The following is a 115,343-nucleotide window of genomic DNA, read 5'->3' on the forward strand; positions in this document are numbered from 1 at the left end:
GCTCCAGAGAAACTCACTAAAGCTACCGTAGTGGGCTTGTACTGAGAGAAAAGCCTTGGCGTTAGTGCGCGCCCCAAATACCTTCAAGCGGTTACGGATGATACTTGGGTCCAGTAAGCGCTCTTCTAATTGCTGGTCGCTGAAGCCGGCAACCTTTGCGGGATCAAATTCGGCAAAAAGTCTGCGGTAGCCTTCGCGCTTTTTAAGTACCGTAATCCAAGACAGCCCAGCTTGGGCACCTTCAAGCAGTAGAAACTCGAATAGCCTAGTGTCATCGTACACAGGCACGCCCCACTCATGATCATGGTAGGCAATATACAGTGGGTCATCAGTGCACCAACTACAGCGTGAGATCATAGGTCCTTCCGAACAAGTGGAGCTGGCAGTATGTGTCTGTCTGTGGATGGAGTCTAGTGATGGTGGCGAGTGAGCCGAGCCTGTGGGAAAATTTAAGTCATTCAATAGGGCGCAGATATGCAAAAAACAATACTTTTTACTCGGGACGGCGATATTGCTCGACTGGTACTGAATAAGCCAGAGCGTCATAACTCATTAGGCAAGCAAGAGCTACTGGCTATTCAGGGCTTCTTAAAGCGTATGAGTGGCGCAGATACTCCAAGGGTCTTGGTGATAAGTGCTGCGGCAGGTAAAACCTTTTGCGCAGGCGCTGCATTAGATGAGTTAAATAGCGGAGAAATTAGCGCTGACTTGTTTCAGCAGACAACTGATCAGATCGCAGAGTTGCAGATTCCAACCATTGCTGTGATCAATGGCAATGCTTTTGGTGGTGGAGTCGAGCTAGCATTGAGCTGTGATTATCGTATCGGGGTGAGAGGGGCCTATATAAAAGTGCCTGCAGCAGAAATTGGTTTGTGCTATCCAGTCAGTGGTATTCAGCGTTTTGTTCAGCGTTTAGGGGTCTCTGCTGCGAAGAGGTTATTGATGGCAGCCGAGAAATTACATAGTGATGAGATGCTGTCACTTGGCTTTTTAGATTATTTAGTGGAGCCAGATCAAATCGATCAGCAAGCAGAGCGCTTAGCGCAAAAACTGGCGAGCTTAGCGCCCTTATCCGTGCAGGGGATGAAATCAATTATCCAAGCTGAGGCGGCTGCTAAACTAGATGTTGATTCTGCACGACAGTTATATCAAAGCTGTTTGGACTCTGCAGACCTTCAAGAGGGCTTTGCCGCACAGCGTGAAAAGAGAAGAGCAAACTTTTGTGGTGCGTAACACACTGTGGTGAATTAGATTCAGAGTAGTCAGCACAGCAAGGTGGATAGTTAGAACCTGGGCTCAGGGATGGGCACTAAAGCCAGCACTTTTGTGCCGCTATCACGTTCAATCTGCAGAGTACCATTTAAATGCCTTATCGCTTGGACAACAGCTCTCATACCCTCAGTGTCTGGGTTTTCGAGACTGATATTAGCGGGCATACCAATGCCATTGTCCTGCACCAGCAGCTTGAAGTGACTGGTAAGATCGGGGCATTCTTCAAGTGAAATCCTGATAAAGCATGAGCGGCTATCCTGCTCAAAAGCATGCACTATGGCATTTGAGAGCAATTCGTAAATGACTATTGATAGTGGCAGTGCTAATTGGGCAGGAATTAGCTGAGTACTTACTAAATTAATAATGCTAATTTGGGAAAGTGCAACTGAGCTCTGTGGCTGATTCTCAGCTCTAAGTAAAATTGAATAAAGTGATTCAGTGTAGGCATGGAGGTCTGCCAGTAATTCTTCAAACCTGTAATAAAGAGCATTTTCTAGACAGATAAAAGCCTCAATACGATTATTGAAATCATTGCTTAAAGCATCCGCTAAGTCCGCTGGTAACAAATCAGAATAACGCTCAAAGCATCTCTGGACATAGGCAAGCTGATCAAGGTTGAAGTGATGTATGGTCTCAACCAAAATACTCTGTTGATCTAATTGCTCCTGTATTTCATCGGAGGCACGGTCGGCTGCAACCTGCATATCGTGAGCTAAGGCAATAGCACGTTCACGAATAACGTAGTTGTCGTAGATGCGCTTTATATGCCAGGCGATAAAGGCTGCCAGCAAAGCATAGAGGCTGTAAGCCCACCAGCTAAGCCAAGGTGGGGGATTAACCTTGATTTGAACTGAAATGCCCTCTCGGTTCCATACACCTGAAGCACTGGCCCCTTGAATGTGCAGGGTGTAATCACCGGCAGGAAGGTTGGTATAGGTTGCAGAATTGCGATTGCCAATATCAACCCAGTCTGGGTCAAACCCAAGTAACTTATAACGGTAGATGTTGTTGGCAGGATCTAGATAGTCTAAAGCACTGAACTCAAAATTTACGTAATAGTCTTTGTGGTTCAGCTCGACGCTAGTAATGTCGTGGATGGCTTTGTTAAAGGTAGGGCTTTGTCCCGCGATTTTAAGGTTAGTAAGTAACATAGGTGGGACTGTTTCATTAAGAGTGACCTCACTAGGATCGAAGCGGTTATAACCGTTGCTACCACCGAAGTAGATACGTCCTTTGTGATCTTTGTGGGAGGCGCCAAAATTAAAATCATTACCCTGAAGTCCATCGGAGACACCAAATCTTTTCATTACTTGGCCACGATAATTAAGTAGATAGATACCGGTTGAGGTCGATGCCCATATATTTTCTTGATCATCTTCTTGGAAGGCATAAACGGCTGAGGACGAGAGCGTTGGGTGATCGGTTACCCTAGAAAGGCGTTGGGTAGCAGTGCCATCTAGTTTATGGTGTGTTAATAAAGGACCATGATTTAGAGTGCCTAACCAAGTCGTTCCTCGAGAAGATTGAAACAAGGAAAGAAAGGTTGGCTTATTTTTTATATCTAGAAGTTCAATATTTAATGATTTGAAAATATCTTGGGTGGGTGAGTATAGATATAAATTATTTTCAGAGCCGACTATAAATGTTTTTTTGTCTTCTGAATGTGATAGCAAGGTAATTGAGCGTTCAGTTAGAGACTTTTCTTTTTCTGGATGCTTTTTAAGACGGGCTACACCAGAGCTGTCAATCTTTAATAGCCCGTAGTTATATGTTCCTACCCAGCTAGTATTGTTGTCCATGTGTAATATTGATGTGACAGCTGCATTGCTTAGCGAACCCGGAAGTAATTGCTTGGTTGTTCCTAAACGATTTATATCGATAGTGAAGACACCGTTATGCCGAGTACCTATCCAAATATCGTCGTTTTTAGCTGCGAGTGACATTATTCTTTCGTCAGGGATTTCTATTTCTTGGAATCCCAAGGTGAGATCAAGTTTAGGGTTAGCGAGGTGTGGTTTATGGAATAGACCTTCGTAAGTACCTATCCAGATAGAGCCCTGAGAATCACTCTCGATAGCAAGAACTTCGTTTTTAATGATGCTGTTAGCAGAGTTGGTGAGGTTAAACTGCGACGCAGTTATAAGGTTTAAGCCATTGTAAGTTCCGACCCACAATAGCTCGTCAAAAAAGTAAAGAGATGTTATATGATTGTTTGATAGTAAAGAATTTTTATCATTTATATGACTAAAAGTGTCTTTTTCATAATTGTATATCCATATACCTTTGTCAGTACCAATAAAAACCAGGTTGCCATTATCTATAATTGAAGAGATAGATGCTGATTCGGGAAGCATTGTATTAAATACAATAGTTAAATCACTCGATATCTTTGCAATTTCACCATCCGTGCTACCAAGCCAGAAGGAGTCTTTTTTCGGCTCAGATAAGGTCGTTGGAAATGGTGTGAGATGATTTATATTTGTAACTACTAATGATGGAGGGGAGGGCTTTGTGAGAGAGCCAAGAGCTTCTAGTGAGTAAAGTCCTCTATCTGTGGTTGCCACTGCCATAGTTGGGCTGAGTGCTACAATGTCAATTATTCTACCGATAGGTTCTGAATCGGAGTCTACCGTCATCAGTTCACTATAAGTTGATATTTTGGGTAAATAAGTTGTTACTCCATTCCGTGTTCCTATCCATATTACCTCTGAAAATGTTGCTGATATTTTAGTTATAGATAAGAGTTTTGGTGTTTTTTTTATTGTGCTAGCTGGGATAAAGCTATCGTTTAAAGGGTTGTATCTTGAGAGTGTTCCGCCGTAAGTAGATAGCCAAATTGTGCCAGACTCTGAGTTATCAATATCTGAAATATTGGATTCAGGAATGTAGTGCCTGATCCGATTTTTTGGAGTGTAAAGAATCGGTTTGTTACCATCGTATTTATAAAGGCCCTGATGTGTTCCAATCCATAGTCTACCCTGTGGGCCATGTAGTATTGACGTGACAGTATTATTAGTTAGATCTAGAAGGTTGCCAGTGTTCTGTACGACGGGGTGAAAGTCTTTAGAGGCAAAAGAAAGAGTGGATAAAAGTAATTGAAAGAAACAATAAAATATTAGAAAGACGGTTTTAGACGGGGAAAATGATGTGATTGATATCATCATTTATCTCTTTGGCTTTATAAGTCCATCAATGATGATCTTCTTTGGATCAGATTATCAAGTTCAGTCAACGCTTCAATAAAAGATTTATTAAGACCTGAAGTTAGAGTGTTGATTGATGAGATATCTTTTGCCTTACAGGCTAATTCAATTTTTTCGCTTATTATAGCTACTCGTTCTAATCCCATGTTAGTGCTCATGGATTTAATGGCATGCGCAGAAAAGAATGCGTCATTGTAATGACTCATTTTAATGCTATTAGATAGTTCATTGAGCTTTTCAATCATTTGAGTCCTATACCCATGGAGTAGAGAGTCTAATAATTTATTACCGGTGCTTTTTTCAACCTCTAATATGTTAGCTAATACCAATTCGTTAACTATTTCAATCTTTGACAGTTCATCGTTGAGTTCTTTGGTGAAGAGGGCTTGGTCTTTATCCTTCTCCTTGTTCTTATTTGAGTTGAGTGAGTTCGTTTTGTTGGGTCCTAGAGTATTTTCGATGACTATCTTTAGGTCGCTAATTGTAAATGGTTTTGGTAGATGAATGTCCATACCAGAATCAATGCAGCGTTGTTTATCGGATTTTGTAAGAGCTGCAGTAAGTGCAACTATTGGTCTTCGTGATAATCTGTTTTGTAATTCGACCTCTCTAATTGCTTTTGCCGCGGTGAAACCATCCATAACAGGCATCTGACAGTCCATGAAAATAATATCAAATTGTCTCTCACGGTACATATTTAATGCTTCTTGACCATTGCTTACTATGAAAGCTTCGCAGCCAAGTAATAGCAGCATTTCTTTAGCAATTTTTTGGTTAATCTCTACATCTTCAGCGATAAGTACTTTAAGTTTTTGGTCTGGAAAAGAGTCATAAGATATCGGAGCGGAGGCTGGACTATGTTTAGCTATTGAAGCGGTGGATGAGAGTAGTTTTATTAAACTAGCCCTTGTAACCGGCTTGTTTAGAGTTCTCCAGCCAGTGCTATCTTTTGTATCTGAGCTGTCTGTAATAGGGGTAATGAGAACTCCAGGGGTGATGCCAAAGAAATCCAAGGAATTTTCAGTGCTGAGTTGCGAGTGACCTGAGTCGACAATATGTAGATCATACTCGTTATATAGATTAGAAAACTCTTGTATATCGTCAGTAGAGTATATTTTTATATTTTTAATACTCTCGATATGAGAAGTTATCATTTCACATAGAAGTCTATTTTCTAAAAGAATGATAACCGAATCAATTTTAACTGAATTAATAATATTAGAGTCATCTATAGATTTTTTAATGTCGAGAGGGAGTTTAAGTACAAAGGTAGTGCCTTTGTCAGGTGCTGATATTAATGATAGATCACCACCTAATAATTGTGAGTATTGTTTGGATATCGCTAGACCTAAACCAGTCCCGCCGTATTTTCTAGTAGTACTATTATCAGCTTGAGTAAATGCATCAAAAATTTTTGACTGAGCTTGCTCATCAACTCCTATCCCAGTATCAATAACCTTTATCGTTGCCTCTATAGAATTAATGCTGTATTTATCATGATCAGTTTCTAGACGTATGGATACGTAGCCTTCATGAGTGAACTTTATAGCATTGCTCAAAAGGTTAATAAGAATCTGGCGTATCTTTGTTGGGTCGCCAATAACCTTAAGAGGTGTTCTTGGGTCAACGATATTGTATAGTCCAATGTTCTTTCGGCTTGCAGCCTCTGCTTGTAGATAACAAACGTCACCTATCAGGTCGATCAATGAGAATGTGGTAGTTTCGACATCAATCTTATTAGCCTCAACTTTAGAGAAGTCTAAAATACTGTTTATTAACCCTAGTAACGAATCGCCGCTTGTTTTTATCGATTCAGCGAACTTTCTTTGTTGATCTGACAGGTTGGAATGAAGAAGAAGTTCGGTCATTCCAACGACGCCATGCATCGGTGTTCTTATTTCGTGACTAATAGTGGCAAAGAAGTTTGATTTTGCTCGGTTTGCCTCCTCTGCAATAAGTCGTGCTTCCTCTAACTCAAACGTTCTTTCTTGGACTTTTGCTTCAAGTTGTCGCTGAAGCTCTAATGCTTTATCTGACTTGATCCGCTGTCTAGTTACGCCGTAGGCAATTACTAAAATAAGAATGGTAGTGTAAATTGCGTATGCCCAGATACTTTTCCAAGGTGCGGGTTTGACATAAAGATTAAGGCGAACTCCGTCTGTATTCCATACGCCGTCTGAATTTGAGCCTTGAACTATTAGTTCGTAGCTGCCACTTGGTAGACTTGTAAATGATACCGATCGATTATATCCAAGACCTACCCATTCGTTATTATATCCGGATAGCATATATCGATATTGATTTAACTCTGGATTAGTGTAATCGAGGGCTGCAAACTTAAATGTGGCATATCTAAAATTATAATCGAGAGTTATTTCTTTATTCGTATTAACTGGGGTGTCGTAAAATACTACATTATTAAGTATTTTGAATTCAGTGATTTGAATTGGTGGTATATATACTGGCCTAGTTAGCGTAGCCGGCGTAATTATATTAAACCCATTATTTCCACCAAAATATATATCCCCATTTGAAGCTTTTAAAACCGCTGCATGGTTGAATTCGGCACCTTGTAATCCATCGCTTACATCGTAGTTTTCAACTTCTTCAGTTTGTGGGTTTAGTTTACTTAAACCACGGTTGTGGGATATCCAGATGTTTCCATGTTCATCGCTGTTAACAGCGTAAATATCAGCACTTGGAAGGCCAATGTTTTCCGAATATTGAATAAAGTCTTCTCTGCGATTTGCTCTAGATTGAGGGTCCCATCGATTTAGTCCACCGCTTTGAGTCCCAATCCATAGTCGCCCTTCATTATCCTCATGAAGTGCCCAAGCCATATTACTTGATAGTGTTTTGGAGTTGTTTGAGTCTGACAAGAACTGTGTAAAGGTTTTATTTTTATAATTGAATAGATTAAGTCCATTTTCTGTTCCAACCCATATATCACCTTTTGAATCTTTAAGAAGTGCGATAACATTATTGCTGCTAATAGATTCAGGGTCGTTAGGAGAGTGTTTGTAATGAGTGAAGGTCTTAGAAGGTTCATCATAAAGGTTTAGGCCGCCACCGTATGTACCTATTAATACTTGCTCAGAGTTTAATCTGGTAACCGAAGTTATCCCGTTGCTACTTAAGCTGTTTGGGTTTGTAATTCTTTTTCTAAACGCCTCTCTTTTGCCGCTGGTTAAGTCAAACTTTTCTAGGCCAGACTGCAGTGTCCCGATCCATAGGTAGTTACCATCGCTATATAAGCTCATTACATCAAGTTGTGAGAGTCCTATAAAATCTGGCCCTACATCCGTATAAAAATCATTTCCTTCTGGTTTTGGCGCATAACTGCTCAGACCAGAGCTTGTACCAATAATAATTTCACCTGACTGAAGCTCTGCAAAGGCGTTTATAGAGTTGTGAAGCTGGCCTGCTGCCGACTCGACTCTGTGAAACAAAGCCTTAGTACCATAAGCTAAGCCGTTAAATGTGCCTACCCAGATAATGCCCGATTGGCTTTGTCGGATACTGAATACTTGATTGTCAGGGATGTTTGAGTTACCTGTATGAATTCTGGTAAATTCATTATTTTCAGGGCTAAGTACACTAATACCACCCCTAGTTGCAGCCCATATATTCCCTGAGAAATCTTCATATGTCTGATATACAGTAGAGTCGGAGAGTGATTTCCTATCACTTGGATCATGCCTATATTGCTTAAATGCTTCTGTTCGGGGGTCGTATTTCATTAACCCTGAAGCTAGACTCGAAACCCAAAGCTTTCCATTCCGGTCTGCCATTAAGTGGTTAGGTCTCTGCAGATCACTTTCATTGCTATGGCTCGGCAAGGACACTGAGATAATACTTTTTTCCTTGGTATTAATTTTTAGTAGACCCTGGTTTTCTACTAGAGCCCATATTACCCCTTCGTCAGTTTCTGCGAACGCTACGGCTCGTGAGTTAGGAGAACGTGATGGGAAGTGCGTAAACTTTTTTGTTTTAGGGTCGAAGCTACTAAAACCATACCCCACACCATAGCCTATCCAAATTGTGCCGTTATCGGCTATAAAAATACTATATATGGTATTGGACAGTGGGTGGTTTTCCGAAATGGTATCAATAGCTCCTATATGAGAAAAACTTTGAGATGATGGATCGTAATGATTTAATCCGCCTCCTGCAGTTGATACCCAAAGGTCCCCATTTTTATCCTCAACAATGCCAGTCGTCGATTGATGGCTAATTGAGGCTGGGTTTCTGTTTGATGCACGAAATTGAATTACATCATAGCCATCGTATCGATGTAGGCCTTCTTGAGTGAGTACCCAGATAAATCCTTTAGAATCTTGAAAGATATCACGAACAGATTGTTGTCCCAGTTCACGGGAAGCAGGAGATATTTGAAATGTGTAATCACGTGGCTTAAGTGCCAGTGAATTTTGGCTGACTAATACAAGCAAGATGGCTACTAGTAATCCGAGTTGCCGCAACTTGCTAAGCTCCTGATTATTGTAATAGTGAATTTGTGTATATTAATTGAAGGCTATAGCGATTGCTAACGCTAACAGTTCTAACAGTTGCTTTGGTAACTTTGTGAGGCCAAAGATTTAAGCAGGTTTTTGGAGTTAGTGCTTCGCGACTTTTAGCCAGGCTATATCAGGACTAATGACCTAGCTTTGCTTTAATCTTCGTAGATAGACAATGCTGTTAGTTGTTTCTGCGGCAAACAACCTACGTTTGCCGCTTCATTCATGAGAAGGGGGTTAGCTTTTAACGAATACCCCAGCGATAGCCAGTCTGCTCGGCGTGGCTACGGATACCCCAACGGTAGCCAGTCTGTTCGGCGTGGTTACGGATACCCCAACGGTAGCCAGTCTGCTCGGCGTTGTTTCGAATACCCCAGCGGTAGCCAGTCTGCTCGGCGTTGTTTCGAATACCCCAGCGATAGCCAGTCTGCTCGGCGTGGCTACGGATACCCCAACGGTAGCCAGTCTGCTCGGCGTGGCTACGGATACCCCAGCGATAGCCAGTTTGCTCGGCGTGGCTACGGATACCCCAGCGATAGCCAGTCTGCTCGGCGTGGCTACGGATACCCCAGCGATAGCCAGTTTGCTCTGCGTGGTTACGAATCCCCCAGCGATAGCCAGCTTGGTCTGAGATATTCCAAGTGGTACTTGAAGCTACACCAGTTGCCTTTGCATTGGTTTCTTGGCCTGAGTCCGCCCACTTATATCCTGAGTTGTGGGGAGCTGTACCAGACCATGGGTGTGATTCTTGGGGGAAATGATCGCGGTTAACCTTCCCCCATTTATAAGAATGATTAGTTGCAGTTGTATAATGAGAGAGTGAGGCAACGGATTTTGTTATAGAAGAGTGATTGACGTTTTTTACTACCCTACTGGTGGCGCTATCCCCAGCCAGTGTCGTTGCGCTTACGATTGCAGCGGCAAGTCCTAAGCCATTGATACCGCATACTTTAACGATCGCTTTAAAATCCATCATCTTATCCGCCCATTAATAATAGTTGTCGTATGTATTAGTCACTCAGCCGTGACTTATTTTCTTGGCCCGAGGTCAACCTATGTGCTTTTGCAGGTCTTGGTTTGTGGGCCATTGACAATCTTATACATTTGGCTACTTAGTGCTTGTAGTAGCTTGTATGCCCCTTTTGGGGTAGTGAGTTTTGGCGATTGGCTACTAAAAAGGAGGGGGTTTTATTCTAATCAATTGATTTAATTAGATAAATTTAGGTTGGAGGTCTGGCCGGGCCTTTAGCTAACTCTTGGGTTGGTGAGCTGTTTTGATGTGGACTTATTCTAAGGCTTCGTTCATTGGGCTTGGGGCCTGTCCTGTCTCAGCTCGTCAATAAGTGCTTTTTCCTGCATATATTGATGATGCCAATTGATGCTAGATGAGCCTTGCTTTTGAGTGGGCGAAGAGCGCTCGATGTGGGCTTTAACTCCCCAGCGCCGGTCTTCGCTTAAGCCTTTTTCACTCTCTTCACCGCGGAACATCTTGTCCAAACCGGGGAGAGTGGGGCTGCCGTCATCAAGGATAATTGCAGGCCCCTCGTAGTGTTGAATGTTGTCGATATCTTGTTCGATTATCATGTCTTCGTTGCCGCAGCCGCGTTGTCCGAGTGTCACGGCACGGGTGGCGCTAACGTAACCATTGCCCTGTTGAAAAGGGCTATAGGTCAGCATGCCATCGTGGTTTATGGCCAGTTCAGCGCTAGATGTTAATTTGCACTTCAGGTCGTCGGGGCTCAGGTCTGGCTCAAGCTGTAGCAGTAGGGCAGCAATGCCGCTAACCACTGCGCTAGCTTGGGAAGTGCCCGTCATAACGAATTCGCCATTACTTAAAAGGTAATCAGGATGTTCATTGGTTAGTTCTGCCCCCGGACGTATGATGCCTGATATGTGGCCGCCTGGCGCAACCAAGTCGGGTTTAATGTGGCCGCTGGGTGTCGGGCCCCGTGAGGAAAAGTCGGGGATGTAGTCGTCATCACGCTCAGCGACAGTCCATGAGTCAGTGACTGCGCCAACTGTAATAATGTAGGGCAAATTCCCTGGCGAGCCGATAGACATGTTGTCAGGTCCTTCATTGCCAGCTGCGGCTACCACGGCGATGCCCTGGCTCCAAGCTTGCATTAATGCCTGATTGATCGGATCAAGCCAATAGGGCCAGCGTGGACGCGCAGCGAAGGATAGGTTGAGGACTCGAATATTCAGGGCTTCACGCTGATCCACTACCCATTGAATACCTCTGACAATATCTAAAAAGTCACCTTGGCCGGCTTTGTTGAAGGCTTTGACTGTGACAATGTCGGCATCGGGTGCAATACCTTGATAAGAGCCCGTTGCTTTGCCATCTCGAATGACTGGGGCGCTATTAGCCACAATGCTTGTCATATGGGTGCCGTGGCCGCTCTCGTCGAAAATTTCGCTATCGACTCGGTCCAGGATGGCGTCATAGCGGCCTCGTACGCGGGCCTTGCCAGAAGTGTTTTCGAGTAAGTACTGCTGTTCCCATAGCCCAGAGTCGAGCACTGCTACTGTGACCCCCGAACCTGTAATGCCAAGCTTATGTAGTGCGCTGGCACCCACTTCAGTGGGAAAGTAGCTATCATCGCCGTAGCGATCATAGCCAGGGATAGACTCGGCTATACAGCCACCGCTGAATGCTGCGCTGAGGTGGATCTCGCGCTGCTTGACTGCTGCGCTGTTGGCTCTGTGGCCAGTAAAACTCAGTACTAGGTCGCTTTGCTTATACAGTAGGTTGGCGGGATTGTCTGCTGGCGGGACGGTCAGGTGGTAAGGGCTTTTGGCATGTTTTTTGTTAAATGCGATGGGCGTACCAGCGAAGTAAATGCTCTCTAGTTGGCCTAGGCGTTCTGGCCACTCGATCTGCAGTTCAGTGAGCATCACGGTGTCGCGGCCTTTGTTGAACAGAGGCCAGCGGAGCTCAGCACCGGTGATTTGTAGCTCGAGTGCACCGCCGACATTACAGCTTTCTTGCTCAGGCTCTGGCGGTGCAAGAGACAGGTCATCAATGTGCCGGGTGATCAGCCCTGATTCGAGAATATTATTAAGTTGGCTGCGGCTTACTAGTGCGCCAACGGCATTAATAATATGCAAGTCATGAGTGAGTTGGCCGCCTTCTCGTTTTACTAGTGCGGCCAGCTCGCTACTGGATTGCCCCTGCAGCATAACGCGTAAAGTGTCGTCTGAGGCATGCCCTAAGCTGGGTAGGCACATTAAGAAAAAAACAGACAAGAGCTGGCTTGAGCGGGCGATCATGTGACAGGAATCTAACGTTTTGAAAGGCTGCTGAGCAACTGACTGTAGTTCTGCTGCAGAAGATCAGGGACCTCTTCAGCGCGGACGGGATAAGAAAAGTAGTAGCCTTGCAGTAGGTCGCATTGTTTGTGCAGAAGGTAGCTCAGTTGCTCCTCGGTTTCGATGCCTTCTGCAATGACTTTCAACTTTAAGCTTTTAGATAAAGCGAGAATTGCGTCGACAATGGCTGCACCGTCTAGGCTGTCTAGGTCTGCCACAAAACTTTGATCTATCTTTAGCGTATCGATAGGGAAGCGCTTCAAGTAGCTTAGAGACGAATAGCCCGTACCAAAATCGTCTACAGCTAAGGACAGACCAATGGACTTCAACTGCTGTAACTTGGTGATGTTGGTTTGAGCGTCAGTCATAATTGCGCTTTCGGTCAGCTCTAACTCCAGCCGCTCTGGTGTCAAGCCAGTCTGCTTAATAATAGAGGCTATGCGCTCGGCGAGCTGAGCTTGTTTAAATTGGACCGGTGAAATGTTCACACTGACTACAAAGTCATCAAATCCTTGTGTTTTCCAGTCTTTACAGTGCCGGGCCACCTCTTTAATGACCCATTCGCCGAGTTCAATAATCTGGCCGGTACGCTCAGCTAAAGGAATGAAATCACCGGGCGGTACGGCTCCGAGCCTAGGATGATTCCAGCGAACCAGTGCTTCTATGCCAACCGCAGTGCCGGTGATTTTGGAAACCTGTGGTTGGTAATGCAACTCTAGCTCATCACTTTTCAGGGCATGTCTCAGTTCTTCTTCTAGTTTGAGCTGTTCAACCGCTTTGGAGTTCATTGTTTCGTTATAGAAGCGGTAGCAAGCTCTTCCTTCTGACTTGGCAGCGTACATCGCTGTATCAGCATTGCGTATTAAGCTATCGGGGGTGCTGCCATCTTGTGGAAATAGTGCGATGCCAATACTTGGTGTCACCACTGGGTTGTGGGACCGTAGCGCGATGGGCTCGGATAATATTTTTAAGATCCGCTTGGCAACGCTTTCAACCTGAGCTGCATTTTCGATGTCGGAGAGCACGACCGTAAACTCATCGCCGCCAAGTCGTGCAATCTCAGTGCCCATTGGCTCGCTATCATTGAGTGCTTCGTTGGCGGCAAAGTAGTTAATTACATCGTCTTCCCTCAGCTCCATGCTGAGGCGCTTGGCAATCTCAACCAATAAACGGTCGCCGCGGCCGTGGCCTATTGAGTCATTGATACGCTTAAAGTGGTCGAGGTCAATGAACAAAAGCGCTGCTTGGCTGTTGTTGCGATGGCTTTGTCTGAGGGTTCGCGTGAGCTGCTCATTAAAGCTGCGCCGGTTGGGCAGGTTGGTGAGGGGGTCGTAATAGGCGAGGTAGCGAAGTCGGTCCTCTTGCCTTTTGAGCGCGTTAAAGGCATCGCTAGCGCGCAGCATATATTGTACATCACGACCCAAAAGCGACCAGTTTACCGGCTTGGTTTTGTACTGAGTGGCACCCGCTTCAAAGCCTTTATCAATGGATTCACGGTCGTCGGAGCCAGTTACAATCATAATTGGGATAGTTGCACCCATTGGCATTTGACGAATGCGCCGACAGACCTCCAAGCCACTCATGCCCGGCATTTCAACATCGAGAAAAATTAAGTCTGGGCGTTCCCGCTCAAACACCTTAATAGTATCTGGCCCATTGCTCGCTTCAACAACGGTCATGCCTTCTGCTTCGAGGCACTGCCGTGTCAGCAGACGGACATTAACATCATCATCGCTGACGAGGATTTTGGAGCGAAGCCGTGGTTCGATACGAGATGGCATGGGCGTTTTTAGTCTAAGTCAAGCAATATGGTGGTAGCTAAGGCTAACACGCGTCGGGCGGTTAGGCCTAGGGGGGAGTAGCTTGGCTGGCAGCTAAGGGTTAGTGGAATAGGCTTTTATACGCTGCTGTTCGAGAAATCGTGGCAAGTGCTGCAAGGGGATTGCGGGGCTATAGTAAAAGCCTTGGACTTGATGACATTGCTGCTGACGCAAGAAGGCTACTTGCTCGTAGGTTTCGGTGCCTTCGGCAATCACTACAATACCGAGCTCTTGCGCCATTTTAATGATCATGGAACACACAGCGGCTTGCTGAGTGTTTTGGGGCAGTTCGCGTACGAAGGTAGCGTCCACCTTGAGTGAAGCGATTGGCAGGGTGGTCAGATGTGAAAGTTGGGAGAAACCGGTACCAAAATCATCCAGTGAGAAGGAGATTCCCAGCTCTTTAAGTTCATTCATCCGGGCCTTGATAGCATTGGGATTCTGTAAGACAGTGCTTTCAGTTAACTCAAACTCGAGTCGTTTAGCGTTGGCGCCGGTATCGCTTAAGATACTTTTAACCACGCTGGGGAAGAGTTTATCTTGGAGTTGAGAGAACGACACATTGACGCCTATATCTATCTGCCCTAAGCCCTGTTCAGCTAAGCAGTTCAGAGCTTTGCATGCCTGCCAGATAACCTGGTAGCCAAGGCTCTTCATCAGTCCAATATCTTCACATTCATTAAGAAACTCGAGTGGCTCTAGTAGGCCGCGCTGGGGATGGTTCCAGCGTAACAATGCCTCTAGTCCAACTAAGCGTTCGCTACTCAGGTCGATACGTGGCTGGTAATAGAGTTCAAACTGGGCATTGTGAATGGCACTGCGTAATTCAGTAGCCAAGTTGCTACGCATAGAGACTTGCTCAGCGAGCTGTCTATCGTAATAGGTATGCTTGCGGTCCTTAAGTGATTTGGAATGAAGCATAGCCTTGCGGGCTGCTTCCATGGGGTCGATTTGCTCTTGCTCCAACTCGGAAAACAGGGTGAGGCCCAAGCTGGTATTGACCACGACTGGCTGCTCGTTGAGGGTGATGGGAATGGTCAGAGCCAGTAAAATATTATTGGCTAACTCTTCGATATGTTCAGCTGACTCTGCTTCTTCAATTAGAACGGCAAACTCGTCGCCATTCAGGCGGGCTAGGCAGTCCCGGTGACCCAGCTTGTCGGTGATGCGATCAGCCAAAGTCTTAATCAATAAGTCGCCATTCTGCTCACCGTAGTGGTCATTAATATGGGCAAAGTTATCGACGTTGAAATACAGTAGTGCGGAAGTAAGTTTATGCTGCTGTGAGCGCTCCACGGCGCGCTTTAACAGGGGGCGAAAGCCTATGCGATTGAGTGCGCCGCTAAGGCTGTCGTAGCTCGACATAAGGTCAATGGTTCGCCGGGCCTGCTTGAGCTGGATACTGTAATCCACTACGCGCTGCACTAGAGCATCGTAGAGTTGTCCTCGAAGGAGGTAGTCCTGTAGTCCCAGCTCAGCTATGCGGCGGGCTGTGTCGCAATCATCAAGCAATACGATAATGGCAGTGGCAGAGTTGTTCTTTTGCGCTAGACGCAGCAGGTATTCGGTTTCGGGGCTTTCAGCAATGATTGCTGCTTTTATGCTTGGGTCTAGTAGTACCTCAATTGGCCGTTCAATAGATGTGGAGCTGATGACAAAGTAGGTATTAGTTTGCGCTTGCTGCAGGCATTTCGAGAGCTGCAAGTGGTCGCTTGGCTTATCAGAGATTATTAAAATGCTATTTCGACCCACTCATGTCTCCAGGTGATTTTCTCAGTGCCTGTTAGTAGGAGATCTGAGTTGTGCGATCAACCTAGGGGGTGACTGTGGGTGGCCGCAAATTGTCATCAACATCAACTTATACACACCTTGTTAGCTAGTTTCTAGGCTATTTTTACAATAGTGCTGAGCTGATGACGGGATCGTGAAATAAGTCACACTAACACTTAAGTTTGCCAGCTTGATCGTGAGGCTGTAAAAAGCATCTGTAAATGACTTCACAGGATCTCATTATGTTTTACCGACAATTTATCTTGCTGCTTAGCGCTTGTTTGGCATGTGCGGCAGCTTTTTCAAATCCCCTAGCGCTGGACACAGATATCGATCCACAGCGCCTATCAGATATTGTTAAAACGCTGGCCTCTGACGAGTTCGAGGGCCGTGCACCCGGTACTGCCGGGGAAGAAAAGACGATTGCTTATTTGGTGGAGCAATTTAAGGCACTCGGTTTGAAGCCTGCGGGTACTTCTGGTGCTTGGACGCAGTCGGTGCCAATGCTACATACCACCATTGAGCAGCCCGATAAGCTGGCTTTCTCTGCCACTGACAAGTCACTTCAGTTGATTCAGGGTGAAAATATCGAAATCAGCACCTTGCATGATGTCGACGCAATTAACTTTGATTCCGCGCCTGTGGTCTTTGTTGGCTTTGGTGTTGATGCCCCGGAGCGTGACTGGGACGACTTTGGTGATATTGATTTGCGTGGCAAGGTGGCGATTTTTTTGGTTAACGACCCAGATTTCTCGGCTTCGCCTGAGGAGCCAGTAGCTGGGCGCTTTGGTGATCGACGAATGACTTATTACGGTCGCTGGGCCTATAAGTTTGAAGAAGCTGCCCGGCGCGGGGCGCTTGCGGCCTTGGTGATTCACGAAACTGAGGCGGCTGGTTACGGCTGGAGCGTGGCGGCCTCTTCACCTGGAGATAATATTGCCCTAGCTGAGAGCTCTGGCGCCGAGCCACCGGTAATGCTGCAGGGTTGGTTAAAATATGAGGCCGCTGAAAGCTTATTTGAAATGGCCGGGCTAGATTTGTCGCAGCAGCGCAAGCAAGCCCGCAGCCCAGATTTTAAGGCCATGCCTCTTAAAGGCCTAAGCATGAATGCTGAGCTGAAGGTGAAAACTGAGCAGTTTGAGAGTCAGAACGTGCTGGCTATGCTGCCCGGAACCACCCGCAGTGATGAGTACCTTATGGTGTCTTCGCACTGGGATGCTTTTGGATTGGGGGTGCCAGATGAACAGGGTCGTACAGTGCGCCCCGGTGCTAACGACGATGCTTTGGGTACCGCCGGTGTACTGGAGCTAGCGCGAGTGCTTAAGCAGGGGGAGCCCCTGCAGCGCAGCGTACTGTTTGCGGTCTGGACCGGGGAAGAAAGTGGCTTGCTGGGCTCCAAAGCCTACGCTGAAAAACCCTTGTATCCACTGGAAAAAACCGCTGCAAACTTTACTTTAGATATCCTACAAACAGCCGGCTTAGCACGTGATGTGATTCTGGTGGGTGAGGGGCAAAGTGAGCTCGAAGATGATTTGGCTGCCGCTGCGGCGCAGCAGGGTCGAGTCGTGACGCCGGAAACTCTGCCAGAAAATGGTCTGTTTTTCCGCGCGGACCATTTCTCTATGGCTAAGCAAGGTGTGCCCGTATTGCTGATGATGGGCATAGCCGGCGGCGCCGACCTTGTTGAAGGTGGGCGCGAGGCTGGAGAGCAGTGGATTGCCGACTATGTGGGCAACTGCTACCACAAAACCTGTGACGCTTGGGATGAAAACTGGAACCTCGACGGCGCTGTGCAAGATATTAATGCCTTCGAAATTATTATCCGCGACCTGGCAAACTCTGAGCGCTGGCCAGAGTGGAAGAGCGGATCAGAGTTTAAGGCTATTCGAGACGCGAGTGCAGCGGCACGCCCCTAAACTATTGCTTGATAGGCTCGCAGCTAAATACCGGAATATCGCGGTCGGTGCGAGCCTGATACTCATCAAAGTCGGGGTAGAGTGATAGCAGGTGCGGCCACAGCGCCGCTTTTTCCTCAGCGCTGATTTGTCGCGCTCGGTAATGCTGCTCGGCTCCATCAACCATGATTTGAATCTCTGGATTGGCTTTGACATTGTAATACCAAGCAGGGTTACCGGGCATGCCACCCTGTGAGGCTACTAGGAGCTTGTTGTCGCCGTGAGGTAGGTGAATCAGCGCCACACGTCTGATTCTGCTAGATTTAGCACCGCGGGTGGTGACCACGCAAACAGGAAAACCGCCGATGAACTTATTCATTAGTTTGCCTTTAGTGGCGCGAAATACCGCCACTTGCAAGCGCGTGGCCCAGCGCAGAAAGAAACGTATGAGTGGTAATTGAGCCTCGGGGTAGGGCTTGGTATCCTCTCGGCGAGTTTTTACGTAGTCAAACTTAGTCATTTAATCATCCACAAAGTCTCGGCATTTAAGCTGGCAACCTTACGATAGAGTGATACGCAAGCCAAGCGCAGCTAAGCTGTGGTAGAATGCCTAAATCCCATCCCTTAGAAAACCGCAGTTTGTAGTATGAGTCTAGCCTCTGAGAAACTTGAAGCCATTCGGGTCCAGGTGCAGCAGCACCTTGATCACGCTGAAAGCAAGCAACTTACACCGCAACAAGAAACCGCTTTAAAAGAGCGTATCAAACAGCGTCTGAAGGAAGAGAACGCTGTGATTGTTGCGCACTATTACACCGCGCCGGTTATTCAGGCTCTTGCTGAAGAGACTGGTGGCTGTGTGTCCGATTCACTCGAAATGGCCCGTTTTGGCCATGATCACGATGCCACCACTCTTGTGGTTGCCGGGGTTAAGTTTATGGGGGAAACCGCCAAGATCCTGACCCCCAATAAGCGAGTGCTGATGCCAACCTTGGAAGCTACCTGCTCGCTGGATCTGGGCTGTCCGATCGACGCCTTTTCGGCGTTCTGTGACCAGCACCCGGATCGAAAGGTAGTGGTCTATGCCAACACCTCAGCTGCTGTTAAAGCCCGGGCAGACTGGGTGGTGACCTCCAGTATTGCGCTGGATGTGGTCGAGCATCTCAGTGCCCAAGGTGAAAAAATCCTCTGGGCACCTGACCGACACTTGGGCGACTATGTGCGCCGTGAGACCGGTGCTGACATGATTATGTGGGACGGTGCCTGCATTGTGCATGAGGAGTTTAAAGCTCGTGGCATTGCCGATCTGAAGGAAGTCTATCCCGATGCGGCGGTCTTAGTGCACCCGGAGTCCCCGGCATCTGTGCTTGAGTTGGCCGATCGAGTGGGTTCTACCACGCAGATTATTCGCGCTGCTCAAGAGCTACCAAATAAGCGTTTTATCGTGGCTACCGATCAGGGCATCTTTTATAAGTTGCAGCAGATGGCGCCAGATAAAGAGTTTATTATCGCGCCCACCGCTGGTAACGGTGGCAGTTGCAGCAGCTGTGCTAATTGCCCTTGGATGGCGATGAACGAGTTGGAGGCGCTGGCCAATGTGTTTGACCAGAGTCATAACGAAGTATTCGTCGATCCGCAGCTAGGTGAGCGTGCCATGGTGCCACTGCGTCGCATGTTGGACTTTGCGGCTGAGCTTAAAGTCCAGGTCAAAGGCAACGCTTAAGACCTTCCTAACCCGCGCTCAGTGGGCGCGGGTAGTTTAGATCTCCATCTGCTGTCGCAGGTCGGCAATATCCTGTAAACGCTGAGTGATACGTGCCGTGGTCGGATAATCTTTGCCGGTGAGCTTAAGTGCGTAATTCAGCTGCTTTTCAGCCTGATCGAGTATGCCTTTGCGGATAAAGTACTCTGCACGGGACTGGTGCAGACCAATGATATTGCCTGATAGCCCCTGCACCTCTGCTAGCAAATACCACAGTGCGGGGTCATTCGCTTTGCGCTTGCTTTGCTCGAGGAGTACCTCTTCAGCTACGTGGGCCTTTTGGTCGCGCATCAGAGCCTTGGCGTAGGTCATGGTGAGGGGGTGGTTGCCAGGAGAGCGCTTCAGGCGCTGCGCTAGCTTCTGCACTGCCTCAGCAGGCTGGTTGCGCGCTAGGTCAATTTCAGCACTGGCAATAACATACTCTAGCCGAGTGGGATCGTCTGCCCGTAGACTATCGAGCTCCAGGCTGGCTTCCTCTGTGCGTCCAGCGTCAGTCAGTGCGAGTACCAGACCGTAGCGGGCTGCCTCAACTGAGCGCGTGCTGCCCTCGAGCTCACCTCTAAATTTTTGCACTGCCTCGGTGGGGGTGTCGGCCAGTTGATTGGCCACTCTAGCCCGCATCAGATGGTATTGCAGGCTCGGTTGTGGACTTTGTTTGGGGTACTGCCGGGCGCGGTTGCGGGTGTCGGCAATACGGTTTTCCGATAGCGGGTGGCTGCGCAGAAATTCCGGAATACGGTTGCCGCCGGCATAGCGACTCGCCTGTAGCATGCGTTCGAACATGCCGGGCGCAGCGTGGGGGTCAAATCCCGCGTCCACTAGGGTTTGCATGCCTACCCGGTCGGCTTCGGCTTCGGCGCTGCGGCTGTAGCGCAAGGCGGAGTCCTGAGCTGCGGCTTGAGCGGCAGAGAGCGCGGCCATCCCAGCTTCACTGCCGGTGGTGGCTAGCAGCACAAAGCCGGCTAACATAGCGGCGAGGTTCAGTGGCTGCTGATTTTTAGCAAACTCGACCCGTCTAGAAAAGTGGCGCTGACTGAGGTGGGCAATCTCGTGGGAGAGCACGGTGGCTAGTTCATCTTCACTTTGGGCGTAAAGCAGTAAGCCATTGTGAACACCGATGATGCCGCCAGGTACCGCAAAAGCGTTAATTGTTGGGTTGTCGACCACTACCAATTCTATGCGTCGATCTTCCAGTTGGCTGTGTGTGACTAGGCGGTAAATCAGGTTTTCTAGGTAGTCAAAGAGCAGCGGGTCGTCGACGGTGCGCGCTTGGCTGCGAAAAATACGCAACCAGGTGCGGCCCAGTTGGTGCTCGTACTCGGTCGAAAATAGGCTGGTACTGGCTTCGCCCAGGTTGGGTAGTTTGAGATTTTCTGTCGCCTGTACAGTACTGCTCTGCGTACTGGCTACCAATAGGCTAAGTGCCAGTGGCAGGCTGCGGGCCCATTGGCGTAGAGAGATAGATAGCAGAGTAGTTTTGAACACCTTGGGAAGTTTTATCCAGTAAGCTGTAAGGGAGTCTAGCATTGTACGCTAGCGCTGATGCCAGACCATAGCGGCAACTGCTAAGAGTGATTCTGCCAGGAAAAGTTCAGCTCTGTTGGGCGCGCCTCGGCTAATGGCTATACTGAGCGCCGCCTTAATAGGAGAAACTACAGTAGTATGAGCGAGTCAGAGATTCAGGAAGTGGATGCTACCGGCCTGCAATGTCCCATGCCATTATTAATGGCTAAGCGCGCCCTAAACACTATGCACAGCGGTGAGCGCCTGCGAGTTCTGTCGACCGATCAGGGATCACAGCGAGATTTTCGTGTATTTGCTGAGCAATCGGGTCACATCTTGCTCGCCTCGGATGAACGAGACGGGCTGTATATTCATTTGTTGCGGAAGTCTTGATCTAAATGCTTGAGATATTTAATAAATGGTATCGGCGCTACCTATTCGAAGAAGAATCGGTTTTACTGCTAGTACTGCTCACCCTAGCAGTGGCGGTGTTAATGACTATCGGCGATATTTTGGCGCCGGTCTTGGCTGCGCTGATCTTGGCCTATCTAATGCAGGGCCTAGCTTCAGGGATGCAGCGTCTCGGCTTACCGCAGTGGCTGGGAGTGAGTGTGGCCTTTATCGTATTTATTGGCGCATTCTTTGGTTTCATTTTTGGTCTGCTGCCCTTGGCTTGGCGCCAGTTACTGACACTTGCTGGAGAGATGCCTCGCATGTTGGAGCAGGGGCGACACTTGTTAATCGTCCTGCCGGAGCGCTACCCCGACTTTGTTAGCCAGCAGCAAATAAATCATGTGCTGTCTTTGGCCCAGAGTGAGTTGGCTGGTTTGGGGCAGACCTTGGTGACCAAGTCGCTGACCACCATTCCCAGTATCGTCAGCTTGCTGGTCTACATCATTTTAATTCCTATTTTGGTGTTCTTTTTCCTTAAGGATAGGCAGCAGCTTATTAGCTGGTGCAGTACATTCCTGCCCAGTGAGCGCCCCTTGCTGCGTCGTATTTGGGGTGAAATGAACACGCAAGTGGCTAACTATGCTCGTGGGAAGGTATTAGAAATCATCATTGTGGGAGCGACAAGCTATGCTTGCTTTGCTTGGATGGGCTTGAATTATGCCGCCTTACTGGCATTGCTAGTGGGTCTCTCGGTTATCATTCCTTATATCGGTGCGGCAATAGTAACGGTGCCAGTGCTAGCTGTGGCTTACCTGCAGTGGGGCTTGGCCAGTGAATTTTATTACTTAATGCTGGTCTACTTCATTATTCAGGGCTTAGATGGCAACGTATTGGTGCCGCTGCTGTTTTCGGAAGCGGTCAACCTGCACCCAGTCGCTATTATCTTAGCGGTACTGTTTTTTGGCGGTATTTGGGGGCTCTGGGGGGTGTTTTTTGCCATCCCGCTAGCTACCTTGATCAAAGCTATTATCAACGCTTGGCCCACACCTGCCGATGAAACAGTGCTGGTGGAGCCCGAGAAAATCGAACAAGTAACGGAGTAATCAATGCCGATAACGAAACTGCTGCAGGGCGCTAAGCCGCTGTTGATGCTTTCTATTGCATTTAGTCTGGTGGCCTGCGCCACCCTGCGAGCCCCAGGCGTTGTGCCGCAACAAAGCCCTAACGACGACTATCAGTACCGCCTGGTGGAGCTGGATAATCAGATGCAAGTGCTACTGATCTCCGATCCAGATACTCCCAAAGCCGCAGCGGCACTAGATGTCTTGGTCGGTAGTGGTGATAACCCAGAGGGGCGTGCGGGGCTGGCGCATTTCCTCGAGCATATGTTGTTTTTGGGCACTGATAAATACCCCGAGCCTGCTGAGTATGAGGAGTACATCACCGAACACGGGGGCAGCCGCAACGCTTACACCAGTTTTGAGCACACTAACTATTTCTTCGATGTAAATGCTGATCACCTGCCGGAAGCCTTAGATCGCTTTGCGCAGTTCTTTATCGCACCGCGCTTTGATGCCCAGTACGTCGAGCGGGAAATGAATGCGGTTCAGGCTGAGTATCAGATGGGCCTGAAGAGTGACCCTCGTCGCGGCCTTGATGTTTTGCAAGAGGTGATGAACCCGGAGCACCCCTTCAGCCAGTTTTCTGTGGGTAGCTTGGAAACCTTGGCTGATCGCCCCGATGCGCCAATCAGAGATGACTTGCTGCGCTTTTATCAAAAGCATTATTCCGCCAATGCCATGCGCCTAGTAGTGATGGGTAAGCAGTCGCTGAATGAGCTGCAAGACTTAGTGACGCCAATTTTTTCTGAGGTACCTAATCGAGACTACCAGGCCCAGGAGATTGAGGTGCCACTGTTTAGTGAGGGAAGTTTGCCGCTGTTGGTTAAGGTGAAGCCTCAGGCGACCCTGCGTCAGCTGGAGATCTCGTTCCCGGTTCCTGATTATCGCCAGCGCTATCAGGCTCAGCCTCTGTCCTATTTAGGCAACCTTGTTGGGCATGAAGGTGAGGGGAGTTTGTTGTCTCAGCTTAAGACTGAGGGACTGGCTGAGAGCCTGTCGGCTGGATCTGGTTTGGCTTGGCGAGGTGGTGCGCTGTTTAGCCTGAATGTGGCCCTCACTGAGCGCGGTGTGCAGGATTATGATCGCGTCTTGCAACTGGTGTTTGCCTATCTCGATATGCTCCGTGAGGAGGGGCCGCAGCAGTGGCTGTATGAAGAGCAGTCACAGCTGTCAGCACTGCGCTTTCGCTTTAAAGAGGCGCGGGAGCCCATTAATTATGTCAGTGCGGTGGCCAACCGAATGCATTACTACGCGATGCAAGATGTGTTGCAGGGCCCCTATCTTATGACTGACTACGACCCGGCTCTACTGCAGGACTTGTTAGCTAATGTGGTTGCTGAAAATGCCGTGGTGACTTTGCACGACCAAAGTGTGCAAACCAATCAGCTGAGCCAATACTATGAAGTGCCTTACGCGAAGCATAAATTGGAGCTTGAGCAGCTCAATGCCTCGCGCAGCAGTACAGTTGAGGCTGATTTGCATCTGCCGGCCCCCAACGACTTTATTGCTGAAGATGTGTCGCTGGTAAAACTGGACAAGCCAGTTCCGGCAACGCCACAGCCTTTTGTTCAGGGTGCCAGGCAAACCTTATGGTTTCTGCAAGACGATGAGTTTCGTCTGCCCAAGGGCGCTACCTACGTGAACTTCCGCTCACCTCTAGTAGGGCAGACGGCCCAGCAAAGCGCAGCCGCAGGGCTTTATACCGCCATGCTGAAAGACGCAGTCAATGAGTTTGCCTACCCGGCTTTGTTGGCAGGATTGAACTTTGATCTCTATAAACACGCGCAAGGAATTAGCTTGCGTATAAGTGGTTATAACGATCGCCAGGCCTTGCTCTTGGAGCGTCTCTTGGCGGCAGTGCAAGCGCCGGAGTTTGAGCAGGCGCGCTTTATGAATATTCGTGCAGATATGATTCGTGGTCTACAAAACTCGGTGGCCAAGCGGCCTTCAAGTCAGGTCATTGATCGCTTGCGCGAAGCCCTGCTTTACGGAGAGTGGGGTGAGCAAGCCTTGATTGAAGCCTTGCAGGATATGACCTTGCCTGAACTCGAGCGCTATGCAGCTGAGTTTTGGTCAACAGCTACTGCTGAATCTCTGATCTACGGTAATTATTCGCGGTCGGTGGTAGATGAGGTGGCTGCCAGTGTTGGCGTGTTGCTGAGCGATAAGCCAGCACCGGCGTTGCCTGCGCTGCAAGTTCTGCGACTCGCCGAGGGAGAGTCTTTGCAATACGCCGTTGAGGTACCGCACGATGACTCAGTAATCGCTTGGTACCTGCAGGGCAATGGCGATACTTGGCGGGATCGAGCGGCAACTGCGCTTAGTGCCCAGGTGATCAAGTCGGGCTTTTTCCAGCAGCTGCGAACAGAGCAGCAGTTAGGCTATGTGGTAGCCGCTATTCCTTGGTCACAGCTTGATGTGCCGGGTTTGCTACTGCTGATTCAGTCATCCAACACCAGTGCGCCGGAGGTTGCTTCTGCTATTGATCAGTTTATGAAGGCGGTGCCAGCGGTGATCAGCGCAGAGCAATTTGAGCGACACCAGAAAGCCTTGCTACATGACATTACGCGTCCAGATAAAAACCTGTGGGAGCGAGCAGAGTTTTTCTGGCAGTCAATCGCTAAGAAACAGTACGACTTTGCTGGCCGTGAACGCCTTGCAGCGGCTGTGGAGGAGTTGAGTTTAGAGGATTGGCAGGCTTATTATCAGCAAGTGTTCCTCGATCAGCCGCACTCGCTGCAAGTGGTTGCGCCCGGGCGTTGGCAGAGTTTGCCAGCAGTGGCTGTTGAGCCCTTGCGCGATGCTGCAGATATCAAGCAGGGGCATGCGGTATATACAGTTCAATAAAGCCACTGCTTAGCTAAGACGTGCTGTAAATTTACTACATTTTGCGCTCAGTCTAAGAGGCTCAGTGACGCGAGGTCGCTGGGCCTTTTTTACAGTTTTTATAGGTCTGTTTTTGAAGCTAGAAGGGTTCCAATAAGGAACTATTGTTTCAATTTATAATAAGATGCTGTAGTATTTTTACATTCGACCTGAGCTTTTAGGCTGGAAGGCGGCAAGCAAGGGCGTTGTGACCTATACTGGCAAGGTGTGCCGCGGCAAGCTAGGTTCTATAATGACATTAGCCGCGACCAGCATCTCGCGCATCAACGTTAGGAGCGTATTCGGTATGACAGAAGACAAGGATCCCATCGAGACACGGGAGTGGTTGGAAGCGCTGGACTCAGTACTAAAATACAGTGGGCCAGAGAGGGCGAGCTGGTTGCTGATGGAGCTGGCAAAGCACGCCACTGAAACCGGTGTTCGCTTGCCGGCTGCCATTACTACCCCTTTCCGCAACACCATAGACCCTGCTGACGAGAAGGTCATGCCCGGCGATTTGTTTATGGAGCGCAAGATTCGTTCCCTCGTGCGCTGGAATGCGGTGGCCATGGTGATGCGGGCCAACGATAACGATGAGGGCTTGGGTGGGCATATCTCTAGCTTCTCCTCCAGTGCGACCCTCTACGATGTGGGCTACAACTATTTCTTCCGTGGCACCGAAGGCGGCCACCCCGGCGACCTGGTGTTCTATCAAGGGCACAGTGCCCCGGGTATGTATGCGCGCTCCTACTTGGAGGGCCGTTTCAACGAAGAGCAGCTGGATAACTTCCGCCGCGAGGTCGATGGCAATGGCTTGTCTTCCTATCCCCACCCTTGGTTAATGCCCGATTACTGGCAGTTCCCCACGGTCTCGATGGGCTTAGGCCCGATTCAAGCGATTTATCAAGCGCACGTTATGAAATACCAGCAGAGCCGCGGCTTGGTTGATCACGGTGACCGCAATGTGTGGTGTTTCCTCGGTGATGGCGAGTGCGATGAGCCAGAATCATTAGGTGCTATATCTAAAGCTGGCCGTGAAAACCTAGGCAACCTGATCTTTGTGGTGAACTGTAACCTGCAGCGCCTAGACGGTCCGGTGCGCGGTAACGGCAAGATCATCCAAGAGCTGGAAGGTATCTTCCGCGGTGCTGGCTGGGACGTATTGAAGGTAGTCTGGGGTCGCAAGTGGGATCAGCTACTGGAGAATGATGAGAGTGGTCTGCTGCAAAAGCGCATGGACGAAGTCTGTGATGGCGAGCTGCAGAACTACAAGTACAACGGCGGCGCCTATACCCGTGAGCACTTCTTCGGTAAGTACCCTGAAACCTTAGAGTTGGTTAAAGACCTGTCCGACGATGACATCATGTACTTGAACCGCGGTGGTCACGACCCTTATAAAGTCTATGCTGCCTATGCCGCAGCGGTGGCTCAAAAAGAGCGCCCGACAGTGATTTTGGCGATGACCGTTAAGGGCTATGGTACCGGCGAAGCAGGTGAAGCGGATAACGAAACTCACTCTCTTAAAAAGCTAGACTTTGACAGCCTTAAAGCTTTCCGCGATCGCTTTAATATTCCTATCTCTGATGATGAGCTTAAAGACGTTCCTTATTACCGTCCGGCGCCAGACAGCCCAGAAATGCGCTATATGCGCAAGCGCCGCGAGGAGTTGGGTGGGCCAATTCCCGTGCGGCGCAGTGAGGCGAAGGTGCTGACCACACCGCCTTTGTCGACTTTTGATAATCAGTTGAAGGGCAGTGGCAAGCGTCAAATCTCCACCACGATGGCCTTCGTACGGATGCTGTCGAACTTGGTGAAAGACAAAGAAATTGGCGAGCGCGTAGTGCCGATTATTCCCGATGAGGCGCGTACCTTTGGTATGGAAGGCATGTTCCGTCAGCTCGGTATTTACTCGGCGGTAGGGCAGCGCTATACCCCACAGGATTCCGGCCAGATCATGTTCTATAAAGAGGACAAGAAAGGGCAGATCCTGGAAGAAGGTATTAATGAGCTCGGTGCATTCTCTGCTTGGCTTGCGGCGGCAACTTCTTACAGCAACAGTGATTACCCAATGGTGCCGTTCTACATCTTCTACTCGATGTTCGGCTTCCAGCGTATTGGTGATATGGCCTGGGCAGCAGGCGATAGCCAAGCACGTGGCTTCCTGATCGGGGCAACGGCAGGGCGCACCACGCTGAATGGTGAGGGCTTGCAGCACCAGGATGGGCATAGCCACTTGCTGGCCAGTACCATTCCTAACTGCGTCAGTTATGACCCAGCTTACGCTTATGAATTGGCCGTCATTATTCAGGATGGCCTGCGGCGCATGCACCAGGAGTGTGAAAACAAGTTCTATTACGTCACCACGATGAATGAGAACTACGTTCAGCCAGAGATGCCCCAGGGTGTAGAGGAGGGCATTATTAAAGGTATGTACCTGCTCAAGCGCTCACCAGTGACAACTGGGCCGCGGGTACAGTTGATGGGCTCCGGCACCATTTTGCGTGAAGTGATTGCAGCTGCTGAAATGTTAGAAGCAGACTACAAAGTGGCAGTAGATATTTGGAGTCTTACCAGCATCAACGAGCTGCAGCGCGAAGGTAAAGCAGCGGTACGCTGGAATATGTTGAACCCTGAGAAACCCGCTCGAGTGCCTTACGTGACAGCATTATTGCAGGATCACGAAGGTCCCTGTGTCGTGGCGACAGACTATATGAAATCCTACGCTGATCAGTTGCGTGAGTTCATTCCTGGCTCCTTCACTGCACTGGGAACCGATGGCTTTGGCCGTAGCGACACGCGCGACAAGCTGCGTAAGTTCTTTGAGGTAAGCAGAGAATACGTGGTTATTGCAGCGCTGAAGTCGCTAGTGGATGAGGGTGAGTTGGAGTTGTCTGTGCTGCTCGAGGCCATCCGCACACTGGGAATATCTCCCGATAAGGTGGACCCGCTGTCTGTATAAACGACAGGTCTAAACTCTAGGCTGAAAAGGATACCGCACGTGGCGAAACAAGAAGTTATAGTACCGGATATCGGTGGTGCCGAGGGCGCTGAGGTCATTGAGCTGTTGGTGGCTGTGGGTGACACCGTAGAAGTTGAACAGGGCTTAATCGTCCTGGAGTCTGACAAGGCCTCCATGGAGATTCCCTCCTCGCACAGTGGCACAGTGCTTGAAATGAGAGTGGCTGAAGGCGATGAGTTAGCCGAGGGTGCCACTATTTTAGTGCTGGAGGTCGAAGCTGACTCGAGCTCGGCAGAGGAAGAGCCATCTGAGCAGGGCGGCGCCGCAGAGGAAGAGGCGCCGAGCGAGACATCAGCCGCCGCAGAGCCCAGTGCTGATGCGGACGCTGCGGAGGAGGCACCGGCGAGCTCCAGTGGCGAGAGTGTTGAGACAATCGTGCCAGTGCCCGATATCGGCACCGATGACGCTGTCGATCTGATCGAAATCTCCGTTGCTGTTGGCGATCAGGTTGCCGAGGGCGATTCGCTGGTAGTGCTGGAGTCTGATAAAGCCTCTATGGAAGTGCCATCGCCCAGCGCCGGTGAGGTGCTGGAAATCTTAGTTAAAGAGGGCGATAGCGTGAGTCAGGGTGACCCCCTGCTCAAGATGAAAGTGAGTGCAGCGGCTGAAGCTAAGCCCGAGTCACAGGAATCGCCTGAGCCTGCAGCAGCCACTGAGCCCGCTGAGCGTGCAGCAAGTGCGGCAGCAGCGAAAGCCTCAGCTCCAGCTCCAGCTAAAGCCTCAGCATCTGCTAGCGCTGACAGTTCAAGCGCCGCTGCTAACACTGGTGGCTCTGTGTATGCAGGGCCGGCAGTGCGCAAGATGGCACGGGAACTCGGCGTTGATATGCAGCGCATTAAAGCGACTGGCCCGCGAGGACGAATCCTCAAAGAAGATCTACAATCCTACGTCAAGGATGCACTAACAGCTAAGCAGGCTGGCGTGGCTGGCGCGGGTATTCCGCCTATCCCAGAAGTGGACTTTAGCGCTTTTGGTGAAGTGGAAGTGCTGCCCCGCAGCAAGCTGGACAAGCTCACCGCTAACAATATGCAGCGCAACTGGCTCAACGTGCCCCACGTTACGCAGTTTGATGAAGCAGATATTACCGAGCTGGAAGCATTCCGTAACAGCCTCAAGGCTGAAGCTGAGCAGCGCGGCACCAAGCTGACGCCACTACCGTTTTTGCTTAAAGCCTGTGCCATCGCTCTGCGGGACAACCCTAAGTTTAATGCCTCGCTATCGGCCGATGGGGAAGACTTGGTATACAAAAAATATACCCACATCGGTATGGCAGTAGAAACACCTGCCGGCTTGATGGTGCCAGTGATCCGTGATGTGGATCAAAAGACCCTGTGGCAACTGGCAGAGGAAGTGTTGGAGTTGGCTGGCAAAGCCCGCGATCGAAAACTTAAGCCGGCTGAAATGCAGGGCGGCTGTTTTACAATCTCCAGTCTGGGTGGCATTGGTGGCACCGGCTTCACCCCTATTGTCAGTGCGCCGGAAGTTGGCATCCTTGGTGTGTCTCGCGCCCAAGTTAAACCGCAGTGGGATGGCGAGCAGTTTCAGCCACGCACCATGCTGCCAGTGTCGCTGTCTTACGATCACCGGGTAATTAACGGTGGTGATGCAGGGCGCTTCTGTAGCCAGTTGGTGTCTTTGCTTGGCGACATTCGCAAGCTGCTGTTGTAAAACAGCAGCCATCATCCCCATAACAGGCCAGTGAGCGTGTTGCTCTATGCTACACTTCTTCGCTGCCACTGCAGTGGCAGCCTTGCTGCTGTGTTTAAAATGACCGTTTCAGGAAGCAATTTAGATGATCATTAAGCCTCGCGTACGTGGATTTTTATGTACCACCACTCACCCGGTTGGCTGTGCCGCCAATGTGCGCAACCAGATTGATTATGTTAAGGCACAGGGCTCTATTGAGAATGGCCCGCAGCGCGTGCTGGTGATTGGTGCCTCCACCGGTTATGGCTTGGCTTCGCGTATTACCGCAGCCTTTGGCTCGGGGGCTTCCACCTTGGGGATTTTCTTTGAAAAAGAAGGTACCGAGCGCAAGCCAGGTACGGCTGGCTGGTATAACTCCGCCGCTTTCCACCGCTACGCTGAAGAAGCGGGGCTCTATGCCAAAAGTATCAACGGCGACGCCTTTAGTGACGAGATCAAAAGCAAAACCATCGAGACTATTCGTAAAGATTTGGGCCAAGTAGATTTAGTGGTCTACAGCTTGGCGGCACCGCGTCGGCAGCACCCTGTAACCGGCGTGGTTCATAACTCGACTCTGAAACCTATAGGTCAAGATACGGTGCAGCGCGGGGTTAATACCGACAAAGAAGAGATACAGGACTATCATCTAGAAGCGGCCACTCAGGAAGAAATCGATAACACCGTAGCAGTGATGGGCGGTGAAGATTGGCAGATGTGGATTGATGCACTAGATGAGGCTGGCGTCCTGGCTGATGGTGCAAAAACCACCGCTTACACCTATATCGGTGAGAAGTTGACCTGGGATATCTACTGGCACGGTACCATTGGTGCGGCTAAGAAAGACTTAGACAAGCGAGTGCTCGATATTCGCAAACGTCTCGCTGATCGCGGTGGTGATGCGCGGGTGTCGGTACTTAAGGCAGTGGTCACTCAGGCCAGTGCAGCAATCCCTGCAATGCCCATTTACCTAGCTATCTTGTTCAAGGTGATGAAAGAGCGGGGCGTGCATGAGGGTTGTATTGAGCAGATCGACGGTCTGTTCAGGGAATCCCTCTATGCTGATCAACCCCAGCTTGATGAAGATGGACGCTTGCGTGCTGACGGCAAAGAGCTGTCATCCGAAGTGCAGGAAGCTGTGGCCGAGGTCTGGGAGCGTATCGATAGCGATAACCTGCATGAGGTATCAGATTTTGTGGGTTACAAACGCGAGTTCCTGCAACTCTTTGGCTTTGAGGTAGAGGGTGTTGATTACGATGCGGATGTCGACCCTGTAGTGCCTATTAAAAATATGGTGTAAGGCAGATGTTGGAGCATGGCATACCCTATGCCCTCAACGACCGGGTGCGGCGCTTAGTGGCGCCCAACCCAGGCATGATGACCGGGCCTGGTACGAACACCTATCTGTTAGGTAAAGAAGCAATTGCTGTGCTGGACCCCGGTCCAGCGATAGCAGAGCATATCGAGGCCATCCTTAAGGCTGGAGATGGCCGTATTCGATGGATTATTTGCACCCATACCCACCCCGATCATTCACCTGCCTGGCAGGCGGTGGCCGAGGCCACTGGTGCCGAAGTGCTTGGTGCTCTACCCGCGGACGATCGTTTTCAGGACGATACCTTTCAGCCGACGCAGGAGTTGCAGCACAATGATCTTCTAGAGACAGCGGACTTTCGGCTGCGCGCAGTACATACCCCAGGTCACGTCAGCAATCATTTCTGCTTTTTTCTTGAAGAAGAGGGCATGCTGTTCGCTGGCGACCATATTATGAAAGACTCGACAGTGGTTATTGTGCCGCCCGGTGGCGACATGAAAGCCTACGTGGAGTCTTTGCAGCTATTGCTTGATTACCCATTGCAGTCCATCGCCCCGGGCCACGGTGACTTAATCCTAGAGCCTCGTGCTGAGGTGGCGCATTTGGTTGAGCACCGCATGGCGCGCGAGCGCAAAGTGCTGGCAGGCCTTCAGCAGTTGGGCTGCGTGGACACCGATGCGCTGGTTAAAGTGGTTTACGATGATGTAGACAGCTCACGTCATGAGTGGGCTAAGTTGTCTTTGGCGGCACATTTGATCAAACTCTTGCAAGAAGGCCACGTGCGTCGCGATGACGACCAGCGCTGGGAGCTGCTTACGCCGACAACTTAAGATCGCCGAAGCAGACCGCAATATAAAATAACAATGTAGTACAGCGGAGATGTAGATGAACGGTTTGATGATGAATTCAGCCCTCACAGTAACCTCAATCTTGAGGCATGCTGAGAGGGTAAACGGCAGTACCGAAATAGTCTCAGTTACCAGAGACAACCCACGCCATCGCTATACATATGCCGAGTCTTTTGCCCGCGCTCGGCAGTTGGCAAATGCCCTGGCGAGCTGGGAGCTGGAGCGTGGTGATCGCATCGCGACTCTGGCCTGGAATGATTACCGGCACTTTGAAACCTATTACGCCTCAGCCTGCAGTGGCTATGTCTGCCACACTATTAACCCGCGCCTGTTTCCTGAGCAACTGGTCTATATCATCAACCATGCCGAGGATCGCTACGTTTTTCTGGATCCAGATTTTATGCCTCTGGCGGAGGCGATAGCTGACCAGTGCCCGACGGTAAAAGCGTGGGTGGTACTGAGCTCAGAAAGCCATATGCCGGAAACCTCACTGGCCAATGTGCTGTGCTACGAGACATTGCTGCAGCAGTTTGACAGTGACTTTGAGTGGCCTGAGCTGGACGAAGAAGAGCCCTGTGCACTGTGCTACACCTCAGGCACTACCGGCAACCCCAAGGGGGTGCTCTATTCGCATCGCTCGACCCTATTGCACGCTTATGGCGCAATGATGCCCGATGGCATCTCTTTTTCAGGTCATGATGTGGTGTTGCCCATTGTGCCGATGTTTCATGTGAATGCCTGGGGAATTCCCTATTCTGCACCTATGGCGGGCGCTAAAATCGTGTTTCCCGGCAATAAGATGGGCGACGGGGAAGTACTGGCGGCCTTGATCAACGAAGAAAAGGTCACCAAGTCCGCGGGGGTCCCTACAGTTTGGTTAGCTTTGCTCGCCCACCTCAAGTCTAGCGGTGAGCGTATTGATAGTTTGAAACGTATTATTGTCGGTGGTGCCGCTTGTCCTTTATCAGTGATGGAGGATTTAGATCACTACGGCGTCGAGTCCCGTGTTGGCTGGGGCATGACTGAGACCAGTCCACTGGGAACCGTTAACGCAAGCGCCGAGTTTCGCGATAGCTACAGTGAGGAGGAGTTTGCCAAGCTGCGCCTTAAGGCTGGGCGGCCAGTATTTGGCGTTGAAGTAAAAATTGTCGATGACGCGGATCAAGAGTTGCCTTGGGATGGCGTGACTTACGGCAGTTTACTGGTGCGCGGTCCTTGGGTTTGTTCAGGCTATTTCCGCATGGACAAGAGCGATGCACACCGCGCTGATGGCTGGTTTGAAACGGGTGACGTAGCGACTATTGATGCCAATGGCTATGTCGCAATCACTGACCGCACCAAGGATGTTATTAAATCCGGGGGTGAGTGGATTTCATCGATTGAAGTAGAAAACATCGCTACAGATCACCCTAAAGTTGCGGAAGCTGCGGTGATTGGTCAGCCCCATCCGAAGTGGAGTGAACGCCCCTTGCTAGTGGTGGTGCGCTCATCTGAGGGGCAAGACTTGACTGTAGAAGAGATGCTGGCCTGGTTTGACGGCAAGATTGCCAAATGGTGGAAGCCAGATGCAGTGGAGTTTGTGGATGAGCTGCCTCATGGGGCGACCGGCAAGATTCAGAAAATGAGTCTGCGTGAGCAGTTCAAGGATTATAAATTTCCTGAGGTCTAACTTACTGCAGTACAAATAAAAACGGCCCGCTGCATTGCAGCGGGCCGTTTTTATTGGAGCAGCGTTATTCCTAGTAGCGGAAACGCAGGTCCAGACCGTAAGTACGCGGCTGCATAAAGGTGAAGGCAGTCATACCGATACGGTAGTTCGCTGAGTCTTCGTCAGTCAGGTTTTTAGCCCACAGAGCTACCTGCCACTCACCACCGAGCATTTGAACATAGTCCAAGCTGATGCGTGCGTTCAGCGTGCCAAAGTCATCGACCAGCACTTCACCTTCGTTGGTGTTGGACAGAGCATACTGATCATCCTGCCAGGAGTAGTCCAGGTGTGCTTTAAGCTCACCCAGGTCGTTCAGAGGCAGGTTGTAGTCGACAGCTACGCTGTAGGCGTGCTCTGGTGACCAAGCCAATACAGTGGTTTTGGTGCGGTCAGAGCCGTCGGGGAAAATCGCGTCCTTGATTTTAGAATCAAGATAAGCGTAGTTGACGCTGACTTGGAAGTTAGCGCTGATAGCTGCCAACAGGTCAATTTCTAGGCCGCGAATTTCAGCTTCGCCAGAGTTGAAAATACTGACGATATTGGGGGCTCTGACTGGGTCAGGTAGGTAGTCGAGGATAACATCGTCGATGTTGGTCTGGAATACCGCGGCGTTGAGGCGCACGCGATTGTCCAGCAGCTCTGACTTAACACCTAGCTCATAGCTGACCAATGTTTCCTGGTCGAAAGTCTCAGAGAAGTCCAAGGCTTTAGGGCTGGAGCCGCCGGAGCGGAATGCCGTAGCAACGGTCGCATAGGTCGATACAGAGTCAGTCCAGCTGTAGTTGAGGTTCAGCTTCCAGTCATCCTGATCGAGGCTGCTGCTGTTGCTGCCTGGGTTAAGCGTGCCCCACAGCAGTGCATCGGTAGTGCGCGAGGCGCTGCGATCGTCTTCAGTGTAGCGGGCGCCAAAAGTCACATCCAAGCGATCATCAAGAATGTCAGGGGTCCAAGTCGCCTGGCCGTAGATGGCGTAGGACTCTACTTCACTATCGACGGTGAACTCACCTAGGTAGGCTGGGTAGAACATTGGGTCCAGCACATTACACACCGGGGGAGCAGCACCAAAGGCGCCAGATACACAGGGGCCGTTGCTATCAAAAGCGATCAAGCCAGTGGTGTCGACCAGCGCGCGATCGAGGAACTGTTGCTCGGCAGCAGAGCCTTCTTCTTTCAAGTAGTACAAGCCACCGACATACTTCCAGCGCTCGGTCATGCCGCTGAGCTGGAACTCTTGCGTGTACTGCTCGTGCTCGGTGATGGTGTGAATTTCAAGGCCTGATGCGCCGCCGAAAGCATTGGCGAAGTTCTGTGACAAGTTGTCATCAAAGGCGCGGTAGCCGGTGATGGACTTGAAGCTCAGGAAGTCGTTGATGTCGTACTGCACAGTCAGTGACTGGCCGCGTGTCTTAGTGGTGGTTATGGGCAGGTTGTAAGCGCGACGCTGACCAGTGTTGGCATCGAATGTTTTTTCCAGACGGTCGCCATAGCTAGCGCTAATATCACCGCCAGCAATGTTCAGGCCGGCACCGGTGTCACCCGCGTACTGGAAGTAGGGCGCGGTAGTGTCCATGTCGGAGTAGTCAAAGCTGTAATCAATGATCAAGTCATCTACCTGGTCGTAGCGCAGGGCGATGCGCAGCCCTTTTTTGTCTTCCAGGTAGAAATCGTTGTACTCGCCGCCGGCGATTTTGCCAGCGCCGCCATTCTTAACCCAGCCATCACGCTCGCTCAAAGCGACAGACACAGAGGACTTAACGCCGACAACAGTTGGCAGGTCAACGCTGGTGACGGAACGCTTATAACCGTAGTTACCAGCAGTGAAGGTTTGGTCTAGGGCGAATTCACCGCTGGGCTTTTTGGTCACAAAGCTGATTGCACCGGCAGTCGTGTTGCGCCCGTAGAGAGTGCCCTGGGGGCCGCGCAGAATTTCGATGCGCTCTAAATCGCTTAGGTCAGCCAGTACACCGGTGTTGCGGCCAGCGTAGACGCCGTCATAGTAAACCCCAACGGTGTTGTCTTTGGTCAAGATGATGGAGTCGGTGTTGCCAATGCCGCGAATAAAGTAGGCCAGGTTGTTGCTGCTGGTGGGGTAGGCTGGCGTTTGCAGGCTGGGGGTAGCCAGACCGATATCTTTAACGTTGTTCAGGCCCATGCTCTCAATCGCTTCGCTGTTGAAGGCGCTAATTGAGATGGGGGTGTCCTGCAGTGATTCACTGCGTTTCTGAGCGGTGACGATCACTTCTTCCAGCGCCTGGGCGGCGAGGTTTTGGGTCATCAGGCCGGAGGCCAAGGCCACGGCTAGTGTGAGGCCGTGTCGGGTGAAGGGGTGGCGCATAAGTCAAATACTCCTGAGTGGATGAGCCGAACTTCGGGAGGCTCCCGAAAATTAAGCGGTACGATCTTGCCAGAGCAGAGTGCGATAGAATAGGACTAAGAGAGCAAATATTTACAATATTCGTAGTTTTTAGGAAAAAAATTTACGAAAAGCGCTTGTTGGAAGTGATTTGGCTATCTAATATGTGTGCTGGAAATACATCTTTTAATGCCGCTCGCAGGATTTTTCGCCATGACAGCTCCGGATATGATGAGTAAAACCGTACCCCAAGTGGTGGCGGAGGCAGCAATAAAGCACGGTGACAGCCTTGCTCTACGCGATGGTAGCGTTGAGCTAAGCTACACTGAGATTAACCAAGCCCGTTTGCAGGCCGCCCGAGCCCTAGCGGCAAAAGGCTTGCGCAAGGGCGATTGCATCGCCATCTGGGCACCTAATATGTACCAGTGGATCATCACTGCATTGGGTGCACAAACTTTGGGTGGCGTGATGGTGCCGCTCAATACCCGCCTCAAGGGCAGCGAAGCTGCCTATATTTTGCGCAGCAGTGGCGCGCGCTGGCTGTTCACAGTGCCAGAGTTTTTGGGCAACCATTACCCAGACATGTTGCAGGGCGAAGACCTGCCAGCTCTAGAAGGGATGGTCATGCTGGAAGGAAGCGAGGTCAAAGGCACTGAGTCCTGGACAGACTTTCTGGCTCATGCCGAAGCGGTTGAAGAAGCCGAGGTTGAGGCGCGAGCAGCAGAACTGGACCCGCAAGATACCCTCGATATTTTATTTACCTCTGGCACCACCGGCAGCCCCAAAGGTGTGATTACTAGTCATGCCCAAAACTTACAGAGCTTTGCTATTTGGAGTGCCACCGTTGGCTTGGGCGCAGATGATAATTATTTGATTATCAATCCATTTTTCCACGCCTTTGGCTATAAGGCGGGCTGGTTAGCAGCGCTGATCAGCGGCGCCTGCATATTGCCGGTACGCAGTTTTGATGTCGATGCTGTGCTCGAGCAGATTGCTCGGGATCGCGTGTCGGTAATCCCAGGGCCGCCGACAATTTATCAGTCGCTGCTGGCACACCCGCGGCGGGAAGACTACGATTTAAGCAGTTTACGCCTTGCGGTGACTGGAGCTGCACCGGTGCCGGTGTCGCTCGTTAAGCAGATGCGCGAAGTGCTCGGTTTCCAAACAGTAGTGACAGCCTACGGCCTCACTGAAACCTGTGGTGTGGTATCCATCTGTCGCCCTGATGATAGCGCAGAGCGTATCTCACACACTTCTGGTCGTGCGATGCCAGGTGTGGAAATGAAATGTGTCGATAGCGAAGGCAATACGGTCCCTGCTGGTGAAGAAGGCGAGATCTGGTGCCGTGGCTTTAACGTGATGCAGGGCTACCTCGATAGCCCAGAGGAAACTGCCGCCACCATGAGCGATGATGGCTGGTTGAAGACCGGTGATGTAGGCGTGATGGATGAAGATGGCTATGTGCGCATCACCGACCGCATCAAGGACATGTTTATTGTCGGCGGTTTTAACTGCTACCCGGCAGAAATCGAAAACATTTTGTGCAACATGCCCGGCGTGGCCCGTGCCGCTGTAATTGGTGCGCCAGATGAACGCTTGGGTGAAGTGGCCCGCGCTTACCTGGTGCTGGTTGATGGCGTGACGCTGGATGAGGCTGAGGTCATTGCTTGGTCTAGGCAAAATATGGCGAACTATAAAGTCCCACGCTCAGTGCGCTTTTTAGACGCGTTGCCGGTGAATGCTGGCGGCAAAGTGCTAAAAAATGAACTGCGCGACATGATGGTTGCAGAGGGTTGAGTAACCCCGTTGCCATTGATAGCCACCTGTATTTGGATGAGGTGGACCATCAGATTATCGCTTTGCTGCGAGAAGATGGCCGTCTACCCTTTCGTGCTATTGCGCGGCAGCTGGGCTTGACCGAGGCAACGGTGCGCGGGCGTGTCAGACGCCTCGAGGACTCCAACACTATGCGAGTGGTGGCCGTCACAGATATCGAAGTGTCTGGCTACAACATGTTATTGTCAGTCGGTGTGCAGGTGGAAAATCGCACGCCAGAAAGTGTGGCGAGAAGTATGGCGGAGATTCCAGAGGTTTTCTCCGTCAACGTGGTGGTGGGGACGCACGATATCGAAGCCCTCGTTGTGGCCGAAGATCAGGCTGCACTGCATACACTGTTATCGGACCGTTTGGCGAAACTGCCAGGGGTGCGGCGCCTGACGCCATCATTAGCCGTAGATGTACTTAAGAATCAGCCTGACTGGGTGCCATTGTGACCCGGCGCAGGTTGGACGATGTGGATCGCGCGATCGTCAATCGATTGTCTCAGGATGCGCGTACCAGTAACCGCCAGATTGCTGCAGAGCTGGGTGTCACCGAAGGTACAGTGCGCGCCCGCGTGAAGCGGATGGAGGAAAAGAAACAGATTCGTATTACCGCCTTCACCAATATCGATCGCTTCCGCGATGTGTGCTTGGCCTATATTTGGGTTGAGGTTGAGCGCACTTCACAGGTGCGGGAGGTGGCTCGCAAGATGGCGACCATCCGCGAATTGGGCTTTGTCGGCGAAATGTTAGGCCGTTCAGATATACTCGCCATTACTATGGTGCGCGATCACGAGCACTTGGCGGAATTTGTTTACGGTCAAATCAGTTCGATTCCAGGAGTGCGTCGTACCGAAAGCACTTTAGGGGTCAATTTTGTGAAACACGATTACCGCATGGCGCGGATCGTTCAGTAACGCTCATAGCAACGTGTAATGTAATCAGGGAACAGTTATGGACAAACGACTCAGCGCCGCGGACGCGGTAGCACAGATTAGCGACGGCATGACCATCGGCATGGGTGGTTGGGGGCCACGGCGCAAGCCGATGGCGCTAGTGCGGGAAATCCTGCGCTCCGACCTTAAAGACTTGACCATCGTAGCCTACGGTGGCGCCGATGTTGGCATGCTCTGCGCTTCAGGCAAAGTGAAGAAGGTTATTTTTGCCTTCGTATCACTGGACTTTATTCCTCTGGAGCCCTATTTCCGTCAGGCACGTCAGAACGGTGCCGTTGAAGTGATGGAAATTGACGAAGGCATGCTGCTGCTGGGCTTGCGCGCAGCGGCATGGGGCATGCCTTACATTCCTACAGAAGTGGGCCTGGGTACAGACGTGATCACTCACAACCCAGAAATTAAAGTAATCGACAGCCCCTACGATGACAAAGAGTGGGTTGCCATGCCTGCGATTAAGCTGGATGTGGCTCTGATTCACGCCGATCGCGCCGATGCTCGCGGTGTTTGTCAAATCGAAGGACCAGACCACTACTTAGATGACTGGTTTGTGCGCGCAGCAGACACCACTATTGTGTCCTGCGAAGAAATTGTCGATACCGATTATTTCCACGACCCAATCCGTGCCCGTCAAGTGTTCTGGGAGCGCAGCGAGACTACCACTGTGGTTGAAATTCCCGGTGGTGCCCACCCGAGCTCCTGCAATCCGCAGTACGGCTTTGACGTGCCACACTTTAAGACCTACGTCGCAAGCGCTAAAGAAGAGGGTGGCTTTGCCGCCTACTGTGAGAAGTTCTTGGGCAAAGATGAAGCAGAATACCAAGAGCGCGTGGGTGGCCTAGACGCTATCCGCAATATCGCATTACCCATTTACTAAACGGCGAAGGAGTTAATACCATGACCGCAGCAACAGAATATACCCTTGCCGAATTGTGCATCGTGGCCTGTGCCGAAGCATTTCGTGACGATGGTGAAAAACTCGCAACTGGCATTGGCGTGGTTCCTCGCCTGGCCGCTAGCTTGGCAATGAAAACCTTTAACCCCGATATGATGATGACGGATTCCGAAGCATTTATGCTGAGCGAGCCCAACCCACTGGGTGATCGCGGCGCGGACTTCGTGCAGAAGAATGAGTCGTGGATGGGTTTTTCACGCATTTTTGACAACGTGTGGGGCCGCAAGCGTCACGCCATGCTTGGACCCACTCAGATTGACCGTTTTGGCCAGACCAACACCTCAGCTCTGGGCGGTACCTATGAGCAGCCCAAAGTGATGATGCTGGGCGCACGGGGTTTCCCTGGCAACTCAATTTCGCACCGCAACAGCTTCTTTGTGCCCTCGCACAATACGCGTGTATTCATCGAAGGCGAGTGTGATTACGTTTCCTCTATCGGTTACAACCCAGCCCGTCTACCAAAAGGTCACAGCTTGGAAGATGTGGACATTCACCGCATCGTTACCGACCTCTGTGTGATGGACTTCGGCGGCCCCGATCATCAACTGCGCGTGCTTTCACTTCACCCTGGGGTGACAGCGGAGCAGGTGAAGGAAAATACTGGCTTTGAACTGTGCATGCCGGAAAACCTGCCCACCACAGCTGCGCCAACCGTAGAGCAGTTGGAAATTATCGCCGGTTTGGATCCGCACAATCAGCGGGCCTACCAGATCAAAGATAACCCACCCGGAAACCGCGGCTAAAAAGGTGCGTTGAAAGTATGAACTTGGATACCCGTCTCACCGAGTTACTAGGTTGCCGCTACCCCATTGTGCAAACCGCAATGGGCTGGGTGGCAGATCCCAATCTAGTGGCCGGAAGTTGTAATGCCGGAGGCTTTGGCTTTTTGGCTGGCGCCACCATTCCGCCGCAGGAAATGGAGCGCGACATACTGCGTGTGAAGGAACTGACCGATAAGCCTTTCGGGGTTAACTTCCACATGTACCAGCCCAACGCGGCCGACATCGTGGATATGGTCATTCGCCACGGAGTGCGCGCAGTGTCTTACTCGCGTTCGCCGGGTCCCGAGTTCATCCGCAAGTTAAAAGATGCCGGTGTGGTCTGCATGCCAACTGTCGGCTTGCCCAAGCACGCCATCAAAGCCGTTGAATTAGGCGCTGATGTGGTGACGGTGCAGGGCGGCGAAGGCGGCGGTCATACCGGTGCTGTACCGACAACGCTACTGATTCCGCAGGTCATTGATGCGGTGGGCGGCAAAGTCCCCGTAGTGGCCGCAGGTGGCTTCAAAGATGGTCGCGGTTTAGTTGCGGCCATGGCTTGGGGCGCCGACGGCATTGCCATGGGTACGCGCTTTTTGCTGACTAAGGAAAGCCCGGTACCCAACGCAACTCTGGAGCGTTATCTAGCCTGTAAAGATCCGGCGCAGATTATTCGTTCGACAGCGATGGACGGCTTGCCACAGCGCATGATTATGAACGAGCTGCTAGCCGAGCTAGAAAAAGCTGGAGCACTGAAGAAATTATGGATTGCCATCCAAAATGGCTTGGCTTTTCGTAAGCACACCGGAGCAAGCCTTGGCAGCCTGCTTAAGTCTGCAGTGGCGATGCGCGGTGCTGGCGACTTGACTGCCGCCCAGGCCATTATGTCGGCTAACGCGCCGATGATTATTCAGAAAGCAATGGTTGACGGCCACCCCGAGGAGGGCGTTTTGCCCAGCGGGCAAGTGGCAGGTGTCATCGATACTTTGCTGAGCTGTGAAGAGCTGATTAGCGGTATTGCCGCAGAGGCGGAGCAGCGTTTAGCGCAGCTTGCCGCGCGCGCCGCAACTAACTAAGGAAGAGACAATGACAGCAGTGTTTAACACAAGTATCAGCGAAGGTATTGCCGAGCTGGTACTGAACAAGCCACCAGTAAATGCTTTTGATTCAGCGGGCTGGTTTGCCATTGCGGCAGAGATTGACGCACTGGGTGCAAACGATGAGGTGAATGTGATTGTCATCGCCGCAGAAGGTAAAGGCTTTTGCGCCGGCGTTGATATCAAAGAGTTGGCCGCTGAACCTAACCGTATTGTCGATGTAAACAAGGGCAACTACGAAACTTTCCGTGCTATTCACCGCAATCCCAAGCCAGTCATTATTGCCCTGCACGGCTTTGTGCTCGGTGGTGGTATTGGCATGGCTGGCGCTGCCGATATCTTGGTAGCTTCTGACTGTGCCCGCTTTGGTGTACCCGAAATCGATCGCGGCGCGATGGGTGGCGGCGCTCACTTGCAGCGTCTGTTCCCCGTGCAAAAAGTCCGCTACATGTACTTCACCGGTGAGTTCATTGATGCCGCTGAAGCTTACCGCTTAGGTGCCATCGAAAAAGTCGTTCCCCGCGATGAGTTGCGTGATGCTGCTCGGGAAATTGCCGCCAAGATAGCTGCCAAGTCTCCGGCCATGGTGAAGCTCGCCAAAGAGGCGCTGACCGGTATTGAAGACGGCAACCTGGAAGACAAATATCGTTGGGAGCAGGGCTTCACCCTAGAAGCCTACACCATGGGCGATTCGCAGGAATCCCGCGATGCCTTCGTACAAAAACGCGATGCTAAGTTTTAATACGGACCAGATATGAAGCTGAACTTTACAGAGCAACAAAACGCCTTTCGCGAGGAAATCCGCACGTGGCTGGCTGAGAATGTGCCAGCGGAGCCGCTGAAAACCTTCGACACTGAGGAAGGCTTCCAGCAGCACCGCGAGTGGGAAGCCACTTTGAATAAAGGTCGCTGGGGCATGGTGACCTGGCCAGAAGATCTCGGTGGTCGCGCCTGCGATCTCATTGAATGGCTGATTTTTGAAGAAGAGTACTACCGCGCTGGCGCGCCTTTGCGCGTTAACCAGAACGGTATTTTCCTGCTTGGCCCCACCTTGATGGAGTACGGCACACAGGAGCAAAAAGAGCGCTTCCTGCCTCGCATGGCCACCGGCGAAGACGTCTGGGCCCAAGGTTGGTCTGAGCCCAATGCAGGCTCTGATATGGCGGCGATCCGCTCCACTGCCAAGCGCGAAGGCGACAAATACATCATCAATGGTCAAAAAACCTGGTCTACCCGTGCGGTATGGGCTGACTGGTTGTTTGGCATGTTCCGCACTGATCCCGAGTCTGAGCGCCATCGCGGTTTGACCTTTATTTTGGTGCCCCTCGATACACCCGGAATCACCGTGCGCCCAATCCCTCAACTAGACGGTCTGCCAGGTTTTGCCGAAATCTTCTTTGATAATGTCGAAGTGGATGTCAGCAACCGCCTCGGTGATGAAGGTGCTGGTTGGAGTGTGGCCATGGCCACTGCCGGTTTTGAGCGCGGCTTGATGTTGCGTTCACCTGCGCGCTTCCAAGAGACCGCGCGCCGCTTGGTCGAGCTCTATCGTGCTAATCAGGCTTCAGCGGATCGCGACCCAGGGGTTCGCGATGCGGTGATTCGCGCCTGGATGGATGCCGAGAGCTACTGCTTGAGCACTTACCAGACAGCTTGCCGCTTGAGCCAAGGTGGCAAAATTGGCGCTGAGTCCTCCACTAACAAGATCTTCTGGTCAGAGCTAGACCAGAACATGCACGGCACTGCGATGAGTCTGCTGGGCGCTAGGGCAGAATTGCTGCCTCACGCACCGGATGCTCAGGGTGTCGGCACTTGGCTGGATGGCTGGATGTTTGCTCAGTCTGGGCCGATCTATGCTGGTACCAACGAAATTCAACGCAATATCATCGCCGAGCGTATGCTGGGCATGCCGCGCTAGGTTTTTTTAAAGAGAATCACTATGGATTTTACATTTAGCGAAGACCAGCTCCTGTTCCGCGATTCGGTGCGGGATTTTCTGGTCAATGAAGTGACCCCAGAGCGAGTGCGTGCCAGCTGGGAAAAGGATGACGGCCGCGATGCAGAACTGTGGCAGCAACTGGCCGAGCTGGGTTTATGCGGAATGACCGTGCCTGAAGACTTTGGCGGTCTGGGCATGAACGAACTGGACTTTGTGCTGCTGGCCCAGGAGTGCGGTTATGTGGCACTGCCTGAGCCGCTGGTCAATACGGCTTTAGTTGCGGTACCTGTACTGAGCCGGCTAGGTGGCGAAGCTGCCAGCGAATACTTGCCGCGTATTGCCAGCGGTGAATTGCGCGTGGCTGTTGGCTGTAGCGAAAATGGCTTGGTCGAAGATGCAGCTCAGGCCGGCCTGTTGCTGTGGGCTGAGCCAGAGGCATTTTATGTGCTGACTGCCGAGCAATTCAGCACACGCTACAACCCCTCAGTCGACCCTTCGCGACGTTTATATGCCGTAGAGCTGGGCAGTGATGCTAAGCCTGTGGCCACTGGCGATCAGGCCCAAGCCTTGTATCAGGCGGTCTTGGATCGCGGTGCACTGGGCGCCGCTGCTCAGGCACTGGGCTTGGCCCAGCGCATGATAGACATCTCTGTGCAGTACAGCTCAGAGCGCCAGCAGTTTGGCAAGCCGATTGGCAGCTTCCAAGCAGTGAAGCACCACATGGCCAACGTGGCGGTGCGTTTGGAATATGCCAAAGCGCCGGTACACCGCGCCGCTTATGCCTTGGCAGAAGATGCCGCGGGCGCCAGTGAGGCAGTGTCCCACGCCAAGCTGGTAGCTTGTGAAGCAGCTAATTTAGCCGCTAAAAACAGCATTCAGGTGCACGGCGCAATGGGCTATACCTGGGAAGTAGATCTGCACATTTTCATGAAGAAAGCCTGGGCCCTTGCAGGTAGCTTTGGTGATACCGGCTTCCACAAGCAGCGCATCGCCGAGCATATCTTTGCCGACGGCGCAGCGCTCGGTGCGGGAACGACCTTTGCGTAACAAGCTGTCGAGTGTTTAAGCCACTAGAGTGGGCTGACACTGGCGACAGTCGCGCAGAATAATTGTGACAGACAGCGGTAGATAGTTATCGCTGCTGCTTTGAATTGACGTTTTGAGAGGAAGCAAACCATGGCAGACGCCTACATAGTAGATGCATTACGCTCACCCACTGGGCGCCGTAAAGGCGGTCTCTCTGAGGTTCACGGTGCCGATTTAGGCGCTCATGTGCTGCGTGCACTGGTGGAGCGCAACGGCATTCCCGACAACGAATACGACGACGTGATGTTCGGCTGTGTGGATGCCATTGGCCCGCTGGCGGGTGACATCGCTCGCACGGCTTGGCTTGCTGCTGGCTTGTCCGATGAAGTGCCTGGCACAACGATCGACCGCCAGTGTGGCTCCTCTCAGCAGGCGGTGCACTTTGCTGCCCAAGCTGTGATGTCTGGAGTTAACGATGTGGTCATCGCCGGTGGCGTACAGACCATGACCCAGATTCCGATTTCTTCGGCGATGATTGCGGCAGAGCCACTGGGCTTTTCCGATCCTTTCTCTGGCAGCCAAGGCTGGGTAGCGCGCTACGGTGATGTGCCGGTCTCTCAGTTTAAGTCGGCACAGATGATCGCTGACAAGTGGAACCTGAGCCGTGAGCAGATGGAAGCTTTTGCCCTGGAATCTCACACCCGTGCTCTGAAGGCGATTGCAGAAGGCCGCTTCGATCGTGAAATCGTCCCCATGAACGGCGTGACGATGGACGAAACACCGCGCAACACCTCGATGGAAAAAATGGCCGAGTTGCAGCCGCTGGAAGAGGGTGGCTCGATCACTGCTGCCGTTGCCAGTCAGACTTGTGATGCATCCTCAGCCATGCTGATTGTGTCCGAGGCGGCTCTGAAGCGTTACAACCTGACGCCTCGAGCTCGCATTGCACACATGAGCGTGCGCGCTGAAGACCCCATTTGGATGCTGACAGCGCCCATTCCTGCCACCGCTTACGCGCTGAAAAAGGCTGGCATGAAGCTGGAAGACATCGACCTGGTTGAAATCAACGAAGCTTTTGCTTCGGTGGCCATGGCTTGGATGAAAGAGACCGGCTATCCCCACGAAAAAATGAATGTGAACGGCGGCGCGATTGCCCTGGGCCACCCACTGGGTGCAACCGGCACTAAGCTAATGACCACTCTGCTGCACGAATTAGAGCGCACTGGCGGCCGCTATGGTCTGCAGACCATGTGCGAAGGCGGTGGTCAGGCCAACGTCACCATTATTGAACGCTTGTAAGGAAGAGATTGTTATGACTGGGATTTGTGAAGGACGCGTCGTTATCATTACTGGAGCCGGTGGCGGCCTCGGCGCAGCACACGCTCGCGTACTGGCCTCTGAAGGCGCTAGCGTGATTGTCAACGACATCAACGAAGCAGCCGCCCAAGCAGTTGTCGATGAGATCACGGCAGCCGGCGGTTCCGCGGTAGTGAATACCTCTGACATCACTAATTACGACGACAGCATCAATGCGGTTAAACAAGCTATCGATACCTTCGGCGGCTTGCACGCTGTGGTGAACAACGCTGGCGTCAACCGCGATCGCATGTTTGCTTCGATGACAGAAGCTGAGTGGGACACCATCATGGCGGTGCACCTGAAAGGCCACTTCTGCATCTCTTCGCACGCGGTGCACTACTGGCGCGGTCTGTCTAAAGAAGGCCAGGCAGTGGACGCACGCATCATCAACACCACCTCTGGTGCTGGCTTGCAGGGTTCTATCGGCCAATCTAACTATGCCGCCGCTAAGGCAGGCATCGCCGCGTTGACTCTAAACCAAGCAGCAGAGCTAGGCCGCTACGGCATCACTGCGAATGCTTTTGCACCTGCAGCGCGCACCGGCATGACCACCGCTGTTGAAGAAATGGCAGCGCGCATGGCCAAGCCCGAAGATGGCAGCTTTGATTACTGGGCGCCGGAAAACGTTTCCTCGCTGGTAGCTTACTTGGTCTCTACAGACTCCAGTGATGTCACTGGCCGAGTCTTTGAGGCCGAGGGTGGCAAAATTTCTATCGCTGATGGCTGGCGCACTACCCAAGGTGTCGACAAAGGCGCTCGCTGGGAGCCGGCTGAAGTGAAAGACGCTGTGGCCAAGTTGCTGGCTGAAGAAGTGCCTGCACAGAAAGTATACGGAACCTAATCCACTATGGAATTTACCTTTACCGACGAACAGTTGATGATCCGCGATACGGCCGAGGCCTTTCTCGCGGAAGTGTCTACCAGTGAAGCGGTGCGCGCCGCCATGGTTACTGAAGCGGGTTACGACCCGCAACTGTGGCAGCGTGTCTGCGAAGAAATGTTCTGGCAGGCCATTCATATACCAGAAGAATACGGTGGTATGGGACTGGGCTATGTTGAATTAGTCGCCATGCTGGAGCAGATGGGACGCTACCTGTTCTGCTCACCTTTCTTCTCTACCGTATGCCTTGGCGTTAACGCGCTGTTAGTGGCTGCTAATGACGAACAGAAAGCGCAGTACTTGCCGGAAATTGTAGCGGGTAAAACAGCGACCCTAGCCTTTGCTTCTGCCAACGGCGGCTGGGCCAGCGATAGCGTGACAGCGACCTTCAGCGCCACTGACAATGGTTTTGTCTTAGATGGCAGCTATCGCTATGTCACTGATGGCCACAGCGCAGACTTGCTCATCGTTGCTGCTCGTGAAGCGGGCAGCGAAGGTGAGCAGGGCATCAGCTTATTCGTGTTGCCGGCTGATAGCGCAGGTGTTAGCCGCCGCTGGTTGCCGACCATGGATCAAACCCGCAAGCAGGCCGAGCTGAATTTTGAGCAGGTCGCTGTTCCAGCCTCAGCGCTGCTGGGTGAGTCCGGTCAAGCCGGAGCGCAGCTGGAGCAAATCCTCGATTTGGCACGGGTGGCAATCGCCGCCGATCAAGTCGGTGGCACGCAGCAAGCGCTGGATATCACCGTGGAATATCTGCAGGAGCGCCAGCAGTTTGGCCGCGTGATTGCTTCTTACCAAGCGGTTAAGCACAAAGCGGCAGACATGATGTTAAAAGCCGAAGCAGGGCGTTCAGCACTGTACTACGCAGCTTGCGTGGCTGATGAGTCACTGCAGGGCGGCCCACTCGCGGACCAGCTCAGCGAGGCGGCAAGCATCGCTAAAGCTTACTGCTCTGAGGCCTACTTCTTTAATGCCGGCTGTGGCATTCAATTGTTCGGCGGCGTGGGCTTTACCTCCGAGTACGACATACAGCTGTATTTCAAGCGCGCTAAATCCACTGAGACTTTTCTCGGCGATGCCAGCTGGCATCGTGAGCGCTTGGCACGACAGTTACTGGATGGGGAGAGTGCGGCATGAAATTAAGTTTCAGCGCAGAAGACGAACAGTTTCGTGAAGAAGTGGCCTCTTGGCTGGCAGCCAACTTGGTCGGTGAGTTCGAGTGTGTCCGTGGCCGCGGTGGCCCAGGTGATGAGCACCAGCTGGTAGAGGAGCGCAAAGCCTGGGAGCGCAAGCTTCACGAAGGCGGTTGGACTTGCATTGGCTGGCCCAAAGAGTACGGCGGCCGCAGCGCCAGTATCGAACAGCAAGTGATCTTTAATGAAGAGTATGCCCGCGCCGGTGGCCCTGGGCGTATTGGCCACATTGGCGAGACCCTCGCCGGCCCAACGATCATCGCATTTGGTAGCGAAGAGCAAAAGGCTAAGTACCTACCCGGTATTTTGCGCGGTGAAGAGTTTTGGTGTCAGGGTTACTCTGAGCCCAGCGCCGGTTCCGACCTGGCCAACGTAAAAACCAAAGCTGTGTTCGATGAAGCCAGTGGCAAGTGGCGCATCAATGGCCAGAAAGTATGGACCTCCCTCGCGCACGAATCTGAATACTGTTTTGTGATCGCACGAACTGATCCGCAATCCGTGGGCCACAAGGGCCTGGGCTTTTTCCTGGTCGCTATGGATCAGCCGGGGGTCACGGTACGTCCTATTGAGCAGATCACCGGTACTTCAGAGTTTAACGAAGTATTTTTCGATGACGCTGAGTGCGATGCCAGCGATATCGTCGGGGAGCCGGGCGAGGGCTGGAAAGTCGCCATGGGCCTACTGGGCTTTGAGCGCGGCGTATCAACGCTCGGCCAGCAGATGCTGTTCCAAAACGAGTTCGATGCCATTATCAAGCTGGCTAAAGAGAACGGCGCAGCACAGAACCCCGCTTTGCGCCACCGCATAGCTGAGGCTCATATCGGTTTGCGCATCATGCGCTACAACAGCATGCGTATGCTCTCTGGCGGTGCCGATGGCAGCCTGCAAAAAGAAGCGATGATTTACAAGCTGTACTGGGCCAGCTGGCACCGCAATTTGGGCAAGCTAGCGATGGATGTGATGGGTCAGGAAAGTGAAATACTGGAAGATGCACCCTACGAGCTCAATCGCTTGCAGTCGATGTATCTCTTTACTCGCTCAGATACCATCTACGGCGGCACCAACCAGATTCAGCGCAACATTATCGCCGAACGTGCTCTGGGTATGCCCAGAGAGCCCCGCGGCTAAACAAGGGAAATTACTCACATGGCATTAAAAGAACCACCACCCTACGTCCCCGGTCACAACTTGCTGGCCGGTAAATCTGTGTTGATCACCGCTGCCGCCGGCGCTGGTATCGGTTTTGCCGCTGCCACTCGCGCTGCAGAAGAGGGCGCTCGCGCGGTGATGATCAGTGACATTCACCAAGGCCGTCTTGACAAGGCTGTTGCGACACTGAAAGAAAGCACCGGACTGGAAGCGGTCTATGGCAAGATAGCAAACGTCACTGACGAAGCTGATGTGCAAGCACTGGTTGATGCAGCAGAGTCCCAGATGGGCGGTGTCGATGTGCTGATCAACAACGCCGGCCTTGGTGGCACCAAGTTGCTGGTGGATATGGAAGACGACGAGTGGTCGCGGGTGATTGATATCACCTTGACTGGCACCATGCGTATGACTCGCGCCATGCTGAAAAAAATGCAGCCCCGCGGTGCCGGTGTCATTGTTAACAACGCTTCGGTATTGGGTTGGCGCGCACAGAAAGAACAGTCTCACTACGCCGCGGCTAAAGCTGGCGTGATGGCACTGACTCGCTGTGCTGCATTGGAAGCTGCCGATCACGGCGTGCGAATTAATGCGGTATCGCCATCTATTGCCTTCCACGAGTTCTTGAAGAAAACCACTCCGATGGAGTTGCTGCAAGAACTGGCGTCAAAAGAAGCCTTTGGTCGCGCGGCAGAAGTCTGGGAAGTGGCCAACGTGATGATGTTCTTGGCCTCTGATTATTCAGGCTATATGACCGGGGAAGTGGTGTCCTGCTCTAGTCAGCGGGCTTAAGTAGCCGCCTAGAACAACAGGCAATGATTTACTAAGATCGGGAATATTCCACACACTCAAACGTAATCAACTAGTATATCGAGGATTCCAATGAGAGAAGCAGTTATTGTTAGCACCGCTCGCACGCCGATCGGTAAAGCATTTCGCGGTGCCTTCAACGACACCGAAGCGCCCGCGCTGGGCGGCCACGTCGTTCGTGCGGCAGTAGAGCGTGCCGGTGTTGACCCTAGCATGGTCGACGACGTCATCATGGGTGCTGCTGCTCAGCAGGGTACTCAGGCTTATAACCTGGGCCGCTTGTGTGGCATCGCCGGTGGCCTGCCCGACACCACTTCTGGTATGACCATGGACCGTCAGTGCTCCTCTGGCCTGATGACCATCGCTACCGCTGCTAAATCTATTATGTGCAACGAGTACGATGTCGCTGTGGCCGGTGGCCTGGAGTCCATCTCACTGGTGCAAACCAAGCACAAAAACAGCTACCGCAACGTGTCCAAAACCGTATTGGATATCTCTCCGCGGGCTTACATCCAGATGATTGAAACCGCTGAGATCGTCTCAGAGCGCTACGGCATCAGCCGCGATGCACAGGACGAGTACTCGCTGCAGAGCCAGCTGCGTACCGCCGCAGCACAGGAAGCAGGCGCATTCGACGATGAAATCGTGCCGATGACCGCGACTAAGGCTGTATTCAATCGCGAAACCAAAGAAACCACTTACGAAACTGTGACCCTAGAGAAAGACGAAGGTAACCGTCCTTCAACCACTCTGGAAGGTTTGCAGTCTCTTGAGCCGGTATTCAAAGGCGGCGAGTTCGTATCACAGGGCCAATTCATCACTGCCGGTAACGCCTCACAGCTTTCCGATGGTGCTTCTGCTTGTGTCTTGATGGACCGCCAGTTGGCAGAGCGTCAGGGCCTGGAGCCGCTGGGTATTTATCGCGGTGTTGCCGTGGCCGGTTGTGCACCAGACGAAATGGGTATTGGCCCAGTATTTGCTATCCCCCGCTTGCTGCAGCGTCACAACCTCACAGTTGACGATATCGGTCTGTGGGAGCTTAACGAAGCCTTCGCTTGCCAGGTTATCTACTGCCGCGATCAGTTGGGCATTGATAACGAAAAGCTGAACGTGAACGGCGGTGCGATCTCAATCGGTCACCCCTTTGGCATGAGCGGCTCGCGCATGGTCGGTCACGCGCTGATCGAAGGTAAGCGTCGCGGTGTGCGCTATGTAGTAGTCACCATGTGCATCGGTGGCGGCATGGGTGCAGCAGGTCTGTTTGAGGTGGCCTAAGGCCTCACTCTAAGCTCCATGGCGGCGGCTTTGGCCGCCGCTGTGGTGGCAGCTTGCTGTGCTACAATGGCGTCGTGTTGGGCTCGGCTTAAAGTCGGGTTTTTTTACAATCGAATAGACGGCGTGTATGAGCAAAATTGGCGAGCTGCTAGTTCAACAAAATAAAATTTCTGAGCGGGATGTGGAACGCACCCTGCTAGCCCAGAATGAAATGGGCGACCTATTTGGCCAGGTCTTGGTCAAGTTGGGCTTGGTGTCAGATCTGGATGTGGCGCAGGCCTTGAGCGAGCAGCTCGATATTCCTTTACAGGCGGCCGCCGACTACCCCGAACAAGCCATCAAGCTCGATGGCGTGGCGCAAGATTTCCTCTTTAGCAATGCTGTGGTGCCAGTTGCGCTTACTGATGAGACAGTGACCTTTGCTGCCACAGTGCCACAAGATCCTTTTATCGCCAAAGCCTTGGCGATGGCTCTGGATAGGCCAGTTAAAATCGTGCTTGGCCTAGAGAGCGATATCAACAAAGCGCTGCAGCAACACCTGCAGGCAGATGACTCAGAGCAAGATGACGAGCTGAGTGATCAGTTCAGCGGCCAGAGCGACGATGAGTTCATTGAGCACCTGCGCGACCTAGCCAGTGAAGCGCCGGTCATTCGCTTAGTGAACCAAATTATCCACCGCGCGGTGGATATGGGCGCCTCGGACATTCATATTGAGCCCTTTGAAGATGGGCTACAGCTGCGCTATCGGGTGGATGGCGTGTTGCAGGACTCCCGTGAAATGCCCGCGGCTAATTTAGGGCCAGCGATTGCCTCGCGCATTAAGCTGCTGTCGCATATGAATATTGCCGAGCGCCGCCTGCCCCAAGATGGTCGTATTATGACCCGTGTGAAAGGGCATGAGATCGACCTGCGGGTGTCTACCATCCCCACTGTGCACGGCGAAAGTATTGTGATGCGCGTGCTGGACCGGGGCAGTATCCGCCTCAGTCTCACCTCGATGGGCTTTAGTGAAGATACCCTCAAGCGCTATCAGGGCTTGCTCGATAGCCCCCACGGCGTGCTTTTGGTCACCGGCCCAACCGGCTCCGGTAAAACCACCACGCTGTACGCGTCCTTGGCATCGCTGGATTCAGAGAGCCTGAAAATCATTACCGTGGAAGATCCGGTGGAATACCAGTTGGATGGTGTGAACCAAATTCAGGTACAGCCCCAGATTGAGCTGAGCTTTGCCCGCGCCCTGCGCGCCATTTTGCGTCAAGACCCAGACATCATCATGATCGGTGAGATGCGCGATACAGAAACCGCCCAGATCGGCGTGCAGTCAGCACTGACTGGTCACCTCGTGCTCTCAACCCTGCACACCAATACCGCAGCGGGCGCCATTACCCGCTTGGAAGACATGGGAGTCGAGCGCTATCTGATCACTTCCTCGGTCAACGGCGTGTTGGCCCAGCGCTTGGTGCGAACACTCTGCAAACACTGTAAGACTGCAGTCGAATTGTCGCCGGAAGCTATCCGCCGCTACGGTTTAAAGCCCTTTTTAGCTGAAGGCCAAAGCAGCGTTTATCAGGCCAAAGGCTGCGAACACTGCCTGCAGTCTGGCTACGCTGGCCGTACCTCCATTCACGAGTTGTTCGTGCTGGATGAGGCCATGCACCGAGTGATCATGTCCGGTGCCGATGCCACCTTGCTACACGCGGCAGCGCGCAAGCAAGGCATGATTACACTCTACGAAGACGGGCTGCGCAAAGTCGTTAAAGGCGACACATCCTTAGAAGAAGTGATGCGCGTCACCCAAGATCAGAGTGAGTCGGAAGACGAATCCGCTGTTGCTACTGCGCAACTCAGTGATCTTGAAAGTTCTACGGTCTGAGTCAGTAAATGCCACACTTTAGTTACAAAGCTATCGGGCGAGATGGCAAAACAGTCGACGGCAGTATCGAAGCGGATGGGCTCGAGATCGCCTCTCGCCAATTGCGCAGCCAGGGTTTCACACTACTTAAGATAGAACCTGGCACGGGCGCCGCTGGGGCAGTGCGTAAAAGTGCTAAAGCGCCCGGTCGGCAGGAAGTCTTATCGATGACATCTGAGCTGGCGGTGTTATTGCGCGCCGGTTTGCCACTAGATCGCGCTTTAAAAGTGCTCATTGACATGGCTGCTGAGCCGGCGCTGAACGAGCTACTCAGCGAGCTACTCAAAGACGTCAAAGGCGGTAAAGCGCTGAGTCAGGCTCTGCTCGCTCACGAGCAGGTATTTGGCTCCTTTTATATCAACATGGTGCGCTCAGGTGAGGCCAGCGGTCAGCTGTCCGCCGTGCTCGACCGCTTAGTAGAGTACTTAGAAAACGCCAAAGCCAACCGCGACAGCGTAGTATCAGCTCTTATCTACCCGGCCATCTTGTTGGTGGTGTCGCTGCTCTCCATCGTGTTGATGCTGGGCTTTGTGGTGCCGCAGTTTGAGAGTTTGTTTGAGGATATGGGGGAGGGGCTACCGGCTCTAACCCAGGCAGTGATCAGCGGTGCTGATTTTATTAAAGACTGGGGCTGGTTAGTGCTGATAGGCCTCATTGGCGGTGGCCTATATTTGCGCAGCTGGCTGCGCACGGATGCTGGTAGGGCGAGCTTTCACCGCCGCTTGTTGAAGCTGCCGTTAGCGGGCGGGATTATTTTTGAGTTTGAGGTGTCCAAGTTTGCACGTACTGTCGGCACCCTCTTGGGTAATGGCGTGTCCCTGCTCAAGGCGATCTCCATTGCTATCGACACCGTAGAAAACACCGTCATTCGCGATGCCTTAATGGTCTTGCCGCCAGCGGTCAAAGCCGGCCAGCGCATGTCAGTCGCGCTGGAGGAAACCGGTCTGTTTACCCCCATGGTGATACAGATGACTCGAGTCGGGGAAGAGTCAGGTAGCTTGGGGCACATGATGCTGGAATTAGCCAAGGTATTTGATGATCACGTACAGTCTGGGGTTAAGCGCGGCCTGACCTTGCTGGAGCCGGTGCTTATATTGGGCATGGGAGCGGTGATCGCAGTCATTATTATTGCTATTTTAATGGGTATTTTATCGGTCAATGATCTGGCAGCGTAATGGCTGGGGTCTTTCATTAGGAACAGAGAGGTAAAGCATGAGTTTCACAAGCCACATGACTAGCGCAAGTTCACAGCGGCGTCGTTCGCAGCAGGGTTTTACCTTGATGGAGCTGCTAGTAGTCCTCGCCATACTCGGTTTGTTGATGAGCTTAGTGGGGCCGCGAGTGCTGAATCAGTTGGGTGGGGCTAAAACCAAGACTGCTGCTATTCAGATAAAAGATTTAGAGCAGTCATTGGAAATGTATAAATTGGATGTAGGGCGCTTTCCCTCAACCGATGAGGGCTTAAAAGCCTTAGTCCGCAAGCCGGCGAATGCCGCGGGCTGGAATGGCCCCTACCTCAAGTCCAACGAAGTGCCACTGGACCCCTGGAACAACGAATACCATTATAAATACCCAGGTGAAAAGGGCGAGATAGACATCTTCACCTATGGGCAGAATGGGGTGCCCGGTGGTGAAGGAGAGGATGCCGATGTGGGTAACTGGCGTTAGTTGCAGCGCTAAACTTCGCCCGGCTGGGCAGTCGCGGGGCTTTACTCTGATTGAATTGATGGCGGCGCTAGCTATCGCCGCGATCGTGCTGGCGGTGGCTGTGCCGGCCACTGTTCGTGTCTATGACTCGATGCGTTATCGTGAAAGCGTGCGTGATGTGCTGTCCTTTTTCACCACGGCGCGTTATCAGGCAGTTAGCACTGGCCGCGTGCAAGATGTAGAGGTGGTGCCAGACAAAGGTTTACTGCGCCTCGGCGACAAAAGCGCCAAGGTAGCCTCCAACATGAACTTAACAGTGCATGCTGCGCGTGAGCTGAATCGCTCTGATACCGGTGTTATTCGTTTTTATCCGGATGGTGGTAGTTCGGGAGGTGGGGTCGATATTGAAAGTAATCGCGGTACAGGCATTAGCATTAAAGTCGATTGGCTAATGGGCAGAGTATCCCAAGAGAGCTATGCCATTGAATAAAGTCGGGCGACAGCAGACGGGCTTTTCCCTGCTAGAAATGGTGGTGGCAATGGTGATTCTGAGCCTGTCACTTAGCGTTTTATACCAGGCCACCAGTGGCGCCACGCGCAATGTACGTGTTGATGAGCGCTATGCTTTCGCGGTGGAACTTGCTCGCTCTTTACTGGCTGACTCCGCCCAAGTGCCGCGCAGCGGTTATCAAGCTGCTGGGGAAACCTCAGGTGGCTTTCGCTGGACGGTAGAGACACATCCCATAGTGACAGGTAAAAAGCAGTTAGATCCTGGCTTATTACAAGACATTAAGGTTGTCGTGTCTTGGAATGACGGCAAAGAGCGCAGCTTTGAGCTTGTTTCAGTTGTGCAGGGACGCAGTAAAAAACCGTGAGAAAGCGCGTTCCAAGCCTACCCAAAGACACTAGCCGCGGCTTTACCTTAGTCGAGGTAGTGGTTGCCCTAGCGGTTTTATCTTTAATTATGCTGGCCACTGTCTCTGCGCTACGCACCTTTGCTAACACGCAAACTTCCCTCGATCGTGTCATTGAGCGCATCGATGAAACCCGAACCGTCAGTTCATTTTTGCGTTCCCTAGTTGCCTCGGCGGCGCAGGGGCAGTATGAAGGCGGCCTTACTCTAGGTGGGCCGCCAGAAAATAGTTCGTTTTTTTTCGCTGATGAGTCATTCATGACTTGGAAGGCCACGGTGCTGTTTGGTGAAAATTTTGGTGGCACCTATTTATTGCGAGTGCAGCGACAGGGTGACGCCTTAGTTTTGCTGTGGCAGGAGCCAAGTAACGATAACAGCAATGTCGACTGGAGCGATGCTGCTTCGCGGCAGCTTATTTCTGGGCTGCAGGAGTTTTCCCTTGCTTTTCGCCCTAATTTTGTCGATGACTGGGTCACTAAGTGGGAACCTGGGGCGCCGCCGGCACTGGTCCGCTTGCGCATTAAAACCCGCGACCGCTACTGGCCGGATTTAGTCATGGAGTTGCCATGGTAGTTGCAATCGCGGCGGAATATTCAGCGGCTCCCAAGCGTCTACCTAACAAGCAGGGCGGAGTTGCACTGGCAATTGTGCTGTGGTTTTTGGCCGGCATGTCGCTTCTTGTGGCAGGCATTGTTCACATGGGGCGTATGGATGTAAAAATGGCACAAGTGCATTCATCCCAAGCCAAGGTTGTTGCTGCTGGTGATGGTGCCATACACTTGATGATGGCTACTTTTCTGCGCGATCCGTCTCGGCGAGATCAAGAGCAGTTGCAGTTATCTGCCAATTTCGAGCTAGGTGCTTTGCCAGTTCGGGTACGAATGGTCCCAGCATCAGGTTTAGTGGATATATATCATGCGCCGCCCAATTTGCTCGCCGCCCTGTTTGCCGCACGTGGTGCTTTGGAGCCTGCTGAGGCAGAGCAACTGGCCAAGAGTGTGTTAGAGTTGCGCGCACGAACTTTTTCAAAGTTAGTGAGCCCTGAAGATTTACTGCGAGTGCCGGGCTTTAACCGCGCTTTGCTGGATGCTCTGCGTGACGATATTCGTGCGGTTCAAGGCGGCGGGGGGCTGAGTTGGGCCAAAGCCCCAGCTGAGGTGTTAGCAGCATTGGAGCAAGTCGACCCGCAGCGTGTTGCGGCCATAGCGGCTAAGCGTGATGCCACAGAGCTAGGCCAAGAGATGGCTGCGGGTGAGTCGCTGTTTCGAGTCGACGCCATCGTCGATTTAGGTGGTCAGCAGTGGCTGCGACGCCGCTGGGTAAAAATGGAGTCTGGTGGTAGTGGAGGTTCGGAGCTGCCCTGGAGTTTTATGCGTACAGAATCGCCAAGAGTGGCGGGCAACGGGATATAGGTAGCAAGCATGCTCGATGCTAGCCAGCAATGGCAGCTATTTGGCTTTGATATGAGAAACCTAGGCCGCTATTGGCAGCAGGCCTGGGCCGAGTTTCTGTGGGGTGACCAGTCGCCTCTGCGGCCTCGCCTCGACGAAGTTGTGCTGCTCGAAAGTGAGTCTGGGAGTGAATACTATCAGGCCGGAAGGTCAGTGCAGCCAACAGCCACTGATTGCCAAGCTCTGCTGTTGCCCGATGATTTGGTTTTATTTAAGCGCTTGCGGGTTCCAGTGGCTGCGGAAGCAGAGCTCGCTGCGGTAGTCGCCTTGGAAGTCAGTTCCAGTAGCCCTTTTCTTGCTGATGACACAGGCTATGGTTGGACTCGCATAGGCCGAGATGAACAACACATTCATCTGCAGTTGGCCATTGTTTCACTGAGTGCAAGCATGCGTTATATCGGCCGAGTCTACGATATTCACGATCTGCAAGCTCGCGAGCTCTGGGCCCGCAGCGAAGGTGAGCCTATAGTGATTCAGGGCTTTGGTGAGACTAAGCGTTTGCAGCGTTATAAACGCCGCTTATTGCGTATTAGCGCTCTGCTGGGGCTGTGTGCGCTTGCACTATTGGGCATGCTTTCCCTAGCGGCAGGCAGCAGCTATATCGAGATGCGCTATTACAATGCCCTTAATGAAAGCGTCAGTGCGCAAGCTCGTGATGCTGCCAATATGCGCGCGGCCTTACTCGATGCCAACGAAACTATTCGAGTAGTGAATGAAATTTCAGCTACTTATCCAAGCCCTCACGTAGAGCTGGCCAAGCTCACTCATTTACTGGGGGACGATGCCTATATCGTCCAGTATTTGCAGCAGGGCGAAGGTCTGCGCATTAGGGGGCGAGCTATTGATGCGGCCTCAGTAGTTCAGAAGCTGACCTCAGCGCCTGGCTACGCCGAGGTCAATTCCCCTCAGGCAATTACCGCCGTGGGCAATACCGGGCTGCAGCAGTTCTCTCTTAATATCCAGCTTAAAGCAGGGGCTGATTCATGAGCTGGTTGCGCGACAAGCGACTTTATTCGGCCCTGCTTGTGGCCACGCTGCTATTGCCACTAGGTTTATTTTTCTACCTTGTCTTTAGCGTATTGGGTATGCGCGCAAGTTACGAGGCGCAAATAGATCAGCTTGCGCCGCGCATCGCTCGTATGCAGGGCTTGATTGAGCGTCAAGATGTACTGGCTGACTCCACCCAGCGCATTGATAGCGAAGTGGCCAGCTTGGTTTATCCCGGCAGCGACGACCGCGCTGCGGTTTCAGCTTCGCTGCAGAAGTTGGTGCGAGAAATATTAAGCGATGCCGAGATGAAGGTGATCAATAGCCAAATCTTGTCGGTGATTGAGGATCAAGGTTTTGACCGCATCTCGGTTAGCCTCGCCGCAACCGGTGAGCTAGCAGCTCTTGATTTAGCTCTGAGTGATATTGCGGCTTTGCGGCCCTTAGTCATGGTGGAGGTGCTTAATGTTAAGCCCCAGTCAGTTCGCTCAGGGGATAAAGGCTCGCCTCAAAAAATATCAGTATCGATGCAAGTTTTCAGCTTAAGGCAGTCGCTATGACTTGGTTCGCCCCGCTGCGACAGCGTTACCGGATTACTAGCGAACCGCTGCGCAGTGAGCGTCGCGTGGAGCTATTAACTTTGGCATTTATTGCCGTGCTTGTTGTGCAGGTTATAGTGCTGATGTTGAAGGCTTTTACCACGCCGAGTGTCGAGCCAATACTGCCCGCTGAGGATTCACTGGCAGTGGGGGCCTTGAGTGGCTTGCAGGGGATTAGCCAAGAGCAAAGTGCAGAGCTGCGCGCTAGGCCGATGTTTTGGCAGTCTCGGCGCCCCTATGAGGCACCACCGCCAGAAGTGAAAGCGCCCCAAGAGGAAAAAAAGGCGGCGGCCGAGCTAAAAGGCGTTAAATTGCTGGGCGTGTTTGGCAGTGGCGACAATGCGGGCGTTATTGCGCTGGTTAAGGGTAAGCGCCAGAGAGTACTGCAAGGCGGTGACTTATCTGGCTGGACCCTACGAGAAGTGAGCCCGAAAGAAGTCACTCTTGTGAACGGCGCACGGCGCGAAATCTTGGCACTAGAGCGCCTGCCTGTCACCGGTACAGTGTTAGAGGTCGACGCGCGTCAAGAGGCAGAAACTGCCGAGCCTGAGGCTGATACGCTGAGACCTCAGCGGGAGCCGCAAACACTGAGTCTTGGTGGGCAGTGATTTATTTTATCCGATGGGCTTCAATGCCTGAGATTATTCAAGACAAGTTTAAGGAAGACCTATGCTGCTGAGGTGGCCTGTTACTGTCATTACGCTGAGCCTGCTGCTGAGCAGTTGTGCCTCCATGTCTCCCGCTCAAAAGGAGCCTGTAGTTCAAAGTGCTGCCACAGAGCAGAGGGCACAAGAGCTCAGCCAACAAAGTAAGCAGCTCAGTAAGAGCGCTGCCGAATTGGCAGATTCTGCTGAGAAGCTGGATCGCGTGCAGCCAGTGATTTATCGCGGCACAGACCGACAAATCAGAATGCCCGCTGCTGAAGAGCCGGTGCGCTTAGTTGGTAAAGATGTCAGCTTAAACTTTGAGGATGCCCCCTTGGCGGAGGTGGTGCATGCTGTGTTGGGCGATATTTTGGCGCTCGATTATATTGTCGACCGACCAATCAAGGGCAAGGTCACGCTGCGCACTCGCACCCCTATCCCACGCGATCAGTTGATGGAGGTGGTGGAATCGCTGCTAAAAGCCAACAACGTACTGATGGTGCGCGGCAGTGATGGGCGCTACCTGATTACAGGGGCTGATCGTGCACGTAATTTGCGTCCCGATTTGTCTGCTGCAGGTGAAGGCGGTGTTGGGTACAGCACCATAGTAGTGCCGCTGCAGTACATTAGCGCTAGCAATATGGCCGAGATTTTAAGGCCGGTAGTTGAAGAGTCTTCTTTGCTGCGGGTCGATAATACTCGCAATCTGTTGATCCTTGCAGGCACTCAAGCGCAGTTAGATGGCTGGCTCGAGATGGTTAAAACTTTTGATATGGATGTGCTGGAGGGCATGTCTGTCGGGCTGTTCCCACTCGAGCACAGCGGAGTGGAGTCCACTGCTAAAGTCTTAATGTCGATGCTCGACCAGAGTGGCAAAAATGGCCAGGCCGGTGACTTTGGTCAATTGGTGCGCATCATCCCGATTAAGCGCTTGAATAGCTTGATGGTGGTCACACCGCGCGCCCATTATTTAAAAACTGTCAGTACTTGGATTGAGCGTCTGGACGCAGAACCGGCAGCTAACTTTGAGCGCCGCCTCTATGTTTATCCGGTTCAAAACACAACGGCTAAGCGCCTGGCGGACCTGCTCACTAAAATCTATAGCGGTAGTGGCAGTAAGTCTGGCAGTAGCAGCCAAACATCCACTGGCTTTGGTGGCCAAGACGCAGTGGCGCCTGGTTTGAGTAGTGAGTCAATTGGCTCCTCATCTTCCTCTTCTTCTGGTAGTAGCTCCAACATGACGACGAGCTTTTCTAATAAAGGAAGTAGTGGCGGGGGCATATCCAGCGCCAGCGTGGGCCTTGGCGACGACGATGATGTTATCTCCGACGTGCGAATCGTCGCGGATGATGAGAACAACTCATTAATGATCTACGCCACGGGTAAAGAGTATAAAATTATCGAAACTGCCTTGCAGCAGCTGGACGCGGTGGCAACTCAAGTGGTGATTGAGGCTTCTATATTAGAGGTCACGCTTACCGATGAGCTCAAATATGGTCTCGAATGGAGCTTTAAAGAAGGCCTGGGTGGGGATTATACTGGCGCCGGTATGCTTGATACGGGTGGCCAAGGGATTGGTGCGCTTGCGCCCGGTTTCTCTTACGCGGTCACCAGCGCTGCCGATAATTTCTCTGCGGTACTCAACGCTCTGTCTTCGGATTCCTTAATCAACGTGATATCAACACCTTCGGTAATGGTGCTGGATAACCACGAAGCCTACATTCATGTAGGTGACCAGGTGCCAGTTAAGTCTGCCACCACCATTTCTGAAGGCGGTACGACCCTGCAAAGCGTCAACTACCGCGATACCGGTGTAAAGCTGACTGTGCGCCCCTCAGTGAATGCGGGGCGCTTAGTGACGATGGATGTGGCGCAGTCAGTCACAGATGTGGGCACGGTTGACCCCGCAACAGAGCAGCGCTCATTTTTAGAGCGCAATATTATGACTCGCGTAGCGGTGCGTTCAGATGAGTCAGTGGTGCTCGGTGGCTTGATTCGAGAAAATGCCTCAGCAGGTGACTCGGGTGTGCCTTTCTTGCACAAGATCCCCGTACTCGGTGCTTTGTTTGGTGCTAAGTCGAGCAGCAACAACCGTACCGAGTTAATTGTGATTATTACCCCGCGGGTGATTTCCAATGAAAGCGAGCTAAGGGATATTAGTAAAGAGATGCGCTCGCGAATGCGCAATATGGATCTAATTAATTACGTGTCCGATTAGTACGGCCGAAAGATAGAGTAAATAATTAAATGAGTGCGTAGTCTACTTGAGTTGTAGCTTTGCCATCGTATAATCGCGCCGACCTAACTAGGCTATTTGGGGTAATATGTTATATAAATTGAATGTGAAACTGGGAAAAATACTGTACTTAATAGTGCTTACTGCTGCGTTAACAGCGTGCGCAGGGCCGTCTAATAAGCCCGTGGTATTTGACGAAGAGCAGCGCCAAGCCCTGCTGGAGCGAGTGACTGAGCGCTGGCGAGCATTAGAGCAAGGGGATTACGCGACAAGTTGGGAGTACACCTCGCCAGCTTTTCGAAAGGCATTTCCTAAGAATTTATACCTTAAAAAGTTCTCATACGCCGTGCGTTGGGAGTTGACAGGCGTGGACGTGCTTAACTATGATGACGAAGCAGTTGTGGCGAGTGTGGTTGTTGGGGTCATGTCCCATCCAACTAAACTAACCTCTGCAGCTTCTCAAGCAGTGGGTGCTATACCCCGCGAGCTACGCGAAAGATGGGTTTTCGTGGATGGCGAGTGGTGGTACAGTGCAAACTATTAATAATTGCTAGTAAAAACTGGCAATTTTGAGTGGGTTGTTCGGTTGACAGCTGGCCTCAGCTGGTAATAATAGCGCTAGCAACGTGAAGAAATTATGTTGTACAAAGACTAACTTAGGAGTCTCCTTTATGAATAACACTTTTAAACCACTGGGTCTTGCTGCTGCAGTAGCCGCTGCAACTGTAGGCTATGTAGGTGCGGCTCAGGCTACAGAGTTGGCGGGTAACTCGTCACTTGGTGACTTGGCCCTGATCCCCTATTACACTGTTAACGATGGCTACGCCACTGGTATGTCAATTGTTAATACTTCTGATCGCACACAGGTGATTAAAGTTCGTCTGCGTCGAGCTGTAGACTCTATGGATGCACTTGACTTTAGTGTTGTGCTGTCGCCAGAAGACGTATACACCGGTACTATCGCAGCTAAAGGCGATGATATTGTGTTTGTCTCCAATGACAATAGCTGTACTGCTCCAGCGATGCCGGCGGGTGGCTTTAAAATGCCTGGTATCTATCGTGATGGCGCAGAAGAAGGTTATGTAGAAATTATTTCAATGGGTTCGCCAGTTAGTGAAGATGAGCCTATTGCTAAAGCTGCTTTGCACGATTCAGACGGTGTTCCAGCTAACTGTACGCTAGTTCGCGATAACTTCTACGTGACTGAATATGATCCCACTGCCACCAAGACTGGCTTTACGCCTAAAAAACGTGGTGTTATTAACTCCGCGTTGACAGCTCAGCGATCGAAAGTTGATAGCGATACGCTGGTTCTTAACGAGTACAACGAAGCTCCAGACTCATTAAAAGTTTCTTACTTTATTAAGTCCGATGAGACTGGTCTTGAGTTCGGAAACAACGCCGTGCACTTCTCTGGTCACATGGATGGTGCATCCATGACTAACCAAGAGCAAGGTGTGTTTGCTGGTGACCTGCAAGGTTTTGACCATCCAGACCTGAACGGTGGTGCGCCTTTGTCGTTTATGGGTGGCACAGCCAATGCTGCTTCACGTGGCTTGTATGAAGGTGTGCGTACAGCAATTGGTGCAGAACAGGTTATCAACGATTGGTCAGCTAACGATAGTGGTGCCTTCAGTGTTGATACGGACTGGGTTGTCACTGTGCCAGGTCAGTATCTGATGCTTGATCTTCCACAGTACCTGAACTCTTTGATTGACGAAGACGAGCTGTGTAATCCGGGCCTAGTTGCTAACCATAAGGCAACTGATCCAGAGGATCGCACATGTGACTTCCGTGATATTCCTTTGAAAGCTGACTTCACAGTCTATGACCGGGAAGAGCGAAGCAAAGTGGTAGAGCCAGGTGAGCTGGTGGTATCTCCTGCCATACCAGATCCTGAACATGTGGTATCTCTCGACCAAGAAGTGAACGTCATCGAGTGGGGTAACAGCCCGGTTCTAGGCACTGCCAAGGCTATCAAGGTGCCCAAGCCTGAAGGTGCAGTATTTGGCTGGTCAAACCTAACTGTCACTCAATCTGCTGATAAAGAGCAGGCAATTTGTGACTTTACAAGTGATGGTGTTCTTTGTGAAGTAACAGAGTCTCCGGTTCCAATGGTAGGCTTTGTTGCTTGGCAGCGTAACTTCGATACATTGCCTGAAGCTAACTATGGCCGTATCGTAGAGCACAGCTATGTTGTAAGTGCTGAGTAATTACAGCCATTAGCTAAAACTAAAAACCGACACCTTTGATGGTGTCGGTTTTTTTGTATCTACAATATAAATTTGGTAGCGAAATGTCAGATATTAAGCAACAGTTTTTCCTGTTATTTTTTGTGGTCGCTTTGACGTTTTCAGGCAATGGATTGGCCAGTATTGAGGTGGTTCGAGATCAAGGTACTGCAATAACTGCAGCAGAATTAGATTATTTAGTCAGTAAGTGGACTAGGCAAATGAGAGACTCTGCTCAGCGTGATAAAGGAGATCGTTTAGAGCTCCTGAATATGAGTTTGAGTAATAAAAAGTTGTCAAAGGAAGCTGATAAAATCAACCCCGAAAAAGACGGTGAGTTGTACTGGGATTACATGGTTCGTTTACAAACGCTAAAGCGTAACTTTGTGCTTGAGAAATTTGTGGCGCAATTGAATATACCTGAGATGGATCAGCTTGCTAAAGAGCGTTACACCACGCAGAAAGAAAAATATGCAAAAATCCCTGAAACGCGTATTTCTTCTCATATATTGTTTTCTTCGCCACCTGGCTTACCGAGGGATGGTGTGTTGAGCAAAGCTGCAGAAGTATTAGATCAGCTGCGTTCTGGCGCGAGTTTTGAAGAACTTGTTGTTGAGTACTCAGAAGATCCTGGGAGCAAGAATAAAGGCGGAAAATTCGACCGATGGGTTTCTTTGGGCCAGCCTGGTGTTTCTCCACCTTATACTGGTGGCCTCTTTGAAATAAAGGAGATTGGCGGATATTCGGATCTGGTGCAGACTGAGTTTGGTGTTCATATCATTCGGCTGGATGGTATTAAAGAAGAGGGATTTAAGCCATTTGAAGATGTAAGAGAAGGGATTATTGCGGAACTTGAGAATGAGTATAAAAAACTTGCAATAAAAGACTACATCAGTACGTTTCAAATTACTGATGAAGCCTATATAAACGAACCTGAGCTGGAAAAAATTCTCAACAAGTACCCTGGCCTCGATTAATAAAAAAGTGATAAAGGCGCAGCCATCAGTAGCGATTTTGCTCGCGACTTATAATGGCGCGCCTTTTTTATTCCAGCAATTAGAATCTATTGCAAATCAGTCGTACTCTAATTGGTATCTTTATGCATCAGATGATGGCTCGACTGATGTCACACTTAAATTGCTTGAGAAATGGCAAGACGGTTTTGGAAATACGCGTGTACAGTGTCGTGCAGGCCCTAGTCTAGGTTTTGTTGCTAATTTCCTTAGCCTTATTTGTGCAGAAGAAATAGAAGCTGATTATTACGCTTTTTCAGATCAGGATGATATTTGGGACACCGACAAGCTGAGCAGAGCTGTGGCGGAGCTTGAAAAGCTTCCACAAGGTATACCAGCACTGTATTGTTCGAGAACACGTAGCATTGACTCTCAGGGGCGTCTAATAGGCCTATCTCCGGCTTTCAATCGTCAACCCGGCTTTGCCAATGCTTTAGTGCATAACATCGCTGCAGGTAATACCATGCTTCTTAATGCAGAGGCTTGCAGTCTAGTGCGAGCCTTAGGCGTTGTGGATGTGCCTGCTCATGATTGGTGGGTGTATTTGCTTGTTTCCGGAGCTGGAGGCGCAGTCATCTTCGATTCAAAACCTAGTTTGAGTTATCGGCAGCATGACGATAATCAAATAGGGGATAATAGTGGTTTTATTACCCGCATCAAACGCTATTATTTAGCGCTTTTAGGGCGCAATAGGCGCTGGAGTGATCAACACTTAAACGCTTTGCAAGCCGCTTTGCCTCTGCTTGAGAAAAATAACCGTCGTTTACTTGAGCAGTTTTCTGATGCCCGCAACTTGCCCTTTTTTAGCCGAATAGCAGCAATGATTCGTTTAGGGATTTATGCCCAAACTTTTTCGGGCCGCTGTGGCTTGATCCTAGCAATTATACTAAAAAGGCTATAAGACATTGGGCATAATACCAGAATCAAAAACTCACTTCATATTAACGAAGAATTTGATAGATGAAGGATCAAAAAAAGCTAGTGGTTGTTCTTGGTGCCCATCGGTCGGGCACTTCACTTTGTGCTGCAGCTATGCAGTACTTGGGAGCGAATCTATGTTTGCCTGATGATTATCGCAATGAGGAAAACAGTAAAGGTTTCTTTGAACATCCTGATTTTGTAGAGTTCAATGATGCATTATTGGCTCACCTTGGTGGTGTTTGGGATAACCCAATTTTTAATGGTAGTGAAGCACTAGCGGCTCAATCGCCTGTGAGCATAACACCCTGGCGCAAAGCAGGGGTGGAACTGATCCGCCAGCTATTTGGTAATAAGAAGTTATGTGCAATAAAAGATCCGCGACTCTGTCAGCTGCTGGACTTTTGGCATCCACTCTTTCAGCAGGCTGGTTTTGCAGCTAGTCAGCTGCGCTATGTGCATGTACTTCGTGACCCTGTAGAGGTTGCTCTGTCACAGCAGCAGCGCGCACGCAAAAATCCTGCATATTATGAGGTGGGACATCAACTCGCCGAGGGTGCAGCCCTGTGGTTGTCGCTGACTGCACAAGCCCTGCATTCAGCAAGGTCATTGCCTACTTTCTACTTGAATTACCGTCAGCTTATGGATCGACCGGAAGAGTGCTTACGGGCCATCGCAGAGTTTACTGAGTTGGAGTTTTTTCCTGAGACAGCACGAGAGTTTGCGCAGGAATTTGTCGATGGCAAGCTCTACCGCAGCGAACGAAGTGACGATGGTGTACAGAGGCTCGACAAAGAGTTGCCGCAGCTATTTGAATTTTTCACTGAGCTGCAGCCATTGTGGGAGTCTCAAAGTGCGCAAGGGGTCGAGTCGGCTTTAAATATTTATAGACGTTCTGATACCAGTGAGAGGTTGGCAGATATTGCAGTGCCTGCGCTGTCGCGACTGAGTATTGGCTGTAGAGAGTCGAGGCTTGCGCAATTAATTAAGTCCGATGAGCTTGAATCACTGACCCGGCAGCGGGATGAGTTCGCATCAGTGGTACAGCCGCTAAGAGCTGAAGTGAAGGCCTTAGAGGGAGGTCTAAGCGAATTAAACCAACAGCATACAGATCTAAAGACAGCATACGAAAATATAGAAAGTGATCATCAGAATATTTTGAGCTTGTTGCGGCGCAGCAGCGAAGAAAATACAAGGCTTGAGGCAGATTGCGCACACTTAATGCGTGAGCGCAGCACACTGGAATCCACCATCAGAGATATACAGAAATCGCTATCTTGGCGTATAACCCAACCACTTCGGTGCTTGAGATCCTGGCAGTTGCAATTACAGGACTCAGCTGGGGGTGCCTGGAGGCAATTTCGTCTGCGCGCCATACAGAATTATCATCGGCTAAGTATTCGTCATCCGTCGCTGGCTTGGAATTTGCGACGCTTACTACGTCCGGTATTCCGGGGTATTGGCCGCTTGTTAGATAAGAGTTCACAGTCCAGCGAAAGATTTAACCGGGTCAGCGGAAACCTACTTGAACCCCTCTTATATCAGCAGTATGAGACAAATGAAGCTTATGCTCCGCTTATTAGCGTTATCGTCCCAAATTATAATCACGCTGAGTTCCTGACGCTGCGTTTAGATTCAATTTACTCCCAGAGCTACCCCAATATAGAAGTGATTTTATTGGACGATGCCTCTACGGATGACAGTGTTTCTATTCTTGAGGACTATCAACGGCGTTATTCTTCAAATACTCGCCTGATTTGTAATGAAAAAAACTCTGGTGGGGTGTTTCACCAATGGCAGCGTGGTTTAGAAGCAGCCAATAGCGATATAGTATGGATTGCGGAAAGCGATGACTGGTGTAGTGATAATTTTCTCGAGTCACTTGTACCGTATTTTGAGAATGAAGCAGTGCAGCTGGCTTATGCTCGTACCGTGTTCATGGATGGCGATGGAGATGAGCAAATTTGGTCGATTAATGAGTATTTACACGATATAGACCCGGAGCGGTGGAATAGCGAAATACTTACTACGGGCGCAAATATTGTTCGGGAAGCTTTCGCACAGAAAAACATAATCCCAAACGTGAGTTCCGCAATTTTTCGCAACCCACGCAGTTTAGAGATTATGCACGATCCGAAATGGGAGACAATGCGTATATGTGGTGACTGGGTTCTATATTTGCACTTACTGCGTGGAGGGATGTTGGCATATTCACCGGTTGCTTGTAACTACTATCGTATTCATGGTCAAAACACTTCGGTATCAGCTTACGCAGATGATGCTTTTTACCGAGAGCACGAGCTGGTGGCAGAAACCCTGATAAAATATTTTGGTCTCGATAAAAATGCTCTGGAGCAACTTCGTGAAAATTTGATCATACATTGGAGGCAGACCCGTCCAAATGATCCGGTAGAGGGCTTAGACATTTGTTTTAGCTTAAATGATATTCGAAAGAGAGTTGGTTCGCGTTCTCCCAACTTGCTAATGGCTTCTTATGCTTTCTGTGCGGGTGGAGGGGAAACTTTTCCGGTGAGTTTGGCCAACCTGATGAAAGCTCAAGGATACAATGTTACATATTTGGATTGTGCTCAGGAAGAGCGTAATGAAGGGGTGCGGAAGCGTTTGAGGCCCGATATCCCTGTGGTATCAGATTACTCACAAATTGAACGGATCGTGCAGGATTTTAATATCGATATTATTCACTCGCACCATGCCTGGGTGGATAGCACGGTCTTAGATGTGTTACCTGAAAAGTCTTTCTGTAAGACGGTTGTTACATTGCATGGTATGTATGAAACGATTAATGAGGTAGATCTCAAAGGAATTTTGCCTCGATTGGTAAAGCGCACGGCACGGCTAATTTATGTAGCTGAAAAGAATTTAGGTGCTATTGATAGTTTAGGTCTTAGACAACAGGCAAGGCTTCAGCGAATTGATAATGCACTCGAACATGAAGCTTATGTGCCTGTAACTCGAGGAGCGCTTCAGATCCCTGATAGTGCCTTTATTTTGACACTAGTCAGTCGTGGAATGGAAGAAAAAGGCTGGGCAGAGGGGATTCAAGCGGTGGCTCTTGCTAGGGAGCTTTCAGGTAATGACATTCACTTAGTTCTTGTTGGGGATGGCCCAGAATATGAGAGACTTAAGAGCGAGAAGCTGCCTGCGTTCGTTCATTTAGAGGGTTTTCAGAGTAATGTGCGCGGATATTTCGCTGTTGCTGATCTTGGGTTTTTGCCCTCGCGTTTTAAAGGGGAGAGTTTTCCCCTAGTCATAATTGAGTGTCTGCAGGTGGGGCGCCCTATGATGGCGACAAATATAGGTGAAATATCATATATGCTCGAAAGCCAGGAAGGATTGGCCGGTGTACTGTTGGAGCTTGATGGAGACGATTTAGATATCGAAGCTATGGCGCAAGCTATAGCTGAAGTAAGCGAGCAATCCGAAATTTATGAAGGTCTTGTCCGCAGGGTACCAATTGCAGCGAATAAGTTTGATCCTGTGATTCTTGCGGCCAAACATGATGAGACCTATCGTGCTGCACTAGCAGAGTGAGAGTGGTAAAGGGGCGATCGTTTTTAGGAGACTGAATAATGGGGCCTACCAAAATATTTGAACGTATATACTTGCACGTGGGCCTTGGGAAAACTGGTAGTAGCTCAATTCAAAGAGCAGCCGTAGGCCAGCACGATCAGTTGCTTGATGTGCATGGCATTCATTTTCCATTAATTGACGGGGATCCAAGGCCGTTTAATGGCAATCATACGCTATTTCTGAGCTCACTTTTTGGATCAAAACCCGAGCTTCAGCGTCCAAATCAGCTGTATGGATTAGGCTCGTACGACGCAATTAGCAAAGCAAATGAAGATGTTTTGCGGCAGTTTGAGCAAGGGTTTCTTGCCACCAGTGCCACAAAATTGCTTCTATCTGCTGAGGGAGTAGGTCACTATAGCCGAGGTCGTATGCAGCGCTTGGCTGATTGGTTATACACTTTTACAAGCGACGTTAGAGTAGTAGCTTGTTTAAGAAATCCCATCGACGCGCTCTCTAGTGAAATTCAGCAACGCTTGAAGACTGGTGCGATCTTGGAGAACCTGTATCGTGATCCGCCGCACTATTCTTATAGGACGGTGCTTACAGACTTGGAAAGTGTTTTTGGTCGCAGTAGTTTTTTATTGTATGACTATGCCGATGCCATAGAGAGCAGAGGAGGTTTAGTTGCCGAGTTTTTTCGTCAGATTGGCTTATCTTTGAGCGGGATGGATGAGGTCTTGGATGGAGAGGTGGTCAATACAAGCATGAGTCAGGAGGGAGCCTTACTTTTAAGTGCGCTTAATCGACAAAGGCCACTGTTTGTAAATGGCAGTGTTAATCCGTCCAGATCGCCAGAAGATGTACTAGAGTTTATTTCGATACCTGGGAAAAAATATCAAGCGCCTGAATGGGTATATCGTCAGTTGAGAAGTCAGGTGGAGCCTGAGTTGGCTTGGCTTTACTCAAATTATGGTCTTATTTTACGTGAATTAAAGTCATTGCGGCCTAATCCTCTAAGCCGTCAATGGAGCGAGCAAAGCATCGATGCTCTCGCTCTTAAACTGAATGACTTAGGAAGGTTAAGGCGAGCCTAGTTTTACTTATTCTCCACCACGCCCGCCCGTTTAGCTTAATTCATCTGTAAAGCGCCCAAGTTGGTTTGCTGTTTGTTTATGAAAGGGCTTAATAGAGTCGCGCTCTCTTTGTATAAAGCTTTGTAGTCGTTGGAAAAGCTTCGGGTATTTTTGTTGTAAAAACTTTGATATTGCAACACCTTCACTATGGGGTAAGGGGTTGCTATCCCATGGGTCATCTGGGTTTGGTAAAGGAGCATCAAATAATATCCCACTCGGGCGTCCCATATAGTTTATTGCAATTGATTCATTGACTACAGTAGCGTGATCGAGGATCTTTATTCGATCATTTGGGGAAAGAATATCTCTTTGGGGGCGGGGAAATTTTTTTGCGTACTCAGCTAATGGGGCGTTAAATAAAACTGTTTGTTCACGATTATCTTCCAGCACATTGATTAAGCGTTTATATTCCATTGTGCTGTTGGAGAGGCGTGGATTGGCGTCCGCATGGTTATAGCTAAATGTTCGACCCGGCTCGACACCGTAGGCATGGTAAAGTAGGTCGCTGCGAATATCACCGTTGTGGAATTGAGTTTTTTCATAGGCTCGAACTAAGATTTTGTCTGCTCCTAAAGCGTCCGCCCAAGGTTGAATCTTGTCTAGATAATTGAACCGGACAATTAGGTTGTCGAGTATATGGTGTAAATCCCGTTTTTGTGCGCCAGCTTTAACCTGTTGATTATAGGTGGCCATGATAATGTCATCTTGGCGTCGTAGATAAACTAATATTCTAATATCGAAGTGTTTTTTAACTTCTGTGCAAAAAGCACTAATAGCTTCTGGGGTGGCCCAAGCGATCAATTCTGATGAGATAAGTATTTTATCTTCTTTGCATTGGCTCAGTTTGGGCGCCCATTGGTCAGGCGTTTGGAAATCCCATTGGCCAAGTAAAAACTTGGGAATATGAGGCGATAGAAGGTGGTGTGCATCTGACATGATGCCAGTCTTAGGATACAAAATTCCAAGCTTCGATAAGGGGCGTCTATTTGCCCAAAAAAAGTTTTGCAGGGCAGTTGTTCCTGTTTTGCCCATGCCAATATGGATTGTTAATTCTTTTGCCATTTAAAGTAGATATTCCATCACAAAAGGTTCGAATTATACCCTAGGAGGTATTTCAGCGCATTAAGATAGCGTACCTTAGTCTTGTAGTTTCAGTTGCGGCTGTTGTTGACTATAATAGGCGCCCTCTCTATTGTTGCCCACCTGCATAGCTATGCGGTATAACTTTTAGCATAGCTCGAATCGATTTCATCTCATGACAGTTGTTTACTGTGAGGCCCTATGTCCGAAGATATTTTGGGATTAAACAGACATCCAGGTGACCACCATTATCGCGCTTTCGTAGGGCCATCTGTGGACTATGATTTAGTTAGTGCAATGGCCTTTGGCCTTCTCACAGCATGTGGTTTGCGGCAGCATCATCGCTTATTAGATATTGGTTGTGGCTCGCTTCGTTTAGGGCGGCTCTTTATTCCATATTTGAATCAGGGTAATTACGTAGGTCTTGAACCCAACAAGTGGCTAGTCGAAGAGGGCTTGCGTTATGAGGTTGGAGACTCGCTTGTGAAGAATAGGTCTCCTTCCTTTGTTTATGGCAGCAGTCTTAGCGGGTGGGAAGGCAAGCGTGAGTTTGACTTTGCAGTTGCTCAATCTATTTTTAGCCATACAGGTGCCGACTTATTGCTCCAGTGGCTTGTAGAAACTGCTGATGCCTTATCAGAAAGTGGGGTACTTTTCGCGACAATTATTGAAGGTGCTGAAGACTGCCGTGACTCAGGTTGGATTTATCCAGAGTGTGTTGAGTACCGGATTGAAACGATATCGCGGTGGGCGGAGGAAAATGGCTTACAAACCCAAGTATTAGATTGGTACCACCCTCGACAAACGTGGTGTGCTTTTTATAAACCCGAGTTTGATCCGGGAGTGCTCAATGGAGGCTCGCCTTCTTGGAACCACTTTGGAAGCCGTGCACAACCATGACGGAGCGCTTTTCTGACTTAGTTTATTTGAAGCAGTATCGTGTAATGGCTGAAGATACAGCGCCGATTGTTATTGGTGGTGTAGGAGGTAGCGGAACGAGACTGGTCGCTAGTCTGCTGCCTGGCTTTGGGGTGGAACTGCCAGGCTTGATGAATGATGCGCTGGATAACATGTGGTTTAGCTTGCTATTCGTGCGGCGCAGTATTTTGCTGAAACCACGCGCTGAGATTTCTGCTTTATGCTGGATGTTTTCTCGTTTAATGCGACATAACGAAGCTGTGCCGGCTGAGCTGTTGTCAATGTTGAGTGAGGCTGCAGAATTTGATCGAGGACCAGCCCTAAATAAGGCCATGTTAAATGAGGCGCTAGAGTCGATTCTGAGCTTGCTTCCATCAGAGTCAGAAAAGGATTTGTCTTTGGAGACTCCGTGGGGTTGGAAGCAGCCTAATAGTCATGTCATGCTGCCTATGCTTAATCAGTACTTTCCAAATATGAAGTATATCTATGTTGCACGCAATGGTTTAGACATGGCATTTAGTGCTAATCAAAACCAGCTTCGATACTTTTGGGGGGATCTTTTGCTAGAGGGAGATTTTAGTGTTACGCCTAGGAACTCCTTGCGGTATTGGGTCGCTGCTTTTAAAAGGGTTTTAGGAGACAAGGCTTTGTTGGGTGATCGACTTCATATCCTGAATTTTGATGCGCTATGTGATCAGCCGGCTTCTGAATTGGCCCGCCTTAAGCAGTTTTTAGAGTTAGATGTTGATTCAGGTGTATTGAGCTCTCTCGCTGACTCAATAGTGAAGCCGGCGAGTCGAGGGCGGCACGCAAAACAAGATTGTTCGCAGTTTGATTCAGCTGATATTGATTTTGTGAGAGCGGCTGGATTCGATGTGCAGGTATAGTGATTTATATTCCTAGCTTGCTTTTTATACTACGGTTCCGGGTGCGTAGACCTTGAGCCAAAACCATATCCACTGGCGCTCTGCCATCCTCAACTGGCGTATGCTGGCTTGCATATTTATTGGCTTTGCCTCTGGTATGCCTTTGTATGTGCTGCTGCAGTTGGTTCCGGCTTGGTTGCGCGACGAAGGCGTTTCTCTTGTTGAGATAGGCTTATTTGCCCTAGTTGGCATTCCTTATACTTGGAAGTTCCTGTGGGCGCCCTTTATGGATCGCTGGTCGCCGCCCTTGTTGGGGCGATTGGGTCGGCGCCGTGGGTGGATGTTGCTATGTCAGCTCGCTTTGCTGCTATCTATTGGCTTCTTAGGCCAGCTTGAGCCGGCAGTCTCAACAGCGGTAGTAGCCTGGGTGGCCTTATCAGTGGCGTTTTTCAGTGCTAGCCAGGATGTAGTGCTCGATGCTTTTCGCCGCGAAATCCTGCCCGATGAAGAGCTTGGCCTGGGTAACTCGATTCACGTACAAGCCTATCGCATCGCTGGCTTAGTGCCTGGCTCGCTGTCATTGATCTTGGCCGACATCATGCCTTGGAGTTCGGTGTTCTGGATCACAGGCAGCTTCATGTTGGTAGGCGTAGGCCTGACCGTCATGGTGAAGGAGCCAGAAACCGAAAAAGTTGCTCTGATGGGGCTGCGCAGGGCGGTGGTCGCGCCATTTTTTGAGTACCTCAATCGTCGAGGCTGGTCAGGGCTATTGTTGGTTTTGAGTTTTATGTTTTTGTACAAACTCGGTGACAATATGGCCACGGCCCTTGCCACGCCTTTTTATCTCGACATGGGCTTTTCTAAAACGGAGATTGGCTTAGTAGCCAAACACGCAGCCTTATGGCCGGCCATTGCCGGCGGTTTATTAGGCGGCATCGTAATGATCCGGGTGGGTATTAACCGTAGCTTGTGGCTGTTTGGGCTCGTGCAACTGGTCAGTATCTTTGGTTTTGCAATTTTGTCAGCTAGCGAAGCCGAGCTGTGGTTGCTGGCATCAGTGATCGGCTTTGAATATCTCGGGGTGGGTTTGGGAACCGCGGCCTTTACAGCATTTTTGGCCCGGGAAACCAGTCGTGTTTTTGCTGCCACCCAATTTGCTTTATTCACTGCGCTAGCCGCTTTGCCGCGGACTTTTGCTAATGCCAGTACCGGGGTCATTGTAGAGCAGACCGGCTGGCTGAGCTTCTTCTTGCTCTGTGCAGCTTTGGCCTTACCCGGTATGTTGCTGCTAGTGTGGGTGGCACCCTGGAAGCGCTCCGCTTCCGCAGAAGGTGAAAGCGGAGCCGTTTAACCTGTTTCTATCCTTGGGGTATACTCGCAGACCAACCCAGTGCTAATTGGGCGCTAAACGAAATAATAATTTATGAATGATCCACTACAAGCTGTTACGTATTCAGAATCACCCTTGTCTTTGCTTGCAGCGGCACATGGCGGGTAGGGCAAACTTATGTCGATGCTAGGTTCTGAGCCGGTACTGCAAGCACCTCAGCGCGTCTTAGCAATACTTGGTATGCATCGCAGTGGCACCAGTTGCTTGACCGGTTCGCTGCAAGATGCGGGCTTAGAGCTGGGCGATTGTCACACTTGGAATCCCTACAACAAAAAAGGAAATCGAGAAAACCAAGCCTTTGTTGATCTGCATGATGCTATTCTCGCTGCGAACGGGGGGGCTTGGGATAAGCCACCGCGAAAAGTTCGCTGGCAGCAGGAGCATTATGAATGGGCCCGCAATATTCTGGCAGAGCAAACAATGACAGGGGTTTTTGGTTTTAAAGACCCCAGAGCTTTATTAGTGATTGACGGCTGGCGAAAAGTCTTGCCTTCGCTGGAATTCGTCGGGATTTTCCGTCATCCAGAAGCCGTGGTGCAATCTCTGGCCAATCGAAGCCAATTGGCGCGAGACCATGCTCTGGCTCTGTGGTTTCATTACAACCGGGCACTGTGGCATTTGTACAAAAAGGAGCGTTTTCCTGTATTGTGCTTTGATGAGGGTGAGCAAGAGTTTCAGGCTAAAGTAGCAAGCCTAACACCGCAGTTAGGTTTAACTCGCGAGGAGCATGTCGCCACATTTTATGATCGCAGCTTAAAGCAATACTGCGGTGAGTCGCTGTCGACTCTGCCATGGCGAGTGCGACGCTTGTATCAAAACCTGCGTAAAGTCAGCGTGTAAATGAATTGGGCCCTCAATGCTAAAAAAACTATTAAATCGTAAAGAAGAGCCGACGCAAACAGCGAATGCCCCAATAGTGAGTATTGTGGTCATTGTCTACAGCATGGTCGAGCAGGCGCGTAAAACCTTGCGCTCACTCTACAGTGATTATCAGTTAGATGTGAGTGATCAGCACTACGAAGTCATTGTGGTGGAAAATGAGTCAGAGCACTGCCTTGACCAAGCATTTCTGCAAGACTTACCCGGCAACTTCCGCTACTTTTTACGTCGCAATGCTGAAAGCAGCCCTGCCGCCGCAATCAACTTTGGTGCAGAGCAGGCTCGCGGAGATCATATCTGCACCATGATCGATGGCGCCAGAATGTTAACGCCGGGCGTTGTTAGACAACTGATCCGCGGTCATAAGCTGTCACCGCGCGCGGTGGTGACAGTGCCTGGCTATCACCTAGGCAATGATCTGCAGCAGAACTCGGTCAATGAGGGTTATTGCGTGGAATACGAAAGAGAGCTGCTTGACTCTATCGTCTGGCCCGGAGACGGGTATAAGCTATTTGATATTGCTTGCTTTAGTGGTTCCTGCGCCCCTGGTTTCTTTTTGCCCAACAGTGAGAGCAATTGCATTAGTTTATCCAGAGCGCTGTGGCAGGAGCTGGATGGCTTTGATGAGCGCTTCAATTTCAGCGGCGGTGGTTTAATTAACCTCGACTTTTATAAACGTGCCTGCGAGTGTCCCGAGACCCTACATGTGATCGCTTTAGGTGAAGGGACTTTTCATCAGTTCCATGGTGGAGTGACAACGGGTGGACAAGCGGCGAGCAAGCGAGAAGCCTATATTGACGCGAGTAAGCGCCAGTACCGGCAGCTAAGAGGACATGAGTTCGAGAGTCCAGTAACGGCGCCGGTCTACCTAGGTGAGTTACCGGTCAATGTGCTGCGCTTTATTCAACGCTCCGCCGATGTGGCGCTCAATCATCTTTCACCGGCTCCCGCAGCACTAAAGGCCTGTGAGGGCTGATAAAGCGGCTATGTAAAGGCCTTGACTTTCCGCTAATCCGCCTAAGAATTTAAAAGGAAGCTATCAAGCATGTCCGACAGTATTTATTTCCCTCCTTCACTACAGCGTTTTGAGCCCAAGCGCATGGTGTTTAGCACTTGGGTGGATCACTTACCTTTTGCCTACGATTTGGTGGCAGCGATTCGCCCCAAAATGCTCGTAGAGCTCGGCGTTTATAATGGGCTGTCGTTCTTTACTTTCTGCCAGTCCTTGATCGAAAACAATATCGATGGGGTTGCCTACGCCGTCGACTGCTGGGAAGGCGACGAGCATACCGATGCTTACGATGAGTCGATCTTTTTAGATGTTCAAAAGCATGCTCGGGAAAATTATCGGGGCATCACCTACCTGATGAAGATGTTCTTTAGCGAGGCCCTGCAGCACTTCAAGGACGACTCGATAGACTTGCTGCACATTGACGGTTTACACACTTATGAGGCCGTTAAAGAAGACTTTGAAACTTGGTACCCCAAGGTGCGACCCGGCGGCATTGTGCTGTTTCATGACGTCATGGCGCGTTTAAAGGACTTCGGTGCTTGGCGATACTTTGAAGAGCTTGAGCAGAGCCATGAAGAAATTTTTAAGTTTCACCATGGCTTCGGTTTGGGGGTGTTGCGTAAACCCGGTGGGCAGGCGCCAGAAACCCAGTTAACTCAGCTATTGTTCAAAGGTGATGAGGCCTCTGATCAGAAATTGAGACAGTTTTATGTTCATGCCTCGCACTTTTTGGAAGCTAGGCGCCAAGCGGGTCGCTTTAGAGAAATCACAGAGAACCGCAAGAAAGGTGGCCAGGGCAAAGCGACGGCTTAAGAGTTGTCGTGAAACTGCGCCTGTTCACAGTGGCTAAAGCGAAGTGGGCCGAGCTGTCGGCGGTAGCAATTTTGCTAGTGCTGTTCACATCACTGAGTGCATGCGGTGACGAAGCCAAGGTTTCAGGCCTAGCTCGGGAAGCCAGCGCGGCCCCACCGAATATTCTGTTGATCCTGCTCGATGATATGGGGGTTAATGATGTGGGCGCCTATGGTGGTGGTGCGGGAGTCACGCCACACATTGACCGCTTTGCTCAGCAGGGCCTGCGTTATACCCGACACTATACCGATAGCACCTGTACAGCGACTCGCGTGGCTCTGCTATCGGGGCAGGACCCAGCGTCAATGGGTTTTCGGCCGGCCGCTGCCGGTATCCCTGCAGAAATAAAAACCTTGCCCGAACAATTGCGTGAGGCAGGTTACACAACCCATCATATTGGCAAATGGCACGCCGGTTTTAATACTCGGGAAGCCTGGCCTAATGCACAGGGCTTCGACAGTTTCTTTGGTTTTTTGAACCAGTTTTTATTGCGGGGCCCACATACTGAGACTGAGTTGATAACGGGCCGGCCTACTTACCACAACCCTTGGCTGCAACACGACATGGAAGCACCCAAGCAATATGAGGGGCACTTGTCGTACCTATTGAATACAGCAGTATTAGATTTTCTTGAGCGGCATGCCAAGGATGAAAGCCCCTGGTTTTTAAACTATTGGACTTATGCGCCGCACCGGCCTTTGCAGCCAACCGAAGAGTATTTATCTCGGCACCCAGCCACGGCGGAAGGGCGTTACTTGGCATTGCTTGAAGAAATTGACGCTTTAGTGGGAAGGGTGCTACAGGCCTTAGATGACTTGGGCTTAGCCGATAAGACTTTAGTGCTCATCGCCAGTGATAACGGCGGAACGGCAAAAGAATATCCCAGTAATGCGCCGTTTCGAGGTGGCAAAGCGACTTTTTTTGAAGGTGGGGTGCGCACGCCGCTCTTTGTCAGGTGGCCCGGCCAGCTTGAAGCGGGTTTAGAAGATGATCGCGTGCTCTCAGTAAAGGATTATCTTCCTACTTTGGTAGCGGTAGCGAAGGGACAGCCGGGTGATAGTGCAGCAGGCAATTTTTTAGCTGCCAATGACGATGCGAGAACTGTCTCGCGTCCCTTGTTTTGGGAGGCTAGCAATTCAGTGTTTCACAGTTGGTCGGTCTTGGATGAGACGGGGCGCTGGCGACTTTACCGAGATTACGAAAACAAAATGCACCTGACTGACTTGGCTGCAGCAGCAGGTGGCAAGGATGTAGCCCTAGCGGAGCAAAGCAGTCTCGTTGCTGAGCTTACCCAGGCATATAGCCGTTGGCATCGTGTGCAGCATGCCCCCAGCCTGCCATTTGTAGCCGATATGGAGTCTAGTCGTGGGCAGGGGCAGTTTGCAGGCTATGATGTGCTTCGAACACCCGGTGTGGAGGGCTGGAGCTTCGCCTTAGCGCTTCAACCTGAGGGCCGCTCTACCTCGATGGGGCCGCAAATCATTGCGGCCCAAGAGCCGCACTGGCGTTTGCAGCGACAGGCAGGTCAGCTAGAACTAAACATGCAGGGCTTAGAGTTAGTGGCGGCAGAGCCTCCGCCGGGGCAGTGCAGCGAGATAGTCATCGCGACGCAGTTTACCCAGGCCTACAGTGCTCCAGCTTTTAAGTCGGGCTTGGTGGAGCTGTTTTACGATGGCGTCAAAGTGGCCTCAGCCAGCACCGACACGCCGCGCCTGCCACCGCAGGATTTTAGTCAGCCCACAACTCTTGGCCGCGACGCCAGTGGCGGACAGGTCTTTCAGGGGCAGCTGGGGCCGGCCCGTTTCTGGAATGAGCGCCTAGTCGCCGATGAGCATGCGGATGTTTATCTGCAAAATAGTGTTGCTAGTGGTCAGGGAGAATTGTGTCAGGCCCTAGTCGAGCGAGGCGGCGATGGCGGCTTGCGCTGACAATAGCAATGATGAATATAAATTCTGCTCCAGCGCTAGCAGTGCTGGGGCTGCACTAGAGTGAGTCAATGAAGCTGTCAATTATCCTTGTTGCCTATGACATGCAGCGCGAAATCCCTCGCAGTCTAGAGGCACTGTGTCCTAGCTACCAATTAGGTGGCGATCAACTGGATTATGAAGTGGTGCTGGTCGATAACGGCTCGCCGACGCCACTGGCGATTAATGCCGATGACTATCCGGGCTTGAGACTGCAGCAGCTGCGTATCGATGACGCACCGCCTTCGCCCTCTTATGCGGTCAATGCCGGGGTGAAGGCCGCTAGCGGTGATGTGATTTGTTTAATGATCGATGGCGCCCATTTGTTGACCCCTGGAACCTTGCAGTGGGCTAGTCGTTGCTTTGCGGCCTTCGATAATCCGGTGGTGGCAACACGCTATTTTTACTTAGGGCCTAAAGAGCAGCCCGAGTCGATCGTTGAAGGTTACGACCAAGCGGCAGAAGACAAGTTGCTGGCAAAGATTGCTTGGCCCAGCGATGGTTACAAGTTATTTGAGATTGGTACTCCGCTGCGCAATGGAGCCAATAAGATCACTTGGTTTAACCGTATGTTTGAGTCCAATTGCCTTTTTTTAAGACGTAGCTTGTTTGAGGAAATCGGCGGTGCTGATGAGCGCTTTGACTTCCCCGGTGGTGGTTTTGTTAACCTTGATATTTATAAGCAAGCGCTTGACGCAGAGGGCGCCACACCGATCCAGTTAGTCGGCGAGGGCAGCTTCCATCAAGTGCACGGTGGGACTACGACCAATAGTAGCGAAGAGAAAAGGCAGCAACGCTTAGCGCTGTACCGAGAGCAGTACAAGCAGATTAGGGGTCACAGCGAGCTGGTTTCTGATAAAGTTTTAAATTTCATGGGTCACTTGCCAACTAAGGCCTCCAAGATTCATCTGAGAAACTAGCGGAGTTTCAGTTTACACAGGACGGTGTCAATGTTCACAAACAGTCAAGCTCACTCTGATACAGCAGGCGATGTTTTACAACGTGCTGATCACTTATTGCAGAACGCCGACTTTGCTGCGGCACTGGACTGTTTGAGCCAAGAGCAGGTGCAGCGGCCCTCACCAGAGCTCGAACAGAAAATCCTCGATATCCGCTTAGCGGCATATGCCCAAGTGGATTGGGGCAATAAGCCTGAGCAGTGGCCGCCGAGTCATGATGACCGTTTTGCTGCGAACAAGGGTTTAGCAGAAATTGAGCGGAGCGAGTTAGATTGCGAGTCGCTGGCAGCGGGGGTGATTGGTGCTGGCGGATTAATTGTGCGGGGCTTGCTGAATGAGCAGCAAGTGGATGATTTAAAAACGGGTATTGATAATACCTTGCTAGCTCGGCGGCGTCTGTCGCAAGGTGAGGGCGAAGCTGGTGATGAGCGTTGGTATAGTCGCTCTGAGCGTATTGCCGGAGGCCCTGCCCAGTTTGGCAGCTTGGGTGCCCAGCAGTACAGTGACCATGGTTCAGTATGGGCCGCTGATTCACCCAAAATGGCCTTTGAGCTGACTGCACTCTATGCGCGCTTAGGTTTACAGCACTTGCTGGCCAATTATTTCGGTGAGCCGGCAATGCTGTCGGTTAAAAAATGGGTGCTGCGCAAGGTTAAACCCAACCCAGAGCAACAGGCGGGTTGGCATCAGGACGGGCGCTTTCTCGGTGCTGGTATTCGCACAGTCAACATGTGGATTGCCTTGAGTGAATGCGGCGGAGATGCCGCCGCACCCGGTATGGATATCGTTGCGGATCGAAATAAAGTCATTCACCAAACCGGTACCCACGGCGCACCCTTTGACTGGACCGTGGGCCCGGGTTTAGTTGATCAGATCACTAGGGAGTCACCGGCCCTCAATCCACAGTTTCAGCCTGGGGATGCCTTATTTTTTGATCAATACAATCTGCATCGCACAGGTTTTTATCCTCATCACCGCCACTACCGCTATGCGGTTGAGTCTTGGTTTTTTGCCGCCTCCTGTGCGCCACAAAAGCAAATGCCGCTGTTGTTTTAAGCTGTGCTGTTTACCCAGTGAGAGGCAAATAATCACACTTTTAGCAGATGTTTTGTCAAAGGTAGGGCGAGCTGAAATAAATTTAAAGCGCGATTTTATGCTTCAGGTTCAAGAACGGCAGCTCGATGGCGCGGTAGGTGAAGATCGATAAGCCAAGTGCTAAAAGCATGGCGATCAGGGGCATGGCGTAGAGCCAGAGTGAGTCTAGATAGGCTGCCTCACCCATGCGCGTTTTGATTGGGTAGATTAAGTAGAACAGTATGGGTACATGGGTGAGGTAGAACGAATAAGACAGCTTTCCCAGAATCGCCAGTGGCAAGTTGGCGATCAGGCGCTTACCGGGAAAGTTATATAACACCAAGCTAAGAAGAATAACGGACCACAGAAAAGATTCGTAGAAATGGTGGATATGCCATGTTGCTTCGGACTGTTGGTCACCGATAGAGGCGACCTTCTGTAAGACTAAGCCGAGCGCAATCAGACTAATAGCGCAGCACAGCAAGGCCCAAGTTCGGACTTTATTAACAAGATGGATGTGGGTTTTTTTATTGAGATACACGTAGATCGCAGCGGCGAATATGCCGCATAAAAAAGCGGGTAAGCGAGCAAAAATAGATTTTGTAAAAAAGAACGGAAAGGCTTGGTTTATATCGGGCTTGCTCAAGACAAAGTAATAGTAGGCTGCGCACCAGGCCAGAAGTAGCAAGCCTGTCAGCAAGCGTCCTAGTGGCTTTAGCAACCACAGGGACATCAGCAGCGGTAGCGCCAGATAAAACTGTACTTCAGTCGACAGGGTCCACCACACGACGCTATAGGGGAACAAATCGAAGCCGACAAAAAAGAACGCGCCGGCCTTGAGCAGTTCCATTGAGGGCCCTAGTACAGCGAATGTAAACAGCAGCGCTGCGTAGTACATCGGTAAAATGCGGATGACACGCGATATATAAAAGCGCTTTACAGAGGGCTGGGGCCGCTGTGGGTCACTGTAATGTTTGAGCCATGGCAGGCTGAGCAGAAAGCCACTGAGCACGAAAAATAGCGTAACCCCGGTGTTGCCGCTAATAATAAAGCTCAGCGCTAAATTAGGTGCTCCATCCACCTTTAAGCCGCTGATGCCCCAGCAGTGAAATAAATAGACCAATAATATGGCCAGCCCGCGCAAACTCTCAAGCTCAGGTAAATAACTGCGTTCGGCGCGCAGCCCAGCGTCTAATTGCAACCAGCTAAAGGCACGACCAGCCCAAGCTTGGGGCTGAGGAGTGGTTGCTGCTGTTTGCATTAATTGATACTGCCTTGCTCTGGGGTATTGGCGCCGCGTTTGGCATAGCGCTGTGCTAATTGGCGATCGTAGCGGATGCGTTGTTTCAGTGATTCCTGCCACTCTTCTTCGGGTAATTCCTGAAAAGAGCTATCCCAAGCATTAAGCTTGTAGCTTTTGTTTTTCCAGTAATATTGCAGCGATGTATTGGACCAGCCTTGGTAGATACTGTCCCATGACTCACGATTAAAATGCGGTAACAAACTTTGCTCAGTGAGCGCTTCGTGTTCGCGTTGATAGCGGAAGTCTACCGATAGGCGCATGCGATTGCTGAGGTTGGGGAGGGCGCGATGTACCGTGAGACTGTGAAATATAAGGAGGTCTCCAGCGGCAAAGTCCGCGCTGTGCCATTCTAGCTCCTCGTGCCGTTCATCCAATACGCACTGTCGATGGCCGGCGCCGAGGGAAAAGGTCAGCGGGAGCAGGCCGAGTTGCTGAGAGCCCTTCAAAATAGCCAGCGGGCCAAGCTCGATCGGGCAATCACCCAAAGGTAACCAGCTAGCGAGTAAGTCGCGGGTGCCCTGGTTGTTGGGGTAATCCTGATGGGGCGGAGTAGACCACTCAACATTGTCAGGAAACACCAGGCGACAGATAGACAGCGGGTGGGGGAAGGCGCTCGGCCCCAACAGAGCCTGCATAAGCTCCATAAGCTTGTGGTGGTGGGCGAGGGCGTGGAATGACTCTAAACGCTGTATGTCATCGTAAACGGGGAAGTAGGCCTCTTCGCCTTCCACCACTGGCTGATGGTCACTGATCGCCTCTAGCGGATCTGTGTTGGCTGCCAGCCAGCCGTGGCGCTGACAAATAGAAGTAATAGAACTGCGCAGCGCCAGCAGTACTTCTGGCTCAATTTGCTGTCGCAAAAATAAATAGCCGTCTTCATTGAAGCGGGAGCGCATGGCTTGGGTATCGCCAAGCAGCGCACTGGAGTCGAGAAGTTCCTGCATATTGGAGTGATTTGTTATGGTGGTGGCTAAGGGTTCCATCGGCACTGGGAGAAATCAACTATTTTGTCTTTGTTAAGCACCAAGCCCTCTGCAGTCAGCCGCTCTCTTTGAGTATAATACCCAGCAGAACCCTGTGCTAATGAAAGCTTTCCTTGAGCATTGATGACTCGGTGCCAAGGTATTTTGCTGTCTGCTGGTAATTGCCGCAAGGCATGGCCGACTCGTCTGGCCCCAGCTGGCAGGCCTGCTTGGCGAGCGATATCGCCATAAGTGGCCACTTTACCAGAGGGGATCATCGCCACAACTTGCCAAACGCGCTGGTCGAGGCTGGGTTCATATTCACTCATCGCGAGTTCAGATGATATGTTGAAAGAGTATTTTGAAACGTAGTCGCACTCACAAGCTGTTATTTCCCCTCGTTATTATCTGCCAGCTTTTCACTCACTCAGTGTTGGCAGATCGCCTCTATACGACAGATGGTGAGTCAATTCCAGGGACCTTATTGGGTCTTGAAAATGGCAAGCTGCGCTGGAAGTCCGAAGTATATGGTGAACTGAGCGTAGATCAATTTCACATTAGGCGCATTGAGTCGCATGGTCACTTCGATTTTAAGCTCAGCGGTCGCGAGCTGAATAATTGCTGGATGTACGTGCAGCGCGATCGGCAACTGCTCCATTGCAATGAAGGCGTTGAAGTACTGAAGAGCTGGAAGTTGGTACTTGCCGCCGGTGACTCAGTTAACGAACCGCCGCCGATCTTGGTGCAGAAAGGCAATATAAATATTGCCGCAGAAGACTCATCGGGCAACAACAATCTGAGCAAGATTAATGTCGACGCTCGCTCTGAAATGCGCTTTATCGAATCGCGCCATACCATAATGCTGCGTTATCAGGAGGAGCGGCTGGACTCCGAAACAGCGCGCAATATGTGGCGCAGTGCCTATCAATATGACCAGTTTTTTACTGAGCAGTGGTTCGTGGTGGGCAACGCCTCCTATGAAGAGGATGAATTCAAAGACATTGAGCAGCGCACGCTGCTGGGTTTGGGTATGGGCTATCAGTTCTTGGAGACGAGCTATGTCGACTTATTTGCCAAGGGCACGGTGAACTACTTCGACGAGCAGTTTTCTCTTGGTCATGACCGAGTGACGCCGGCTTTCTTGTGGAGCCTCGATTTTGCCTGGCGCTTTAACGATAAAGGCATGGAGTTTTTTCATCGCCACGCCATGCTGCAGGCTTTTCAGAGCTCGGAGGATTATGAGGTAAGCACGCTGACCGGCTTTAAGTACCCCATCAACGGTCAGTTCAGCTCCACCATTCAGTTGCAGTACGACTACGACAACCTGCCATCTCAGGATGATATCGAGCAAAAAGACCAGACTTGGTCGATCGGGCTCAATTATAAGTGGTAGCGCACCAGTTCTTCTGCATCTAGCCCTTGTAATAGGGGACTATGCCCCCACTATCAGTACAGAGGAGAGGCTAGATGCGATTTATTTTACTTCTGCTGCCATGGCTGGAATTGGCGACATTGATACAGCTGGGCATTGAAACCAGTGCCCTGACGGCCTTGGCTTATGTTTTTGGCACCTTTGTGCTCGGTCTGTTAGTGATACAGCGCCAGGGCATGGGCATGTTTCAGCGCTTGCGTGAAGCTCAGCACGGGCAGGTGCTTGGCACTCGTTTGCTAGTCGATGATATGGCCGTGGGTTTGGCTGGACTGTTGTTGCTGGTGCCGGGCATGATCACTGATTTTGCGGCAGTGATTGTGCTGATTGGACCTTTGCGGCGCAAAATTCAACGCTTTTTCGCCGGTGAACAGCCCGAAGTATACCGCTCAGAGCGAGATTCTGACTCTCATGTCACAATTGAGGGTAGCTACCGGCGGGTGGATGACTGAGTCGCCTGTTTATCTATAAGCTACTGAAAAATAAGACTTATTTTGATTTTAATGGCTCGATCTCGGCGCTTGACAGTTGCCCAGTCAAGATTAAAATTAGCACTCTCTTGCAAAGAGTGCTAGCTGGGCCTTGAAAACACATTTTACCGCCCCAATACAGCAAGTAACCCCTTGTGGGGCTTGCATAACATCGTTACTAGGAGAATCTCACAAATGAAAATCCGTCCGTTGTACGACCGCGTGGTCGTTCGTCGCAAGGAAGAAGAAGAAACTACTGCCGGTGGCATTCTGTTGCCCGGTTCTGCTAAAGAAAAGCCCAACCAAGGAGAAGTGGTTGCGGTTGGCGAAGGCAAAGTGCTGGACAACGGTGATGTGCGCGCCCTAGCCGTCAAGGTTGGTGATCGCGTGGTATTTGGCCAGTATGCAGGCAGCAACACGATCGAAGTTGACGGCGAAGAGCTGATCATCATGGGCGAGAGCGAAATCTTTGCCGTTGTTGAGTAACACAACGCGCAATTCGCTTTCGAGAACATTGGAACAAATTGAGTTATTAAGGAACTAGATCATGGCAGCTAAAGAAGTAATTTTCGCTGACGACGCTCGTCAGCGTATGCTGAAAGGCGTAAACATTCTGGCAGATGCAGTAAAAGCGACACTGGGTCCCAAGGGCCGCAACGTTATCTTAGACAAGTCTTTTGGCGCACCTACTGTGACCAAAGACGGTGTATCTGTTGCTAAAGAAATCGAACTGAAAGACAAGTTCGAGAACATGGGTGCACAGATGGTTAAGGAAGTGGCTTCACAAGCTTCCGACCAAGCTGGTGACGGTACCACTACAGCTACTGTACTGGCTCAGGCCATTGTCAACGAAGGCCTCAAAGCCGTTGCGGCGGGCATGAACCCAATGGACCTGAAGCGCGGTATCGATAAAGCCGTTGCTGCAGCTGTTGCTAAAGTTCAGGAAGCCTCTATCCCCTGTGAAGACAACAAGGCTATCGCTCAGGTAGGTACTATCTCGGCTAACTCCGACTCCCAGGTAGGCGACATCATTGCCGAAGCTATGGGTAAAGTGGGCAAAGAAGGGGTGATCACCGTTGAAGAAGGTTCTGGCTTGGAAAATGAGCTGGACGTGGTTGAAGGTATGCAGTTCGACCGCGGTTACCTGTCTCCTTACTTCATCAACAATCAGGACAACATGAACGCTGACATCGAGTCACCTTTCATCCTGATCGTTGACAAGAAAATCTCTAACATCCGTGAGTTGCTGCCACTGCTGGAGCAGGTTGCCAAGGCTTCCAAGCCGCTGGTAATCATCGCTGAAGATGTTGAAGGCGAAGCACTGGCTACTCTGGTAGTAAACAACATGCGCGGCATCGTGAAAGTTGCTGCCTGTAAAGCACCTGGCTTCGGTGATCGTCGCAAGGCTATGCTGCAAGACTTGGCGATCCTGACCGGTGGTGTGGTGATCTCTGAAGAAGTGGGCATGGATCTTGAGTCCGCTACTCTGGAGCACTTGGGTACTGCTAAGCGCGTCACTATGGACAAAGACACCACAACCATCATCGATGGTGCTGGTGAAGTTGAAGCCATTGAAGCTCGCGTGAAAGAAATTCGTGTTCAGATCGAAAACACTTCTTCTGACTACGATCGTGAGAAGCTGCAAGAGCGCGTTGCCAAACTGGCTGGTGGTGTTGCAGTGATCAAGGTTGGTGCTGCCACCGAGATCGAAATGAAAGAGAAGAAAGCCCGCGTTGAAGATGCTCTGCACGCAACTCGTGCGGCAGTTGAAGAAGGTGTTGTTGCCGGTGGTGGTGTTGCGCTGATCCGCGCTGTTGTCGCTATCGCTGACCTGAAGGGTGACAACGAAGACCAGCAGGCAGGTATTGCTGCTGCTCTGCGCGCAATGGAAGGTCCGCTGCGTCAGATCGTGAGCAACGCCGGTGACGAAGCCTCTGTGGTACTGAACAAAGTTCGCACAGGTGGCGACGGTAACTTCGGTTACAACGCTGCAACTGGCGAGTACGGCGACATGCTGGAGATGGGTATCCTTGACCCTGCTAAAGTTACTCGTACTGCGCTGCAGGCTGCAGGTTCTGTTGCCGGCCTGATGATCACCACTCAGGTGATGATTGCCGACGCTCCTGCGGACGACAATGCTGCACCTGCAATGCCTGATATGGGCGGCATGGGTGGCATGGGCGGCATGATGTAAAAAAGCCTGGTCCATAGGCCTATCGAAAACCCCAGCTCTTTGAGCTGGGGTTTTTTTATGGGCGAGCGGAATGGCTTCAATTACATGAATGAAGCTGCCCCTCAGCTCATTGCTCAGCAGAGGCGCGTGCAAAGTAGCAGCGCCTTATCACCGAGCCTGGGAGCAGCATCGTAGATACTCTCTCTGCGCCAGCGTGTACAATGATCGCTGGGGCCATAATGGCAATAAAAGGAGAGACCCATGATTATTGAGTTCATCTTGCGCTGGGCGCACGTTATGTTCGGCATTACCTGGATCGGCATGCTGTACTACTTCAACTTCGTACAGACCGAGTATTTCAAAGAAGCTGAGGCCCAAGCCAAAGCCGATGCAATGAAGAAACTGGCGCCGCGAGCCCTGTGGTGGTTCCGCTGGGGGGCTATGTTCACCTTTATCACCGGTTTTGCCTTGCTGCATTCCGCGCTAGATATGGAATACCTCGTCCAGTCTTCATTGATCTTGCTAGGTGCCTTGGCTGGCACAATAATGTTCCTCAACGTGTGGCTCATTATTTGGCCCAAGCAGCAGATTGTGTTGGGTTTAAAGCCTGGCGAAGGGCCAGTGGCTGCGGCTAAGGCAGGTTTGGCGTCGCGCACCAACACCTTGCTGTCCGGCCCCATGCTGATGGGTATGCTGGGCTCCAAGCATCTGGTGATCATGGATATGAGCTCAACCGGCTTGATTGCTGCGGTGCTATTGATTTTGGCGGTTGAAGCCAATGCGCTATTTGGCAAGACCGGCCCAATGACCAGTGTCGTGGGAGTGATCCACTGCAGTATCGCCCTGACCGGCGTAATGTGGGCACTACTCGCCTTCCTATAATGGGCTAGTTGTAACGGCTGTGGTAGCCGGAGCACTGTGTTCCGGCTTTTTAGTTTCTGCCCCTCTAGCGGCTATGTATAATGGCCGCTCGACTCTGATTGATTAGTTGCTTTATGTCTCAAGACGATTTGGATCACATCCCCTCAATAGTGCCTACTAGGGATAGCGAGCAGCACTACGCTAGCCCGAAGAAGGCCCGCCCAAATAAGCAGGCATCTCGCAATGGCGGTGCTAAGCCGCCCAGAACGGGCGCTGGTAATGGTGCGGGATTGTGGACGCGACTGTTTATTACTCTGTCCTTGGTGGTGGCAGGAATAGCTTGTGCCTGGGCTTGGCAGTTGCAAGAGGAGTTACAGCAGGCCAACCACACCATGGAGCGCTATGCGGAGCGTATTGCTGATCTCGAGGACCGCTTGTCTGATACCGACGAGGGCTTGAGCCAAAACACTCAGGCTATGGCGGTAAAGATTAAGGAGCTGTACTCCGAGGTCGATAAATTGTGGGCCTCTGCTTGGCGTCGCAACAAAGCTAAGCTAGACGAGCTTGAGAAGGCCAGTGCTACTCAGGGTAAAAAGCTAGCCAGCACTGAAAAGTCACTGAGCAGCGCCGAAGCCCAGATCAAAAGCGCTGCCGCTGATATCACTAAGCTAAAAAGTGTCGCTGGTGATTTAGAGCGATTAATGGCCAGCGCTAAAGCCAATGGCGCAGAAGTAGAGCGGGTGGCCGATGCCCTTAATCGCATTAATCTGGACTTGTCCAAAATGAATAAACGTGTGCAGAGCAACGAAGAGTGGGTGGAATCGATCAATGCCTTCAGGCGTCAGATCAACTCGCACTTAACCCGTTTGCAAGCCTCAGTGCGGGCTCTGGAGTCCGCTTCAACTGCGCCCTAAAGCTGATATAGGCCCTACTGTTCCCCGGGGGTGTATACTGACACCCCCTGAAATCTAGTCTCTTAGCAAGGAATTCTCCATGACTGTCATTCGCCAGGACGATTTCATCGATAGCGTCGCCGACGCCCTGCAGTTTATTTCTTATTACCATCCGCTGGATTTTGTACAGGCGGTTAATGAAGCCTATGAGCGCGAGCAGAACCCTGCTGCCAAGGATGCCATGGCGCAGATTCTGATTAACTCGCGCATGTGTGCCACAGGTCACCGCCCGATTTGTCAGGATACCGGCATTGTCACTGTGTTCCTGAAAATCGGTATGAACGTGCAGTGGGACGCCACTATGTCAGTGGCTGATATGGTGAACGAAGGTGTGCGACGGGCCTACACTCACCCCGACAACGTACTGCGCGCATCTATTTTGGCTGACCCAGCCGGTGCCCGTAAAAACACCAAAGACAACACGCCGGCCGTGATTCATATGGAAGTGGTCGAAGGTGACACCGTGGATGTGCAGGTGGCGGCCAAGGGTGGCGGCTCTGAAAACAAATCCAAGATGGCGATGCTCAACCCCTCCGACAGTATTGTCGATTGGGTTGTGAAAACGGTGCCGACCATGGGCGCAGGCTGGTGTCCGCCAGGCATGCTGGGTATCGGCATTGGTGGAACCGCAGAAAAAGCAGCGGTGATGGCCAAAGAATCCCTGATGGACCCAATTGATATTCATGAGCTGCGCAAGCGCGGCCCCTCCAACCGAGTGGAAGAATTGCGTCTGGAAATCATGGATGCAGTGAATAAGCTGGGTATTGGCGCTCAGGGCTTGGGTGGTTTGACCACTGTGCTAGACGTCAAGATCATGGATTATCCAACTCACGCGGCTTCTCTGCCGGTAGCGATGATCCCCAACTGCGCCGCAACGCGTCACGCGCACTTTGTCTTAGATGGCTCGGGCCCGGCGCTGCAAACACCACCAGATCTTGATCAGTGGCCCGATATTACTTGGGAGGTGGGTGATAAGGTGCGGCGCGTAAACCTAGACACCGTGACTCCCGAAGAGGCCGCCCAGTGGCAGCCCGGTGATACCCTGCTGCTGTCGGGCAAAATGCTCACTGGCCGAGATGCGGCGCACAAGAAAATGACCGAGCTAATCCAGTCTGGTGAAGGTTTGCCGCCCGAAGTTGACCTCAAAGGGCGCTTTATTTACTACGTTGGCCCCGTCGACCCAGTGCGCGACGAAGTGGTCGGCCCGGCTGGTCCCACTACAGCCACCCGTATGGACAAGTTCACTGACTACATTTTGGAGCAAACCGGCCTGCTGGGCATGATCGGCAAGGCAGAGCGCGGCCCTGTCGGTATCGATGCGATTAAAAAGCATAAAGCGGTCTACTTGATGGCAGTGGGCGGTGCGGCTTACCTGGTGTCTAAAGCGATCACCTCGTCTCGCGTAGTGGCTTTCCCAGAGATGGGCATGGAAGCGATCTACGAGTTTGAAGTGAAAGATATGCCAGTCAGTGTGGCGGTGGATGCCCGCGGCACCTCGGTACACGAAATTGGTCCAAAAATCTGGCAACAAAAGATCGAAGAGCAGGCCATCGAAGTGGTCTAAACGATGGCGGCCACGACCTTTTATTGGCACGACTACGAGACCTTTGGGGTCGATCCCGCGCGGGATCGGCCGGTGCAATTTGCCGGCTTGCGCACGGATGCGCAGCTCAATCCCATCGGTGAGCCGCTGGTTATTTATGCCCGCCCGGCAGATGATTATCTGCCGCATCCAAAGGCCTGCCTAGTAACCGGAATCACTCCCCAGGAGGCTTTGGCAAAAGGCCTGCCGGAGCGTGAATTTATCCGTCTGATACATGAGGAACTGGCGCAGCCCGGGACCTGTGGAGTGGGCTATAACTCACTGCGCTTTGACGACGAAGTGACCCGTTACACCCTGTACCGCAACTTTTACGACCCCTATGCCCGGGAGTGGCAAAACGGCAATTCTCGCTGGGATATCATCGATATGCTGCGGGCGGCTTATGCCCTGCGCCCAGAGGGGATTGTATGGCCGCAGCGTGAAGACGGTTTGGTCAGCTTTAAGTTGGAGGAGCTGACCGCGGCCAACGGCATCAGCCACGAAGCCGCCCATGATGCGCTGTCCGATGTGCATGCCACCATTGCCGTGGCGCGCTTAGTGCGGGAGAAGCAGCCGCGGCTCTATGACTATGTTGTAAACCACCGCGATAAAGCTTCAGCGCGGCAAATGTTGGATATTCCCGCGATGAAGCCGGTGCTGCATGTCTCTGGCATGTTCGGCGCAGAGCGCTTCAATACGGCTTTGGTGGTGCCTTTGGCACAGCACCCGAGTAACAGCAATGAAGTGATTTGCTATGACTTGAGTGTCGACCCAAGCCCTTTAGCTGAGCTCGATGTCGAGACAATTCAGCAGCTGCTTTACACCCGCGCTGTTGATTTACCCGAAGGGCGGCAGCGCCCGGGCTTAAAGACCATTCATCTCAACCGCTGCCCATTGTTGGTTACAGCCAAAATGGCCAGCCCCGAGGTGGCGGCGCGTATCGGCCTAGATGGCGCCACCTGCCGGGCTAATCTGGCGGCACTGCGCGCCCAGCGTGAGGCAGATAGCGCAGCCTTTAGTCAAAAAATACAAGCGATCTACGCCGAGCGGCAGTTCGAGCCAATCACTGATCCGGAGCGCATGCTGTACAGCGGCGGTTTTTTCCCTGAGCAAGACAAGCGCAATATGGCGCGGGTGCGCGAGGCAAGCCCAGAGCAATTGGCCCAGCAGAGCTTTCCTTTTGAGGATGCGCGCCTCCCCGAGCTGCTGTTCCGCTATCGCGCACGCAACCACCCTGAAACACTCAATGAGCTAGAGCGCGAGCAGTGGGAAGAGTTTCGCTTCCTGCGACTCACCGACCCTGAAGCGGGTGCCGCGCTGTGTATGGAAGAATTTCATGAGCTGATTGAGCAGATGTTGGCCGCTGACGACCTGCCAGCGGATGATCAAGCACTGCTGCAGCAGCTACTCGATTACGGCGACTCACTACTGGCCTAGTGAACTACTACCAGTTCGCCATGCACCGATGGGCATAGGGCAGCGACTGCCCCTATAATGCAGCCATCACAATTTGTATGGGAGTTAGACCCGCGTGCAGTTTGCCGGTAGCCACATCCTCTCCGTCAGTCAGTTCGAGCGTCCTGATGTGCAGCGCATCTTTGCCGTCGCTGATCGTATGCAACCTTATGCCCACCGTCAGCGAGTGACCAAAGTGCTCGACGGTGCGATCCTCGGTTCTATGTTCTTTGAGCCAAGCACTCGGACTCGGGTCAGTTTTGGCAGTGCTTTTAACCTCTTGGGTGGTGAGGTGCGTGAAACCACTGGTATTGAAAACTCCGCAATCGCCAAAGGCGAATCGCTGTACGACACCGCCCGGGTGCTCAGCGGCTACTCCGATGTGATCGCCATGCGCCACCCGGCGGCGGGTTCGGTGGCAGAGTTTGCCGCCGCCAGTCGCGTTCCTGTGATAAATGGCGGCGATGGTGCTAATGAGCACCCCAGCCAAGCGCTGCTCGACCTGTATACCATTAAGAGTGAGTTAGCGGGCCGCGGCCGTGGCATCGACCGTTTGCGTATTGCTATGGTGGGCGACTTGCGCCATGGCCGCACGGTGCATTCACTGTGCAAGTTGATGTGTTTGTTCGACGATATTCAAGTGGTTTTGGTTTCGCCACAGGAGCTGCGTATGCCCGGTGAGATTGTTGAGCAGCTGCGTCAGTCCGGTCACAAGGTGCTGGAGTCGGATGTGTTGGAGGCGAGTATTGCGCATGTGGATATTGTCTACTCCACCCGTATCCAGGAAGAGCGCTTCAGTAGCCAACAGGAGGCTGACCTGTACCGCGGGCGCTTCCGCTTAAATCAGAGCATTTACACCGAGCACTGCGAACCGAATACCGTCATTATGCATCCGCTGCCGCGGGATTCGCGTGATACCGCGCGGGAGCTGGACGACGATCTTAATGACAACCCCAACCTAGCCATTTTCCGCCAGACGGATAACGGCGTATTAGTGCGCATGGCATTATTCGCCCTGGTGCTGGATGTGGTTGATCTGGTCGACAGCTGCGCTCGCGATGTGAATTGGTACACCGCAGGGCGCTTCTAATGTCAGCACGCTGCTGTTCTAGGGCTGTTACAGAGTGAGTACTGAGGCCGATAAAAAAGTGACGAAAGCGGCGCCGGGTCTGCTCCGCTCCAGTGCCTTGGTGGGCAGCATGACCATGATGTCGCGGGTCTTGGGCTTGCTGCGCGATGTGGTCATCGCTGCAACCGTGGGCGCCAGCGCTTATGCTGACGCCTTTTTTGTGGCCTTCAAAATTCCCAATTTTTTGCGCCGCCTATTTGCCGAGGGCGCCTTTGCCCAGGCCTTTGTGCCAGTGCTGGCCGATTACCGCGAGCAGGGCAGCTTGAATGCCGTGCAGGCTTTAGTGAACCGGGTCTCGGGGGTGCTCGGTGGCACCCTGATTATGGTCACCACCCTAGCAGTGCTGGCAGCGCCATTGGTGGCGGGACTTTTTGCCCCAGGCTTTCTGGGCGATAGCGATAAGTTCCAAGCCACTACGGAACTGATTCGCATTACCTTTCCCTATCTGTTGTTGATTTCCATGACCGGCTTCTGCGGCGCTATCCTCAACAGCTATGGCCGTTTTGCAGTGCCGGCCTTTACCCCAGTATTTTTGAACTTATCCCTGATTGTGGCGGCTCTAGTTGCGGCCCCTTGGTTTGCTGAACCCGTATATGCCTTAGCTTGGGGAGTGCTGATTGCCGGGCTGTTGCAGCTCTTGTTTCAGCTGCCTTCACTGTATCGGATTGATCTGGTGCCGCGTCCTATCTGGGACACTCAGCACCCCGGAGTGCGGCGTATTCTCCGCCTAATGGTGCCGGCTTTGTTTGGGGTGTCGGTCAGCCAGATTAACTTGCTGCTCGATACGGTATTGGCCTCTTTTTTGCCTACCGGCAGTGTGTCCTGGCTCTATTACTCTGATCGTCTGACGGAGTTGCCGCTGGGGGTCTTTGGTATTGCAGTTGCCACAGTGATTCTGCCAAGTCTCTCTGCACACCGCGCCGGTGCGCGCAGCGAAGACTTTACTCTGACCCTCGATTGGGCGGTGCGCATGATTCTGCTGGTGGCGGTGCCCGCGGCAGTGGCACTGATATTACTCGCCCAGCCGATTTTGATTACCTTGTTTCAATACGGTGCGCTCAGTGCCCACGATGTCTCGATGGCTAGTTTAAGCCTGCAGGCCTATTGCCTAGGGCTTATTGCCTTTATGCTGATCAAGGTACTGGCACCAGGCTTTTATGCCCGCCAGGACATGGTCACGCCGGTAAAAATTGGTATTAAGGCAATGGTTGCCAACATGCTGCTAAATGTTGCTTTTGTGCTGCCCTTGTACTTCTATTTTGATATTGGCCATGTCGGCTTGGCGCTGGCCACCAGTGCCTCGGCATGGCTTAACGCGGCCTTGTTACTGCGTGGTCTGCTGCGGGAGGGGGTGTACCGATTCCAGCCCGGCTGGGGGCTATACCTGCTGCGCTTACTAGCCGCCACTGCGGCCATGGCCCTGGCAGCCTGGGCTTTGAGTCCGGATTTGGGCGACTTGCAGGCGCTTAATTGGTATCAGCGAGCGCTGCAAATAGCCGTGGTTTGTATCGGCGGGGGAGTAGCCTATCTGCTGGCACATTTCGTCCTCGGTAGTCGTTTTCAGCAGCTGCGCAGCCCGCGCGTGGCCTGATTGGGCTAGGCTCAGGGCAAATTGCCAGCCCGCGCCATAGGATACGCGGGGCTATTTCAGTATACTTCAGGCTTTGTTTTAACTGGGCAACTACCCTGCTATGGAGCTGATTCGAGGCCTGCATAACCTGCAGCCCAGACACCGCGGTTGCGTGGCCACTATCGGGGCCTTCGACGGCGTACACCTGGGGCATCAGGCGGTCATTCGACACCTACTGGAAAAGGCTCGAGAACTGGGCCTGCCATCAGTGGTGATCGTGTTTGAGCCGCTACCCAGAGAATATTTGACGCCCTTAGCTGCGCCCGCTCGCTTGATGAGCTTTCGCGAGAAGTTCGCGGCCCTGTCGGATATGGGAGTGGAGCGTGTACTGCGCATTCGCTTTAGCGAGCAGTTGCGTAATAAAAGTGCTCAGTCCTTTGTCGATGAGGTATTTGTCGAGGGGCTGGGAGTGCGCTACATCGTGCTGGGTGATGATTTTCGCTTCGGCAACGATCGCCAAGGCGACGCCGAGTTTATTAAGGCTCAGGGGCCCCGCAATAACTACCAGGCTGGGGCCACAGAGACTCTGGAGTTTGACGGTGAGCGAGTCAGTAGTACTCGTATCCGCAAGGCTTTAGAAGAAGCTGATTTTGAGCTCGCCGAAGCCTTGCTAAGCCGCCCTTATAGCATCGCTGGCAAGGTGGTCTATGGCCGTCAGCTCGGTGGTCAGCTGGGTTTTCCTACGGCGAACTTGCAGCTGCACCGCTTGCGCGCCGCCCTATCTGGGGTGTTTGTGGTGTCAGTCGAGGGCCCTGGTTTAGCAGGGGCCAAGGGCGTGGCCAATGTGGGCACACGGCCGACAGTAGACGAGAGCATCAAAGCGAATCTAGAAGTGCACCTGCTTGATATCGACGTCAACCTGTATGGCAAGCACATCAAAGTCACCTTCCTGCACAAGCTGCGGGAGGAGCAAAAATTTGCCTCGGTAGAACAGCTACGTGAGCAGATTGCCAAGGATATCACCACCGCCCGGGAATGGTTTGCCGGGCAGGACTAAGTGAAGTGAGGCCCTAGAGGGCTATCGCGACAACATGAGAGAACTATGAGCGACTATAAAGATACGCTGAACCTGCCGAAAACGGCTTTCCCCATGAAGGCCAGTTTAGCCCAGCGCGAGCCGCAGCGTTTAAAGCAGTGGGCAGATATGGACCTATACGGCAAAATTCGTGAGCACAGTGCCGGGCGACCGAGCTTCATCCTGCACGATGGCCCCCCCTATGCTAACGGTGAATTGCATTTGGGCCACGCCGTAAACAAGGTTCTCAAAGATATCATTATCAAGTCGCGCACCTTGGCGGGCTATGACGCGCCCTACGTGCCGGGCTGGGACTGCCACGGCTTGCCGATTGAGCTAAATGTAGAGAAGAAATCTGGCAAACCCGGGGTGAAAATCACTGCTGCTGAGTTCCGTCAGAAGTGCCGTGAGTACGCCGCGCGGCAAGTGGATGGGCAGCGCAAAGAGTTTATCCGCATGGGGGTTTTGGGTGATTGGTTCGACCCATACCTAACCATGAACTTTGGCTTTGAAGCCAATATCGTTCGCACCCTGTCGCGTATCATCGACAATGGTCATCTGCACAAAGGTTTCAAACCCGTGCACTGGTGTACGGACTGTGGCTCGGCCTTGGCTGAAGCTGAAGTGGAATACAAAGACAAGTTTTCGCCAGCGATTGACGTCGCCTACGAGGCGGTTGATGCCGCTGCTATCAGTGCTGCCTGTGAGAGCGACTACAGTGGCGCCATCGCGGTGCCGATATGGACCACAACGCCTTGGACACTGCCCGCTAGTATGGCGGTAAGCCTCCACCCCGAGCTGGATTATGTATTGATTGCTGCTGAGGGGCGAGCGCTCTTAGTTGCCGAAGAGTTGGCTGAGTCCTGTGCGCAGCGCTTTGGTTTAGCGAAGCTTGAAATTCTGGGCCGTTGTCAGGGGCGGGCGCTGGAGCGACAGGCCCTGCAGCACCCCTTCTTGGAGCGGCGGGTGCCTATCATACTGGGCGAGCACGTCACGACCGAGGCGGGTACAGGTGCGGTACACACTGCCCCAGCTCACGGTCAAGATGACTTTATAGTAGCTCAGCACTACGGAGTGGAGGTGTACAACCCGGTCGGTGGCAATGGCGTCTACCTGCCAGACACCGAGTTCTTTGCTGGACAGCATGTGTTCAAAGCCAATGATGCCGTGGTCGAGTTGCTGCAGGAGCGCGCTGCGCTGTTGCACCACGAATCTTACGAGCACTCCTATCCGCACTGTTGGCGCCACAAGAGCCCGATTATTTTCCGCGCGACACCGCAGTGGTTTGTCAGCATGGGGCAAAATGGCTTGCTCAATGATGCGCTGGACGCGGTTGAACAGGTGCAGTGGCTGCCCGGGTGGGGGAAATCTCGCATCGACGCCATGCTGGCTAATCGCCCGGATTGGTGTATTTCGCGTCAACGCACCTGGGGGGTGCCAATTGCACTGTTTATCCACAAAGAAAGTGGTGAACTGCACCCGCGCACGAGCGAGTTAATGGAACAGGTTGCCCAGCGTATAGAAGCTGCCGGTATCGAGGCTTGGTTTGATCTGGACCCTGCTGAATTGTTAGGCGAAGAGGCCGCTCACTACGACAAGGTCACCGATACCCTCGATGTGTGGTTTGACTCAGGGGTCACTCATGCCTGCGTACTGCGCGAGCGCGATGGTTTGCGAGCACCTGCCGATCTGTATTTGGAGGGCTCCGACCAACACCGGGGCTGGTTCCAATCCTCTCTGCTAACCAGTATTGGCGCTTATCATGAGGCGCCCTATAAAACGGTACTGACCCACGGCTTCACGGTAGATTCTGAAGGCCGTAAGATGTCTAAGTCGATCGGTAATATCATTGCGCCGAAGACGGTGATGAATGATCTCGGTGCCGATATCCTGCGCTTGTGGGTGGCCGCTACGGATTACCGTGGCGAGTTGACCGTGTCCGATGAGATTCTCAAGCGCACTGCAGATGCTTACCGCCGCATACGTAATACAGCGCGCTTTTTGCTGTCTAACCTGAACGGTTTTAATCCGACTAGCGATGTTTTGCCCGCCGAAGAGATGCTATCGCTAGATCGCTGGGCGGTGGACCGGGCAGCTCGTTTGCAACGGGAAATTGAACAGGCTTACGAGAACTATCAGTTCCATCAGATTTATCAAAAACTGCACCACTTCTGCGCCAATGATTTGGGTGGTTTCTATCTCGATGTAATCAAAGATCGCCAGTACACCACCCAGAGTGACAGTGTGGCGCGACGCTCCGCTCAGACTGCCATGTATCACGTCGCTGAGGCGCTAGTGCGCTGGGTGGCCCCGATACTTAGCTTTACTGCCGAAGAAATCTGGGAAAACCTGCCCGGCGAGCGTGCCGAATCGGTATTTTTGGCTCATCACTACGAGCATCTGGCGCAGCTGCCTGACACTGTCGCCATGGGCCGAGAGTACTGGGAGTCGGTTATGGCAGTGCGCAGCGCGGTGAACCGCGAGATTGAAGTACAGCGGGCAGCCGGTACCGTGCGCGGCTCACTGGACACCATCGTAACGCTGTACTGTGATGAGTCATTGCTGGAACTACTGCAGCCTCTAGCACAGGAGCTGCGCTTTGTGTTGATTACTTCTGGGGCCGAGTTGGCCGCTTTAGATACGGCGCCTAGCAAGGCCGCTGCGACGGAGCTTTCCGGCTTGCGTTTGACTGTGGCAGTCTCAACAGATGAGAAGTGTGAGCGCTGCTGGCACCGTCGCCCGGACGTGGGCACTCACAGCGAGCATGAGACCTTGTGTGGTCGCTGTATCGACAATATCGAAGGTCCCGGTGAGCAGCGCCGCTTTGCCTAATACAGCGTCAATATCGAATGGCCTACGGGCTTGGCCTTGGTATGTCTTGGCAATCGCGGTCATAGGGCTAGATCAATACACTAAGGCACTGGCTACTGCGACACTGCACTATGGTCAGCCATTGCCGGTGTGGTCCTGGTTTAACCTGACCCTGCAACATAACACCGGTGCGGCTTTTAGCTTTCTCAGTGATGCCGGCGGTTGGCAGCGCTACTTTTTTACGGCTATTGCTTGGGTGGTGAGCTCAGTTCTTGTGGTTTGGATTTACCGCTTACCCCGTGGCCATAATTTGTTGGCACTGAGCTTAGCGCTAATACTGGGTGGTGCGATAGGCAATGTCTGGGATCGTATGATGCTAGGCTATGTGGTCGACTTCATTTCTGTTCACTACCAGAACAGCTATTTTCCGGCCTTTAACCTGGCCGATGCCGCGATTAGCGCCGGTGCCGTCGGTATGGTGCTGGATAGTTTTCGAGTTCGCTCGCCGGCGGATGAACAAGTCATTAAGGAGTAGGGCGCAATGAGCACTCAGAATGTAGCCGTCAGTGAGGGCACACGTGTGTTTCTTAACTTCTCAGTCAGTCTGGAAGATGGCTCAGAAGTTGATTCCAACTTTGGTGGCGAGCCGGTGGACTTTGTCATCGGTGACGGCAGCCTTCTGCCCAGCTTTGAAAAGCTGATATTTGGTATGTCACCCGGTGATCGCCAGCTGTTTACCGTAGAGCCGGAAAATGCCTTTGGTCAACCGAATGACAACAACGTACAGTTGATTCCGCGCAGTCATTTCGAGGAGGGCGCTGAGCTGCAAGTTGGCCTGGTATTCTCGTTTGCTGATGCCAGTGGCGCTGAGCTGCCCGGTGTGATTGCGGCGATTGATGATGAGGAAGTCTCGGTGGACTTCAATCACCCCCTCGCCGGGCGGACCATCTTGTTTGATGTGCAGATTCATCGAGTGGAACCCACCGAGCTGCACTAAGGGAGCTAAGATTATGGATATTCAGCTTGCCAACCCGCGCGGCTTTTGCGCCGGTGTCGACCGCGCCATCGATATTGTTAATCGAGCCTTGGAGCTGTTCGGAAGCCCGATTTATGTGCGCCACGAAGTGGTTCACAACAAATTTGTGGTGGAGGATTTGCGCGATCGTGGGGCGGTATTTGTTGAAGAGCTCCACGAAGTACCCGACGATAAAATAGTGATATTTAGTGCTCACGGAGTGTCCAAAGCGGTGCGCGCTGACGCCGAACAGCGCGGCCTGAAAGTCTTTGATGCTACCTGTCCACTGGTTACTAAAGTGCATATGGAGGTGGCGCGTTACAGTACTCAGGGGCGCGAATGTGTGCTCATTGGCCACCGTGGCCACCCCGAGGTTGAAGGCACCATGGGCCAATACGACCACAGCGCCGGTGGCGAAATTTATCTGGTAGAAGATGAAGCTCAGGCTATGGCACTGGAGGTGCGCGATCCTGATCAATTGTGCTATGTCACACAGACGACGCTGTCGATGGATGATACGGCTCGGGTGATTGATGCATTGCGTTTGCGCTTCCCCAAAATAGAAGGGCCGCGCAAAAACGATATCTGCTATGCCACCCAGAACCGGCAGGACGCAGTTAAGCAACTGGCCGTTGATTGTGATTTGGTCTTGGTAGTGGGCTCGCCCAACAGCTCAAACTCTAATCGTCTGCGAGAGCTAGCAGAGCGCATGGGTGCAGAGGCACACTTAGTTGATGGTGCCGAAGATATCAATCCAGATTGGTTGTCAGGCAAAACAAAGATCGGTATTACAGCGGGCGCTTCGGCACCGGAAGTCTTAGTGCGAGAGGTCGTTGATGGCCTGCAAGCACTCGGCGCTAATGCCCCTAAAGAACTGCCAGGGCGCCCTGAAAATGTGACCTTCACCCTACCTAAAGAATTACGAATTATCGCTAAAAACCTCTAAGACTCTCGGCCTTGCCTGCAGGGCCTTTCTTCTCTTAGTTCTCATTAGCCGCCATTAGTGGGCGGCTTTCGTCATATTATTCCTTTTTCTGGCGCTTCCTCTTACTTGGCTTAAGCTTCCCTTACCGGCATGAGCACAGTGATATTGGAGGTGCCCAGTGAGCAGGAAGTTTCCCGCTGCCCCTTGCGCGGGTTTGACTCTCATCGAGCTAGTAATAGTGCTAGCGGTATTGTCGATCGTCGTCATGGTCACTGCGACACCGATGCGCAATGTGATAGAGGCGACACGGCTTCGTTCCGAGGCGGCTCGGGTGCAGCTCGCGATCAATTTAGCCCGTTCTGAAGCTGTGGCGCGCAATTTGCCGATTAGCTTGTGTCCTTCTTCATACAGTCGCTCGCAGGAGCTCAAGTGTGACGGTGACTACCGTGATGGCTGGCTCGTATTTGCCGGTGCCGGCCGAAAAGCGGGCTCTAAAGTGGAGCAGGCGGAGCTCATCCGGGCCTTTGAGCCGATGCCAGATGGATATTGGTTGAGTAAGCGCAGTGGCACAGCGCTGCTAGATAGCAGCTTTACTTACTTTGCTGATGGCACAGCCCAAGGCAACCTAACAATGATGGTCTGTTCTGCTAGGTCGAGTGACACCTGGAGTGTGGTGATCAATCAAGTGGGCCGTGCGCGCTTGGCCCGCAATTGGGGCAGCTGTCCGAGCACTGTGTGATGAATCGGCGAATCCATAGTGCTAGCTGTTACAAAGCCAAGGGGCAGCGCGCTGTTGGATTGATAGAGGTACTGATTGCCATGTTGGTATTGGCGCTTGGATTACTCGGTTTAATGAGGATGCAGCTGGCGGCTAAGCAAGCTGCTTTTGAAGCCGCTCAGCGCACAGTGGCGACAAACTTGGCCAGAGATTTACTGGAGCGAATGCGCAGCAATCCGACTCAGCTTGATGCTTACAGCGTCAGTGAACTTGGCACAACTAGCACACTGAGCGCCGCTGTGAACTGTGCACAGCAGAGTTGCGCTGCAGATCAACTAGCCCGCTACGATCTTTACGACTGGCACCAAGCCCTACTCGGGCGAACGGCAGAGTTCAAGCTAGGTGGCGCCGCGTTCAACAGTGCTGGATTGGTCGAGCCGCGTGCATGCGTTAACCACAGTGCTGGTGAAGTGTCGGTGGCAATCGCTTGGCGCGGCACAGAGCTGATCACCGCAGCAAATAGCAGCGATGACAGCTACGCTTCAGATTGTGGCACAAATCAAGGTTTGTATGGCGATGCTGATCGACAGCGCCGCTTGCTCGTTCTCAATACCTATATTGGGAAACCTTGAGATGCATAGGCTGCGCCCAGATAGCTCGTGGGGATACTCATTGCTTGAGTTGTTGGTGGCGATGGTCTTAGGGCTGCTACTGAGCGCGGCCTTAATCGTGGTTTATCTCGAGAGTAAACGAAACTTTCTGATCGAGGATGAGATGGCGCGCATGCAGGAAAATGGCCGCTTTGCCTTGAGTCTATTGTCGCGGGAGTTAAGCCTCGCCAATTTTTTTGCTGGTCAGCATCATATTTTTTCACAGCTGCTACCTCAGACAGCACCAAGTTGTGGTGCTGCAAAGGCTTGGGCCCTGTCGCCTGTGCCTGCCTTGGACTTAATTAAAGAGGGCGCTGCGGCAAGCTTGCTCACAGTCAACGAACTTGCCTTGGGTTGTTTAGGCTCTGTTGCCAAAGATATTCAGCCTGGCACGGATATCTTAGCTATTAAGCGCACAGCCACTGAGCCAAGCCTTGAAAACGGTGTTTTGCCTGCCGGTCTTAGCGGGGCAAAAGAGAGTCAGTGGTATTTGCGAGTTGCCGATTATGGCGCAGAGCTGAGTTGGCGATATATTGCTGAAAATGAAAATTTTCCTAGTGCCGATATGGCAGCGGACTCCGCTGTAGATTATTGGGAAGTTTACGCCAATATCTTTTTTATTCGCAGCTATTCAAATAAGGGTGATGCAGTGCCCACGCTGTGTACCGAGCGCCTGTCAGCTAACAGCATGGGGCCTGTTGAGTGTTTGGTTGAGGGGCTGCAGAGTTTACACCTAGAGTTTGGTGTCGACAGCGATGGCGATGGGATTGCCAATTACTATACGGCCAGCCCGAGCGCTACCGAGCTCGAGCGCTCGGTAATAGCTAAGTTGTATTTACTGCTGCGCAGCTTGCAGCCCATTGCGGGCTACCACAACAGCAAAGTCTATCAGCTGGGTCAAAAAACCTATCCCGCATTTAACGATGCTTACTTGAGGCAAGTTTACTCACGTTCGGTTCAGCTGCGAAATTCACTAGCGCTCAGGCAGAGCTGGAATGATGACTAGCTTGTTACAAGCTAAGCACCAGCAGCAAGGAGCTATCTTATTGCTGTCTTTGGTGTTCCTGCTGTTATTGGCAATAGTAGCTAGCACCGTGGCTCGCACTAGCACTTTGCAATTGCAGATGGCAGGTAACGAGCAGTTTCGCCAAGCGGCATCTCAGAAGGCCCAAGCGGTGGTGAGTGCGCTTATCGAGAGCGAAGCTAACTTTCCTTTATATGGCGGCATTGGTCACAGCTTATGTGATAGCGCCAGTGTCTGTGACGAAAATACTTTAGCAGTGGCTATGTCTACTGAGGCCGTGCCCGATGGCGTTGCTTTGCACTATCAGGTCCAGCGTAAAGGGCCATTACTGCTCGATAGCTTGCCATATCGAGCCGCCGAGCAGAGTGCCATCAGTAGCCGGCATTTTGATCTCGCATTATTTGAGGTGTCTGCAGAAGTGGATGGCCGCTCAGTAAGGCAAGGTCATGCCAGAGTGGTGGAGGGTATCGCGCGGCGAGTTTCTGCGCAGTAGTGGCAGGGAGTTGGAGATGAAGCAGCAACTGATCAGAGTGATTGTATTGGCGGTGACGGCGGCTATGGCATCGGCCGATGATATTGATATTTACCTGAGTGAAGGGCCGTCAAGCCAGCCGTATTTGTTTTTAATTTTGGATGTCAGTGAGCAGGCATTTGAGACAGTGTGTGCGAGGACTGAAGATTGCGCGCCGCCTTACCTGAGCCCCGCGGCCTATGACAAGCTCATCGAACTGGGCGCGGCTGAGAATTCGCCGGTGACTCGCCTAGCCCTGTTTCGGGCGGTATTCGCTGCAGTGCTAGAGAGGCCAGAACTGGACGGACTCCAGCTTGCAATCGGCGTTTCCAACTGGGGGCAGGGCGCTAGTTTGTTATCTGGCTACCAGCCTGTGGCTACAGCGCGGAAGGACTTGATCAATATTTTATCAGCCCTGCCTGAACAGATGGATGCCGATGAGCCGCATAAATTTAATCCGGTAGCGGCATACCTTGAGTGGTACCACTATTTAAATGGCGAAGCAGTGCTGTATGGCAATCAAAGTAAAGGCAATTTCCAGGGCAGTGAGCAGCCCAGTTATGATGCAGCGATTATAGATGGAGCCTTTTACCGCTCACCCTTTAGTGACCCAGAGGCATGCCCCCGTTTGCTGTCGCTGCTGATGAGTATGCAGAGCGAAACAGAGCTAAATGCAGCAGTTCCACTAGATCTACAAGACATAGCCACAGCCTTTCCTGCGGCCGGACTCAGTTCCATAGAACAGGTCCTAGAGGTTTTGCATGAGGCAGATAGGGATTTACTGCCGGGGGTCAATGGCCGGCAAAGTCTTGAGAAAACATGGCTGGTGGTCCCGGGCGAGCATCAGAGCACTAGCAGTTTAGCGCAGGTAGCTGGGACAACGACGCCCTTGAGTCTTGCTGCGCCACAAGACTTAGAGCAGGCTTTGATATCAGTGATGGAGCAGGCGGTGAACACTTCGAGCACGCTGCTTGCCCCATCTGCGCCAATGCCTATGTCAGTGTGGGGTGAGTCACTCGATCAACTGTATGTGCCATTGTTTGAAGCACAGGATCAAGTGAGCTGGCCTGGAAACATTAAACGCTTAAAGCTGACTCGAACAAGTAGTGAGAGCGGAGCAGCAAGAGACGAATTTAGCGGCATCGTTGATGTGAAGGGTACAACAGCTATTGAAACAACTGCTGATCAGCGAGTTCAGATCCGTTTTGACGCACTGAGTTTTTGGACAGATGTTAGCAGTTTGCCGCCTGCAACTAGTTCTGATGTGCCTGAGGGTGCCGATGGGCGAGTAGTGACCCGGGGTGGGGCCGGCCAAAAAATTCCCGGTTTTATAGCAAGCAGCGGCGATGAGCTCGGTGATAGTAATAGCGAGTTCAGCCGCCAGCTCTATACAGAGCCCGCGCTGCTTACCAATGGCACAGACAATCTTTTGCTGCCCTTCAATGCAACGCTTGCCACACTGAGCTTGCTGCCAGATCTGCCCTCGGATTTAGCTACAGCTTCGGTAGAGGAAACACTCGACATGATCCGTTGGGCGCGAGGGCAGGATCGTGATGATATTGATAATGATGGCAGTCGAAGTGATCCGCGCCCGTGGATCTTAGGCGATGTATTGCACTCTCGCCCGCTCGCAATAAATTACGGTGCCACACCAGGTTACAGTGCCGAGGAACCGAATGTGCGCGTGTTCTTTGGCAGCGGTGACGGCATTTTTCATGTTCTTGAAAGCAGCAGTAGCAGTGGTCAGCCTAGTGGGCGAGAGCTCTACGGGTTTTTGCCCAGAGATACTCTGGGCATACTGGCACACAAGCGGGCTAATACACGTGCTGCTAGGTATATGTCTTATGGCGTTGATGGTGCTGCCGTGGCTATGACACGTGACGTGAATCAGGATGGGCACCTGCGGGCTGCTGATGGGGATGAGGTTTTGGTCTATTTTGGTCTGCGACGAGGAGGCTCAAGTTACTACGCTTTAGATGTCAGCGATCCCAGTGTGCCACCTATCCTGCGCTGGAAAGTTTCGCGAACGGAGGGCGGTGATTTTGATCACCTCGCGTTAAGTTTTTCTGAGCCGGTCGTGGGGCGTGTTAAATACGCTGCTACAACGCAGGATGTTGTTGTGTTTGCCGGTGGTTACAACGGAGGTTGGAAGGCAGACTTTAGCGCTAAGATCGGCAAAGATGCAGGCGCTGATACGGATGATATCGGTAATGCTATTTACATCGTTAACGCGCGTAGCGGGGCTTTAATTTGGAAAGCGGTGCCTGGCACGACGGGTGTCAGTAGTAACAGGCATTTCGAGCACAGTGATTTGCTGCACAGTATTCCTTCGAGTGTCACCGCTCTGCGTGATAACAGCGGCAATATCCACCGGCTGTATGTGGGGGATACTGGCGGTGCCCTGTGGCGTGTTGATTTACCCCCTGGAGATGCCCATGACCACCGGGCTAAGAATTGGTCGCTGAGTAAGCTAGCCGAACTTGGCACTAATGAGCCAGATGGGGACCGTCGTTTCTTCCATGCGCCGGATGTAGTGCAAGTGCGAGGCGCCGATGGGCAGCCTTTTGACGGAATACTGATTGCCAGCGGCGATCGGGCGGATCCTAGAAAAACATCTGTGGTAAATGAGCTGTTCTATCTTAAAGACTATCTCTTAAGCTCAGGAGACCCTGCCACGAGATCCCGCCAAGCGCTACAGCGCAGTGATTTAGTGAGTCGCAGTGACTGCGTCTTGGGTAGTGAGAGTGCCTGTGAAGGCGCTGCTCATAACGGCTGGCGTATTGAGCTCAAACAACCTGGAGAAAAAGGTTTATCCAGTCCCCTCACTGTGGGGGGAAAAGTGTTCTTTACTTCTTTTGTAGCACCCACAAAGGTCGATGCTTGTGAGCCAGATCTTGGTCGCGGCTTGCTTTATGTTGTCAACCTGAAAGACGGTAGTGCTGCCTATGGCAGTCAGCGTTTTTATAGCATAGGGCCGGGTATTCCGCCCAGCGTCAGTCTTATCGGCGACACGCTCTTACTCCCCGGTGGCGGAGCAAGCCTGGGTGAAACAGAGGGCGGGCATAGCAAGGGCTTGGATAGCCTCTATGTCATCCCCGATCGGGGCTTGTTTCGCCTTTATTGGCGAGAGACTGATATTGATAAGTTATGAAAAGCACAGCGCAGTGGCGCCTCAAAGACCCCGGCTGCCCAGGCTTTACACTACTTGAAGTGCTGATTGTCTTGGCCATTATTAGTTTTTTATCACTTGTCGTTTTGCCAAGTTATCAACAGCAGGTGTTAAAAACCAAGCGCACAGTAGCAAGCTCAGCACTGGAAGCGCTGCGGACACGCCAAGAGCAGTTTTTTATTAACAATAGGCAGTATGCGACAGAGTTGCACAGTCTGGGCTTTAGTGCCTCTCCCGCTGCAATCAATGAGAGTGGCGATGAGGTTGCAGTCACTGCGCCTGATCGCATTTATATTATTTCTTTAGAGCCAGATAAAGACGACCCCTACGATTACCGTTTGCAAGCTGTGCCGCAGTTGGCTCAGGCTAAAGATACTCGCTGTGCTTCCTTAAGCTTGACTGGCAAAGGCCTGCGCGCTTCTAAGCCCGCTAGTGTGAAGGAATGCTGGTAGCGCAAGAGGCACATGATGTTTTCCTACGCCGATCCTTAGGGCTGATTGCTGACTGAAGCATTGCGCTAGTCATCCAGCTGTAACTTTTGTAGGCGATAGCGCAGGCTGCGGAAGCTGATGCCGAGTAATTTGGCGGTGGCAGTTTTATTCCAGCGACATTGCTCCAGCGCAGCACTGATGACTTGTCGCTCGATATCTTCTAGATAAGCTTCAAGATTGCCAAAGGCCTCTTCAATTGCCAGTGCTGGGGCAGCTAAATTACTGAGACTAGAAGCAGCAGAGCTGCTACTGGGGCCGCTGGCAAACTGCAGATCAGATGCCTCAATCTGGCGGCCTTCACTCAGTGCCCAGGCCCGCTCAAGAATATTCTCCAGCTCCCTGACGTTGCCAGGGAAGTGGTAATTGTGCATCGCCTCCAGTGCGCAGTTGCTCAGTGTGGCGGGGCCGCCAGGGCTGTCAGCGCTGATGCGAGAGAGAATAGCTTCAGACAGAGCAGGTAGATCGTCTAAGCGCTCCCGCAGGCTAGGCACTTGCAGGTCAATGACATGAATACGGTAGTACAGGTCGTTGCGAAAGCGTCCCGCAGCGACTTCATCAGCCAGGTTTTTATGTGTTGCACTGAGGATGCGAACATCAATCGCCAGCTCTTCATTACCGCCGACGGGGCGCACGGCTTTCTCTTGAATGGCGCGCAGCAGTTTGACCTGCATTGCAAGCGGTAGATCGGCGACCTCATCGAGAAATAGTGTGCCACCATTGGCGCTTTGAAATAGTCCAAGCTTGTCTTTGGCTGCGCCGGTAAAGCTGCCTTTTACGTGTCCGAATAACTCACTTTCCATTAGCTCGGCTGGTATAGCGCCACAGTTTACGGCGATGAAAGCAGCCTCTGCTCGCGGCCCGTGCTGATGAATTAATCTGGCCACCACTTCTTTACCGCTGCCTGACTCCCCATGAATGTGTACCGGCGCCTGACTGCGGGCGAGTTTGTGTATTTGCTGGCGCAAAGTGTTAATAACGGCTGTGTTGCCAATGAGTTGTGCGGTCTTTGCATCATCACTGCTTGGCTCACCGTCAGTCCCGCTGTAGTCGCTTAGGCGCAGGGCACTGCTGACAAGTGTGCGCAGTCGCTCTAGCTCAATGGGCTTAGTGATAAAGTCAAAAGCACCTGCTTTAAGAGCAGTAATCGCAGTCTCGACACTGCCGTGGGCGGTGATCATGGCGACTGGTAAGTTGGGATAGTCGCGCTGGATCAGCTCAACCAAGCTGATGCCATTGCCATCGGGAAGGCGCATGTCGGTGAGACAGAGATCCGCTTGCTCCTGTCGGAGTGCAGATTGGGCTTCGCTGAGCGTGGCGGCACTTTGTGTATTTAGACCCATCCGGCTGAGAGTGATCTCCAGCAGCTCGCGAATCGCGGGTTCATCATCAACAATAAGTACGGTTTGAGTCATGGTTCCAGTCTAATTTAAAGCGCGTTTATTCAGCGCTAGGCGAAAGCAGCTTTGCCCTTCCTTGGTCCTTAGGTAGTTCAGCGTCGCGTTGTTGATCTCGCAGAGTTCTTTGCAGAGATATAGGCCCATCCCGCTGCCCGATTCGACTGTGGTAAAAAAGGGCTCGAAAAGTTTTTCTTCATCCTCCGGTGCTACACCTGGGCCTTCATCAATCACGTCAATTAAACACTGTTCAGTGTCTTCGTTTAAACTGACCTCAATGTGAGCCCGCTCTTGCCCCTTGTGCAAGGCACTGTGCCGTAAGCCGTTATCCAATAAGTTACTGAGTATGCGGCGTAGATTTTCCGGGTCAAACTCGATGACTAAGTCGCGGTAATCACAGTCTACGCTAACTTCTGCGTCGCGGTGGAGAGTGTCGAGATAGTCCTCGACAAAGCGCAGCAACCACTCTCCTAATAGTAGGTACTCGGGTTTGGGTGGCTCTCGGCGAGAAATTTGCATCACGTTTTCGACAATGCGATTCACTCGGCTACTGTGTTCTTGAATAATGTCAGCTAAACGCTGGTCTGCAGTGGCTAGGGCTTCTGATTCCTGCAATAGCTGTGCAGCGTGGCTGATGGCGCCCAGGGGATTGCGGATTTCATGGGCGATGCTGGCAGTCAGGCGACCCAGAGAGCTCAGCTTAAGCGCCTGTGCATGCTGTGTGATCGGCGTATAGTCCTCGATAAAAATGATCGCTTCGCCACTATTTTCAGAGCGCAAGTCACGGAAGTTAGCGATCACCAGTGTCGGGCTGCCATGTACCGAAAAGGGTTGTGCTCGATGCTGGCCAGTACTTTTCCAGTGCTCAAATTGCTCTGCCAGTTGATCACTGTATTCGTGTAGATGGCGCGATGTCACTGAGCGCCCTGGGGCCAGCAGATCGATTGCAGCTTTATTCATTACCCGAACCAAGCGTTCAGAGTTGACCAGTAAAATACCCGTCTGCATATGCTGCACCACTTGTTCGTTCAAGCGCTGCAGGTTGTAGAGGTCGCTGGCGCGACGTTGCGCTAAGTCTTCAACACGGCTTAGGCGCCTGGCAATGGCCTGTACAAGCAGCGATACCACAAAGAGCAGCAGCCCCAGTAGTCCAGCGGGGAATAGTTCATTGATGCTGGCTTGCTGAATGACAATTAGGCGCAGTGTAAGCAATAAAACAGCCAGCACTGATAGCGCCGCAACCAAGGTGGCGATTGTGCTGTTACTGATCATTACTGCACTGGCTGCCACCGTAATCACCAGTAAGATAGGCAAGCCGCTCACCATGCCACCGCTGGCGTCCGCCAGAATAATAATGGCCGCAATATCGACTAGAAAGACAGTAAAAAGATAGCGCTGATGGTGATACCAGCTGGCTGATAAGGAGGCGATCAAGACAATAGTACTAGCAAAGTAGACAGTGGCCACGAAGCTGTATTGTGAGGGGTTAAGCCCACCGACTAACTGTCTTGTGTTCGGGCTAATCCACATCAGCAACAGTACAAGGGATAGCAGCGAGCGGTAGGCGACATAAATGCGAAACAGCGTGCGGCGCTGTTTGCTGCGCCGATAGGCTCTACTTTGAGTCGCTAGCGAAGGCTGGGTCAAGTTGGGTCGATCCCTTACTGTTGTCGATAAGCGTCCAAGCAGACTGCCTTGGACTTTGCCGAGTTATTCTTTGCCGATAGTCTATCAGGACTCCGTGGCAAATGGCGCGGGCTGGCTTGATTCCCTGTGCTCTCCTTGCTGAACTCGCTAGGGCTGGCTATGGCTCGCGCTTTACTTGAAAATACATACTGGCAGTGAGACATAGGCAGATTAAAGCAATGACAACCCTGAACATTCTTATGGCCCAAATGAATACCCTAGTAGGTGATTTTGAGGGCAATACACAGAAGGTGATTGAGACCCTCAAGCGGGCCGAAGCAGAGCGACAAGAGCCTGTGCTGATTTTTCCCGAGCTCACCCTCAGTGGTTATCCGCCAGAAGATTTACTGCTGCGACCTAGTGTAGAAACTCGGGTCGATAAGGCTTTGGAGCAGATCAAAGCGGCTATGACAGGGGATGGCTGGCTGATAGTTGGCTACCCGCGACGCATCGGCCATGCACTGTATAACGCGGCAGGGGTACTACATCGCGGTGAGTTAATCGTCGAGTATTGCAAGCAGCGGCTGCCCAATTTTCAAGTGTTTGATGAAAAGCGTTATTTTCAGTCGGGCACTGAGTCCTGTGTTGTGAAAATTGCAGGGCTAGCTGTAGGTCTGAGCATTTGTGAAGATGTGTGGGACCCAGAGCTCAGTAAAGAGGCTGCAGCAAAGGGTGCTGAACTGTTGATCAATATCAGTGCTTCGCCCTATCACCGGGGCAAACGGGATCAGCGTTGGCGCTGGATGGGCGATCGGGCTCGTGAGACGGGCATCCCGATGGTCTATGTGAATCAGGTAGGGGGGCAAGATGAGCTGGTGTTTGATGGTGGCTCATTTGCAGTATCTGCAAGTGGCGATGTCTGCGCTGCTGCGCCTAACTTTAACGAAGGTGAGTATTGGTTAGAGGCCCGGCGCAAGGAGGGCGTGGTTGAGCTGAGTGGTCTGGATGTCGCCAAGCCGCTGGATGAGCTGGCTGCAACGTGGCATGCCCTGGTGCTGGGCTTGCGCGATTACGTCAACAAAAACCAGTTCCGCGGCGTAGTGCTGGGGCTTTCCGGCGGTGTTGACTCTGCTTTGACCTTGGCTTTAGCCGTTGACGCGCTGGGGCCGGCGCGGGTGGAAGCAGTGATGATGCCTTTTCGCTATACCTCGCAGATTAGTGTGGAAGATGCCGCCGAGCAGTCTCTGACCTTGGGGGTTAAGCATAAGGTGATCTCTATTGAGCCGATGTATGAAAGCTTTATGGAGGCACTGCGTGAGGAGTTTGCTGGTCTTGAGCCAGATACTACCGAGCAGAACCTGCAGGCTCGTTGTCGCGGTGTGCTGCTGATGTCGATTTCTAACAAAAAAGGCTTGTTAGTGCTGACAACCGGCAATAAAAGTGAGTTAGCAGTGGGCTACTCGACGCTCTACGGCGACATGGCCGGCGGCTTTGATGTGATCAAGGATGTGCCTAAAACGCTAGTGTACGAGCTCTGCCGCTACCGCAATAGCTTGGGTCCCTGCATTCCTGAGCGCGTTATCGAGCGCGCGCCTTCTGCCGAGCTAGCGCCTGATCAAAAAGACGAGGATAGCTTGCCTCCTTATGAGGTACTCGATCGTATTTTGGAGCTTTATGTGGAGAAGGACTATAGCGCTTCGGCAATTATTGCCACCGGCATGGATACACAAGATGTCTATCGGGTGCTGCGGCTGGTTGACCTCAATGAGTATAAGCGGCGCCAAGCGCCCATAGGGGTGCGTATTAGTCAGCGGGGCTTTGGCCGAGACCGGCGCTATCCCATTACATCAGGCTGGGCCTTAGGAGACTAAGGCCCTTGTTCGAGCTGGTGGCTGGCCTGAGTTTTATTCGTAAGCTAAGCGGTTATCAAACTGCGGCGGCTCCGGTGGATCGAAGAGGCCAAAGCTGGCTTTGTTAATCCAGGAGCGCTGGATCCCATCTAAGCTGTAAACGCTGTCGAACTCCCCTTTGTCGTTCAGGGAGGGATGATCCGGGTAGTTCAGCGCGAGGACATCGATAGAATCTTGGGCCAAATCATTCATGCCTAGCAAGATGTAGCCTTGGGCCATGACGGCTAAGCCATCGGCTACTGCTGGGGTGCGCTGGAAGTGCTCCACCACAAAGCGGCCTCGGTTCACTGCGGCGAGATAGGCGCCGCGACGGAAATAATAGTTGGCGACGTTGATTTCATGGCGGGCCAATAAGTTGCGCAGCTGCAGCATGCGCGCTTTAGCGTCGGCCGCATAGGGGCTGTTGGGGTAGCGTGACAGCAACTGAGCGAACTCAGCAAAGGCCTCTTTCGCCTGACTGGTATCGCGTTTGGTGATGTCAGTGGGTAAAAAGCGAGCAAAGATGTTCTGGTTGGCGCTATAGGCAGACAAGCCCTTCATATAATAGGCGTAGTCGACATTGGGGTGCTGTGGGTGCAGGCGAATAAAACGATCAGCCGCTTCCACCGCCGCCTCGTGCTCATAAGCACTATAGTGGGCGTAGATCAGCTCTAATTGGGCTTGTTCGGCATATTTGCCGAAGGGATAGCGCGACTCTAGCAGCTGCAAACTGCGCACTGCCAAGTCAAAATTACGACTATTGAGATAGCGCTGCGACTCCATATACATCTGCTGCTCGCCGGCATCGGCGCCGAGATCGGACATTTCATCGTTACTCGAGCAGGCCACAAGGCTAGCTGCTAGTAAAAGGGAGGCAATGATTTTCAGTGATTTCAACAAGTTGGTGACCGCTAGCGTGTTAGACTGTAATTGGAATATTGGAAACGTATTTAACCACAGTGAAGCAAGTGCTTAAACAGGTATTGTGATGGCGGAAATTATCCGAGAGCAGGCAGTGATCTCAACAGAGCTGGATGGGGAGCGTCTGGACCAGGCGGCTGCGCAATTATTTCCGGCATATTCACGCTCGCGGCTGCAGACTTGGATCAAGCGTGGCGAGCTAGTGATGGACGGGAAAACTTGTCGTCCCCGCGACAAAGTCCGCTCTGGCGCGGCTTTGCAGCTCGTCGCCGAGCTAGAAGATGAAGTTAACTGGCAGGCTCAGGACATCGAGCTGGATGTTATCTACGAAGATGACAGTATTTTGGTGTTAAACAAGCCCGCCGGCTTAGTGGTTCATCCGGCGGCTGGTCATGCCGATGGCACTTTAGTTAATGCCTTATTAAATCGGGTGCCGGCGATGGCGCAACTGCCTCGGGCGGGGATTGTGCATCGCCTGGATATGGAAACCTCCGGTTTAATGGTGGCAGCAAAAAACCTACCGGCCCACCATAGCCTAGTAGCCCAGCTACAGGAGCGCAGTGTGAAGCGGCAGTACTGCGCGGTTTGTATCGGCGCTATGACTGGCGGGGGCACGATTGATGCTCCGATGGGGCGCCATCCAAGACAGCGCAAAAAAATGGCGGTGGTCACTGGTGGCAAGCCCGCGATAACTCACTACCGCATTAAACAGCGTTTTGGCCATCACACCCGTGTAGCGGTAAATTTGGAAACTGGGCGTACACATCAGATTCGAGTCCATATGGCGCACCGCAAATATCCCCTCATCGGTGACCCAGTCTACGGTGGTCGGCCGCGTATTCCAAAAGGGGCTTCAGACGAATTGATTGAAGCGCTCAGAGGCTTCCGGCGCCAAGCTTTACATGCGGAAGCCTTGGGTCTGGTGCACCCAAGCACTGGCGAGACGATGCATTTTGACTGTCCTTTACCCGAGGATATGGCAGCTTTACTGGATGTTCTGGAGCGAGAAGACCCAGCCCATGTCTCAGATCGAGCTTATTGAGGCCGATTGGCCGGCGCCGGCGGGGGTGCGGGCGTTTTGCAGCACCCGGCAAGGTGGCTACAGTGAAGGGGCTTATACATCGCTAAACCTTGCCCAGCATGTTGACGATAGGGCGGCCGCAGTGAGTCAGAACCGCGCTCTATTGGCAGCCAGCCTCGGTGAGGAAGTCGGGCCTTGTCAGTGGCTGCAACAGGTGCACGGCAGCGCAGTGGTACAACTTCCAAGTCCTCAGCCTGAACCAATTGCCGACGCCTGCTGGACCACCCAGCGCGCGCTGCCCTGTGCGGTGCTGACTGCGGATTGTCTGCCCGTGCTGTTTTGCGACCAAAGCGCCACCGTGGTGGCTGCTGCTCATGCCGGTTGGCGCGGCTTATTAGATGGTGTTTTAGAAGCTACGGTATCTGCTATGGCCACAGATG

93 protein-coding genes (2 of these 93 cut by a window edge) are annotated in these 115,343 nt (G+C 51.8%); 76 read left to right on the top strand and 17 right to left on the bottom strand.

Translation table 11 applies throughout. The features are described from left to right. A protein-coding gene (locus tag H2508_RS14025; protein ID WP_182175106.1) for a DNA-3-methyladenine glycosylase I crosses the window boundary here: on the bottom strand, window positions 1-357 show its 5' portion. Its footprint begins 222 nt before the window's first position; 357 of the gene's 579 nt are visible here — the first part of the coding sequence; the start codon lies at window positions 355-357; the stop codon falls past the left edge of the window. A 117-nt stretch (window positions 358-474) separates the two neighbouring features. Here H2508_RS14025 and H2508_RS14030 point away from each other — a divergent pair, with 117 nt between their 5' ends. Next, window positions 475-1,233: an enoyl-CoA hydratase/isomerase family protein gene (locus H2508_RS14030; protein WP_182175108.1), complete on the top strand. Its 759-nt coding sequence runs from the start codon at window positions 475-477 to the stop codon at window positions 1,231-1,233. A gap of 50 nt (window positions 1,234-1,283) precedes the next feature. Here the strand turns inward: H2508_RS14030 and H2508_RS14035 are convergent, their stop codons facing one another. The 6 genes from H2508_RS14035 to H2508_RS14060 form a co-directional block, all read right to left on the bottom strand. Next, window positions 1,284-4,436, bottom strand: coding sequence for a ligand-binding sensor domain-containing protein (locus H2508_RS14035; RefSeq protein WP_182175110.1), 3,153 nt, complete (start codon window positions 4,434-4,436; stop codon window positions 1,284-1,286). A gap of 14 nt (window positions 4,437-4,450) precedes the next feature. After that, window positions 4,451-8,956, bottom strand: a complete 4,506-nt coding sequence (locus H2508_RS14040) for a hybrid sensor histidine kinase/response regulator (RefSeq protein WP_182175112.1) — start codon at window positions 8,954-8,956, stop codon at window positions 4,451-4,453. Between the two features lie 280 nt (window positions 8,957-9,236). Then, window positions 9,237-9,968 carry a hypothetical protein gene (locus tag H2508_RS14045; RefSeq protein WP_182175114.1) on the bottom strand — a complete coding sequence of 244 codons (732 nt, stop codon included), beginning with the start codon at window positions 9,966-9,968 and terminating at the stop codon, window positions 9,237-9,239. A 326-nt stretch (window positions 9,969-10,294) separates the two neighbouring features. Further along, window positions 10,295-12,241, bottom strand: coding sequence for a S8 family peptidase (locus tag H2508_RS14050; protein ID WP_182175117.1), 1,947 nt, complete (start codon window positions 12,239-12,241; stop codon window positions 10,295-10,297). A gap of 35 nt (window positions 12,242-12,276) precedes the next feature. Beyond that, complete coding sequence (locus H2508_RS14055) at window positions 12,277-14,085, bottom strand: two-component system response regulator (RefSeq protein WP_182175120.1); 1,809 nt, start codon at window positions 14,083-14,085, stop codon at window positions 12,277-12,279. Window positions 14,086-14,178: 93 nt separating this feature from the next. After that, complete coding sequence (locus H2508_RS14060) at window positions 14,179-15,876, bottom strand: putative bifunctional diguanylate cyclase/phosphodiesterase (RefSeq protein ID WP_182175123.1); 1,698 nt, start codon at window positions 15,874-15,876, stop codon at window positions 14,179-14,181. 239 nt (window positions 15,877-16,115) lie between these two features. Between H2508_RS14060 and H2508_RS14065 the strand changes: the two genes are divergently transcribed. Further along, window positions 16,116-17,810, top strand: coding sequence for a M20/M25/M40 family metallo-hydrolase (locus tag H2508_RS14065; RefSeq protein ID WP_235965403.1), 1,695 nt, complete (start codon window positions 16,116-16,118; stop codon window positions 17,808-17,810). 1 nt (window position 17,811) lies between these two features. On the opposite strand, the gene H2508_RS14070 is transcribed toward H2508_RS14065, so the two are convergent. Further along, window positions 17,812-18,309, bottom strand: coding sequence for a nitroreductase family deazaflavin-dependent oxidoreductase (locus H2508_RS14070; protein WP_182175126.1), 498 nt, complete (start codon window positions 18,307-18,309; stop codon window positions 17,812-17,814). A 126-nt stretch (window positions 18,310-18,435) separates the two neighbouring features. On the opposite strand from H2508_RS14070, the gene nadA reads away from it, so the two are divergent. After that, the gene (gene nadA, locus H2508_RS14075; protein WP_182175129.1) at window positions 18,436-19,509 is read left to right on the top strand and encodes a quinolinate synthase NadA; all 1,074 of its coding nucleotides are present in this window, start codon (window positions 18,436-18,438) and stop codon (window positions 19,507-19,509) included. 36 nt (window positions 19,510-19,545) lie between these two features. Here nadA and H2508_RS14080 read toward each other — a convergent pair whose 3' ends face one another. Next, on the bottom strand, window positions 19,546-21,033 hold the full coding sequence (locus H2508_RS14080; RefSeq protein ID WP_328799383.1) for a M48 family metalloprotease: 1,488 nt from the start codon (window positions 21,031-21,033) through the stop codon (window positions 19,546-19,548). Between the two features lie 177 nt (window positions 21,034-21,210). Between H2508_RS14080 and H2508_RS14085 the strand changes: the two genes are divergently transcribed. The 8 genes from H2508_RS14085 (at window position 21,211) to H2508_RS14120 (ending at window position 33,964) form a co-directional block, all read left to right on the top strand. Next, complete coding sequence (locus tag H2508_RS14085; RefSeq protein ID WP_182175136.1) at window positions 21,211-21,444, top strand: sulfurtransferase TusA family protein; 234 nt, start codon at window positions 21,211-21,213, stop codon at window positions 21,442-21,444. 5 nt (window positions 21,445-21,449) lie between these two features. After that, a complete protein-coding gene (locus tag H2508_RS14090; RefSeq protein WP_182175139.1) occupies window positions 21,450-22,547 on the top strand; it encodes an AI-2E family transporter in 1,098 nt (365 codons plus the stop codon). 3 nt (window positions 22,548-22,550) lie between these two features. Further along, the gene (locus tag H2508_RS14095) at window positions 22,551-25,412 is read left to right on the top strand and encodes an insulinase family protein (protein WP_235965405.1); all 2,862 of its coding nucleotides are present in this window, start codon (window positions 22,551-22,553) and stop codon (window positions 25,410-25,412) included. A 325-nt stretch (window positions 25,413-25,737) separates the two neighbouring features. After that, window positions 25,738-28,389, top strand: coding sequence for a pyruvate dehydrogenase (acetyl-transferring), homodimeric type (gene aceE, locus H2508_RS14100; protein ID WP_182175142.1), 2,652 nt, complete (start codon window positions 25,738-25,740; stop codon window positions 28,387-28,389). 39 nt (window positions 28,390-28,428) lie between these two features. Continuing rightward, the gene (aceF, locus tag H2508_RS14105) at window positions 28,429-30,117 is read left to right on the top strand and encodes a dihydrolipoyllysine-residue acetyltransferase (protein WP_182175145.1); all 1,689 of its coding nucleotides are present in this window, start codon (window positions 28,429-28,431) and stop codon (window positions 30,115-30,117) included. Between the two features lie 124 nt (window positions 30,118-30,241). Next, window positions 30,242-31,432, top strand: coding sequence for an enoyl-ACP reductase FabV (fabV, locus tag H2508_RS14110; RefSeq protein ID WP_182175150.1), 1,191 nt, complete (start codon window positions 30,242-30,244; stop codon window positions 31,430-31,432). A gap of 5 nt (window positions 31,433-31,437) precedes the next feature. Beyond that, window positions 31,438-32,277 (top strand): MBL fold metallo-hydrolase, encoded by an 840-nt coding sequence (locus tag H2508_RS14115; protein WP_235965406.1) that lies wholly within the window; start codon window positions 31,438-31,440, stop codon window positions 32,275-32,277. A gap of 55 nt (window positions 32,278-32,332) precedes the next feature. Then, window positions 32,333-33,964, top strand: coding sequence for a long-chain-fatty-acid--CoA ligase (locus H2508_RS14120; RefSeq protein ID WP_182175153.1), 1,632 nt, complete (start codon window positions 32,333-32,335; stop codon window positions 33,962-33,964). 70 nt (window positions 33,965-34,034) lie between these two features. Here the strand turns inward: H2508_RS14120 and H2508_RS14125 are convergent, their stop codons facing one another. Continuing rightward, on the bottom strand, window positions 34,035-36,338 hold the full coding sequence (locus H2508_RS14125) for a TonB-dependent receptor (RefSeq protein WP_182175156.1): 2,304 nt from the start codon (window positions 36,336-36,338) through the stop codon (window positions 34,035-34,037). A 231-nt stretch (window positions 36,339-36,569) separates the two neighbouring features. Between H2508_RS14125 and H2508_RS14130 the strand changes: the two genes are divergently transcribed. From H2508_RS14130 to H2508_RS14285, 32 genes are all read left to right on the top strand, one after another. Further along, window positions 36,570-38,153, top strand: a complete 1,584-nt coding sequence (locus H2508_RS14130; protein WP_235965408.1) for a FadD3 family acyl-CoA ligase — start codon at window positions 36,570-36,572, stop codon at window positions 38,151-38,153. After that, window positions 38,150-38,629, top strand: coding sequence for an Lrp/AsnC family transcriptional regulator (locus H2508_RS14135; RefSeq protein ID WP_182175159.1), 480 nt, complete (start codon window positions 38,150-38,152; stop codon window positions 38,627-38,629). The genes H2508_RS14130 and H2508_RS14135 overlap by 4 nt, the downstream gene beginning before the upstream one ends. Next, entirely contained in the window at window positions 38,626-39,093 is a 468-nt protein-coding gene (locus H2508_RS14140) for an Lrp/AsnC family transcriptional regulator (protein WP_182175162.1), read from the top strand. Before H2508_RS14135 ends, H2508_RS14140 begins: the two co-directional genes overlap by 4 nt. Window positions 39,094-39,130: 37 nt before the next feature. After that, a complete protein-coding gene (locus tag H2508_RS14145) occupies window positions 39,131-40,006 on the top strand; it encodes a CoA transferase subunit A (protein ID WP_182175165.1) in 876 nt (291 codons plus the stop codon). A gap of 20 nt (window positions 40,007-40,026) precedes the next feature. Next, window positions 40,027-40,827, top strand: coding sequence for a CoA-transferase subunit beta (locus H2508_RS14150; protein WP_182175168.1), 801 nt, complete (start codon window positions 40,027-40,029; stop codon window positions 40,825-40,827). Between the two features lie 17 nt (window positions 40,828-40,844). Next, window positions 40,845-41,918: an NAD(P)H-dependent flavin oxidoreductase gene (locus H2508_RS14155; RefSeq protein ID WP_182175171.1), complete on the top strand. Its 1,074-nt coding sequence runs from the start codon at window positions 40,845-40,847 to the stop codon at window positions 41,916-41,918. A gap of 10 nt (window positions 41,919-41,928) precedes the next feature. Then, window positions 41,929-42,681 (top strand): enoyl-CoA hydratase family protein, encoded by a 753-nt coding sequence (locus H2508_RS14160; RefSeq protein WP_182175174.1) that lies wholly within the window; start codon window positions 41,929-41,931, stop codon window positions 42,679-42,681. Window positions 42,682-42,693: 12 nt separating this feature from the next. Beyond that, on the top strand, window positions 42,694-43,857 hold the full coding sequence (locus tag H2508_RS14165) for an acyl-CoA dehydrogenase family protein (protein ID WP_182175177.1): 1,164 nt from the start codon (window positions 42,694-42,696) through the stop codon (window positions 43,855-43,857). Window positions 43,858-43,878: 21 nt separating this feature from the next. Then, complete coding sequence (locus H2508_RS14170; protein WP_182175180.1) at window positions 43,879-44,925, top strand: acyl-CoA dehydrogenase family protein; 1,047 nt, start codon at window positions 43,879-43,881, stop codon at window positions 44,923-44,925. A 129-nt stretch (window positions 44,926-45,054) separates the two neighbouring features. Next, window positions 45,055-46,203 (top strand): acetyl-CoA C-acetyltransferase, encoded by a 1,149-nt coding sequence (locus H2508_RS14175; RefSeq protein WP_182175183.1) that lies wholly within the window; start codon window positions 45,055-45,057, stop codon window positions 46,201-46,203. Between the two features lie 13 nt (window positions 46,204-46,216). Further along, window positions 46,217-47,104, top strand: coding sequence for an SDR family oxidoreductase (locus H2508_RS14180; RefSeq protein ID WP_182175186.1), 888 nt, complete (start codon window positions 46,217-46,219; stop codon window positions 47,102-47,104). Between the two features lie 6 nt (window positions 47,105-47,110). Beyond that, entirely contained in the window at window positions 47,111-48,280 is a 1,170-nt protein-coding gene (locus H2508_RS14185; RefSeq protein ID WP_182175189.1) for an acyl-CoA dehydrogenase family protein, read from the top strand. Then, complete coding sequence (locus tag H2508_RS14190; protein ID WP_182175192.1) at window positions 48,277-49,464, top strand: acyl-CoA dehydrogenase family protein; 1,188 nt, start codon at window positions 48,277-48,279, stop codon at window positions 49,462-49,464. The genes H2508_RS14185 and H2508_RS14190 overlap by 4 nt, the downstream gene beginning before the upstream one ends. Before the next feature lie 18 nt (window positions 49,465-49,482). Then, window positions 49,483-50,274 (top strand): SDR family oxidoreductase, encoded by a 792-nt coding sequence (locus H2508_RS14195; RefSeq protein WP_182175196.1) that lies wholly within the window; start codon window positions 49,483-49,485, stop codon window positions 50,272-50,274. 90 nt (window positions 50,275-50,364) lie between these two features. Next, window positions 50,365-51,567 carry an acetyl-CoA C-acyltransferase gene (locus H2508_RS14200; protein WP_182175199.1) on the top strand — a complete coding sequence of 401 codons (1,203 nt, stop codon included), beginning with the start codon at window positions 50,365-50,367 and terminating at the stop codon, window positions 51,565-51,567. A 127-nt stretch (window positions 51,568-51,694) separates the two neighbouring features. Continuing rightward, window positions 51,695-53,440, top strand: a complete 1,746-nt coding sequence (locus tag H2508_RS14205; protein WP_182175202.1) for a GspE/PulE family protein — start codon at window positions 51,695-51,697, stop codon at window positions 53,438-53,440. 8 nt (window positions 53,441-53,448) lie between these two features. Beyond that, window positions 53,449-54,654, top strand: coding sequence for a type II secretion system F family protein (locus H2508_RS14210; RefSeq protein ID WP_182175205.1), 1,206 nt, complete (start codon window positions 53,449-53,451; stop codon window positions 54,652-54,654). Window positions 54,655-54,709: 55 nt separating this feature from the next. Continuing rightward, complete coding sequence (gene gspG, locus H2508_RS14215) at window positions 54,710-55,147, top strand: type II secretion system major pseudopilin GspG (protein ID WP_182175208.1); 438 nt, start codon at window positions 54,710-54,712, stop codon at window positions 55,145-55,147. After that, window positions 55,128-55,616, top strand: a complete 489-nt coding sequence (locus H2508_RS14220) for a pilus assembly FimT family protein (RefSeq protein ID WP_182175211.1) — start codon at window positions 55,128-55,130, stop codon at window positions 55,614-55,616. The genes gspG and H2508_RS14220 overlap by 20 nt, the downstream gene beginning before the upstream one ends. Next, on the top strand, window positions 55,603-56,001 hold the full coding sequence (locus H2508_RS14225) for a type II secretion system protein (protein ID WP_182175213.1): 399 nt from the start codon (window positions 55,603-55,605) through the stop codon (window positions 55,999-56,001). Before H2508_RS14220 ends, H2508_RS14225 begins: the two co-directional genes overlap by 14 nt. Continuing rightward, window positions 55,998-56,612, top strand: coding sequence for a prepilin-type N-terminal cleavage/methylation domain-containing protein (locus tag H2508_RS14230; protein ID WP_182175216.1), 615 nt, complete (start codon window positions 55,998-56,000; stop codon window positions 56,610-56,612). The genes H2508_RS14225 and H2508_RS14230 overlap by 4 nt, the downstream gene beginning before the upstream one ends. Further along, the gene (locus H2508_RS14235) at window positions 56,606-57,451 is read left to right on the top strand and encodes a general secretion pathway protein GspK (RefSeq protein WP_182175219.1); all 846 of its coding nucleotides are present in this window, start codon (window positions 56,606-56,608) and stop codon (window positions 57,449-57,451) included. Before H2508_RS14230 ends, H2508_RS14235 begins: the two co-directional genes overlap by 7 nt. A 9-nt stretch (window positions 57,452-57,460) precedes the next feature. Next, the gene (locus tag H2508_RS14240) at window positions 57,461-58,477 is read left to right on the top strand and encodes a PilN domain-containing protein (protein ID WP_182175222.1); all 1,017 of its coding nucleotides are present in this window, start codon (window positions 57,461-57,463) and stop codon (window positions 58,475-58,477) included. Then, window positions 58,474-59,037, top strand: a complete 564-nt coding sequence (gene gspM, locus H2508_RS14245; RefSeq protein ID WP_182175225.1) for a type II secretion system protein GspM — start codon at window positions 58,474-58,476, stop codon at window positions 59,035-59,037. The genes H2508_RS14240 and gspM overlap by 4 nt, the downstream gene beginning before the upstream one ends. Beyond that, window positions 59,034-59,684 carry a hypothetical protein gene (locus H2508_RS14250; protein WP_182175228.1) on the top strand — a complete coding sequence of 217 codons (651 nt, stop codon included), beginning with the start codon at window positions 59,034-59,036 and terminating at the stop codon, window positions 59,682-59,684. Before gspM ends, H2508_RS14250 begins: the two co-directional genes overlap by 4 nt. 61 nt (window positions 59,685-59,745) lie before the next feature. Beyond that, window positions 59,746-61,938, top strand: a complete 2,193-nt coding sequence (gspD, locus tag H2508_RS14255) for a type II secretion system secretin GspD (protein WP_182175231.1) — start codon at window positions 59,746-59,748, stop codon at window positions 61,936-61,938. A 202-nt stretch (window positions 61,939-62,140) separates the two neighbouring features. After that, complete coding sequence (locus tag H2508_RS14260; RefSeq protein WP_220463798.1) at window positions 62,141-62,500, top strand: hypothetical protein; 360 nt, start codon at window positions 62,141-62,143, stop codon at window positions 62,498-62,500. 127 nt (window positions 62,501-62,627) lie between these two features. Continuing rightward, window positions 62,628-64,169 (top strand): hypothetical protein, encoded by a 1,542-nt coding sequence (locus H2508_RS14265; protein WP_182175234.1) that lies wholly within the window; start codon window positions 62,628-62,630, stop codon window positions 64,167-64,169. An 83-nt stretch (window positions 64,170-64,252) separates the two neighbouring features. Next, window positions 64,253-65,164 carry a peptidylprolyl isomerase gene (locus H2508_RS14270; RefSeq protein ID WP_182175237.1) on the top strand — a complete coding sequence of 304 codons (912 nt, stop codon included), beginning with the start codon at window positions 64,253-64,255 and terminating at the stop codon, window positions 65,162-65,164. Between the two features lie 7 nt (window positions 65,165-65,171). Continuing rightward, on the top strand, window positions 65,172-66,101 hold the full coding sequence (locus tag H2508_RS14275) for a glycosyltransferase family 2 protein (protein WP_182175240.1): 930 nt from the start codon (window positions 65,172-65,174) through the stop codon (window positions 66,099-66,101). 59 nt (window positions 66,102-66,160) lie between these two features. Next, entirely contained in the window at window positions 66,161-69,670 is a 3,510-nt protein-coding gene (locus H2508_RS14280; protein ID WP_182175243.1) for a glycosyltransferase, read from the top strand. A 38-nt stretch (window positions 69,671-69,708) separates the two neighbouring features. Next, the gene (locus H2508_RS14285; RefSeq protein WP_182175245.1) at window positions 69,709-70,743 is read left to right on the top strand and encodes a hypothetical protein; all 1,035 of its coding nucleotides are present in this window, start codon (window positions 69,709-69,711) and stop codon (window positions 70,741-70,743) included. A 30-nt stretch (window positions 70,744-70,773) separates the two neighbouring features. On the opposite strand, the gene H2508_RS14290 is transcribed toward H2508_RS14285, so the two are convergent. Continuing rightward, window positions 70,774-71,844, bottom strand: coding sequence for a hypothetical protein (locus H2508_RS14290; protein ID WP_182175248.1), 1,071 nt, complete (start codon window positions 71,842-71,844; stop codon window positions 70,774-70,776). A gap of 219 nt (window positions 71,845-72,063) precedes the next feature. Here H2508_RS14290 and H2508_RS14295 point away from each other — a divergent pair, with 219 nt between their 5' ends. The 9 genes from H2508_RS14295 to H2508_RS14335 all read left to right on the top strand — a co-directional run bounded on the left by H2508_RS14295 (window position 72,064) and on the right by H2508_RS14335 (window position 81,758). Further along, complete coding sequence (locus H2508_RS14295) at window positions 72,064-72,762, top strand: class I SAM-dependent methyltransferase (RefSeq protein WP_182175250.1); 699 nt, start codon at window positions 72,064-72,066, stop codon at window positions 72,760-72,762. Then, window positions 72,729-73,667 (top strand): sulfotransferase, encoded by a 939-nt coding sequence (locus H2508_RS14300; protein ID WP_182175252.1) that lies wholly within the window; start codon window positions 72,729-72,731, stop codon window positions 73,665-73,667. Before H2508_RS14295 ends, H2508_RS14300 begins: the two co-directional genes overlap by 34 nt. 100 nt (window positions 73,668-73,767) lie before the next feature. Then, window positions 73,768-74,997 carry an AmpG family muropeptide MFS transporter gene (locus tag H2508_RS14305; protein WP_182175445.1) on the top strand — a complete coding sequence of 410 codons (1,230 nt, stop codon included), beginning with the start codon at window positions 73,768-73,770 and terminating at the stop codon, window positions 74,995-74,997. Window positions 74,998-75,153: 156 nt separating this feature from the next. After that, window positions 75,154-75,876, top strand: a complete 723-nt coding sequence (locus tag H2508_RS14310; RefSeq protein WP_182175254.1) for a sulfotransferase family protein — start codon at window positions 75,154-75,156, stop codon at window positions 75,874-75,876. Window positions 75,877-75,892: 16 nt separating this feature from the next. After that, on the top strand, window positions 75,893-76,891 hold the full coding sequence (locus H2508_RS14315; protein WP_182175257.1) for a glycosyltransferase family 2 protein: 999 nt from the start codon (window positions 75,893-75,895) through the stop codon (window positions 76,889-76,891). Between the two features lie 69 nt (window positions 76,892-76,960). Then, on the top strand, window positions 76,961-77,740 hold the full coding sequence (locus tag H2508_RS14320; protein ID WP_182175259.1) for a class I SAM-dependent methyltransferase: 780 nt from the start codon (window positions 76,961-76,963) through the stop codon (window positions 77,738-77,740). 8 nt (window positions 77,741-77,748) lie between these two features. Then, window positions 77,749-79,707: a sulfatase-like hydrolase/transferase gene (locus H2508_RS14325; protein WP_182175261.1), complete on the top strand. Its 1,959-nt coding sequence runs from the start codon at window positions 77,749-77,751 to the stop codon at window positions 79,705-79,707. 68 nt (window positions 79,708-79,775) lie between these two features. Beyond that, complete coding sequence (locus H2508_RS14330) at window positions 79,776-80,663, top strand: glycosyltransferase family 2 protein (RefSeq protein ID WP_182175263.1); 888 nt, start codon at window positions 79,776-79,778, stop codon at window positions 80,661-80,663. A gap of 30 nt (window positions 80,664-80,693) precedes the next feature. Next, the gene (locus H2508_RS14335) at window positions 80,694-81,758 is read left to right on the top strand and encodes a phytanoyl-CoA dioxygenase family protein (protein ID WP_182175265.1); all 1,065 of its coding nucleotides are present in this window, start codon (window positions 80,694-80,696) and stop codon (window positions 81,756-81,758) included. Window positions 81,759-81,840: 82 nt separating this feature from the next. Here the strand turns inward: H2508_RS14335 and H2508_RS14340 are convergent, their stop codons facing one another. Genes H2508_RS14340 through H2508_RS14350 form a run of 3 tightly spaced genes read right to left on the bottom strand, consistent with a single transcriptional unit; the run spans window position 81,841 to window position 84,370 of the window. Then, window positions 81,841-83,037, bottom strand: coding sequence for an acyltransferase family protein (locus H2508_RS14340; protein WP_182175267.1), 1,197 nt, complete (start codon window positions 83,035-83,037; stop codon window positions 81,841-81,843). Beyond that, window positions 83,037-84,023, bottom strand: a complete 987-nt coding sequence (locus H2508_RS14345) for a phytanoyl-CoA dioxygenase family protein (protein WP_182175269.1) — start codon at window positions 84,021-84,023, stop codon at window positions 83,037-83,039. Before H2508_RS14345 ends, H2508_RS14340 begins: the two co-directional genes overlap by 1 nt. Before the next feature lie 26 nt (window positions 84,024-84,049). Beyond that, window positions 84,050-84,370, bottom strand: coding sequence for an MGMT family protein (locus H2508_RS14350; RefSeq protein ID WP_182175271.1), 321 nt, complete (start codon window positions 84,368-84,370; stop codon window positions 84,050-84,052). Window positions 84,371-84,402: 32 nt separating this feature from the next. On the opposite strand from H2508_RS14350, the gene H2508_RS14355 reads away from it, so the two are divergent. The 21 genes from H2508_RS14355 (at window position 84,403) to H2508_RS14455 (ending at window position 108,013) form a co-directional block, all read left to right on the top strand. Then, on the top strand, window positions 84,403-85,434 hold the full coding sequence (locus H2508_RS14355) for a DUF481 domain-containing protein (RefSeq protein ID WP_182175273.1): 1,032 nt from the start codon (window positions 84,403-84,405) through the stop codon (window positions 85,432-85,434). Window positions 85,435-85,508: 74 nt separating this feature from the next. Beyond that, window positions 85,509-85,922 (top strand): FxsA family protein, encoded by a 414-nt coding sequence (locus tag H2508_RS14360; RefSeq protein WP_182175275.1) that lies wholly within the window; start codon window positions 85,509-85,511, stop codon window positions 85,920-85,922. Between the two features lie 213 nt (window positions 85,923-86,135). Next, window positions 86,136-86,426 carry a co-chaperone GroES gene (locus H2508_RS14365; RefSeq protein ID WP_182175277.1) on the top strand — a complete coding sequence of 97 codons (291 nt, stop codon included), beginning with the start codon at window positions 86,136-86,138 and terminating at the stop codon, window positions 86,424-86,426. Window positions 86,427-86,487: 61 nt separating this feature from the next. Continuing rightward, the gene (gene groL / locus H2508_RS14370) at window positions 86,488-88,134 is read left to right on the top strand and encodes a chaperonin GroEL (RefSeq protein WP_182175279.1); all 1,647 of its coding nucleotides are present in this window, start codon (window positions 86,488-86,490) and stop codon (window positions 88,132-88,134) included. A gap of 240 nt (window positions 88,135-88,374) precedes the next feature. After that, window positions 88,375-88,995 (top strand): urate hydroxylase PuuD, encoded by a 621-nt coding sequence (locus H2508_RS14375; protein WP_182175282.1) that lies wholly within the window; start codon window positions 88,375-88,377, stop codon window positions 88,993-88,995. Window positions 88,996-89,108: 113 nt separating this feature from the next. Next, the gene (locus H2508_RS14380; RefSeq protein ID WP_235965411.1) at window positions 89,109-89,888 is read left to right on the top strand and encodes a hypothetical protein; all 780 of its coding nucleotides are present in this window, start codon (window positions 89,109-89,111) and stop codon (window positions 89,886-89,888) included. A 79-nt stretch (window positions 89,889-89,967) separates the two neighbouring features. Next, entirely contained in the window at window positions 89,968-91,491 is a 1,524-nt protein-coding gene (locus H2508_RS14385; RefSeq protein ID WP_182175284.1) for a fumarate hydratase, read from the top strand. Window positions 91,492-91,494: 3 nt separating this feature from the next. Next, window positions 91,495-92,946 (top strand): exodeoxyribonuclease I, encoded by a 1,452-nt coding sequence (gene sbcB, locus H2508_RS14390; protein ID WP_182175286.1) that lies wholly within the window; start codon window positions 91,495-91,497, stop codon window positions 92,944-92,946. A gap of 94 nt (window positions 92,947-93,040) precedes the next feature. After that, window positions 93,041-94,054 (top strand): aspartate carbamoyltransferase, encoded by a 1,014-nt coding sequence (locus tag H2508_RS14395; protein WP_182175289.1) that lies wholly within the window; start codon window positions 93,041-93,043, stop codon window positions 94,052-94,054. Window positions 94,055-94,088: 34 nt separating this feature from the next. Then, complete coding sequence (gene murJ / locus H2508_RS14400; protein ID WP_182175291.1) at window positions 94,089-95,684, top strand: murein biosynthesis integral membrane protein MurJ; 1,596 nt, start codon at window positions 94,089-94,091, stop codon at window positions 95,682-95,684. Between the two features lie 100 nt (window positions 95,685-95,784). Continuing rightward, entirely contained in the window at window positions 95,785-96,720 is a 936-nt protein-coding gene (gene ribF / locus H2508_RS14405; protein WP_182175293.1) for a bifunctional riboflavin kinase/FAD synthetase, read from the top strand. A 45-nt stretch (window positions 96,721-96,765) separates the two neighbouring features. Continuing rightward, window positions 96,766-99,570 carry an isoleucine--tRNA ligase gene (gene ileS, locus H2508_RS14410; protein ID WP_182175296.1) on the top strand — a complete coding sequence of 935 codons (2,805 nt, stop codon included), beginning with the start codon at window positions 96,766-96,768 and terminating at the stop codon, window positions 99,568-99,570. Then, window positions 99,563-100,084 carry a signal peptidase II gene (gene lspA / locus H2508_RS14415; RefSeq protein WP_235965413.1) on the top strand — a complete coding sequence of 174 codons (522 nt, stop codon included), beginning with the start codon at window positions 99,563-99,565 and terminating at the stop codon, window positions 100,082-100,084. The genes ileS and lspA overlap by 8 nt, the downstream gene beginning before the upstream one ends. 6 nt (window positions 100,085-100,090) lie before the next feature. Further along, on the top strand, window positions 100,091-100,546 hold the full coding sequence (locus H2508_RS14420) for an FKBP-type peptidyl-prolyl cis-trans isomerase (protein WP_182175302.1): 456 nt from the start codon (window positions 100,091-100,093) through the stop codon (window positions 100,544-100,546). 13 nt (window positions 100,547-100,559) lie between these two features. Then, a complete protein-coding gene (gene ispH, locus H2508_RS14425; protein WP_182175305.1) occupies window positions 100,560-101,510 on the top strand; it encodes a 4-hydroxy-3-methylbut-2-enyl diphosphate reductase in 951 nt (316 codons plus the stop codon). 157 nt (window positions 101,511-101,667) lie between these two features. Beyond that, the gene (locus H2508_RS14430) at window positions 101,668-102,228 is read left to right on the top strand and encodes a GspH/FimT family pseudopilin (RefSeq protein ID WP_182175308.1); all 561 of its coding nucleotides are present in this window, start codon (window positions 101,668-101,670) and stop codon (window positions 102,226-102,228) included. Next, a complete protein-coding gene (pilV, locus tag H2508_RS14435; RefSeq protein WP_182175311.1) occupies window positions 102,228-102,839 on the top strand; it encodes a type IV pilus modification protein PilV in 612 nt (203 codons plus the stop codon). Before H2508_RS14430 ends, pilV begins: the two co-directional genes overlap by 1 nt. Before the next feature lie 40 nt (window positions 102,840-102,879). Continuing rightward, on the top strand, window positions 102,880-103,863 hold the full coding sequence (locus tag H2508_RS14440) for a PilW family protein (protein ID WP_182175313.1): 984 nt from the start codon (window positions 102,880-102,882) through the stop codon (window positions 103,861-103,863). Beyond that, on the top strand, window positions 103,853-104,374 hold the full coding sequence (locus H2508_RS14445; RefSeq protein ID WP_182175315.1) for a PilX N-terminal domain-containing pilus assembly protein: 522 nt from the start codon (window positions 103,853-103,855) through the stop codon (window positions 104,372-104,374). The genes H2508_RS14440 and H2508_RS14445 overlap by 11 nt, the downstream gene beginning before the upstream one ends. Beyond that, complete coding sequence (locus H2508_RS14450) at window positions 104,328-107,543, top strand: pilus assembly protein (protein ID WP_182175317.1); 3,216 nt, start codon at window positions 104,328-104,330, stop codon at window positions 107,541-107,543. Before H2508_RS14445 ends, H2508_RS14450 begins: the two co-directional genes overlap by 47 nt. Further along, entirely contained in the window at window positions 107,540-108,013 is a 474-nt protein-coding gene (locus H2508_RS14455) for a type IV pilin protein (protein ID WP_182175319.1), read from the top strand. Before H2508_RS14450 ends, H2508_RS14455 begins: the two co-directional genes overlap by 4 nt. Before the next feature lie 65 nt (window positions 108,014-108,078). Here the strand turns inward: H2508_RS14455 and H2508_RS14460 are convergent, their stop codons facing one another. Next, entirely contained in the window at window positions 108,079-109,464 is a 1,386-nt protein-coding gene (locus H2508_RS14460; protein ID WP_182175321.1) for a sigma-54-dependent transcriptional regulator, read from the bottom strand. A gap of 9 nt (window positions 109,465-109,473) precedes the next feature. Continuing rightward, window positions 109,474-111,093 carry a sensor histidine kinase gene (locus tag H2508_RS14465; RefSeq protein ID WP_235965415.1) on the bottom strand — a complete coding sequence of 540 codons (1,620 nt, stop codon included), beginning with the start codon at window positions 111,091-111,093 and terminating at the stop codon, window positions 109,474-109,476. A gap of 218 nt (window positions 111,094-111,311) precedes the next feature. Between H2508_RS14465 and H2508_RS14470 the strand changes: the two genes are divergently transcribed. Beyond that, on the top strand, window positions 111,312-112,943 hold the full coding sequence (locus H2508_RS14470; protein WP_182175323.1) for an NAD+ synthase: 1,632 nt from the start codon (window positions 111,312-111,314) through the stop codon (window positions 112,941-112,943). A gap of 33 nt (window positions 112,944-112,976) precedes the next feature. Here H2508_RS14470 and H2508_RS14475 read toward each other — a convergent pair whose 3' ends face one another. Further along, window positions 112,977-113,858 carry an outer membrane protein assembly factor BamD gene (locus tag H2508_RS14475; protein ID WP_182175451.1) on the bottom strand — a complete coding sequence of 294 codons (882 nt, stop codon included), beginning with the start codon at window positions 113,856-113,858 and terminating at the stop codon, window positions 112,977-112,979. Between the two features lie 91 nt (window positions 113,859-113,949). Between H2508_RS14475 and rluD the strand changes: the two genes are divergently transcribed. Both rluD and pgeF read left to right on the top strand, forming a co-directional pair. Next, window positions 113,950-114,924, top strand: a complete 975-nt coding sequence (gene rluD / locus H2508_RS14480; RefSeq protein ID WP_182175325.1) for a 23S rRNA pseudouridine(1911/1915/1917) synthase RluD — start codon at window positions 113,950-113,952, stop codon at window positions 114,922-114,924. Further along, window positions 114,902-115,343 carry the 5' portion of a peptidoglycan editing factor PgeF gene (gene pgeF, locus H2508_RS14485; RefSeq protein WP_220463799.1) on the top strand. Its footprint extends 323 nt past the window's final position, so the window shows 442 of its 765 coding nt (coding positions 1-442); its start codon is at window positions 114,902-114,904; its stop codon lies beyond the right edge, outside the window. Before rluD ends, pgeF begins: the two co-directional genes overlap by 23 nt.

The organism is Sediminihaliea albiluteola, assembly GCF_014077625.1.
Classification (GTDB): Bacteria; Pseudomonadota; Gammaproteobacteria; order Pseudomonadales; family Halieaceae; genus Sediminihaliea; species Sediminihaliea albiluteola.

Coding starts and splice junctions, on each gene's coding strand:
- H2508_RS14030 (WP_182175108.1), top strand. CDS start 475: ATGCAAAAAACAATACTTTTTACTCGGGACGGCGATATTGCTCGACTG.
- H2508_RS14035 (WP_182175110.1), bottom strand. CDS start 4,436: ATGATGATATCAATCACATCATTTTCCCCGTCTAAAACCGTCTTTCTA.
- H2508_RS14045 (WP_182175114.1), bottom strand. CDS start 9,968: ATGATGGATTTTAAAGCGATCGTTAAAGTATGCGGTATCAATGGCTTA.
- H2508_RS14055 (WP_182175120.1), bottom strand. CDS start 14,085: ATGCCATCTCGTATCGAACCACGGCTTCGCTCCAAAATCCTCGTCAGC.
- H2508_RS14065 (WP_235965403.1), top strand. CDS start 16,116: ATGACTTCACAGGATCTCATTATGTTTTACCGACAATTTATCTTGCTG.
- H2508_RS14070 (WP_182175126.1), bottom strand. CDS start 18,309: ATGACTAAGTTTGACTACGTAAAAACTCGCCGAGAGGATACCAAGCCC.
- nadA (WP_182175129.1), top strand. CDS start 18,436: ATGAGTCTAGCCTCTGAGAAACTTGAAGCCATTCGGGTCCAGGTGCAG.
- H2508_RS14085 (WP_182175136.1), top strand. CDS start 21,211: ATGAGCGAGTCAGAGATTCAGGAAGTGGATGCTACCGGCCTGCAATGT.
- H2508_RS14090 (WP_182175139.1), top strand. CDS start 21,450: ATGCTTGAGATATTTAATAAATGGTATCGGCGCTACCTATTCGAAGAA.
- H2508_RS14095 (WP_235965405.1), top strand. CDS start 22,551: ATGCCGATAACGAAACTGCTGCAGGGCGCTAAGCCGCTGTTGATGCTT.
- aceE (WP_182175142.1), top strand. CDS start 25,738: ATGACAGAAGACAAGGATCCCATCGAGACACGGGAGTGGTTGGAAGCG.
- fabV (WP_182175150.1), top strand. CDS start 30,242: ATGATCATTAAGCCTCGCGTACGTGGATTTTTATGTACCACCACTCAC.
- H2508_RS14115 (WP_235965406.1), top strand. CDS start 31,438: ATGTTGGAGCATGGCATACCCTATGCCCTCAACGACCGGGTGCGGCGC.
- H2508_RS14120 (WP_182175153.1), top strand. CDS start 32,333: ATGAACGGTTTGATGATGAATTCAGCCCTCACAGTAACCTCAATCTTG.
- H2508_RS14125 (WP_182175156.1), bottom strand. CDS start 36,338: ATGCGCCACCCCTTCACCCGACACGGCCTCACACTAGCCGTGGCCTTG.
- H2508_RS14130 (WP_235965408.1), top strand. CDS start 36,570: ATGACAGCTCCGGATATGATGAGTAAAACCGTACCCCAAGTGGTGGCG.
- H2508_RS14145 (WP_182175165.1), top strand. CDS start 39,131: ATGGACAAACGACTCAGCGCCGCGGACGCGGTAGCACAGATTAGCGAC.
- H2508_RS14150 (WP_182175168.1), top strand. CDS start 40,027: ATGACCGCAGCAACAGAATATACCCTTGCCGAATTGTGCATCGTGGCC.
- H2508_RS14155 (WP_182175171.1), top strand. CDS start 40,845: ATGAACTTGGATACCCGTCTCACCGAGTTACTAGGTTGCCGCTACCCC.
- H2508_RS14160 (WP_182175174.1), top strand. CDS start 41,929: ATGACAGCAGTGTTTAACACAAGTATCAGCGAAGGTATTGCCGAGCTG.
- H2508_RS14165 (WP_182175177.1), top strand. CDS start 42,694: ATGAAGCTGAACTTTACAGAGCAACAAAACGCCTTTCGCGAGGAAATC.
- H2508_RS14170 (WP_182175180.1), top strand. CDS start 43,879: ATGGATTTTACATTTAGCGAAGACCAGCTCCTGTTCCGCGATTCGGTG.
- H2508_RS14175 (WP_182175183.1), top strand. CDS start 45,055: ATGGCAGACGCCTACATAGTAGATGCATTACGCTCACCCACTGGGCGC.
- H2508_RS14180 (WP_182175186.1), top strand. CDS start 46,217: ATGACTGGGATTTGTGAAGGACGCGTCGTTATCATTACTGGAGCCGGT.
- H2508_RS14185 (WP_182175189.1), top strand. CDS start 47,111: ATGGAATTTACCTTTACCGACGAACAGTTGATGATCCGCGATACGGCC.
- H2508_RS14190 (WP_182175192.1), top strand. CDS start 48,277: ATGAAATTAAGTTTCAGCGCAGAAGACGAACAGTTTCGTGAAGAAGTG.
- H2508_RS14195 (WP_182175196.1), top strand. CDS start 49,483: ATGGCATTAAAAGAACCACCACCCTACGTCCCCGGTCACAACTTGCTG.
- H2508_RS14200 (WP_182175199.1), top strand. CDS start 50,365: ATGAGAGAAGCAGTTATTGTTAGCACCGCTCGCACGCCGATCGGTAAA.
- H2508_RS14205 (WP_182175202.1), top strand. CDS start 51,695: ATGAGCAAAATTGGCGAGCTGCTAGTTCAACAAAATAAAATTTCTGAG.
- H2508_RS14210 (WP_182175205.1), top strand. CDS start 53,449: ATGCCACACTTTAGTTACAAAGCTATCGGGCGAGATGGCAAAACAGTC.
- gspG (WP_182175208.1), top strand. CDS start 54,710: ATGACTAGCGCAAGTTCACAGCGGCGTCGTTCGCAGCAGGGTTTTACC.
- H2508_RS14220 (WP_182175211.1), top strand. CDS start 55,128: ATGTGGGTAACTGGCGTTAGTTGCAGCGCTAAACTTCGCCCGGCTGGG.
- H2508_RS14225 (WP_182175213.1), top strand. CDS start 55,603: ATGCCATTGAATAAAGTCGGGCGACAGCAGACGGGCTTTTCCCTGCTA.
- H2508_RS14235 (WP_182175219.1), top strand. CDS start 56,606: ATGGTAGTTGCAATCGCGGCGGAATATTCAGCGGCTCCCAAGCGTCTA.
- H2508_RS14240 (WP_182175222.1), top strand. CDS start 57,461: ATGCTCGATGCTAGCCAGCAATGGCAGCTATTTGGCTTTGATATGAGA.
- gspM (WP_182175225.1), top strand. CDS start 58,474: ATGAGCTGGTTGCGCGACAAGCGACTTTATTCGGCCCTGCTTGTGGCC.
- H2508_RS14250 (WP_182175228.1), top strand. CDS start 59,034: ATGACTTGGTTCGCCCCGCTGCGACAGCGTTACCGGATTACTAGCGAA.
- gspD (WP_182175231.1), top strand. CDS start 59,746: ATGCTGCTGAGGTGGCCTGTTACTGTCATTACGCTGAGCCTGCTGCTG.
- H2508_RS14265 (WP_182175234.1), top strand. CDS start 62,628: ATGAATAACACTTTTAAACCACTGGGTCTTGCTGCTGCAGTAGCCGCT.
- H2508_RS14270 (WP_182175237.1), top strand. CDS start 64,253: ATGTCAGATATTAAGCAACAGTTTTTCCTGTTATTTTTTGTGGTCGCT.
- H2508_RS14280 (WP_182175243.1), top strand. CDS start 66,161: ATGAAGGATCAAAAAAAGCTAGTGGTTGTTCTTGGTGCCCATCGGTCG.
- H2508_RS14285 (WP_182175245.1), top strand. CDS start 69,709: ATGGGGCCTACCAAAATATTTGAACGTATATACTTGCACGTGGGCCTT.
- H2508_RS14290 (WP_182175248.1), bottom strand. CDS start 71,844: ATGGCAAAAGAATTAACAATCCATATTGGCATGGGCAAAACAGGAACA.
- H2508_RS14295 (WP_182175250.1), top strand. CDS start 72,064: ATGTCCGAAGATATTTTGGGATTAAACAGACATCCAGGTGACCACCAT.
- H2508_RS14305 (WP_182175445.1), top strand. CDS start 73,768: ATGCTGGCTTGCATATTTATTGGCTTTGCCTCTGGTATGCCTTTGTAT.
- H2508_RS14310 (WP_182175254.1), top strand. CDS start 75,154: ATGTCGATGCTAGGTTCTGAGCCGGTACTGCAAGCACCTCAGCGCGTC.
- H2508_RS14315 (WP_182175257.1), top strand. CDS start 75,893: ATGCTAAAAAAACTATTAAATCGTAAAGAAGAGCCGACGCAAACAGCG.
- H2508_RS14320 (WP_182175259.1), top strand. CDS start 76,961: ATGTCCGACAGTATTTATTTCCCTCCTTCACTACAGCGTTTTGAGCCC.
- H2508_RS14330 (WP_182175263.1), top strand. CDS start 79,776: ATGAAGCTGTCAATTATCCTTGTTGCCTATGACATGCAGCGCGAAATC.
- H2508_RS14335 (WP_182175265.1), top strand. CDS start 80,694: ATGTTCACAAACAGTCAAGCTCACTCTGATACAGCAGGCGATGTTTTA.
- H2508_RS14340 (WP_182175267.1), bottom strand. CDS start 83,037: ATGCAAACAGCAGCAACCACTCCTCAGCCCCAAGCTTGGGCTGGTCGT.
- H2508_RS14345 (WP_182175269.1), bottom strand. CDS start 84,023: ATGCAGGAACTTCTCGACTCCAGTGCGCTGCTTGGCGATACCCAAGCC.
- H2508_RS14350 (WP_182175271.1), bottom strand. CDS start 84,370: ATGAGTGAATATGAACCCAGCCTCGACCAGCGCGTTTGGCAAGTTGTG.
- H2508_RS14360 (WP_182175275.1), top strand. CDS start 85,509: ATGCGATTTATTTTACTTCTGCTGCCATGGCTGGAATTGGCGACATTG.
- H2508_RS14365 (WP_182175277.1), top strand. CDS start 86,136: ATGAAAATCCGTCCGTTGTACGACCGCGTGGTCGTTCGTCGCAAGGAA.
- groL (WP_182175279.1), top strand. CDS start 86,488: ATGGCAGCTAAAGAAGTAATTTTCGCTGACGACGCTCGTCAGCGTATG.
- H2508_RS14375 (WP_182175282.1), top strand. CDS start 88,375: ATGATTATTGAGTTCATCTTGCGCTGGGCGCACGTTATGTTCGGCATT.
- H2508_RS14380 (WP_235965411.1), top strand. CDS start 89,109: ATGTCTCAAGACGATTTGGATCACATCCCCTCAATAGTGCCTACTAGG.
- H2508_RS14385 (WP_182175284.1), top strand. CDS start 89,968: ATGACTGTCATTCGCCAGGACGATTTCATCGATAGCGTCGCCGACGCC.
- sbcB (WP_182175286.1), top strand. CDS start 91,495: ATGGCGGCCACGACCTTTTATTGGCACGACTACGAGACCTTTGGGGTC.
- ribF (WP_182175293.1), top strand. CDS start 95,785: ATGGAGCTGATTCGAGGCCTGCATAACCTGCAGCCCAGACACCGCGGT.
- ileS (WP_182175296.1), top strand. CDS start 96,766: ATGAGCGACTATAAAGATACGCTGAACCTGCCGAAAACGGCTTTCCCC.
- H2508_RS14420 (WP_182175302.1), top strand. CDS start 100,091: ATGAGCACTCAGAATGTAGCCGTCAGTGAGGGCACACGTGTGTTTCTT.
- ispH (WP_182175305.1), top strand. CDS start 100,560: ATGGATATTCAGCTTGCCAACCCGCGCGGCTTTTGCGCCGGTGTCGAC.
- pilV (WP_182175311.1), top strand. CDS start 102,228: ATGAATCGGCGAATCCATAGTGCTAGCTGTTACAAAGCCAAGGGGCAG.
- H2508_RS14445 (WP_182175315.1), top strand. CDS start 103,853: ATGATGACTAGCTTGTTACAAGCTAAGCACCAGCAGCAAGGAGCTATC.
- H2508_RS14450 (WP_182175317.1), top strand. CDS start 104,328: ATGCCAGAGTGGTGGAGGGTATCGCGCGGCGAGTTTCTGCGCAGTAGT.
- H2508_RS14455 (WP_182175319.1), top strand. CDS start 107,540: ATGAAAAGCACAGCGCAGTGGCGCCTCAAAGACCCCGGCTGCCCAGGC.
- H2508_RS14460 (WP_182175321.1), bottom strand. CDS start 109,464: ATGACTCAAACCGTACTTATTGTTGATGATGAACCCGCGATTCGCGAG.
- H2508_RS14470 (WP_182175323.1), top strand. CDS start 111,312: ATGACAACCCTGAACATTCTTATGGCCCAAATGAATACCCTAGTAGGT.
- rluD (WP_182175325.1), top strand. CDS start 113,950: ATGGCGGAAATTATCCGAGAGCAGGCAGTGATCTCAACAGAGCTGGAT.